Source organism: Arthrobacter sp. LT660 (assembly GCF_056172845.1).
In genome coordinates this window covers 1,598,296-1,712,735 of sequence record NZ_CM149651.1, presented here as the reverse complement: position 1 = coordinate 1,712,735, position 114,440 = coordinate 1,598,296, and the positions used below count along the sequence as shown (strand labels likewise).

Sequence of the window (114,440 nt, the reverse complement as noted above, 5' to 3'; positions counted from 1 at the left end):
AAAATTCTGCGAGTCCATCTTCAGGTCGCTGCCCTGAAATGCCCGTCACTGGTGGGCAAGAACATCACCCCGCACTCCTTGCGGCATACATGCGCGATGCTGCTGCTCCAAGCCGGCGTTGATATCAACGTGATCGCCATGTGGTTGGGCCACCAATCACCTGAAACGACACAGATCTACCTCCATGCAGACCTCCGGGCCAAGGAGGAGGCCTTGGCAAAGATAGCCCTCGACCCAGGCCCGGCACCGGGCCGGTACCACGCAGACGGAGAACTCATGCGATTCCTCGCAAAGCTCTGAACATTATGCCGACCATCTCTCGCCGATTCCCCCGGAACCAAGGACCTGTCGGACCACCGGTCGGCATAATCGCAAGGTCAACATAACTCGTCGCCATGGTCACGGCGGCCCCGCGGGCCCTGCTGCCCGCCGTCGGGGCGGTCCTGATCGGCGGCGGGGAGACCACCGTGGGACTGATGCTGGCGTCCACGGCGCTCGGCTCGTTCCTCGTCGGGGTGTTCTCCGGGCCGCTGGGCCGCGTGCACCGGCAGGGCTTCGCCGTGTTCTGGTCCGTGGCCGCCTGGGGCGCGAGCGTCGGAGGATTCGGCGTCGTGGTTCTCCTCGCGGGGCGGGATCCGCTGCCCGACGACGGGTCGGCCACGCGCTGGGTCTGGGCCGCCGCCGCGTGCATGGCCGCGGCGGGCATAGCGGACGCGGTCAGCTCCGTCTTCCGGACCACGATCCTGCAGTCCGCGACTCCGGACCACCTGCGCGGACGCCTGCAGGGGGTGTTCATCGTGGTGGTGGCAGGCGGTCCCCGCATGGGGGAGCTGGTCTCCGGGGGCGTGGCCACCGGCATCGGCGAGGGGTGGACGCTCGTTGTGGGCGGCGTCGCCTGTATTGCGCTGGCCGCCGGGCTGATGCGCTGGCAGCCGGGATTCCTCGCCTACGATTCGCGCCGTCCGGTGCCGTAGCGGGACACCGTAGCTGGTGCCTGGCGGAACACCGCGGCCGGCGCCGGCGTTGACTAGATTAGATGTAGGCGGGTCCGCACGGTGCGGTGCCCCGCGCACGAACAGGGAGTGACGATCGGTGCATAACCACAACAACGGGCTGAAAACCGCCGGACTGCTGGGCGGCATGTTCGCGCTGCTGCTGGCGATCGGCGGGTTGATCGCCTCCGGAACGGGCAACTCGTCGTTCATCTGGATCTTCGCGCTCATCGGCGTCGCGACGACCGCCTACGGCTACTGGAACAGCGACAAGATCGCCATCCGCTCCATGCAGGCCCGCCCCGTCACCGAACTGGAGCAGCCCGCGATGTACCGGATCGTGCGGGAACTCTCCGTCGTGGCACAGCAACCGATGCCGCGGCTCTACATCTCGCCCACCGCCGCCCCGAACGCGTTCGCGACCGGACGCAATCCGCAGAACGCGGCGGTCTGCTGCACGGAAGGCATCCTGCAGCTGCTGGACGAGCGGGAACTCCGGGGAGTGCTGGGGCACGAACTGATGCACGTCTACAACCGCGACATCCTCACCTCGTCCGTCGCGGCCGCGGTAGCGGGCGTCATCACGTCCGTCGCCCAGTTCATGCTCTTCTTTGGCGGCGGCGACCGCCGCAACGTCAACCCGCTGGCCATGATCGCCACCGCGCTGCTCGCGCCACTGGCGGCGTCGCTGATCCAGATGGCGATCAGCCGCACCCGCGAGTACGACGCCGACGAGGACGGCGCGAAGCTGACCAACGATCCGCTGGCGCTGGCCTCGGCCCTGCGCAAGCTGGAGATGGGAGTCCAGCGCGCGCCGCTGCCCGAGGACCAGCGGCTCGTCAACACGTCGCACCTGATGATCGCGAACCCGTTCCTCGGCGGAGCCAAGAAGCTGTTCACTACCCACCCGCCGATGGCGGACCGGATCGCCCGCCTGGAGGGGATGGCCGGCCGCCCGCCGGGGCGCTGACCCGCGGGCGGCCGACGGCAGCCTAGCGCATGTTGACGAACTGCAGATCGGCCTCCTCGAAGCCGCGCAGCAGGGTCATGGTGGCCTGCAGGTCGTCGCGGGACTTCGAGGAGACGCGGAGCTCGTCGCCTTGGATGGTCGACTTGACGCCCTTGGGCCCCTCGTCGCGGATCAGCTTGTTGATCTTCTTCGCGACATCCTGGGCGATGCCCTCCTTGATGGTGGCCTCGATGCGGTACTCCTTGCCGGAGGCGTACGGCTCGCCGGCATCGAGGGACTTGAGGCTGATGTTGCGCTTCACGAGCTTGGTCTGGAACACGTCGAGGACGGCCTTGACGCGCTCCTCCGAGTTGGCCTTCATCAGGATCTTCTCGCCGCTGAAGTCGAGCTCGGCACCGACGCCCTTGAAGTCGTAGCGCTGGGCGATCTCCTTCTGCGCCTGGTTCAGGGCGTTGGACACCTCCTGGGTGTCGACCTTGCTGACAACATCGAATGTGGAATCGCTCGCCATGGAAGTCCTCCTGTTTTGGGTCGGTTTCTGCTGCGATCCAGCCTACCGGCAGGCGCGGTTCCCGGCCCGGCGGTCCCGCATCCGGGTCCGATTCGATTCTGCGCCGAATCTTAGGTAAAGTTTCTTCTCGTTCCATTACGGAGCGTTCGGCAGATTACCCGAGCGGCCAAAGGGGGCTGACTGTAAATCAGCTGGCATTGCCTTCACTGGTTCGAATCCAGTATCTGCCACCACCGTCCGGCAACGGACCACCGAAGAACCCCGGACCCCACGGTCCGGGGTTCTTCGCGTTCCGCGCGTGTTCCGGAAGGATCCGACCCCGGATTTCCCCGGATCCTCAGGCAGCCATCCGGTTCTCCTCCGCCCTCCAGCACAGGTCCCAAAGCAACAGGTGTGCCCCGGGGTCCGCGTCCATGACGGCGTTGTAGTGCGCCCATTGCCAGTCGGTCGCGCCGTTCGCGTCCGGCGGGGCGGGGGAGCATCCCGCGGGCGTCAGCCACTGTCCGCCGGCCCAGATGGCATGGATCGGACCCACCCCGGTCCCCGCGGGCGAGGGACTTGCGAGGGTGCGCGGCGGTTTGGTCCGACGCTGGATCCGCGCCGCCTCGCCGACGGCGTAGAGCTCGCTTTGGGTGCCCTCCGGGACCCCCGGGGGCAGTTCCCGGTAGCGTTCGGCCAACTCCAGGCCCTCGGAAATCGCGTCGCGCAGCAAGCGCTTCTCAAGGATGATCAACAGGGTGCGGCGCGGCATGGCCCGTTCCTCTCGTAGGTGCCTCTGGGATTCCGAGGCTAGGCGCCAAGGCGCGCCCGGAGGGGCCACCGCCGCCGAATGTGGATAACCCTGCACCGACCACCGTCCACATTCCACCGTCGGGCCAAGGGGAGAGACACGCGCCATGCGGAGCGGCTACCGTTGCCCTATGGCAACCATCGATATCACCGAGGCCCAATTCGCGCAGACGCTCGAGGAGAACGACATCGTGTTCGTTGACTTCTGGGCGGAGTGGTGCGGGCCATGCAAGCAGTTCGCTCCGGTTTTCCAATCCGCGTCGGAGCAGTTTCCCGACGTCGTGTTCGCCAAGGTGGACACCGAGGCCGAGCAGGGCCTGGCCGCCGCCGCGGGCATCACCTCGATCCCCACGCTGATGGCGTTCCGCGACAAGGTGCTGGTCTTCTCACAGCCCGGAGCCATGGGCTCTTCGCAGTTCACGGACCTGGTCGACGCGGTCAAGGGCATCGACATGCAGGAGGTGCACGCCCAGTTGGCGTCCCAGGAAACCGCCACAGAGGACGCCTCCGCTAAGTAGGGCGGCTTATTCGTCCCCCGCCGACAGCACGTGGTTAGGGAGACGGTTCCCGGGGGCGGCTCCCCGGATGGCGATCAGGTCGCGGGCGTGGCCGTGCAGCGCCCGGTCCTCCGCGGTCCGCGGGGTCCACGCCGGAACCGGGACGGCGGACCCGCGGTCGTCGCGCGCCACCATGACGGTCATGCAAGACGTGGTCAGTTCCAGTTCGCGCGCGGTGGGATCCCCCGAGCGCACGTGCACCGCGATGTGCATGCCCTTGTTGCCCGTGTAGACGAGCCGCGCCTCCACCTCGACCACGTGCCCGATGAACAGCGGGCGGTAGAACCTCACCCCGCCTGAGAAGACGGCCACCGTGTCGCGGCCGCAGTAGCGGGTGGCGCAGACGTACGCCGCCTCGTCGATCCACGCCATGACGATGCCGCCGTGGACCTTGCCGCCCCAGTTGACGTCCGACGGCGCGGCCAGGAACCGCAGCACGACGCGTTCCCCGGTCCCCTCCTCCGTGTAGGAGACGCGGCCCATCGCCTCCACGATCTTCTCGCGTACCCCGATCCGCGCGATCGCGTGTTCCTGCTGCTCGCGTTCGAGGGTAGTGCCGGGGACGAAAGGCGGAATCGCCGTCGGCCGGCCGTCCCCGTCCACCGCCACGAAGATGACCAGACACTGGCTGCGCGCGTCGGCGCGCACCCCGGCGTCCCCGAAGGTGCGCGGGTCCCCGGAGGTGACCGTCGTCAGGATGTGCATCGAGGATCGGCCGGTGTGCACGATCCGCGCCTCCAGCTCCACCATGTCCCCGATCTGCACGGGGTCCGCGAAGTGGATGTTGCCCACGTAGGCCGTGACGCAGTACGCCTTCGCCCAGGCCACCGCCGCGGCGTAGGCGGCCTTGTCGACCCACTCCAGGATCGTTCCGGCGTCGACCGTTCCGCTGTGTCCGACGTCCATGGGTGCGGCCAGGAACCGCAGCCTCGCGACGTTCCGTTCCTCGTTGTGCATGCTCTGTCCCTCCGCGGCGGCCCGGCCAGGCTGATGTGTGGCCCGGCTGATATGTTCTGAGTCACAGTCTGCCGCAGAATCCCGAGGAGTCGACGATGACCCAGCCCGAAGCTCACCGCCAGCAGGATTCCCACACCCGGGGAGGTGAGGGGATGGCCGTTTTGGAGGAAACCATTGGGGCCAACTTCCGGAGGGTCGCGGCGCTGCACGCCGATCGGGAGGCGATCGTCGAGGCGTCGACGGGACGCGTCTGGACCTACGCGCGGATGGACCGGGAAACGGACGCGATCGCCCGGGCGCTGATCGCTGCGGGCATCGGCCGCGGCGAGCGCGTGGGCATCTGGAGCCCCAACTGCGCCGAATGGACCCTGCTGCAGTACGCCACCGCGAAGGCCGGGGTCGTGCTGGTCAACGTCAACCCCGCCTACCGGATGCACGAACTCGCATTCGTCGCCGAACAGTGCGGGATGCGCGCCCTCGTCGTCGCGCCGGCGGACGCCAACAGCGACTACCCCGCGATGGCGCGGGAGGTCCGCGCCCGGACGGCGGGCCTGCGGGAACTGGTCCTCCTGCCCGGCCCCGGCGGGGTCCCGGCAACCGAGCCGTACGACGGCGACGTGCCCTGGGAATCGCTGCTGGACGGCGCGCGCGACGTCGGACAGGATGCGCTGGAGACCCTCATGTCCGCCCTGGCACCCGCGGACGCGATCAACCTGCAGTACACCTCGGGCACCACCGGCTTCCCGAAGGGCGCGACGCTCACGCACCACAACATCCTCAACAACGGGTTCCACATCGGGGAGCTGCTCTCCTACACGCCGGAGGACCGCGTGGTGTTGCCCGTCCCGTTCTTCCACTGCTTCGGAATGGTCATCGGGAACCTCGCCGCGCTCTCGCATGGAGCGGCGACCATCCTGCCCGGACGGACGTTCCGGCCCGCCGAGACCCTCGACGCCGTCCAGCGGCACGGCGGCACCAGCCTCTACGGGGTGCCGACGATGTTCATCGCCGAGCTCGCGCTGCCCGACTTCGGCGACTACGACCTCTCCACCCTGCGCACCGGCGTGATGGCCGGCTCCACGTGCCCCACCGAGGTCATGGAGCGCGTGGTCGGGGAGATGAACATGGCCGGTGTGGCCATTTGCTACGGCATGACCGAGACGTCGCCCGTCTCGACGATGACCCGCGCGGACGACTCGCTGGAACGCCGGACGCAGACGGTGGGGCGCACCATGCCGCACCTCGAGTCGAAGATCGTCGACCCCGGCACCGGCGCCGTGGTCCCGCGCGGCGAGGTCGGCGAACTGTGCACGCGCGGCTACGCGGTCATGCGCGGCTACTGGAACGACCCCGACAAGACGGCAGATGCGGTCGACCCCGAGGGCTGGATGCACACCGGGGACCTCGCGGCCATGGACGACGGCGGCTACGTCCGGATCGAGGGGCGCATCAAGGACATGGTGATCCGCGGTGGCGAGAACATCTCGCCCCGGGAGATCGAGGAGTTCCTCTACCGACACCCGGCCGTGCGCGACGTCCAGGTCATCGGCGTCCCGGACGAAAGGTACGGCGAGGAGCTCATGGCGTGCGTCATCCTGCACGAGGGTGCGGAGCCGCTCACGCTCGAGGCGCTGCGCGAATTCTGCGCGGGACGGATCGCCCACTACAAGATCCCGCGGTACCTGCAGGTGCGCGACGCCTTCCCGATGACCGTCTCCGGCAAGATCCGCAAGGTGGAGATGCGCGAGGAGGCGCTGGAACTGATCGGACGCTGACCCGCCCCCCTCAGCGGGGCCGGTGGTCCTCGGGCGCCAACCGGGGGCCGAAGGCGGGCTTGCGGAATCCGGACAGGCCGATCATCCGGACCACGCGCTGGCGGTGGCCGTTCCACGGGCGCAGCAGCTCCAGCATGCCGGCGTCGTCCGTCGTGCGTCCCGCGAGGGCATGGCCGACGTACGCGGCCAGGTGGTAGTCGCCCACCGAGACGGAATCCGGGTCGCCGTGGGTGCGCTGGAGGACCTCGGCCGCGGTCCACGGGCCGATGCCCGGCACGGTCTGCAGCTTGGCGGACGGACCGGCGGACAGCGGGAGGGCGCCGAGCCGGTTCAGCCCGGCGGCGGACTCCGCCGCGCGCAGGATGGTGGTGCGGCGGGAGATGTCCACGCGCGCGGCGTGCCAGTCCCAGCTGCCGATCCGGCGCAGCCCGTGCGGGCCGGGCGGTATGCGCATGTCCGCCGGAGCCGGCCCCGGCGCGCGGGTGCCGAACTTCCGGGCCAGGTAGCGCCACGCGTGGCGGGCCTCGATGGTGGTCACCTTCTGCTCGAGGATGACCGGCACCAGGGCGTCGAACACGCGCCCCGTCGCGGGCAGCCGGAGGCCCGGGTGGCGGCGCCGCGCCTCGGAGACCATCCGGGGCAGGCCATCCCGGTAGCGCGCATCGTCGAACGCGGTCCAGTCGTCGTCGGCGCCGAGTAGCCGCGGTGCCGCGGCGAGCGCCGCCCGGGCCCCGGGGCCCCACGCGCGGATGGCCACCGTCGTCGTGCCGGCGCCCGCCGCCGTCGTGCCCGCCTCCGTGGCCGACGCCGGAGGGTGCGTCGACGCCGCCAGGTGCAGCGATGCGGGCCCGGCGTCGGTGTCGAAGCACAACCAGGCCGCTTGGCCGGCGACGCGCACGCACGGATCGTGCGTTCCGCGCTGCAGGACACCGAGCGTCGACGCCAGCGAGTACGGCCCGGCGGCGGTCCACGTGGACGCGGCCTCGGCCGCGGCCGCGGGCAGGCGCGCATCGACGGCCGGGGCGTGGAGGGTCATCCCACCATGGTGCCACCCGGCGCCGACACCGCGGGAATGACGGCGGGTTTCGTCCGGTGGGGCGCCCGAGTTGACCCGCGGGTAGAGTCTTGGGCATGAAATACGCCAACTCCGTCTTGGATCTCATCGGCAAGACGCCCCTCGTCAAGCTCGCCCACGTCACCGGCGACATCAAGGCGACCGTCCTGGTCAAGCTCGAGTACCTCAACCCGGGCGGCAGCATCAAGGACCGGATCTCGCTGAAGATGGTCGAGAACGCGGAGGCGTCCGGCGCGCTGAAGCCGGGCGGCACCATCGTGGAGCCGACGTCGGGGAACACCGGCGTCGGACTGGCGATGGTGGGGCAGCTCAAGGGCTACAAGACGGTCTTCGTCACCCCGGACAAGGTCGGCGAGGAGAAGCGCGACGTGCTGCGCGCCTACGGCGCCGAGGTCGTGGTGACGCCCACCGCCGTCGCGCCGGATTCCCCCGAGTCCTACTACGGTGTCTCCGACCGGCTGGTCCGCGAGATCCCCGGGGCGTACAAGCCGGACCAGTTCTCCAACCCGGCGGCCCCCGAAAGCCACTACGAGACCACGGGCCCGGAGATCTGGCGCGACACCGACGGAACCGTGACCCACGTGGTCATCGGCGCCGGCACCGGCGGCACCATCACCGGCACCGGGCGGTACCTCAAGGAGGTCTCGAAGGACCGCGCGTCCGGACCGGTCCGCGTGATCGCCGCCGATCCCGACGGCTCCGTGTACTCCGGCGGCACCGGCCGCCCCTACTTCGTCGAGGGCGTCGGCGAGGACATGTGGCCGGGCAACTACGACCCGTCCGTCCCTGACGAGGTCCTCGCCGTCGGCGACGGCGAGTCCTTCGCCATGACGCGCCGGCTCGCCCGCGAGGAGGGCCTGCTGGTCGGCGGCTCGTCCGGCATGGCCGTGGTCGCCGCCCTGCGCGCGGCGCGGGACCTGCCCGAGGACGCCGTCGTCGTCGTGATCCTGCCCGACGGCGGGCGCGGCTACCTCGCGAAGATCTTCAACGACCAGTGGATGCGCTCCTACGGATTCGCCGAGGACGAGCGGCAGGACACCGTCGCCGCGCTACTGGCCAACAAGGCGGGCGACCTGCCCGACCTGGTGCACACGCACGCACAGGAATCCGTGCGGGACGTCATCGGGATCATGAACGAATACGGCGTCTCCACGCTGCCCGTGCTGTCCGCCGAACCTCCCGTGCGCATCGGCGAGGTGCGCGGGAGCATCGACGAGCGGACGCTCACGGCGGGCCTGTTCCGCGGCGACATCGCGCTCACGGACGCGATCGCCGACCTGGTGTCCTCTCCCATGGAGCTGATCGGGGCGCAGGAGTCCATCGCCGACGCGCGCGGCAAGCTCCAGCACCACGACGCCCTCCTGGTCACGCGAGACGGCGACGCGATCGGCGTGGTCACCCGCCACGACCTCCTGAACTACCTCACCCACTAAGGAGCAGACGATGAGCAACCCCACCACGGGCTTCAACACCCGCGCCGTCCACGCCGGGCAGGACTTCGAGCCGCGCACCGGCGCCGTCGTTCCCCCGGTGCACTTCTCCACCACCTACGCGCAGGACGGCATCGGCGGCCTGCGCGAGGGCTACGAGTACGGGCGCGGGACGAACCCGACGCGCGACTCGCTGCAGCAGCAGCTCGCGGGCGTCGAAAACGGCCGGCACGCGTTCTCCTTCTCCTCGGGGCTCGCCGCCGAGGACGCGATCATCCGCGCGCTGACCCGCCCCGGCGACCACATCGTGCTCGGCAACGACGCGTACGGCGGCACCTACCGGCTGATCAGCCGCGTTCTGGGGGAGTGGGGCATCGGCAACAAGCCGGTGGACATGTCCGACGTCGATGCCGTGCGGACCGCCGTCGAGGCGAACCCGACGAAGCTCGTGTGGCTGGAAACGCCGTCGAACCCGATGATGAAGATCAGCGACATCGACGCGATCGCCAAGATCACGCACGACGCCGGGGCCCTCCTGGTCGTGGACAACACCTTCGCGTCTCCGTACCTGCAGCAGCCGCTGGACCTCGGGGCGGACATCGTGGTGCACTCCACCACCAAGTACATCGGCGGGCACTCCGACGTCGTCGGCGGCGCCGTGGTGGTCAACGACGACGGGCTGGCGGAGAAGATCGGCTTCATCCAGTTCGCCGTCGGCGCCGTCTCGGGACCGCTGGACGCGTTCCTGACCACGCGCGGGCTCAAGACCCTGGGCGTGCGCATGGACCGCCACTCCGCGAACGGCCAGGCCGTCGCCGAGTGGCTGCTCACGCGGCCCGAGGTGGAGAAGGTGCTGTACCCGGGGCTGCCCGACCACCCCGGGCACGAACTGGCGAAGCGGCAGATGCGCGGCTTCGGCGGCATGGTCTCCGTGCAGTTCACCGGCGGCGAGGCCGCGGCGCGGAAGATCGCCGAGGCGACCCGCCTGTTCACGCTTGCAGAGTCCCTCGGCGGCATCGAATCACTGATGAACTACCCCTCGGAGATGACGCACGCGTCCGTCAAGGGCACCGAACTGGCCGTCCCGGTTAATCTGCTGCGCCTCTCCTGCGGCATCGAGGACGCCGAGGACCTCATCGCGGACCTCGAGCAGGCGTTTGCCCAGCTCTAACCCCCGCCCGCCCCGCCCGCCCCGCCCGCCCCGACTCACCCCGCCTCACCGCCACGCGAAGTGGACGGTTCCACGAGTTACAACGTGTGGAACCGTCCACTTCGCGTGGTTTAAGGGGCGCGAGAGGTTCGAAGGGCACGCGAATTGGGCCACGGCAGAACAAATGGTTGACGGTTCACTCGTCGTGAACTATGATAATTGAAAGTTCAATTATAAACTCCTAGGCCCCGGAGGTCGCGCATGTCCTGGTTCTCCAAGCTCTTCCGCAAGTCCATCCCTGCGGCCGGCGCCCACGCCGCCGGTGATCCCGCTCGTTCCGCGGCAGCCGACGTCGCTCCCGCTGCCCCCGTCGCCGCCGCGCCCGAGGCCGCAAGCCTGCCGCGCATCGCCGTCGTCACCGGTTCCACCCGCCCGAACCGGGTCAACCTCGGCGTGGCCGAATGGGTTCTCGCACAGGCCCGGCAGCGCGGGGACGCGACCTACGAGCTCGTGGACATCGCCGACTTCAAGCTGCCGCTGCTGGACGAGGCCTACCCTGCCGCCTACCAGAACTACGAGAAGGACCACACGATCGCCTTTGCCGCGAAGGTCGCCGAGTTCGACGGTTTCGTGTTCGTCACGCCGGAGTACAACCACTCCGTGTCGCCGGCCCTGGCCAACGCGCTGTCCTTCGTGAACGCCGAGTTCAACAACAAGGCCGCCGGCATCGTCGCGTACGGATCCGCCTTCGGCGCCCGCTCGGTGGAGCACCTCCGCCACGTGCTGTCCGAGCTGCAGGTCGCCCACGTCCAGAAGACCGGGATGTTCTCGCTCTTCACCGACTTCGAGGAGTTCACCACCTTCAAGCCGACCGAGCAGCAGGCCGCGTCCCTGGCTCCCGTCCTGGACCAGCTGGTTCCGTGGACCAAGAGCTTCGCCGAGGTCCGCGCCGCGCAGCTGGCCACCGCCGCGGCCTAGCCACTCCCACCCACAACGGAAGTGGACATTACCTCGGTTCGTTAGCCGAGGTAATGTCCACTTCCGTTGGTTAAGGCCGGGGCCGGTGTCTTACGCCGCGCTGCGGGGAACTACGCGGGGAAGGTGCGCCTCGCCGTCGTACTCCATGACCTGGCGGCCGCCGATCCAGACGCGCAGCGCACGCTGCATCACATCGAGCGGGTCCCCGGACCACAGAACCAGGTCCGCGTCCTTGCCCTCCTCGATCGACCCGATGCGGTCCGCAAGCCCCAACACCCGCGCCGGATTGATGGTGACGGAGCGCAGGGCCGTCACCGGGTCGAGGCCCTCCTTCACGGCCAGCGTGCACTGGTGGATGAGGAAGTGGATCGGGATGACCGGGTGGTCGGTGATGATCGAGATCTCGACGCCGGCGCGCGCGAGCTTGCCGGGGTTTGCCAGTGACCGGCCGCGCAGCTCCACCTTTGACTTCGTCGTGAACAGCGGGCCGATCAGCACCGGGACGCCGCGTTCGGCGAGGACGTCCCCGAGTACGTGCGCCTCCGTGCCGTGGTCCAGAACCAGCTCGTAGCCGAACTCGTCGGCGAGCCGCAGGGCCGTGGCGATGTCGTCCGCCCGGTGGCAGTGTTGGCGCCACGGGATCTCCCGGCGCAGGACCATGGCGAGCGCCTCGAGCTGGGGGTCGATGGCCTGCGTATCGGCCTTGGCCATGTAGTTCCGCGCGTCCATGAACGCCTTCCGGATGACCATCGCCGTGCCCAGCCGGGTGGACGGGGTCTGCTTGCGCTCGCCGTAGATTCGCTTCGGGTTCTCGCCGAGGGCCGACTTGAGGCCGCTGGGGGAGCGCAGGACCATTTCCTCGATGTACCGGCCGTGCGTGTGGAGCGCCACCGCCAGCCCGCCCACCGGGTTGCCCGATCCCGGGTTGACGTTCACGGTCGTCACGCCGCCTGCCAGGGCGTCGTCGAAGCCGATGTCGAAGGGGTCGACGGCGTCGATGGCCCGGACCGCGGCCATGATCGGGTCCGTCATCTCGTTCACGTCCGAGGTGGAGCCGTTTTCGCCCTCCGGATGCATGCCGAGGTGCACGTGAGCATCGATGAAGCCGGGCAGCAGCCACTGCCCGGCGGCGTCCAGCACGTCGGCGTCGTCCGGGATGCGGACGTCACGCCCGGCGGCGGAGATCTTCCCGTCGCGGACTACCACGGTCCCGTCGAACGGTTCCCCTTCGATGGGCACGACGTGGGCGTTGGTGATGGCAAACAGGGTCACTGTGCTGATCCTTTCGGTGGCTAAGGCGGTGGTTCGACCCTATCCCCGGAACGCGCGGACTGTGACCCGGGCCACCACGCTCAGGGTCGCTATTGCCAGCCTCCCCACCACGCGAAGTGGACAATTCCGCAGGTTGTTACCCCCCGGTGATGTCCACTTACGGAGGTTTGAAGGGCGGGTTGCCGAGCGGATTTGCCGTATCGGCGGCTTCCTGAAGCTACAGTCGGGGATACCCCGCCGAAGGAGGCTCACTTGACCTTCACCGATCCAACCGCACCGGTTCCCGCCGAGTTGAGGACCGAAGAGTTTTCCTTGCGTCCGATCACGGCCGACGACGCGGAGGCGGATTATGCCGCCGTGATGGAAACGCGCGGGCACCTGCGGGCCTGGGAACAGTCAACGTGGCCCGAAGACGACTTCACGGTTCTGGCAAACCGAGAAGACCTCGTCGAACTCGAACTGCGCCATGCCGCGCACCGCGCGTTCACGTACACCGTGCTCGACCCCTGTGGCGCCGAATGCCTGGGCTGCGTCTACGTCTTTCCCACCAGCGCCACATTCCTCGCGAAATCCACGGTGACTCCGGTCGGTGACGACGAGTGGGCGCACGTGGACGCGGTTGTCTACTTCTGGTGTCGCCTGTCACGGATGGAGAAGTCAATGGACGAACGCCTGCTCGCCGCGCTCCGCGCATGGTTCCACGGGGAATGGAGGCTCCCGCGAACCGTGTACGTCACCAACGAACGGTTCGAACAGCAAGTGGACCTCCTCAGCCGCACCGACCTGACCCTGAAGTTCGAGTTGCTCGAACCCGGAAAGCCGGGAAAATACCTCGCCTTTGGCTGAGCCGGCCCGGCGCGGAGGCCGACCGCCGCGAACGTCGCACGAAGGCCCCCGCGACGTCACCCCACCCCGCGAAGTGGACAATTCCGCGGGTTGTTAACCCCCGGTAATGTCCACTTCCGGAGGTCGGCGGCGCGGTTAGCGGCGCTGCGTGCGGCGGGCGGCGATCCGCTCGGCCTTGCGCTTGGCCCGGAGCGCCCGCGACTGGTCCTTGAAGTACGCGAGGCTCGGCGGCAACCAGAGCAGCAGCACCCCGATCAGCAGGCCGACGGCGAGCACCCCCAACCGGGGGCCGCGGAACAGCAGCGGCAGCCCTCCGATGAGCCCGAACGTCGTCAGCGTCCCGCGGCCGGCCAGCTTTCCGCGGTACAGCTGCCAGACGCCGTAGCCGACCAGTATCCCCAGCAGCGCGAGCACGGCGCCCAGCGCCACGAAGCCGAGCCGGTCGCCGTCGGAGGCGAGCTGCGCGTTGCCCACCGCGGCCACGGCGAAACCGAGGGCGACGACGGCCACGGCGGCCCACCAGACGACGGCGGCACGCAGGGTTCCCGGCAGTTTCTTCACGGTGCAGAGCCTAGCCGAGGCGCGGCCGTAGCATGGAGCCATGGAATCGACCCCGGGCGTCCTCAAGGCCGTGTGCCGCGTGCACCAGCTGATCCCGGACCGCGGTCCCGTGGGGATCAGCGCGATCGACAAGCGCCCGGTGGACGGACCGGTCAAGGTCGCGCGACTGGGGCTCTACGCGGACACGCAGACGGACCGCGCCCACCACGGCGGCGAGGACCAGGCCGTCTACGCGTATTCGGAGGCCGAAGCGCGGCGCTGGGCCGGGGAGCTGGGCCGCGGGATCGAACCGGGTCTCTTCGGCGAAAACCTCCGCGTCGACGGCGTCGAGACATCGGACGCCGTCGTGGGCGAGCGCTGGAGGATCGGGAACGACGTCGTCCTGGAGGTCACGCTGCCCCGCACCCCGTGCGCCACATTCGCGCGGCGCATGGGCGAGCCCCGGTGGGTGGCGCGCTTCGCCGAGCGCGGCGATATCGGCTGCTACCTGCGCGTGGCCCGCAAGGGCTCCATCCGCGCCGGCGAGGCGATCGCCGTCGAACACCGTCCGGAGCACGGAATCACCGTCCGGGACGTGTTCCGGGGCCTGGCGCCCGCGCAGGCGGCGGTCCTGCGGGAGGGGCACGACGCCGGTGCCTGGGCCTTGCCGCCCAAGCTCCTCGCGCTCGTCTAGGCCCCGCCTGCGCCCCGTGTGCGCAAGCGCACAGCACCCGCCCGCCCACCAGCGGGCGCCATCGGATAGACTTAGGTGTTCGCCGATATCCGGCTTCCCTCGCATCCTGCCCAATATTTGAGGCAAGAGCTATCGCATGTGAGCCCGTCAATCGGGCGGTTTTCATAGGGGAGCGCCGGACTTAGCAGGTGAAAAGTCCGAATGTGCCGCGGAAGCCACTCCTGAACGAGTGGCGCGAATCCGCCCCTATGAATGAGGTAGTTTCCTATGTCCTCCGACATGCCCGAAAACCACACCGCCGAAGCCGAAGCCCCCGCCGAGGAGACCGTGAAGTTCACGGACCTCGGCATCGACGCCCGCGTGCTCGCCGCCGTCACCGACCTCGGCTACGAGAAGCCGTCCCCGATCCAGGCCGCCACCATACCGCTGCTGCTCGAGGGCCGCGACGTCGTCGGCGTCGCCCAGACCGGCACCGGCAAGACCGCCGCGTTCGCCCTCCCGGCGCTGTCCAAGATGGCCGAACTCGCGGACCTCAACGGCACCGCCCGCAACACCCAGGTCCTCGTCCTCGCCCCGACCCGCGAGCTCGCGCTCCAGGTCGCAGAGGCCTTCACGTCCTACGCCAAGCACATGGGCGACTTCACCGTCCTGCCCGTCTACGGCGGCTCGGCCTACGGCCCGCAGCTCGCCGGCCTGCGCCGCGGCGCCCAGATTGTCGTCGGCACGCCCGGCCGCGTGATCGACCACATCAACAAGGGTTCGCTGGATCTCTCCGACCTGCAGTACGTCGTCCTGGACGAGGCCGACGAGATGCTCCGCATGGGCTTCGCCGAAGAGGTCGACAAGATCCTCGAGGCCACCCCCGAGGACAAGCAAGTGGTGCTGTTCTCCGCCACCATGCCGTCCTCGATCCGCCGCATCGCGAAGCAGTACCTGCGCAACCCGCAGGAGATCTCGGTCAAGTCCAGCACCTCCACGGGCACCAACATCCGCCAGCGCTACGTGCAGGTCATGGGCCCGCACAAGCTGGACGCGCTGACCCGCATCCTCGAGGCCGAGCCGTTCGACGGAGTCATCGCCTTCGTACGCACCAAGATGGCCACCGAGGACCTCGCCGACAAGCTCAAGGCCCGCGGCTTCCTGGCTGCCGCCATCAACGGCGACATCCCGCAGCAGCAGCGCGAGCGCACAGTCGAGAACCTTCGCTCGGGCAAGATCGACATCCTCGTCGCCACCGACGTCGCGGCCCGCGGCCTCGACGTCGAGCGCATCAGCCACGTCGTGAACTTCGACATCCCGCACGACACCGAGTCCTACGTGCACCGCATCGGCCGCACGGGCCGCGCCGGCCGCTCCGGCGACGCGATCCTGTTCATGACCCCGCGCGAGAAGTACCTGCTGCGCGCGATCGAGAAGGCCACGCGCCAGCCGGTCGAGCTCATGCACCTGCCCAGCGTCGACGTCGTCAACGACAAGCGGCTGGCCAAGTTCGCCGAGCGGATCACGGAAACCCTCGGTTCCGAGGACCTGACCGTCTTCCGCGGTCTCGTAGAGAAGTTCGAGGCCGACCACGACATCACGGCGACCGAGATCGCCGCGGCGCTGGCGCACATGGCGCAGGGCGGCCGTCCGCTCCTCATGGAGGAAATGCCGACGCCACCGGCCAAGCAGGCCCGCGCCATGAAGGGCGCCAAGGACGGCTTCGGTTCCCGGGGTCCGTCGCGCTCGCTCACCGAGGGCAATGCGACGTACCGCATCTCCGTCGGACGACGCCAGCGCGTGATGCCCGGCTCGATCGTCGGTGCGCTCGCCAACGAGGGTGGCTTCAGCTCCGCCGACATCGGCGGCATCGACATCCGGGCCGACCACACCCTGGTGGAGCTTCCGGCCGAGCTGTCCCAGGACCAGTGGCAGGCACTGTCCAAGACGCGTATCGGCGGCGAGCTGATACGCCTCGAATTGGACAACGGTCGCACCCCGCGCAGCGAGCGGGAGTCCGGCCCCCGTTCGGGCGGCTTCGGCGGCGGTCGCGGAGGCGGCGGCGGGTTCCGCAAGCGTGAAGAGGGCGGCACCGACCGCGGCGAGCGTCGGCAGGGCGAGCGCCCCGAACGCGGCGAGCGCTCCGGCGGCGGCGGCTTCGGCGGATCGCGCAAGCCCCGCACGGGTGCCCGCGGGTTCGACGGCGCCCGCGGCGGCCGCAGCTACTAGAAACATGCCCTAGGGTCCGGCCGGACACGTGCAGACGTGTCCGGCCGGACTTTTTTGCGCCTCTTGTCGAACATTAGACTCTTTTCGAACATTAGATGAGAACCTTTTCATCTGATGTTCATCTTCGACTCATCTTCCGTAGGCAGGCTGTTTCCCATGGCAAGTACCCAGCACCAACCTGGCCTCCGGGTGGCCCTCTATTCCCATGATTCCGTGGGGCTCGGGCACACCCGCCGCAACCTGGCCATCGCGCACGCGCTGAACGAGGCCCTGCCGGGCGCCACGGGACGCCGGGTCTCGGGGCTGCTCATGACCGGCGAACGGACCGCCACCGGCTATCCGACGCCGGAGGGCTGGGATTGGGTGCTGATGCCGGGCATCCACAAGCGCGACGGACGGTATGCCCCGCGTACGCTGAACGTGGGCATGGATCGTTTGATGGACGTGCGCTCGTCCGTGGTCGACGGCGTCCTGCAGTCCTTCCGTCCGCACGTCGTGGTGGTGGACCGGCACGCCTTCGGCGTCGATGGCGAACTCTCCGCGCCGCTGTCCAACCTGCGGCGCGACAATCCCGGCTGCCGCCTTGTCCTGGGGCTCCGCGAGGTTCTCGACGACCCGGCCACGGCCTCCGCGGAGTGGGCGCGCGTGGGTGTCGAGCGCGTCTGTGACACCTTCGACGAGGTTTGGGTCTACGGCGACGAGGGCATCCACGACCCCGTCGCGGCGGGCGAGGTCCCGCGGGCGCTGGCCGGTCGCATCCGGTACACCGGCTATCTGTCCGCCGGTCGCCACTGCTCCGAACCGGCCGACGCCGTGGACCGCCCCTATGTGCTGACCATGGCCGGCGGTGGTTCCGACGGTTACGGACTGACCGCCGCCGCGGCCGCCGCGGCCGTCCCCGACGGGCACCGGCACCTGGTGGTCACGGGGCCCCAGATGCCCAGGGCACAGCGCGAGAAGGTCCGGGCCGCGGCGGCGCCGGGAACCCGCGTCGTCGCCTCCGTTCCGGACGGGCTGTCCTACATCAGATCGGCGGCCGCCGTCGTCGTGATGGGCGGCTACAACACGGTGTGCGAGGTGCTGGGGTCCGCGACGCCCGCCCTCGTCGTCCCGCGGATTGCTCCGCGGACGGAGCAGCTGATCCGCGCCCGGTCCCTCGAACGCCGCGGGGCCGTGCGTTTACTGCCGCCCGACGTCGTGGACGCAGAGTCGATCGGCGGGTGGTTCGCCGACGCGGTCCCCGCCGGCCGCTCCGAGTCGGACAGGGGCCTCCGGCGGGAGGCCCCCGAACGGCACGAGGCCCGTGCACAGTCGGAGGCACGCGGCACGATCAGGCTGGACGGGCTGACCGCGATTGCCCGCCACGCCGTCCGCCTCGTCGCCGCGGCCACACCCCTTCCCGCCCCGGACGATTCCGGGACCACACGAGAGGAACTCGCCCATGTTGCCGTCTAACCCCCGGCGCACCGGATACGTGCTCAAGGTCTATCCGCGCTTCTCCGAAACGTTCATCGTGACCGAGATCCTGGCCAGGGAGGCCGCGGGGGAGCCCCTGCGGATCTTCGCACTCCGGCACAGCACGGACGCGCGGTTCCACCCCGAGCTGGCACGCGTCCTGGCACCCGTGGAGTTCGTTCCCAAACCGGTCAAGCTTTCCGAGGGGTGGGGGCTGGTGGCGGACGCCACGCGCACCGTTCCGGGCTTCGCGGACCGCTACGCCGCGTTGCTTCCCGAGCTGTCCGGCTACGATCCCACCGAGGTCCACCAGGGGATCGCGTTGGCGACCTCCGCCACCCGGGCCGGCCTGACGCACCTCCACGCCCACTTCGGGTCGGTCGCCGGCCGGACCGCGGAAATCGCCGCGGAACTGGCGGGCATCACATTCTCCGTGACGACCCACGCAAAGGACCTGTTCCACGATTCCGTCGACCCGGAGCGATTGGGGACGACCCTGCGCCGGGCGTCCCACACCGTGACCATCAGCCGATTCAATCTGGGGCACTTGGCGGGGCAGTATCCGGACCTCGCGGAGCGCACGCACCTGCTGTACAACGGGTTGGAGCTGGAACGGTTCCCCTTCCGCGAACCGCGGACCCCCGGCGGTCGCCTGCGGATCGCCGCCGTCGGACGTTTGGTCGAGAAGAAGGGCTTCTCCCGGCTCCTCGACGCCGTCGCCGCACTCGCCGAGCGCGGAGTCGCGGCCGACGTCCGGATCGCCGGGGACGGCGAGCTGGCCGCCGATCTCGCGGAGCACATTGCGCGCCGGGGACTCGGCGGCCCACCGCCGGCGGACGGCGGCGCCGCCCCGGACCCGGCAGCCGGCGCCTCCCCGGCGTCGGGTGTGCGGAACACCGCCCGACTGCTCGGTCCGCAGACCCAGGCGGAGGTGCGCGCCCTGCTTGAATGGGCCGATGTCTTCGCGGCGCCCTGCACCGTGGGCGCCGACGGCAACGCGGACGGCCTGCCGACCGTCCTGCTGGAGGCGATGGCCATGGGCGTCACCTGCGTCGCCACGGCGGTGACCGGCATCCCCGAAGCCATCCACGACGGCGACGGCGGTCCCGCCACCGGCGTCCTGCTCCCACCGGACGACGCCGAGGCGCTGGCCCGCGCGCTGGCCCGGACGGCGGAGCCCGGTTTTCCCCGCCGCGAGGTGGCGCGCGCGGCGCGGGACCTGGTGGAGCGACGGTTCGATTCCGCCGGACAGGCGCGCGCCCTGGCCGCATTGGAGGACCGCGCCGGCGCGCCCATCGGCGTCCCCGCCGCGCAGCCGTCTCCCCCCGCCGCGCTTTCCCCGTCTCCCGCACCGTCCCGCTCCGCACCCTCCGCGTCCTCAGCGGCGGACATCGCAGGGTTGCGCGTGGCCTATGCCTGCGTGGATCCCGGCATTCCGTTCTTCGGCACCAAGGGCGCGTCGGTGCACGTGCAGGAGATCGTCCGGGCCCTGCGAGCCCGTGGCGCGGACGTCCGCCTCTATTGCACGCGCACCGGCTCCCACGTCCCGGCGGACCTCGCGGACCTCGACGTCGTGGAGGTGCCGATTCGTTCCGGCACGGCGGCAGGGCGCGAGCACGCGCAGCTGGCCGCGTCGCGCCAGATGGCCGAGCGCATCGCGGCGGACGGCGCCGACCTTGTCTACGAGCGGTACAGCCTTTTCAGCACGGTCCTGGCTTCGCTCGCCGAAACCGACGGGATCCCGGGGATCCTCGAGGTCAACGCGCCGCTGATCGACGAGCAGCGGACACACCGTGAACTGGTGCTGGAGGACGAGGCGTGGGCGGCGCTGCGGCGCCAAGCCGGCGCCGCGGTCCGGACCGTGTGCGTCTCCGAACCGGTCGCCGCGTGGGTGCGCACCCATGTCGGCGAGTCCGCCGAGGACCGGGTCGCCGTCGTTTCCAACGGCGTGAACACGGACAGGATCCGCCCGCGCGGACCGCATCCGGAGAGCACCAACGCAGGACCAACCGTGGTGTTCGTCGGAACGCTCAAGCCGTGGCACGGTGTGGAGACGCTGGTGGATGCGGTCGCGTGTTCGGCGGGGCAGTGGCGGCTGGCCATCGTCGGAGACGGACCCCAGGCCGGCGAACTGCGCGACCGTGCCCGGGCGCACGGCCCCGCCGCCAACTCCCGGATCGATTTCGTCGGTGCCGTGGAACCGGGCTCCGTCGGCGGGCTGCTGTCGGGTGCCGACATCGCCGTCGCACCGTATCCCCAGGCGTCCGCGCAGGAGTCCTATTTCTCCCCGCTGAAGATCTACGAGTACCTGGCCGCCGGCCTGCCGGTCGTCGCCAGCAGGGTCGGTCAGGTGCCCGGCATCGTCCGCGACGGCCGCACCGGAGTGCTGGTCGAACCGTCCGACGCCGGTGCGCTCGCCCACGCGCTGGACGCGCTCGCCGCCGATCCCGGCCGGCGCGCGGAACTCGGCGGCAACGCGCGCCAAGAGGCGGTCGCCGAACACGGCTGGGAACGCGTGCTGGAGCGGACCCTCCAAGGAATCGAGCCGATCCCGACGGCGCGACGCGTCCCCGAGGGGGCCCTGACGTGAGCCCGCGCCAGCCCGGGCCGTTCCGCCGCACCCTGACCGTCCTGCGGCCGCACCTGCCGGGTCACCGGAAACTCATGGCGGGCGGCGTCGTCGCCCTGATCTTCGAGGTGGCCTTCCGGGTGCTCGAACCCTGGCCCACGAAGTTCGTCGTGGACGCCGTGTCGCAAAGCCTCGGCGCGGAACTCGGCGCCTCGGTCCCGGCCGCCACCCTGTCGCTGATGCTCACCTGCGGCGCCGCCGTCGTCGTGATCGTCGGCCTGCGGGCCCTGGCCAACTACCTGGCCACCGTGGCGTTCGCGCTCGCCGGGTCCCGGGTCGCCACGGCGCTGCGCCAACGCGTGTTCGCGCACGTGCAGTCGCTCTCCGGCACCTACCATTCCGGCGCGAAGACCGGAGACACCGTGCAGCGGCTCGTCGGCGACGTCGGGAAGCTCCAAGAGGTCGCGGTCACCGCCGGGCTGCCGATGCTGGCCAACATGCTGACGCTGGTGGCCATGGCCGGAGTGATGTTCTGGCTGGACCCGCTGTTGGCGCTCGTGGTCGTCGCCGCCGCCGCGGCGTACCTGCTCAGTTCGCGGGGAAGTACCGGAAAAATCACGGGGGCGTCCCGCAAGACCCGCAGGGGCGAGGGGCAACTGGCCAACATCGCGCACGAAAGCCTCGGTGCCATGCGCGTCGTCCACGCCTTCGGTTTGGAGAAGGAGCTGGAGGGCAGGTTCGCGGGCAGCAACAACAAGACGCTGCGCGATGGCGTCCGGGCCAAGAGGCTGTCGGCCGGACTCGAACGGCGGACGGACGTGATCGTCGGCGTGGCGACCGCCGTCGTCCTGGTGGGCGGCGGGTGGCGCGTGGTCCAGGGCGGCATGACGCCGGGCGACCTCGTCATCTTCCTGACCTACCTCAAGACGGCCATGAAGCCGCTGCGGGACATGGCCAAGTACACGGGCCGGATCGCCCGGGCCGCCGCCTCGGGCGAACGCGTGGCGGACCTGCTCGACGTGCCCGCGGGCATCGCCGACGCGCCCGGCGCCAAGGCGCTGGTCCGTGCCGACGGCGCCGTCTCGCTGCGGAACGTCACGGCCGGTTACGGCGGTGACAAGGTTCTGGAGGACCTGTCGCTGGACATTCCCGCCGGACAGAGGATCGCCGTCGTCGGGCCGTCGGGTTCGGGGAAATCGACGTTCTCGCTCCTGCTGTCGCGCCTGCTGGAGCCCTCCGCCGGCTCCGTCGCGCTGGACGGGCTGGACGTCCGGCGGATCACGCTGGCCTCGCTGCGGTCCCACGTCAGCCTGGTGCCGCAGGAATCCGTCCTGTTCAGCGGGACCATCCGCGAGAACATCCGCTACGGGCGCCTGGACGCCACGGACGAGGAGATCATGGACGCGGCCCGACGGGCCCAGGCCCACGACTTCATCCACGAGTTCCCGGAGGGATACGACACGGTGCTGGGCGAGCGCGGCGGGACCCTCTCCGGGGGCCAGCGCCAGCGCATCGCGATTGCCCGAGCCATGCTTCGCAACAGCGCGGTGGTGGTGTTGGACGAGGCCACCACGGGCCTGGATCCCGCCTCGGCAGGCCTGGTGCTCCGGGCTCTGTCTCGCCTCACCACGGGCCGCACCACCATCAGCATCACGCACGACGCCGCAACCGCCCTCGCCGCGGACCGGGTGGTCTGGCTCGACCGCGGACGGATTGTCCTGGACGGCACCCCGGCCGATTTGATGGCCGAGGGTTCCGGCACCTTCGCGGAGTGGGTATCGCGGGAGACCGCCGGACAGGAGGTGACCGCGTGAGCCGTGAGGCCGCGGAATCCGGGCTGTTGCCCGCGGCGCGGATCCTGCTCGGCGCCCACCCGGCGTCGGACGAGGTCCTGGACGCGCTCGGGTGCCGCGGCGTCGGCATCGACCACCTGCGCTACAAGCCGGGGTTCTCGACGATCGGCCGGGTCGGGGGTCCGGGCGGAGGCCGCTGGATCGCCGGTTTCGGCCCCGAGGCCCAGGTCAAGACGGCCAAACTCCGCCGCAAGGCGCGCGCCCGCGGATTCGAACTGCTCGAGGCCGCCGTGCCGGACGCCCCCGGACACGTCCTGATGTACGGCCCGGTAGGCCTGGACAACCGCCTGCGGGCAGGTCTGCGGGCCGCGCGGCTGCTACGGGCGGACGGCTCCCCGAACGGGACCGTGCTCAACTACAACCCGTGGCGGCGCCTGGTGATCGAGTTGCCGCGGACCGCGGACGGACGCCGCAGTGTCTCCAAGACCACCATCCACCCGCTCCACGGGCTCCCCGCGGTGCTGGCCGAGCTGCGGACCAAGGGGGTACCGGTACTCGTGCCCCGGCCCGGGCGGGACGCGCGGACGCTGGTCTATGCGCACTACGGATACGGGGACCTCGCCGGGGCGTGGGGCGCGGCCGAGCCTTCGTCGGCGGCTGGCCAGGCCGCCGCGGCGGGCCGCATCCTGGCGGGCCTCCACGGGAGCGGGGCGTGCCCGACGGGCAGGATCGACCCTGCGCGGAGCCTCAGGGCCGTGACCCGCGGCGTTGCCCACGTGCTCCCCGGAGCCGCATCGTTGGCACGGGCGACGGCAGCCGGGCTTCTTGGCGCCGTCGAATCCCTGGACGCGGACGACGTTCCGCTGCACGGCGACTTCTCCGCCGATCAGCTGCTGGACGGGTCGGACGGGCTGCGGCTGATCGACCTGGATCGGATGGCGATGGGACCCGCCGGATGGGACGCCGGGTCCTTTGCCGCCGTCGAACTGCTGGCCGGCCGCGGAGACGCGTGTGCCGCGGCGCTCGCCGACGCCTACGCACGGCAGCGCGGGGGTGTTTCGAACCTCGCGGCGTGGACGGGCGTGCACGTGATGATGCGGGCCCTGGAGCCTTTCCGCGCGGCCCGCCCGGGATGGGAGGAAGCGGTGCTCGCGCGCTTGGAGTTGGCTGAACGCATCGCCCGCGGCGGAGGGCCCCGCGCGTGGAGGACTTCCGCGCAGCCCGCTTCCGCGCAGCCCGTGCTGCCCGGCCGGGTGGAGGTCGCCGGGTGCGTGGTGGAGGTCCAACGCGCCTGGCCCAAGGCGGACGGGACGCAGACGTTCGAGGGGACCGACGCGGAGGGCCGTGTCCGCGCGGGACGCTGGAGAGGCGGCGCGGCCAAACTGCTCCCCCACGCCGCGGATCCAGCGCTGCCCGCACTCACGTCTCGGGGAACCCTGGTGGTGCACCGATACGGTCGCAGGGCCGTGGTGAGGGTGGACGGTCCGGGGGGAACCGGTTACCTGAAGGTCCTGCGGGCCGGGAAGGAAGCCGCCGTGGCTGGCGTGTCCCGCCGGCTCGGCCAGAAGGCCGCCGTGGCGGGATTGCGGGCGCCAGGGGTCGTGGCGGCCGGCGAGGGGTGCGTGGAATTCACCGCCGTGCCCGGTATGCCCCTGACCGCGCTGAACACGCACCAGTGGAATCGCGCCTGGGACGCGTGGGCGGAGGCCTGGCCGCGGCTGGTGCTCTCCGAGGCGGGAGGACTCCCCGCGCACGGGGTCGGCGACGAACGTTCCGTTCTGGCGACCTGGACCGGGCACCTCGTGGACCACGACCCGCTGCGGCTCTCGCCGACGTCGCGCCGGACATTTGAAGAACGCGCGGCGCGGGCCTCCGCGGCGCTCGGCGTGCGGGCGCCGCGGAGGGAAGTGGTGGCCCACCGGGACCTGCACGACAAGCAGTTGCTGTTCGATGAGGCGACGGGCCGGCTCGGCCTGCTGGACTTCGACACCGCCGCGCGCGCCGACGTTGAACTCGACCTCGGCAACCTGCTGGCGCATCTGGATCTGCGCCGCGACCAGGGAGTGGTCACGGAGGCGGCGCGGGACGCCGCCGTGATGCGTGTCCTGGGGACCGCCGAAGTGCTCGGTGCCGACCCCCGACTGCTGGACGCCTACACCGAATCCGCCCGGATCCGGCTGGTCTGCGTCTACGCTTTCCGTCCCGCCTGGCGCGGGTTGGCGGCGCATTGGCTGGACCGCTGACCCGCTGAATGTGGCCTCCGCCACGGAGGCGCATTCCGATTTCATTCGGCGGAAATTTGCTGGTAAAGTTTTTCTCCGTTGCCCCCCTAGCTCAGTGGTAGAGCGCGTTCTTGGTAAGAACGAGGTCACCGGATCGATTCCGGTGGGGGGCTCTGAATGACAAGGGCCCGCGTCGATGTCTCTCTCGGAGAAGATGTAGGCGCGGGTTCTTTCCCATTCGTGGCGGTGTAGCTCAGCTGGTTAGAGCGCACGACTCATAATCGTGAGGTCCCGGGATCGAGTCCCGGCACCGCTACCAACCCGATCCACACAGGATCCCGGACCCCCGGAGGCGCAAGCCGCCGGGGGTCTTTTGCGTGGCTCGGGGCGCCGCGCCAAGCCCATAAACTGGACGGGGACATCAGCGGCGACGGGTCGAAACGCGTGGGAGGACACCAGGAAATGGCAGTTGGGGTACCGAACGGAGATTATCCGTCGAGGGCGCAGTTGCGCCGGGCCAGGGCGGCCGAGGACGCCGCGCGGCGCGAGGTGGAACTCAAGGAAGCGTCGGCCCGGCAGCCGGTCCAGGGATCCGCGGCGGAATCCGTCGAGGAACCGGGCCCCGAAGCGCCGACCGAGCCACCGGCACCCGAGACGCCCGCACCCGCGAAGGAGCCCGCACCCGCGAAGGAGCCCGCACCTGCGACACGGCCCGCACCTGCGACACGGCCCGCGCCGAAGGCGGCCGCGCCGTCGTGCGCCGATCCCGGCACCGTCTTGACGCGTCCGCGCGTTCGCGCCGCCACGCAACAGGGCGCCCCGGACGCCGCCGGCGAGTTCGACGAGTTCGACGCCGTCGAGGAGAGCCGCGCGGACGATGCGGACATCGACGGAGCCCCCACGGCCACGGCCGAGGCAGAGGAGGCGCAGGCAACCGGGCCCGAAGCCGAGGCCAAGACAGCGCCCGAGACAGCGACCGGGCGGATCCCCGGTACCGCTGAGTCCGACACCCTCCTGACACCGCCGAACCAGCCCCGCGAGACGTTCCTGCGTCCCGACGACGGCTCCATGCTGCCCCCGGAGCAGGGCCTGCGCGGCGTGCTCGCGGGATTCGGTGTGCCCATCGAGCCCTCCAAGCGCGAACTGCGGGAACGCAAGTGGCGCGGCGCCGTCGCGAAGCGGCTGGAGCGTCCGCGCACCATCTCCGTGGTCAACGGCAAGGGCGGCGCCAACAAGACCCCGACGGCGGTGCTCCTGTCCGCCGTCTTCGGCCGCCACAGCGGCGACCCGGTCTTGGCGTGGGACAACAACGGCACCCGCGGGACGCTGGGCTGGCGGACCGGGCAAGGCGGCCACAACGCCCACTCGATGGATCTGCTGCGCGCCGCGCCGGACCTCGAGAACGCCCGGGCGGGGGACCGGGCCGTCAACGCCTTCGTCCACTACCAGCCGGAGGACCGCTTCAGCGTCCTGCGCACCGATCCCACCCTCCTGGCCTCGGAACAGCACCTGAACGCGGGCGACTTCGACGCGCTGCACGCCACGGTCGCGCGCTTCTTCCGGCTCACCGTTGTCGACTCGGGCAACGACGAATCGGCCGAACGCTGGATGCGGATGATCGACCACACGGACCAGCTGGTCATCGCCAGCACCACCGTCGAGGAGCACGCCGAGGCCGGCGCCCTGCTGCTCGAGGGCCTGGCGCAGCGGGGAGGCCACTACGCGGAGCTCGCGCGCAACGCCGTCGTGGTGGTCAGCCAGCACCAGCAGCGCGGCAGCAACGAACAGTTGCGTCGCGTCGCGCGGGGCTTCGCCCGGCTGGCCCGCGCCGTCGTCACCGTCCCGTACGATCCGGCCCTCGTCAAGGGGCCCATCCGGTTCGACGCGCTCCGTCCGGCCACCCGCCGCGCCTGGCTCGAGGCCGCAGCGGCCGTCTCCGGCGGCCTGTCGTAGGCACCGCCCGATGACCGTCCCCGCCGCGGCGCCTCCCGGAGACCTGTTGTGCCACGGAATCCGCTGGCCCTCGTCCGACGGCGTCCCGCGGCTCGCGCTGACGACGGCGGAAGGCGAGGCGGTCGACGTCGTGCTGGAATCCGGCTCGCGGTTGGCGTTCGCCGCGGCGGAAGACCGCTGGTGCCTGGGGCACACGAAGGTGCACGGGCGCCGCGAGCGGACCGCGGTGGCGTGTCCGGATGCGGCGCGGGCCGAGCGCGGCCACCAGTGCGGGCCGTGTTTCGCGCGGGACGAGACGCGGCACATGCACGATTTCCACCGTTCGGGGATCGCCCCGGCGGGCCTGCGGGACTATCTGGCCCAGGAGCATTGGCTCTACGTGGCGAGCTTCGCGAACGGCGCGTCCAAGGTCGGGACGGCCGCCGCCGGCGGCGAGTGGCGCCGGCTCGCCGAACAGGGTGCGGTCGCCGCGACCTATGTCGCGCTGGCCGCGGACGGCGCGGCCGTGCGCGTCCTGGAGGACCTCGTCACCGCCCGGTTGGGCCTCGGGCAGTCGGTGCGCGCGTCGGCGAAGGCCTCCGGGCTCGCCGGGACGGTGCACGACGCCGGCTCGCTCGCCGCGCTGAACCGCGGCCTCGCCGAAAGGGTGCGCGAATTCCTCGGGAATGCGGACGACGCGTCCGCCGCGGACTTCGTGCCGCAGGCCAAGGAGTGGTCCGCGCCCGGCGTCGCCGCGGAACTGTTGCGGGGCTGGGACGGGGGAGCGCTCCATGCGTATCCGAGCCGGCTGGACGGCGGCGCACACGGGTTTACGGTCGTCTCGGTCCTGGGCCAGGCGCTGGAGGCGCGGCTGGACGGGAGCGCGGAGAGGTTCGTCGCCGACGCCGCGGTGTTGAAGGGGCGGCGGATGGCCTTCGGCACACACTCGACGCCGGTTCCGCTGCTGCAGGACGCGCTCTTCTGACCGCGGGGCCGCCGATAGACTGGTGGGCATGATCAGCACGCCGTGGGAAGCCGCCTCGCCCCTCTACAAGCGACTCGTCGTGGTGTCCATGACGGTCTCCGCCCTCGGCATCGTCCTCGCGATCGTCGGGGCGGTCACCGAGACACGGCCCCTGATGTACACGGCAGTGGGCATCATCATGGCCGGCCTGCTCACGCACATGGCCGGACTCATGGTCCGCGGCCGGGACGTGCGCGCCTACCGGAAGCTCAACCCGCCGACGCCGCAGCCGCCGCGGCAGCCGAGGGCCGGAAAAAAGTCCCGCACCTAGCCGCGGGGCATAGCCGACGGGCCTGTGCATTCGCCGTCCTCCGACGCGGGCGTGGAGTTATGACTTCCTGTAGTTTCCATTCTTCCCGCGCCGTAGGCACTACCGGGAGCGTTCGCGCACCCGCTGCACGACCTGCTTCTCGGCGTCTGGGCCGGCGGCGATTCCGGCCGGGACCCGGAGGAAAAGGGCGAGGCCAACGACCCACCAGAGCCCGAACAGGATCCACGGTTCGACGCCGAGCTGCGCCGGCATTCCGGGCATGTAGAGACTGAACAGCGCCACCCCGAAGAACGCCGCGGCGACGCCGATGGCGAGCCCTCCGTTGCCGGCCCCGCCGATGCGCAGCGGCCGATCCATGTTCGGTTCCCGCCGGCGCAGGACCAGGAACGACACGGCCACCAGCGTGTAGGCCAGGACGATGCTGGGGGCGCCGGAATCGACCAGCCAGATCAGCATCTCGACTCCGAAGAACGGCGCGAGGAAACTCAGGGCACCGATGAACAGCAGGGCATTGTGCGGGGTGTGGTACTTCGGGTGCAGGCGTCCGAACAACGCTGGAAGCATGCCCGCGCGAGCCAGCGAAAACATCAGCCGCGACGCGCCCAGCAGCAGCGAGTTCCAGGACGTCAGGATTCCCGCGATGCCACCGGCGATCAGGACGTTGGCCATGATGGTGGAGCCGAACATGGCGCCGACGGCATCCGCGGTGGCGATGTCCGCGGCCGCGAGGTCCCCGACGGGCATGGCGGACGACGTCGTGAGGACCACCATGACATACCAGATCGTGGCGAGGACGACGGAGACGACCACCAGCTTGCCGATCTGGCGGGCCGGGATGTTGACCTCCTCGGCGGACTGCGGAATGACGTCGAACCCGACGAACAGGAACGGCACCACCACCAGGACGGCGAAGAACCCGTTGATGCCGCCGTTGAAGAGGGGCTCCATGTTCGCGACCTCGCCGCCGGTGAAGCTTCCCAGGATCATGACCAGGCCGATGGCCAGCAGAAACAGGACCACGAACGTCTGGACCACGCTGGCCTGCTTCACGCCGCGGATGTTGATCCAGGTGACGACGACGGCGGCCAAGGCGCCGACCAGCGCCCAGGTGAGGTGCACGTCGAAGCCCGCGACGGTCCAGAGCTTGACGTGGCTCAGGTTCGGCACGATGTACTCGACGGTCCGCGGCAGGGCAACCGCCTCGAAGGCGACAATCGTGATGTATCCGCCGATGATGCCCCACGATCCGATGAAGGAGGGCCGCGGCCCCATGGCGCGCATGATGTAGTTGTGCTCCCCGCCCGCCTTGGGCATCGCGGCGCAGAGCTCGGCGTAGGCGAGACCGACGACGGCCATGATGATGCCGCCGACAAGCATGGCGAGTGTGGCTCCCATGGTTCCCGCGGATTCGATCCAGCCGCCCGTGAGGACCACCCATCCGAAGCCGATCATGGCGCCGAAGCCGAGGGCGAGGACATCGAAGCGGCCCAGCACCTTCCTCAGGGAAGGTGCTGGCGGGGTGGTGGGGAGGGCCATGGCCCCTCCTTCGGGAACGGGCGGCGCCGCCCGACGGCCGTGGCCGGCGGGCATGCTGCCGCGAATAGCGGGACCCGTAAGTTCTACTCGGTGGCGGTTCGATCGGCAAGGGACCAATGCGGATCCGATCAGGCAAGGGGTCGTACGCCCTCGGACGGGTCGGTTCCCGGGGCCCGCCGGATAAGGTGGATACTGCCGGCGGAACGTCTGCCGCACCGAGCCAGGAGTGACATGAGCATCGATCCTGCCCTGCAGGGGCGCACCTACCCCGCCGGCGAGCCCTACGTCGTCGGCCGCGAGAAGATCCGCGAGTTCGCCGCGGCGGTCAAGGCCACCCATGCCGCGCACTTCAGCCCGGAGGCGGCCGCCGAGCTGGGATACGACGACGTCGTCGCGCCCCCTACGTTCGCCATCATCGTGGCGCAGAAGGCGGACGCCCAGCTGATCTCCGACCCGGAGTCCGGGATCGATTTCTCCCGCGTCGTCCACGCGGATCAGCGCTTCACGCACCACCGGCCCATCGTGGCCGGCGACGCACTCGTCGTCGAACTGAACGTGGACCAGGTCCGCGCCATGGGCGGCGGGGCCATGATCACCACCCGCTCCGAAATCGCCAACGCGGCCGGGGAACCGGTCGCCACCACCGTTTCGTCGCTGCTTGTGCGCGGAGAGGACAAGGCATGACCGCCATCGACTTCGACACCCTGGAAACCGGGCAGTCCATCGGCACCGCCACGGTCACCGTGAACCGCGCCGACCTGGTCCGCTACGCCGGGGCCAGCGGGGACCTGAACCCCATCCACTGGAACGAACGCTTCGCCCTCGAGGTGGGCCTGCCCGGCGTCATCGCCCACGGAATGTTCACCATGGGCGCCGCCGTGCAGCTGGTCACCGACTGGGTCGGCGACCCGGCGGCGATCGTCGACTACCAGACGCGCTTCACGAAGCCGGTCCCCGTCGAGGACCCGGCCGGCTCCAACCCGACGGACGCTGCGGGCACCGAGATCGCGGTCTCCGGCGCCATCGGAAAGCTCGACGCCGAGGCGCGCACCGCGCGCGTCGACCTGACCGTCGTCGTCGGCGGGCAGAAGGTCCTGGTCAAGGCGCAGGCCGTGGTGCGCTTCTGACACCCGGCGGAATCCCGACGCGACGCGCGTCGACCACCTCGTGGCGCAACGGCGTCGTGGCCGCGTATTTCGCCTCCGGCGTCGTGGTCGCCACGCTGGTGTCGCGCCTGCCGTCCGTCCGCGACGGGCTGGGCCTCACCCACGGACAGGTGGGCCTGCTGCTGCTGAGCCTGACGCTCGGCGCGTTCGTGAGCGTCTCCCTGTCCGGGCTGGTGGTCCTGCGCGTGGGGTCCGGCCACACCATCCGCGGCGGCGCCCTGCTGGTGTCCGTCGCGCTGGCGGCCGCCGGCATCGGAGTCGGGGCGCTCGGGAGCGTCCCGGCGACCGGATCAGCGCTTGCCCTCCTCGGCGCCGGAACCGCCTGTTGGAACGTCGCCTCCAACGTCCAGGGCGCCGCCATGGAAACGGAGCTCGGCCGGGCCATCATGCCCGTCCTGCACGGCTGCTTTAGCGTCGGGACCATCGTCGGGGCGGGCGCCGGAGCTCTGGCGTCGTGGCTGTCCGTGCCGGTCGGCTGGCACTACTCCGCGGCCGCCGCCGGCGTCGCCGCGCTGGTCCTTTGGGCCGCGCGGGCCTTCCGCGCCGACACCGGCGGCACGCCGGCCGCCGCGGCCGGCACGTCCGCCGGTTCGGGCTCGGTGATGGGCCGCACGTGGCGGGAACCGCGCACGGTGTTGCTCGGTGCCATGGTGCTGGGCATGGCACTGGCGGAGGGCGCCGCCGGGGACTGGGTGGCACTGGCGCTCGCGGACGGCTACGCGACGACCAACGCCGTCGGCGCGCTCGGCTACGGCGTGTTCGTCACCGCCATGGCCACCGCCCGGCTCGGCGGCGGACGCCTGCTCGAGCGAATCGGACCCGTGGCCGCCATGCGCGCCAGCGCCGTCGCGGCGCTCGCTGGCGTCCTCCTCTTCGTCGGCGCCGGTTCCGTGCCGCTCGCCTTCGCCGGACTGGCCTTGTGGGGACTCGGCGTCGCGCTGGTCTTCCCCGTGGCCATGACCGCCGCCTCCGACGACCCGCTCCGCGCCGCCGCGCGCGTCTCCGTCGTCTCGACGATCGGCTACGGCGCGTTCCTCTGCGGCCCGCCGCTGCTGGGGCTGCTGGCGGACCGGATCGGCCTGCTCAACGCGCTGGCGGCGCTCGCCGTCCTGGTGGTCGCCTCGTTCTTCCTCGCCGGCAACACGCGCCCGTCGGCGACCGCGGCCACGGGCGGGCACCGGGATTCCGATTAGGCTGGAGGGCGTGAGTGCCACCCTGTTGTCGTCCCTGACCACCACCGCCGTCGGTGGGCCCGCCGGCCGCTACCTCGAAGCGAGCAACGAGCGCGCCATCATCGACGCGGTCTCCGCGGCCGACGCCGCCGGCGAGGACCTGCTGATCGTCGCGGGGGGCTCCAACCTCGTGGTCGACGACGCCGGGTACCCCGGCACGGTGCTGCGCATCGCCTCGGAGGGCGTTGCCATTGACGATCCGGACGCTACCTGCGGCGGCGCGATCGTCACCGTCCAGGCCGGCCACCCCTGGGACGACGTCGTGGCGCGCACCCTCGACGCGGGCCTCGGCGGGCTCGAGGCCCTGTCAGGCATCCCCGGATCCACGGGAGCGACGCCGGTGCAGAACGTCGGCGCGTACGGCACCGACGTCTCCAAGACCATCTCCCGCGTCCGCACGTGGGACCGGACCACTGGGCGCGTGCGGAGCTTCGCGAACGCGGACCTGGGTTTCGGCTACCGCGACTCGGTCCTCAAGCGGACGACGACGAACGGCTCGCCCCGGTACGTGGTCCTGACGGTGGAGTTCCAGCTGGAGCCCGGCGGACTCGGCGCGCCGGTGGCGTACGCCGAGCTCGCCAAGGCGCTTGGATGCGCGGTCGGGGACCGCGTCGAGGCCACGCGGATCCGCACCGAGGTGCTGCGGCTTCGGGCAGGCAAGGGCATGGTGCTCGATCCGGGGGACCGGGACACGTTCAGCACCGGTTCCTTCTTCACCAACCCGATCGTCTCCGCGGAGACGGCCGCGTCGCTGCCCCAGGACGCGCCGCGCTTCCCGGTTGTCGGAACCGGCGGAACCGCCGCGGCCGACGGGCTGGTCAAGCTGTCGGCGGCCTGGCTGATCGACCGCGCCGGGTTCGGCAAGGGCTTCGGGCTCCCGGGCACTCCCGGGGAAGCGTTGGCCGGGGGCCGGGCCGCGTTGTCAACGAAGCACACGCTGGCCATCGCGAACCGGGGCGAGGCAACGGCGTCGGACATTCTGGCAGTCGCGCGCGCGGTCCGCGCCGGCGTCGTGGATGCGTTCGGGATCGAGCTTCACAACGAGCCGCTGCTGATCAACTGCGCCCTATAGCGGAGGTGGGGGACCGGAAGGGCCGGCTTCGTGAGCGGACGCGAGAGCCCGCCCCGCCGTGGACAGAACGCCCTAGTGAGGTGGATCATGGGGACATGGAACACACCACGAGTCTTGAGCACGCGATGGACATGGCGCAGGGCAACCTGAAGGAAGCCAAGCGGCTGTTGGACCACGGAACCAAGGCGCATGCCGCCGGGGAGATCGACGATGCGCGGTTGCAGCAGCTCCAGCGCCTCTACGACACCGCCAACGAGGATGTCCTGCGGGTCAGGCGCGAAAACTAGAAGGTCCGCGCCGTCCGGGCAAAACGGGAAAGCCCGCGCCGCCCGTCCCCAAGGGGAGGTCGACGCGGGTCCATGCCGGTATTCGGCGCCGTGATGCCCGGTACCGCTAGAGCCTGCCCTGCGCGATGGCCAGCATGCGGCGAAGCGGCTCGGCGGCGCCCCAGAGGAGCTGGTCGCCGACCGTGAACGCGGAGATGTACTCGGGGCCCATTTCGAGCTTGCGGATGCGGCCCACCGGGATGTCCAGGGTGCCGGAGGCGGAAACCGGGGTCAGCGCGTCGACCGTGGCCTCCTTGGTGTTCGGAACGACCTTCGCCCACTCGTTGTCGGCGTCGAGCAGTCTCTCGATCTCGGCTAGGGGGAGGTCCTCGCGCAGCTTGAGGGTGAGGGCCTGCGAGTGCGATCGCATCGCGCCGATGCGGACGCAGAGCCCGTCGACGGCGATGTGGTTGGAGTCGTCCGTGCCGAGGATCTTGTTGGTCTCGACCCCCGCCTTCCACTCCTCCTTGGACTGGCCGTTGCCGAGGTCGGCGTCGATCCACGGGATGAGGGAGCCCGCCAGCGGGACGCCGAACTGGGTCGCGTCGAGGCCGCTGCGCTGCGCGGCGAGGACCTTGTGGTCGATCTCGAGGATCGCGGACGCCGGGTCGGAGAGGTCGTCGGCGACGTGGGCATTGATGTCGCCGAACTGGGTCAGCAGTTCGCGCATGTGGCGCGCGCCGCCGCCGGAGGCCGCCTGGTAGGTCATGGCGGTGCCCCACTCGACCAGTCCGTTGCGGAACAGTCCGCCGAGGCCCATGAGCATGCAGGAGACCGTGCAATTGCCGCCGACGAAGTCGCGGGTGCCGTTGGCCAGACCGGCGTCGATGACGTTCCGGTTGACCGGGTCCAGGACGATGATCGAGTCGTCGTTCATGCGCAGCGTCGAGGCCGCGTCGATCCAGAGGCCGTCCCAGCCGCGGGCGCGCAGGTCGCCGTGCACGGCCTTGGTGTAGTCCCCGCCCTGCGCCGTGACGATGATCGGCAGCTTGGCCAACTCGTCCAGGTCGTGCGCGTTCTTCAGCACGGGGGCGCCCTCCGCGAACGCCGGGGCGGCGCCGCCGGGGTTCGAGGTGGAGAAGAACACGGGGTCGAGGTGGGCGAAGTCGCCCTCGTCCCGCATGCGCTGCATGAGGACGGAGCCGACCATGCCCCGGTAACCAACGAAACCAACTGAAGAAGTCATACCCACCATGGTAGGGCGGCGGCGCGAGGCGGGAAGAGTCGGTTACGGCCGACGGCCGGGCGTTCGGACCGGATTTGCGGGGCTATCGCCCGGTGGAATCCCCGTCCAACAGGCGACGACGCCGTCCGATCGCCCAGAAGGAACCGAAGGCGAAGGCCTGCGTAATGGTGAACAACACCACAAGCCCGCCGATAGTCTGGCCCATCACGATCATCCACAGTCCCAGCGCGGCGCAGATGAGCGCCAGCATTGGAAACAGCATGAAGCCGAGCGCGAAGAGCGGCTCGGGTTTGCCGGTCAGTTCCCTGAGTGCTTCTTTCACGGTGTCTTCTCCCAAAGCTCGAAGCGGTATTCCAGCCCGGTCGACGACGTCAGCCACCCCTCGCCGGGATCGGACATGGTTTTGCGCCAGGTCTGGCCCAGGCTCGGGGCGTGCGTGTCGCCGTCGATGGCGGAGTTGATGACGGTGACGACGGCGGTGTCGGCGAGGGGTTCGCACGCCTCGTACACCTTGCCCCCGCCACAGATCCAGATCTCCTCGGCGCCGTCGGCGGTGCGCGCGGTTTCGAGGGCTTCCTCGGGGGAATGCACGACGGCGCCGCCCGCCCCGCGCACGTCGGCGGAGGTTCCGGCGTCGGAAGTCAGGACGATGTTGGTGCGTCCGGCGAAGGGGCGGAAGCGCGGCGGGATGGACTCCCAGGTGCGCCGGCCCATGACGACGGGATGGCCCATGGTGGTCCGCTTGAAGTGCGCCATGTCCTCGGGCAAATGCCAAGGCATGGTGCCGTTGTTGCCGATGGTTCCGTCGATGGTCTGTGCCCAGACCATGCCGATCCGTGGCTCTCGTTCCGGGCGCGCGGAGTGGCCGGGGCCGTTAAGTTGTTCACTCATACGGCGATCGGGGCTTTGATCGCGGGGTGGTGGCGGTAGCCGAGCACCTCGAAGTCCTCAAGCGTGTAGTCGAAGATGCTCTCCGGGACGCGCGCGATCGCCAGCCGGGGGTATTCGTAGGGGTCGCGAGAGAGCTGCTCGGCGACCTGGTCCACGTGGTTGTCGTAGATGTGAACGTCGCCGCCGGTCCAGACGAATTCGCCGACCTCTAGCCCCGTCTGCTGCGCCACCATGTGGGTCAGCAGGGCGTAGGAGGCGATGTTGAAGGGGACACCGAGGAACATGTCGGCGCTGCGCTGGTACAGCTGGCAGGAGAGCTTGCCGTCGGCGACGTAGAACTGGAAGAAGGCATGGCACGGGGGCAGGGCCATGTTGTGCAGCTCGGAGACGTTCCAGGCGGAGACGATGTGCCGGCGCGAGTCCGGGTTGGACTTGATGGACTCGACGACCTGGGCGATCTGGTCGATGTGTCCGCCGTCCGGCGTGGGCCACGAGCGCCACTGGACGCCGTAGACCGGGCCGAGCTCTCCGGCGTCGTCCGCCCATTCGTTCCAGATCGTGACGCCCTGCTCGCGCAGCCAGGAGACGTTGGAATCGCCGCGCAGGAACCACAGGAGCTCGAGTGCCACCGATTTGAAGTGGACGCGCTTGGTGGTGATCAGGGGGAACGATTCGGCGAGGTCGAAGCGCAGTTGGCGCCCGAAAACGCTGCGCGTTCCGGTGCCGGTGCGGTCCGATTTCGTGGTGCCGTTGGCCAGCACGTCGCGGAGGAGATCCTCGTACGGGGTCGCAATAGTCACCGAGCCAGTCTAGCCGTCGTCCCCTGTGGCCCAGTCCAACCGTCGGCGCACGAGGGCGATGACCTCCGCGTCGGAGACGCTCACCTCACGGGCGGCGAGACGGTCCGACGAGTTCACGCAGCGGATAGCGATCTAGAACGGTGGTTCGTCGTCGTTGACGGCGCCGTTGGGTTGCCCGGGCCCCGGCTCCGGTTCTGGGTCCGGTGGTTGGGGTTGGCTGGTGTCGGTTTTTTGGCGGAGTTCGGCCAGTGATCGTCGCCAGGATTCTTCGGCTTCGGCTTCGGCTTGGTGCTCGGTTCGGATTCCGCCGTTGTGGGGGTCCGGGCCACGATCGCTTCGGCCGCCGGGCGGCGGCGGTGGTTTGGTGGTTTGCCAGGGGATTTCGGTGTCGGTGTTGTAGGTGAATCCGGCCGGCGAGGTGTGGGTGACGGAGCCGTTTCCGGTGGTGAGGGTTTGCCAGAGTCCGACGGTTTTCATCTTGTGGTGTTTGGGGCAGCGCGGGGCGAGGTTGTCCAGGTCGGTGGTTCCGCCGTCCTGCCATTCGGTGATGTGGTCGTTTTCGGAGTCCACGCGCGCGCAGCCGATGTGGGTGCAGTAGGGGTCCCGGGCGGTGAGCATCCGGCGCATCGGTTCGGTGGGTCGGTAGCGGGCCCGTCCCATGGCGACGATCGCGGTGCCGTCGGGGGAGGCGTAGAGCGTCGCCCACGTCGCGGCAAGCCGGGCCAGGTGCAGGGCGGCGGCGGGGTCGATCGGGCCGTATCCGGCCAGTTCGCACACCTCGGGACCGCCACCGGATCCCGCACCGGGTCCCGCGCCGGATCCCGCACCTGGTCCCGCGCCGGGTCCCGCGCCGGGTTTGGCGCCGTCCGCCGGGTCGGCGCCTGCGGCCGCGGCGTCCGGATCGCCGGTCTCGGTGGCCGCGGTGTCCGTGGTGGTTGTTTCGTTTGCCGGGACCGATCCGTCCGCGGTTTCGGCGTCCGGGGTCGTTTCAGACGCCCTGGCAGGGGCCGTGGCCGTGTCCGGACCGCTGTCCTGCGCCGGGCGGGTGCCCGCCGGGATGTCCGCGGCGCCACCCCCGCGGGTTCCTTCGCCGCCGACCGCCCCATCAGCCCCGCACGCCCCGACACCCCGCTCGTGGGCGACGGCAGCGCCGTCACCACCGTCGGCGGCCCTGTCGCCGGCGGCGTCTGCGCCATGGACGGCCCCGCCGCCGGCAGCGTCCCTGCCCCCGAACGACGCTCCGTCCCTGCCGCCTCGATCGCCAGGCGGGGCCGTCCCGGCCGTGCGGTGGGGAGGAAAGCCGGTGGGGCGGCCAGCGCCGCCTCCGCCGCCGGCGCCGGAGGGAGCGCCCGTGGCGTCCGCGCCGTCCGCGCCGTCCGCGCCGTCCGCGCCGTCCGCGTCGTCGGCGTCGTCGGTGGCGCCCGCGCTATCGGCGTTCCCGGCGTCGTCCGTGGCGTCCGTGGCGTCCATGGCGGCGAGGGTGGTTTCCAGGAGGGTGCCGGCGTCGCCGGTGAGGACGTCGTGCGGGAGCAGGACCATGATCTCGGCCTTGATGTTCGCCCACGTGTCCCCGTCCTCGGTGCCCAGCACCAGGGCGGCCAGGACGTCGGCGCGCAGCTGCGCCATGGTCCGCTCCTCGCCCTGGACGCGGTGCAGGGTCGTGGCGATGCGTTGGATCCGGTCCATCATCGCCACCGCGTCCACCGCGTGGAGCTCGGCGTGCATCCGAGACATCCCGTCCGTTCCGGGTTCGACCCAGACCCCGCGCTTTTCCCCGGCGGCCTTCACCCGCTCCCGCAGCACCCCCGGACCCATCTTCGCCTGCACCCGCCGGGCCTTCTTCCCCAAATCCGCCGGGGTGCGTCCGGGGGCGAAGGCCAGCAGCTCGGCCTCCAGCCAGTCCCGCTGCGCCTCCATCAACTCCACCTCCGCCGCCACGTCCCGCCGGTACCGCTCCAGCACGGCCGGGTCCGCCCCGTTCCCCGGAGGGGGGACCGCGGCGGGCTGGACGGCCTCGCAGGCCTCCAGGATCACCCGCAGGTGCCCGAACCCCAGCTCCCCGTTCCCCAGCGCGGTAAGGGACGCCTTCCGGTGGGTGGTGAGCTCGATCGCGTGGGCGACGCGCGCCTGCATCGTCGCCTCGGACGTTCCGGTCGCCGGGGCCAGTTCGGTCGCCGCGGCCGCCGTCGCCCACCAATCCACCTTCGGGTCCGTCTCGGCGAACTCCGCGCGCAACCGCTCCGCCCACGGCCGGTAGACGCCCCGGGAGGTCCTGGCCAGTTCGGTGAGCTCCGCCAACCGCTCGCGGTGGACCGCCTCCACGGCCGCGGCCCGCAACCGCACCTCGTCCGCGTCCAACCCCGCACGCCGCCGGGCGCCCTCGCGGGTCAGCAACACCGCCTCCTCCAACGTCAGCGCCCCCGGATCCACCACCCGCAACCGCCCACCCACGAACAACGCATGCTCCGCCGACACGCCCTCCACCGCCTCGACCGGCTCCACCAACCCCGTCCCGCCAGGCTCCCCGGCAGACCCCGAATGCCGGGCGGAACCGGAATCCGCGGAATCCGCCGCGCCACCCGCGGACCCGGTGGATGCGGAGCCTTCGGACCCGCCAGGGCCCGGGACCGCGCCCCGCGCGTCCCCCCGGCCACTCTCCGAATCCCGCTTCCCGTCCATACACCAACACTAGAAAACAGATACGACAGAATAGACCCCAAGACACCATTTGGGGAAAAGAGATGCTAATTTCCCACTCATTTGAAACCGTGGAGGAACAACCCCTGCCGCACCAAGGAATCGGGACTGGAGCCGACGGGCTCCGAACAGAAGTGCGCCGGCGCGCGTGTCCGAGCACCCCGCCCAACTTTCGGTGCTACGTGCCTACGCGCCTACGCGGCAACCAAACGGTTGTACTCCGGGTACCGACGCAGGTAGTCCTGCACATAAGTGCACTCGGGGATGATCCGTTTTCCGCGCGACTCCAAGTCTTCGAACACGAGGGTGACCAGTGCCCGCGCGTAGCCGCGGCGGCCGTACGCCTCGTTGATGATCGTGTGCTGGAGATCCACGACACCATCCTCGTCGCGGAAACCCACGAAGCCGATGTAGGTATCCGCGTGCCACAGGGAGTACCGCCCGCGGTCGTCGTCACGGTCGAGCCGCAGTCCCTCGTGGACAATCTTCGCGGGTTGTTTGGCCGGTTGGTGCTTCGTCATGTCAGGCTCCTCGGGCTGGTTGCTCACAAGGCTAGTCCTCGAAGGCCTCGTAGACCTCCACTGACACCAGTTTGCCGTCGCGGCCCGGGGTCCGTTGGACCACGATCATCGCCCCGGGGCGCAGGTAGGGGTCCGACGACGGCAGCAGCGCGGTGTGCTGGTTCGGCATCTTGGCAGCCAGCACAGAGAGGGCACTGGGCAGCACCGGCCGGTGCGTGCACACCACCGTCGGCTGTCCCTTGTCGAGGAGCTTCTGGATCGCGCGGCGGGCCTTCTCGGGGTTCCGCTTGTTCTCGCGCTCTGTGATGGACCCGACCGTTTTCATCGCCAGGCCGGTGACATGAAGATAAGGCATCACGGTCTGCGTGCACCGCGTCCACGGACTCGTCGCGACCTTCGTGGGCCTCCACGCGGCCAGCAGGCTGGACACGGCCAACGCCTGCCGCCGTCCGGTGGCGGCCAAGGGGCGTTTGCCCTCCTCCTTCGTCCAGCTCGAGCGGGGCTTCGCCTTGGCGTGCCGGACGATGATGAACGGAGTCGTCTCCAGCTTGCCCGCCTCGTAGGCGGCGACGAGGGCGTCCAAGGGCACGACGTCGGAGGGGTTGGTGAGCAGCCGGCGCGCCTCCTCGTGCGTCGCCCAGCGCACGGCGTCGACCTCGTCGCCGTCGGGAACGGCCTTGGCCCGCCCGACGTGCGCGGCCCAGTAGTAGACCACCTTCGCGCCGGATGCGACGTCGTAGCTGATGGCCGGCAGCGGAACCCCCAGCGCGACGTCGATGCCCACCTCTTCGCGGACCTCGCGGACCGCGCACTCGGGGACGGTTTCGCCGTCGTCCAGCTTGCCCTTGGGCCAGGACCAGTCGTCGTAGCGCTCGCGGTGGATCAGCAGGAGCTGCAGGCCCTCGCCGTTGACGCGCCAGGGCAGGACCCCGGCCGCGACGACTTTGAACGCGGAACCTGCGATCGACTCGTCGTCGCAGGAGCGCACGAGAGGCGCCATCAGAGCCGGACCGCGCCGCGCTGGCGACGGCGCGAATCCAGCAGCCAGCTCTGGATGTCGCGCAGCGCCGTGCCGTCCTCGGCCTCGTTGTGGCGTGCCCAGACGCCGTCCGAGTCGAGGTGCCAGCTGGCCGTGCGCTCGTCCATGTAGCGGTCCATCAGCGCCACGAGGTCCACGATGTCCTCGCGGTTGGACAGCCGCACGAGGGCCTCGACGCGGCGGTCGAGGTTGCGGTGCATCATGTCGGCGGACCCGATGAAGACCACGGGGCTGCCGGCGTTGGCGAACATGAAGACGCGCGAGTGCTCCAGGAAGCGGCCGAGGACCGAGCGCACGCGGATATTCTCACTCAATCCGGGCACCCCGGGACGCAGCGCGCAGATGCCGCGCACGATCACATCCACGTTCACGCCCGCCTGCGACGCGCGGTACAGGGCGTCGATGATGGCCTCGTCGACCATGGAGTTGACCTTGATGACCACGCGGGCGTCGAGGCCCGCGCGGCGGTTGGCGATCTCCTGCTCGATCCGGTCGATCAGACCCGAGCGCAGCGAACGCGGGGCCACGAGGAGCCGCTTGAACGTGGACCGCGGCGCGTACCCGGAAAGCTGGTTGAAGAGCTTGGACAGGTCCTCGCCGACCTGGTCGTCCGCGGTGAGCAGGCCGAGGTCCTCGTAGTAGCGGGCCGTCGCCGGGTGGTAGTTGCCCGTGCCGATGTGGCAGTAGCGCCGGAGCCTGTCGCCCTCGCGCCGCACGACCAGGGACAGCTTGCTGTGGGTCTTGAGGCCCACGATGCCGTAGACCACGTGCACGCCGGCCTGTTCCAGCTTCCGCGCCCAGGAGATGTTGGCCTGCTCGTCGAAGCGCGCCTTGATCTCCACCAGGGCCAGCACCTGCTTGCCGGCCTCCGCGGCGTCGATCAGCGCGTCCACGATCGGGGAGTCGCCCGAGGTGCGGTACAGCGTCTGCTTGATGGCCTGGACCTTGGGGTCCGCGGCCGCCTGCTCCAGGAAGGCCTGGACGGAGGTGGAGAACGAATCGTAGGGGTGGTGCAGCAGGATGTCGCGGCGGCGCATCGCGGCGAACATGTTCGCCGCCTTGGACGTCTCCGACTCGTTGAGGTATCGGCTGGTGTGGGCCAACTGTTTCGGGTAGCGGAGGTCCGCCCGGTCGATGCGGGAGATCTGGGTCAGTCCGCGCAGGTCCAGTGGCGCCGGCAGCTCGTAGACCTCGTCCTCCTCGACCCCCAGTTCGCGCACCAGCAGCGAGCGTACCGCGGGGTTGATGTCGTTCGCGACCTCGAGGCGCACGGGCGGGCCGAAGCGGCGGCGCAGGAGTTCCTTTTCGAGTGCCTGGAGGAGGTTCTCGGCGTCGTCCTCCTCCACCTCGAGGTCCTCGTTGCGGGTAACGCGGAAGGAGTGGTGCTCCACGATCTCCATGCCCGGGAACAGGAGGTCCAGATGTTGGGCGATGACATCCTCGAGCGTGATGAAGCGCGCCACGCGTCCGGGCGAGTTGCCCGCGCGGGGGCCGTCGACGGAGATCAGCCGCGGCAGCACGTCCGGGACCTTCAGGCGCGCGAAGAGCTCCTTGCCGCTGATCGGGTTGCGCACGATCACGGCCAAATTCAGCGACAGCCCCGAGATGTAGGGGAACGGGTGGGCTGGATCGACGGCCAGCGGCGTGAGGACGGGGAACACCTGGTCGGAGAACCAGCGGCGGAGTTCCTCCTTGGCCTGGTCGTCGAGCTCGTCCCAGCGGTTGATGAGGATCTGCTCCCGCGCAAGTGCAGGGCGCAGCTGCTCGGCGAAGACGTGGGCGTGGCGGAGCTGGAGTTCCTTGGCGGACTCCAGGATGTGGTCCAACTGGTCGATGGGGCTGATGCCGGCGGGGGAGGGCACGGCCAGGCCGGTGGCGATGCGGCGCTTGAGGCCGGCGACGCGCACCATGAAGAACTCGTCCAGGTTGGACGCGAAGATGGACAGGAAGCCGACCCGCTCCAGCAGGTAGAGGTCCTCGTCCTCGGCCAGTTCCAGGACACGCGCGTTGAAGTGCAGCCAGCTGAGCTCGCGGTCCAGGAAACGGTCCTGCGAGAAGTCGCCGTCGGGTAGCAGCGAGGGCCCGAAGTCCGGCAGTTCGATCCGGTCCTGGGTGGCCCGCGCGGATGGCATGTCGCTGTCGCCGAAGGTGGTGGAGACCACCGGTGTCGTGTCCATCGGGCGTGTCCTAACGGTTGCTGTTCTGTGGTGCGGACCGGGCCGGGTCCGGGCGCCGCCAAGTGCTCGCAGCCCCGGCCGGAGCCGCCGCTTCACTCTACCCGGCAGGGCCTAGGCGATGGGCTTGGTGGAAGCCGTTGCGGCATACATGACGTCGACGTCCCACCGGGTGAATCCGAGCTTGCGGTAGAGCTCGACGGCGGCCGTGTTGTCCGCATCGACGTAGAGCATGACCGCCTCCAACCCCCGGGTGTGCAGGTGTTCGATCCCGGCCAGCGTGAGCGCCTTGCCGAGGCCGGTGCCCTGGGCGGCGGGGACGACGCCGACGACGTACACCTCGCCGATTCCCTGGTGGTTTCCCGTGCGCGGGTTGACGACCGCCGGGTGCCGCTTGGTCCAGTGGAAGCCCAGGATGCGGTCCTCCGCATCGACGGCCAGCAGGAAGCCCTCCGGGTCGAACCAGTCCTCGGACATCCGCGCGTCGAGGTCGGAGCGCTTCATGGCGCCCTGCTCCGCGTGGTCGGCGAACGCCGCGGCGTTCGCCGCCAGCCAGGCCTCCTCGTCGCGGCCGGGAACGAACGGGCGCACGGTGACACCGTCCGGCGCCTTGGCCGATTCCAGGCCCTCCTTGTGCGTGAGGCGCATCCGCCAGAGTTCCCGAACGGGGACGAATCCGTTTTCCTCCGCGAGCCGGGCCGCGGCCTCGTGGTTGCCGTGGGACCAGGCGTGCAGGCGCGCCAGATCCGTCTGCGCGCCGACGATGGAAAGCAGGGCGGCGCCGATCCCGTCGTTGCGGTATTCGGGGTGCACCACCACCTCCAGGGTCCCGGCGGCGGCGTCGCGCGGTTGCAGCGCGACGGCCACGCCCAGGAGCTCGGCCGAGTCGTGTCCTTCGCCATCCGTCAGGTAGGCGTACGCGCCGAGCAGCGCGTCGGCGTCGTCGTTGGTGCGGAGTTCCACCAGCGTCTGCTCGCTCAGGGGAGGGTTGCCGTCGGAGTCCTCGGCGGCGGCGGCGAGTTTCCGGATGCGGTCGAACACTTCGGGCTCGGGCCGTCCCTTGAGGGTGCTGATGGTCCAGTCGGTGTTCACGGATGCGCTCATGGAACCAACATAGCGCCGTGCCGCGGGCTTTGGGGAGACGCTTTTATGCCTCGACGGTTTCGTCGGCCTCGCTGTGGCGGGTGTTGGTGAAGCGGTAGCCGACGTTGCGGACCGTCCCGATCAGCTGCTCGTGGTCCGTGCCGAGTTTGGCGCGCAGCCTCCGCACGTGGACGTCCACGGTCCGCGTGCCCCCGTAGTAGTCGTAGCCCCACACCTCGTGCAGGAGCTGGTCGCGTGTGAACACCCGTCCCGGGTGCTGCGCGAGGTACTTCAGCAGCTCGAATTCCTTGTAGGTCAGGTTCAGCGGTTCGCCGTGGACCTTGGCGGTGTAGCTGGATTCGTCGATGACGACGCCGGCCGCGCGGATCTCGGTCGATTCGTCGGTGGCGCCGGACGGGCGGACGGTCGCCAGGCGCAGCCGCGCCTCCACTTCCGCCGGTCCGGCGGTGTCCAGCACGACGTCGTCCGCCTGCCACAGGGAGGACACGGCCGCCATGCCGCCCTCGGTGAGGATCAGCATGATGGGGGCGGAGAGGCCGGTCGTGCGCAACAGCTGGCAGAGCGACCGGGACCCCGAGAGGTCCTTACGGGCGTCCACCATGACGACGTCGGCGGCCTCGGCGTTGAGCAAGGCGGTCGCCGCGGCGGGGAAGATGCGGACCTCGTGCGCCAGAAGCTCCAGTGCGGGGAGCACGTCGATGGATGGGCCGGACGCGTTCGTCAGAAGCATAATGCTGGCCATGTGCGGGCCTCCTCAAAGCCTATGGATCCGAGCGCGTCGTTGGGACCGGGTTCACACAAGTATAAATGTGCGTGCCGATCCGGCCGCGGGGCCGGCGTCACGAACACGCAACACGCATGGTTTGCGCCCGTCTGCGGCGCGTCAGCGCGATAGGGCAGGATGGAGGGGTGAGGACCAAAACCGCCGCAGGATCAGCACTGGCCGCCACCGCAGCCGTGGTCGCCGCCAGCTACGCGGACGCCGGCGCGTCGAACGCGCTGGTGTGGGCAGTCGTCACCGTGCTGGTCCTGCTGTTCGCCATCGGCTGGCCGCGGATGATGGACCTTCCCGCGGCCTCCTCCGCATCCGTGTTGGTGGCGCTGGCCGGTTGGGCGGCGGCGACCGTGGCGTCCGCGTCCAGCATGCCGGAGCCCATGAAGTGGATGGCGGCCTGCGCGGCAGTGGGTGTGATTGCCGTGTTCGTCGCGCAACTGATGCGCGGGACCGGCGAACGGCAGCGGTTGGAGTCCACGGTCACCGGGGCCGGCGGGATCGTCGTCGCCGTCTTCGGCTCGGGATGGGTCGCCGTCGACCGGCTGGCGCCCAACGCCTCCAACTCCTCCATGATGGTCGTCTCGGGGCTCAGCATCGCCGCGGCGGTGCTCGCGGGAACGATCCGCTGGCCGGACCGGGTCACGGCGCCCCTGGGATTGCTCGTGGCCGCCCTGGTCGGCGGCGTCGGAAGCGTCATCGGGACCGATATCCCCATCTTCGCCGGCGTCGCGGTCGGCGCCGTGGTGGGCGCCGTCGTCGTCGGTTGCCGTGTCCTTATGGTCGCCGAGCGCGGCGCCCGGGGAACGCTGGCCGCGATCGCCGCCGGGGTCGCGCCCGTCCTGGCGGCCGGCGCGCTGGCGTACTACGTCGAGCGGCTCCTGCTGCGCTGAGCCAGGCGTCCGCGCGCCGTCGCAATGTTGCGGCCGGTGCCGAAACCACCGCCGCCGTTGGATAGGATGGACGCATGGAATCCAATTACCTGGCGCTCGAAATCTTCTTCATCAGCCTCCTCGCGGTGGCCGGACTCGGCATGGCCGGCTTCGCCGCCCTGGTGGTTTCCCGCCTGTTCAAGGGCCAGAAGTAGGTCGGTACACCACCCATGCCGATTGAGATACCGACGGACCTGACGCCGGAACTCGTTCCGCTGTCCTGGCTGCTGGGCGAGTGGCAGGGGACCGGCCGGCTGGGCGAGGGGGAGGGCGACGACGCCCACTTCCACCAGCGGGTCGAGTTCACGCACAACGGGCTGCCGTATTTGCAGTACCGCGCCGAGAGCTGGCTCACCGACGAGGAGGGCAACCGGCTGCGGCCGCTGTCCATCGAAACCGGCTTCTGGGCCCTCGACCGGCCGCTTGTCGACGCGGACGGTGGTCCGGGCATGGCGCCCGCGGACATCGTTCCCGCATTCCGCACCGCGGACGACGTCGAGCGGCTGCGCAACGCGGACGGTGGCTTCGACCTGCAGGTCAACGTCGTCCACCCGGGCGGCATCAGTGAGCTGTACTACGGCTCCATCAAGGGCCCCCAGGTCCAGCTCGCCACCGATCTGGTGATGCGCGGCACCCATTCAAAGGACTACGCCTCGGCGACCCGGATCTACGGGCTCGTCAACGGCGACCTGTACTGGCGGTGGGACGTGGCGGCCAACGGCAAGGGGCTGGCGGCACACGCTTCCGCCGCCCTGAAGAAGAGCGAGTAGATGTCCCTCCCCTCACCCCTCCTTAACCGCCGTGCCGCCATCGAAGGCGCGGGCCTCGACGCCGGCGTCGCCGCACACTATGGCGAGCCGCTGCCGGAGCAGCGACGGTTGGCGGCCGGCGAAGCCGTCGCGGACCTGTCGCACCGCGGCGTCGTCACGATCACCGGACCGGATCGGCTCTCCTGGTTGAATACGCTGTCCTCCCAGCAACTCCTCGGCCTGGCGCCGGGTGGGTCGGGCGAGGCGCTGTTCCTGACGGTCCAGGGCCGAATCGAACACGTCTGCCATGTCGTGGACGACGGTGAGACGGCGTGGCTGCTGGTCGAGGGCTTCGAGGCCGCGCCGCTCGCCGCGTTCCTGGCGTCCATGCGCTTCATGCTCCGCGTCGAGGTCGCCGACGTCAGCGCCGATTGGGCCGTCGTCGGATCCTCCGTGGAGCTTCCGGGTTTCGCGGATCGCACCGTGTGGCGCGATCCGTGGCCCGGGGTGAACGAGGGTGGCTATGCGTATTCGGTCGGGGACCACCCGGCCGCGGACCGCACGTGGCTGGAGTACCTGGTTCCCGCGGCGGAGCTGGAATCCGCCGTGGACGGGCTGCGGCTCTCCGGCACCATGGCCGTGGAGGCGCTGCGGATCGCCGCGTGGCGTCCGCGCATGGGGGCCGAGACGGACGAGAAGACGATCCCGCACGAGCTGGACTTGATGCGCACCGCGGTACACATGTCCAAGGGTTGCTACAAGGGCCAGGAAACCGTCGCCCGAGTTCACAACCTGGGGCATCCGCCGCGCCGACTGGTGTTCCTGCACCTGGACGGGAGCCAGCACACGCTGCCCGCCCCGGGCAGCGAGGTCCGGTTGAGGGAGAAGTCCGTGGGCCGCGTGACGTCGGCCGCGTTGCACTACGAGGCCGGGCCGATCGCGCTGGCCGTGGTCAAACGCAACGTGGACCCGGCGGCCACACTGACCGTCGTCGACGGCGACGAGGGCTATGCCGCGGCACAGGAAACGATCGTGGCGACCGACGCCGGACAGGTCGTCGGGCGCCAGCAGGGCTTCCTGCGCGGGCCGCGCTAGGAACGCTCCTGCCCGGCCGGAGGCGCGGGCGGCAAGCCGATGCGCGCCCCGGTGACCGAACCGGCCAGGACGAATCCCAGGGAGTTGGCCGTCTGGTGCGCCGCGCGGTGGCTGAGTCCCGCGCGCCATTGCGGAACAAGGCCCTGCGTCAGCGCCTCGTCGGCGGCGACGGCGGAGATGTAGCTTCCCAGCCCGTGCCGGCGCAGTGAGGGAGCCGTGATGGCCGTGACGTCCGCGATCAGTCCCTCCCAGACGTCGTAGCCCGCGCCCGCCAATGGCGCGTGTCCGTCGTCGGCCAGCAGGGTGAAGGTGTGTCCGCGGCGGGAGAGTGCGACGCCGGCGAGGTCGTCGCTGGGGCATTTGTTCTCCAGTTCGGCCGCGTGCCCGGGCTCGAAGGAGACGACCGTGGACTCCGACGGCGCGACGTCGAGCGGTTCGTCGAGGTAGTAGAGCGAGTATTCGCCGGTGCCGCGGGCGTCGTGGCTGCCGATGTTGTCCCGGATGAGGCGGACCAGCGTGGATTCCTGCGCCAGCTCGTCGTCGCCGACGTCCTTCGCTGCGTCCAGGAACCAGGCCGGACCCGCCAGTGCGGAGCCGCGGAGCAACCGGAGGAAGACGACGGACTCCGCGTCGTCGTCGGGTGCCAGGACGCGCGCGGCAGACTCGCCCATCGCCGCGAAGTGCAGGGCGGAGTCGGGGAGGCCGAGCCTGCGCGCCCATGCCAGTGAAATGATCGCCCTCGTGCCCGTCTCCAGCTCCATGGACGCAAGCCTAGTGGCCGGGGGCCGCAGCCGGGCCAACGCCTCCTATCCGAAAAGGGTCACCGCTTCGTCGTAGCGGTGTTGCGGCACGCGCTTGAGGTTGTTCAGCGCCGCCTGGAACGGCACGCGGTGGACGCCGGTTCCGCGCAGGGCCACCATGTTGCCCCAGGCGCTGTCGTCCACGGCGTCGACCGCGGCCATGCCGAGCCGCGTGGCGAGCACGCGGTCGTAGGCCGTGGGGACGCCTCCGCGCTGGATGTGGCCGAGGACGGTCGCGCGCGTCTCGATGCCCGTGCCCTCTTCGATCCGCGCGGCCACCTGTTCGCCGATGCCGCCCAGCCGCGGGCGCCCGAACGTGTCGAGCCCGCGGTCCGAGTAGGCCTCGTCGGCGTCGTCGGGCACCCAGCCCTCGGCCACGACCACCAGGGGCGCGCGGCCGCGCTCGTGGGCCTCCAGGACCCATTCGTTGACCTGGCGCATGCTGACGCCCTGCTCGGGAATCAGGATCGCGTGGGCGCCGGCGGCCATGCCGCAGTGCAGTGCGATCCAGCCGACGTGCCGGCCCATGACCTCCGCGACCATGCAGCGGTGGTGGGATTCGCCCGTGGTGCGCAGCCGGTCGATGGCCTCGGTGGCGATTTCCACGGCGGTGTCGAACCCGAACGTGTAGTCGGTCGCGTCGAGGTCGTTGTCGATGGTCTTGGGGACGCCGACGATCTTCAGTCCGGCGTCGGTCAGGCGCTTCGCGGCGGCCAGGGTGCCTTCGCCTCCGATGGCGATGATCGCGTCGACGCCGATCCGCTCGAGCGTGGCCACGATCTTCTCCGGACCGCCGTTTTCTCCGTCGAAGGGATTCGTGCGGGAGGTGCCGATGATGGTGCCGCCCTGCTTGGAGATGCCGCGCACGCGCTCCCGGGGGAGCTCCACGGTGTCGCCCTCGACGACGCCGCGCCAGCCGTCAAGGAATCCGACGAACTCGTGGTCGTAGGTTTTGATCCCGTTGAGGACGGCGGCCCGGATCACCGCGTTGAGCCCGGGGCAGTCTCCGCCGCTGGTCAGGATTCCGATGCGCATGCGTGCTCAGCTTTCGTCGGGTGCTTGTCCCGTTTCGGTGGGACCTGGTTGAAGCACGACGCTGGGCTTGGGACTCGATGCTAGCAACTTCGGGACGTGACGGCCACCACGGACGGGTTGTCAGCGGCGGTCGCCGATGAGCCGTTCGAGCGCGATCGAATCGTCCTGCAGCGGGACGAGCAGCCACATCACGAGGTACAGCGCGACGCCGATGAACGGAAGCAGGAAGCTCAGCAGCACGGCGATGCGCACCAGCGTCACGTCCCAGCCGGTCTTCTCGGCGATCCCGCCGGCGATGCCGCCCAGCATGCGCTTGGGACCGCGGCGGAAGGGGATCGAACGGAGTGTGGAATAGAACGTGTCCATGGGTGAAGCCTTTCACGTGTTGCCTGCCGGCGACAGTAGCTGATGGGTGGGGTTAGGCGGGGGACCGGTGGGGGTTGGTGGAGCGGCGGCCGGCGACGAGCCCCCCGACGATCAGCAGCAGGCCCGCACCGACGACGATCCCGACGACGATGACCGCCGGGTCGAGTGTCAGGCCGTAGAGGATTCCCGCGAGCGTGATGAGGCCGACGGCGACGAGCACGAGCCCGAAGACAAGCGTGCCGACCGGAAACCGTTGGACGTCGGCGGTGTCCGCCTCGGTGGCGTCCCCGCCGTCGTAGTGGCTGGCGTCCCCGCCGTCGTAGTGGCTGTTGGGTTCGCTCATGGCGAGACCTCCTGGGTGGTTGCGTTGACGGAATGGAAGGCGCCGTCGATGGTGATCGAAAGGGTGGGACCGGTGGCGTCGGGGTTGAGACGGATCCCGCCGTCGTCGCCGCCGATGCCCGCGTAGTGGGACGTCTCGCCGTTGGCGGACACCTCCAGGGCGTAGAAGGCGCTGTCCCCGTGGATCACCACGGGAATGTCGTCCGGGACCGTCAGATCCAGGCTGCTGAAGACGTTGTTGACGGTCACCGCGGTGTCCGCCTCCAGGTCGCGGCCGAGCGGTCTGAGGTCCAGCTCCGCGGCGCTGAAGACGTAGGTGTATTCGTTGCCGTCGCGCGATTGGGCGGGGCCGAACGCGGGGCCGAACGCCGGGGCGTTGGCCGGGAGGTGGACGGTGGCGCCGCCTGCGAGCAGGGTGGGCACGAGCAGCGCGATCGCGAACCCGGTCAGGGCGCCGCCGCTGTGCCGCCGGAGGGACGCGCCGACCAGCCCGAAGCCGAGGACCGTCAGTGCCGCGGCCAACGCGACGGCGGGGGTGCCGGCGCCGAGGTCGAACCATCCCAGGATCGACGCGAGCGACGTCGTGCCGCCGACGAGGACGGCGATCCCGAGGACGATCGCGACGACGCTGCCCGGAAGGGGATTGCGGGTCGCCTCACGCGTGGATGGTGCGGGCGGCGCGGCCCCCGGTGCGGGGGCGGATGCCGGCGCATAGCCGGTCGAGGGCCCGTAGGTCGTGGGCACGGGTCCGTACGTGGTGGGGGATGCGTACGTCGAGGGGGACGCATGGAGCGGCCCCGTCGCGGTGGGGGGCTGCGGCGTCGTGGTGCGGGGTTCCTCGGCGGGTCCGAAGACCTCCGGGGGCGGGACGGCGTCGTCGCGCCGGCTGCCGCGGGTTGCCGCGAACCAGACCACGGCGCCGACGAGCACGAGCGTCCAGAGGGTGCCTCCCCACCAGCCGTTCCAGTCGCCGTCGCCGTCCCATCCGCCGAACGGCCCCGGGCTCCCGAGGGTGCCCAACACGAAGAATGCCAGCGCCCCGGTCATGCCGGTGCGCCAGCGGCCGCGTCCGGCTTCCTGGGCGTGGATCCGGCCGTCCGGCTCGGGCAGCAGCGCCCACGCCAGGCCGTACAGCAGCAGGCCGATGCCGGTGAAGACGACCAGGACCAGGACGATGCCGCGGGCCAGGACGGGGTCGATGCCGAAACGCCTGCCCAGGCCGCCGGCCACGCCGCCGATCCAGCGGTTTTCGCTGCGCCATACGCCGAGGCCGCGGACCCAGCGGAAAAAGGAACTCTCAAGAGGTGCGTTGTTCATACCCCCAATCCTTCCGTCGCGTCCGCCGCGCCGCCATGGGGGTCGACCCTGAACGGCCCCTGAACTGCGGCCGGTTCAACCCCGGTTCCCACCCGACGGCGCCCCTGGGCGTGTTTGGATGGGGGCATGACAGCCGAACCCCTTCGCCCGCCGCTGGTCCGCGGTGGCGCGCGCGTCCTGGCCGGCGTCTGCTCGGGCCTCGCGGTCCACCTGGGACTCGAGGTCCGCACGGTGCGCCTAGGAATGGCGCTCGCGGCGCTGCTCGGCGGGGCCGGGGTGTTGCTGTACGCGTGGCTGTGGATCTTCGTTCCGAACGAGGACGACGCCGCCCGCGCGGCCGCCAGGTCCGCCGCCGCCGATCCCGTGTCCATCACCCGCAACCTCCGCGCGAACCGGGCGGTCCGGACGCCTCCGCGCGAACGGATCCGGCTGGAGGGACGCGAAGTCCTGGCCGGCGTCGGACTGCTCGCGGTGGGGGTCCTGTTGGTCGCCCAGCTGCAGGGCGTCGGCATCGCATGGAACCTGGTCTGGCCCGCGCTCGTGATCGTGGCGGGCGCCGTCCTCGCATGGATCCAGCTCGACGCCGACCGCCGCGAGGGGCTCCGGCGCCGCGCCGGGGCGGACCGTGCCGCCGGCTTGGCGCGTCTGGCGGCCGGCACGGCGCTGGTGGTGACGGGTTTGGTGTTCCTGCTGTCCGGGGCGGTGCCCTGGGAGGCGATGTGGTCCGGGGCGCTCGTCTCGCTGGCGGTGCTGGCCGGCGTCGTACTGGTGTTGTTGCCCTGGGGCCTGCGCTTCTGGCGCGACTACGTCTCCGAACGCTCGTCGCGCGTGCGTGCCGCGGAACGGGCGGAGATCGCCGCGCACCTGCACGATTCCGTGCTGCAGACTCTGGCCCTGATCCAGCGGCGCGCCGACGACGAGGGGCAGGTCCTGCGGCTGGCGCGTGCCCAGGAACGCGAACTGCGGCGGTGGCTCTACCGCCAGGACGCGGTGGTGGAGGGCGAGATCGGCGAGGCGATCCGAGGAGAGGCGGCCCGGCTCGAGGACGCCCAGGACGCGGTGATCGAGGTGGTCTCCGTCGGGCGGTTGACGGGACTCGCCGGGCACGATCCCCTGCTGCAGGCCGCCCGTGAAGCGATGCTCAACGCGGCCAAGCACGCCGGCGGGACCGTGTCGGTGTACGTCGAGGCGCGCGGCGACGGCGTGGACGTGTTCGTCCGCGACCGCGGCGGGGGCTTTGTGCCCGCGGCGGTGGGCGAGGACCGCCTCGGGGTGCGCGAATCCATCGTGGGACGCATGCGCCGCAACGGTGGATCGGCCACGATCCGTTCCGGCCCGACCGGAACCGAGATCCATCTGGCCATGCCCCACGAGCCGCCCGAAGACCACGAGTAGGAGAGACCCCATGACAGAGCCGATCAGCGTCGTCGTCGTCGACGACCACGCGATTTTCCGGTCCGGCCTCAAGGCCGATCTGGACGAACGCATCCGCGTCGTCGGCGAGGCGGCGACCGTCGAGGGCGCGGTCCGGGCCGTGGGGGAACTTCGCCCGGCCGTGGTGCTGCTGGATGTGCACCTCCCCGGCGGGCGCGGCGGCGGGGGCGCCGAGGTCCTGGCCGAATGCGCCGGGATGCTCGGGGACGTGCGGTTCCTGGCGTTGAGCGTGTCCGACGCGGCCGAGGACGTGGTGACCGTCATCCGGGCCGGGGCCCGCGGATACATCACCAAGTCCGCGTCCGGCCGGGAGATCTCCGACGCGGTGGAGCGCGTGGCGGGTGGGGACGCGGTCTTTTCCCCGCGGCTGGCCGGGTTCGTGCTGGACGCCTTTGGAACGCGGGCCGCTGCCAGCGCGGAGCAGGAGTTGGATCTGTTGTCCGCCCGGGAGCTGGAGGTGATGAGGCTGATCGCCCGCGGCTACAGCTACAAGGAGGTCGCGCGGGACCTGTTCATTTCGGTCAAGACCGTGGAGACGCATGTTTCCTCGGTTCTGCGGAAGCTACAGCTCTCCAACCGGCACGAACTCACCCGCTGGGCCGTGGATCGCCGGATTCTGTAGCACCCGGGCTCTGGAGGGACGGGATTCTGTAGGCCGGGATTCTGTAGGCCGGGATTCTGTAGGCCGGGATTCTGGCGGCCTGGTGCGGTCCTGGTGGAGGGGTGCGGTCAGCGGGCGCCACATCGGTGCGGCCGGACCGTCTCCGGCGGACCGGCACGGTGCCCCGGTCTGGCCCGAGCCCCGCGATTCCGGGGCGGCCCTCCCGGTCAACGTGCGCCAACAGGATGCCGGCCGGTCCAATGTGGCGCCGGCTTGTCCACATTCCGGCGGCCGCCCCGCGCAAGGGCCACCTCACCGGGCCAGCATGGGGCCATGGAAGCCGAATTGGCGCTCGTCGAGGCAGGGGGTCTGGCCCGCTGGAAGGCCCTGACCGCCGCGGGCGTTGGCGCAAGTGAGCTCGGGAGGGCCGTACGTGCAGGAACCGTGGTGCGTCCCGGGCACGGGATCTATGCCCTGAGGGACTGCGCACCGGAACTGGCCCAGGCGCTCCGGGTCGGTGCCTCGCTGGGTTGTGTCAGCGCCGCCGGCGCGCATGGACTTTGGGTTCTGAGGAAACACGGACTTCACCTGAGTTCCCCGCGCGGCGCCGTCGTCCCGGCGCGGGGGAGAATACACCGGGTGCGGGCGCGGCACGGGCCCGTTGTTCCGGTTGAGGTCTGCCTGCGGCAGGTCGCGGCGTGTCTCCCCACGCGGGAGGCGCTGGTCGTCGTGGAGTCCGCCGTGGTCAAAGGCCTGGTGCAACTCGACGAACTCGAGTCGATCTTTGCGGGGCGGGGATCCAAGCGCTCGCGGGAGGTGTTGGTTCGCATCGACTGCGGATCGGAGTCGATTGCGGAGACGCTGGCTCGGGATGCACTGCGGTCGGCCGGACACGACGTGGTCTGCCAACGGCGGGTCCCGGGCGTGGGAAGGGTGGACTTGGAGGTGGACGGGACCCTGCTGGTGGAGGTCGACGGCCGCGCCTACCACTCGGACGAGCAGTCGTTCACCGAAGACCGGCGCCGCTGGAACGAACTGAGCATCGCGGGCAGATCCGTATTGGTTCTGCCCGCCAAGCCGATCCTGCGGGACCCGGACTCGGTCCTGGAACCGGTGGGGCGGTACTTCGCCGCTCGGCAGCGGAGAGTCGGCGCCACATTCGGCTTGGAGTGACGTGGCGCGGACAGTGGTGGTTTCCGCACGGTGCCCGCCGCGGCCCGGAACTCCGCCGAAAGACGGGGCCACCAGAGCCGAACATACAGAAGCCGGCGCCACACGCGCCCGCCGCGGAATCCCCGCGACGACCGATGTGGCGCCGGCTACCGAAGCCCGCGGACTACTTGGCGCGGCCGAGCAGTTCCTGGATGCGGCCAACGCCCTCGGCCAGGTCCGCGTCGCCCAGCGCGTAGGACAGCCGCACGTAACCGGACGGGCCGAAAGCCTCGCCGGGCACCACGGCAACCTCGGCCTTCTCGAGGATCAGCGAGGCCAGCTCCGCCGAGGTCTCCGGCCGGACTCCGTCGATCTCGCGGCCCAGGATGCCGCGCACGTCGGCGTACGCGTAGAACGCGCCCCGCGGCACGGGGCATTCGATGCCGTCGATGGAGTTCAGGGCATCGACCATCGTCCTGCGGCGGCGGTCGAACGCCGTGCGCATTTCGGCGACCGCGTCCAGCGGTCCCGAGACCGCGGCGAGGGCCGCCATCTGCGAGACGTTGGCGACGTTGGACGTGGCGTGCGACTGGAGGTTGGTCGCGGCCTTGATGACGTCTGCGGGGCCGGCCATCCAGCCCACGCGCCAACCGGTCATGGCGTAGGTCTTGGCGACGCCGTTCAGGATAACCACGCGGTCCCCGAGTTCGGGGGCGGCCGTCGCGATGGACGTGAATTCCGCGCCGTCGTAGGTAAGGTGCTCGTAGATCTCGTCGGTGACGACCCACAGGCCCTTTTCCGCGGCCCAGCGGCCGATCTCGGCAACCTGCTCCGGCGCGTAGACCGCGCCGGTGGGGTTGGACGGGGAGACGAAGATCAGGACCTTCGTCTTCTCGGTCACCGCCTGCTTCAGCTGCTCCACGGTGACCAGGTAGCCCTGCTCCGGGCCGGCGAAGACCTCCACGGGAACGCCACCGGCCAGTCGGATCGCCTCCGGGTAGGTGGTCCAGAATGGCGTGGGCATCAGGACCTCGTCGCCCGGATCCAGCAGCGTGGCGAACGTGTTGTAGACGGCCTGCTTGCCGCCGTTGGTGACCAGGACCTGCGACGCCTCGATGCCATAGCCCGAATCGCGCATCGTCTTCTCGGCGATGGCGGACTTGAGCTCGGGCAGCCCGGAGGCGGGGGAGTAGCGGTGGAAGCGGGGATCGCGGGCCGCGGCGATGGCGGCCTCGACGATGTAGTCGGGTGTCGGGAAGTCCGGTTCCCCCGCGCCGAAGCCGATCACCGGGCGCCCGGCGGCCTTCAGGGCCTTCGCTTTCGCGTCGACTGCGAGGGTGGCGGATTCTGCGATGGACCCGATGCGTCGGGAGATGCGTGGCATGGTGTCGCTTTCTGTGTGGGCGGGAGGACTGCGCCGGACCTCTCCAGCTTATCCATGGGGCGCCACGGGGCACCGCCGAGTCCGGAGTGTTTCGGCGGCCGGCGCCCCGCCACGCACGACGCCGGCACCCTCCCGGCCGGAGGGGAAACGTCCGCGAAAGGCCGGTTCGACTTGTGCGAATCGATTGCGTAGACTGTTTCCTCGGTGTTCGAATACGCCCCAATGAAGCGCGCTTGCCCGCAAGTTCGGTGATTTGGGAAGGATTCAGCCCCAAAGGGTAGTGGCGCAATTGGTAGCGCAGCGGTCTCCAAAACCGCAGGTTGCAGGTTCGAGTCCTGTCTGCCCTGCGCAGTGGCAATCCACGCAAACGGCGTGGCGTGCTCGGCGAAATCCACGTCACGGTGTGTTGCGGCCGAAAGGCTGCGGTGCACCGTGATTGTTTCCATATGGCAGAACGCGAAACGAGGCACAGTGACTGAAACGGCTGCTAGCAGCTCGCAGGGCTCGCCGAAGGGTGAGAAGCCCGCGAAGCGCGGCATCCTTGCCGGCCTCGCGCTGTTCTTCCGCCAGGTGATCGCCGAGCTGAAGAAGGTCGTCACCCCCACCCGCAGCGAATTGGTGAACTACACGCTGATGGTGCTCGGGTTCGTCATCCTGGTGATGCTGATCGTTAGCGCGCTGGACTTCGTGTTCGGAAACGGATCGATCTTCGTCTTCACGGACAAGCCGGAGCAGTAGCCCCGGCGCGCCGCCGACGTCAGGGATGGCCGCCGTTGAAAAGTTCTGGTGTACCAGTCAATGAAAGCAGGAACCGCAGTGTCCGATCAGGAACTCGAAGCGCAGGCCAACGACCAGGTCGTTGAGCAGGCAACCGAGGCCGACGCCGTAGAGGCGCCGGCCGATTCCGTCGTTTCCGAGGATGTCGCCTCCGCCGACGACGCGGGAACAGACGCCGCGGACACCGAGGCAGTCTCCGGAGCCGAAGAGGCCGACGCCGAGCAGGCCGACGCCGGAGCCGAGCAGGCCGACGATGCCGAGGCCTCCACCGACGCCGAGCAGGCCGACGACGACGATGATTACGACGACGACGACGAAGACGACGCCGCGGGATCCGACGACGCCGAGGCCTCCGCGGAGTCCGACGAGGAGCCGAAGGTCGACCCGCTGGAGGCCTTCCGCACCCAGCTCCGCCGCCAGCCCGGCGACTGGTACGTCATTCACTCCTACGCCGGGTACGAGAACCGCGTGAAGGTGAACCTCGAGACCCGCATCCAGACCCTCGGCATGGAGGATTTCATCTACGAAATCCAGGTGCCGATGGAAGAGGTCGTGGAGATCAAGAACACCACGCGCAAGATCGTCCGCCGCGTGCGCATCCCCGGCTATGTGCTGGTCCGCATGGAACTGACGGACGCCTCGTGGGGCGCCGTCCGCCACACGCCCGGCGTGACCGGGTTCGTTGGCAATGCGCACGATCCCGTGCCGTTGAGCCTGGACGAGGTCTACTCCATGCTGGAGCACACCGTGGTCCTTTCGGAGCCGTCCGAGTCCGGCAAGCCGGGCCGCGCCCCGATCACGCAGGTCGATGTCGACTTCACGGTCGGCGAGTCGGTGACCGTCAACGACGGTCCGTTCGAGACCCTGCCCGCCACGATCTCGGAGATCAAGCTCGATTCGCAGCAGCTGGTTGTCCTCGTCTCGATCTTCGAGCGCGAGACGCCGGTGACGCTGTCCTTCAGCCAGGTCACCAAGATCCAGTAGTTTCCCAGTCTTCGTTCTGCGCCGGCCGCTTTACCGGTGCGCAACGATCCGGTCGCCGCGCCACGGCGGCCAAACCCCCGGCGCACGCTCCTGTGCGACGGGAACCGCAATGAGAAGAAGGACCCGAAATGGCCCCGAAGAAAAAGGTCACCGGCCTCATCAAGCTGCAGATCCAGGCAGGCGCCGCCAACCCGGCCCCGCCGATCGGTCCCGCGCTTGGTCAGCACGGTGTCAACATCATGGAATTCTGCAAGGCCTACAACGCCGCCACCGAAGCACAGCGCGGCAATGTGATCCCTGTTGAAATCACGGTCTACGAGGACCGCTCCTTCACGTTCATCACCAAGACCCCGCCGGCTGCCGAGCTCATCAAGAAGGCCGCAGGCGTCGCCAAGGGTTCGCCCACTCCGCACACCGAGAAGGTTGCGAAGCTGACCCAGGCGCAGGTCGAGGAGATCGCGACGACGAAGATGGAAGACCTCAACGCCAACGACATCAAGGCCGCGGCCAAGATCATCGCCGGCACCGCCCGTTCCATGGGCATCACGGTCGAAGGCTAACCAGCAACACCGCCTCCCTTTCGGGGGGCACACCAAAATATCCAAGAACGACGGCGAAACGCACCGCCCGGTGCGCGCCACCGCCGTCGCAGTGGCAGGGTCGAGCGCGACCCATACGGACCACGACTGCATAAGGAGAACAAGCAGATGGCAAAGCGCAGCAAAGCATACGAGGCAGCTGTAGCCAAGATCGATGGCGACAAGCTCTACTCGCCGATCGAGGCAATCAACCTGGCCAAGGAATCCGGTTCGGCCAAGACGGATTCGACCGTCGAGGTCGCCTTCCGCCTGGGCGTCGACCCGCGCAAGGCGGACCAGATGGTCCGCGGCACGGTCAACCTCCCCAACGGCACGGGCAAGACCGCCCGCGTCGTGGTCTTCGCGAACGGCGACAAGGCAGAGGCCGCCATCGCGGCCGGCGCCGACTTCGTTGGCTCGGACGACCTGATCGAGAAGATCTCCGGCGGCTGGACCGACTTCGACGCCGCCGTGGCGACGCCGGACCTCATGGGTAAGGTAGGACGCCTGGGCAAGATCCTCGGCCCGCGCAACCTGATGCCGAACCCGAAGGTCGGAACGGTCACCATGGACGTGGCCAAGGCCGTCAACGACATCAAGGGTGGAAAGATCGACTTCCGCGTCGACAAGCACTCCAACCTCCACTTCATCATCGGCAAGGTCTCGTTCGACCAGAACAAGCTGGCCGAGAACTACGCCGCCGCGCTGGAAGAGGTGCTTCGCCTGAAGCCGTCCTCCTCCAAGGGCCGCTACATCCAGAAGGCCACCGTGGCCACCACGTTCGGTCCGGGCATCCCGGTCGACCCGAACGTCACGAAGGTCGTCATCGAGGGCTAGTCCGCCTCGTGTCAGTCAGTGGGTCCGTCCGGCGCAAGCCGGGCGGACCCACTGCCGTTAACGGTGTCGTATCGGTGCGCAACCGTGATCGCGGTAACCTACCGGCTTTACGGGGGCGGGAGTAGTGTGGGCGCACGATCTCCCCGGGGTTCGTGATTCCCGGGCGTGGAATGGGGGAGCCCCTCATGGAAAACCATCCTGTGGAAACCATTGTCATGGAACGGAGGGTCCCTTCCCGGCGCGCAGTGCTCTCCGCGGCCGTGGCCACCCTCGTCGCCGGAGCCGGCACCGGCGTCGTTTCCGTGTCGCGGGCCGGACCGGCCGCGGCCGCCGTCGTCAGGAACCGCGTCTACACCATTTCCGCGCGGAACACCGGGGTGTCGGCGACGTTTCCGCGCAACGAGTTCCGTGGTTTGTGGACCGCCAGCGTCGTGAACATCGATTGGCCTTCGCGGACCGGTCTGACGGTGGCCGCGCAGCAGACCGAATTGCGATCCATCCTGAATCTGGCGGTGGCGCGCAACCTCACCACGGTGATCCTGCAGGTACGCCCCGCGGCCGACCGCATGTGGGTTTCGACCCTGGGGGAGCCCTGGTCTAAGTACCTGACGGGGGTTCAGGGGCGCAGCCCCGGTTACGATCCCCTCGCCTACGCGGTCGCGCAGGCGCACGCCCGCGGGTTGGCCCTGCACGCGTGGATCAATCCGTTCCGGGTTTCCATGGAGGCGCCGTTGAGTTCCGTCATCCCCACGCACCCCGCCCGCACCAACCCGACGTGGAGTTTCGCCTACGGTGCCCGGCGGTACTACAACCCCGGCATCCCCGCGGTCCGGAATTACATCCGTTCGGTAGTCGTGGACCTCGTCAGGCGGTATGACGTCGACGGCATCCACTTCGACGACTACTTCTACCCTTATCCCATCGCCGGCGTCACGATTCCGGACTCGGCGGCCTACGCGGCCCATCGCGGTACGTTCACGTCCGTGGCGAACTGGCGCCGCAACAACATCAACGTTTTCATCCGCGACACCAAGGCGGCCATCCGGGCGGCGAAACCCCGGGTGGCATTCGGCGTGAGCCCGTTCGGGATCTGGCGCAACCGTTCCTCGAGCACGCTCGGTTCGGCGACTTCGGGGCTGGAAAGCTTCTCGGCGCTCTACGCCGACACGCGCCGGTGGGTGAAGGAGGGGTGGATCGACTACGTCGTGCCGCAGCTTTACTGGCACCAGGGCTTCGCCGTCGCGGACTACAACGTGTTGGTGAACTGGTGGGCGGCCCAGGTCGCGGGGACGCGCGTGCGCCTGTTCACCGGCGAGGCGGCGTACCGGGTGGGGGATCCGGCCACGCCCGCGTGGATGGACCCGAACGAGTTGCGCGACCACGTCACCAAGGGCCGCGCCGTGGCGGCAGTCACGGGCCAGGCTTTCTACAACACGACGGCGGTGCGCGCCAACAAACTGAACGCCATCGGCATCCTGCGCAGCGCCCGATACGCCCGCCCCGCCCTGCCGGTTCCCTTGACGCAGCTTTCGGTTCGGCGGCCGTACAAGCCACTGATCCGCAGCGCGGTGTGGGACGGGACGGGGATCCGGCTCACGTGGACGGCCAGCGCGTCCGGTGAGCCCGCGCGGTTGATTGCCATCTGGCGGTGGGAATCCACGGGATCCGTGTTGCCCAACATCCAATCGACGGCAACGTACCTGCGCGCCGTGAGGGCGAAGACCGGTGGGACACAAAGCTGGCTGGACACCGGTGTGACTAGGGGACATTTCTACTGGTTCGTGATTCAGACAATCAGCCAGACCGGTACGGATTCCGGAAACGCCACGGCCATCTTCGTCCGGGCATGAGGATGGAGGGACTGTCGACGCAGTGGTTGGCCCTCCCCGCGGCGCTCAATGCGCCCGGCGGTGTGGACTATGCCGCGGCGGCCACCCTGGAGGACGAGGCGCTGGCAGAGGTCCTTGGGCACCGGGACTTCTGTGAGGGCGCACGCCGGCGGCTGCCGGTTGCGCAGCCCGGCGACTATGGCATGGAGTTGCGCTGAGTGGCCCGCGCAATCGCCGGAGGCCCCGTCGTAGGGACGGCGTCGCTCTCGCTGCCGCTGGCCGAGAATACCGACATGGCCGTCGTCAACGTTTCCGTCGAGCCCGCGTACCGCCGGCGTGGCGTGCTATCCGCGCTGTTCGCCGAGGTGGATTCCGAGGTGGCCCGACGCGGACGAACCAAGATCAACGCCTGGGTCAAGTACGCACATCCGCCGGTTCCCGGGCGCGAAGCGGGAGTGCTGGGCGGGAATGGAGTCACGATGCCGTCGGAGGGTGATGGAGCCGTCCCCGCGGACGACCGCGCGTCGGGTTTCGCGCGCTCCATGGGCATGGACCTGTGGCAGGTGGAACGTGTCAGCCGCCTGGACGTCGAGTCCTGCGCGGGGGCGGTCGCCGCGCTGGGTGAGGCCGCGCGACTCGCCGCGGGAGAGGCGTACGGCGTCGTGGGCTGGGTGGGTGCGGTGCCAGATTGGGCGGTCGAAGGCTACTGTCGCATGATCGAGAAAATGGACACGGACACCCCTGCCGGGGGACTGGAGTGGGACGAGTCCGTCTGGGATGAATCGCGGCTGCGCGTCTCGGCTCGGAGGAGCGGCAATCCCTGCGGGGCTCGTTCTTGGTCCAAACCTGTGCCATCCACCGCCCCACCGGCGCCCCGGTGGCCTTCACGGAGTTGGTGGTGGTCCGTGAGGTTCTGGAAGCCGTCTTCCAGGAGGACACGCTCGTGGTCGCGGCGCACCGGGGCAACCGACTCGGCATGCTGGTCAAGACCGCAAACTTCGACAGGGTTCGCCGGGCCTGGCCGACCATGCGCCGCATCTACACCTGGAACGCGGACGAAAACGGGCACATGCTCGCCATTAACACGGACATGGGATTCCGGGGTGTTCAGTGCGAGGGGGCCTGGCAGAAAAAAACCCAAAAGAATCTACCGGATGTGCTTGCCCCAAAAAGCCGAAGGACTGCTAATCTTGAGTTATCGGCAGATGATTCTGTCGAGTGACGTGGCAACGCGTCGTCCGCGTCGGACATGTTCCCCAAGCAGATCCGGCGCGATGAACAGTTACGGTGCGTTCCCCCAAGTCGCACCGTAACGAATTGAAGCCGGGTCGCTCCCCGCCGTCCCCCAAGTGGCGCGGAGCGGCTCGGTTTCGCATTTAAGTTCCGATTTAGACCATGTAGGGTCCGATTTGGACTCGGTCCCCCCGCACGATAAGCTGGGTCTACCAAAGACCGTCGGTCGATGTACTTCCTCGCCTTACCGCAGGAAATCATCCGAAAGTCCCCGCAGGGGCGGCCCACGCAGGTGAACGAACTTGACCCAGGCAGCCGGCCATACCGGAAGCCAGCGGTAAAGCCCCGTGCATCTGCACGGGGCGTTTTTTGTGTGTAGGCCACCAGGCCTCGGGACCGGGATACCGGCTCAGAATCAATCCCCGGAAGGAGGGTTATGGCAACGCCGATCAAGGTTTCCGCAGTTGAGGAGATCGCCGCCGACTTCAAGGAGTCGACCGCCGCTGTCCTGACCGAATACCGTGGGCTTTCCGTTGCACAGCTCAAGGAGTTGCGCCGCTCGCTTGGTGAGGACACCAAGTACGCGGTTGTGAAGAACACTCTGACGGGCATCGCAGCCAAGGAAGCGGGCATCGACGCGTTCGATGGCCAGCTTGCCGGCCCGACCGCCATCGCCTTTATCAAGGGCGATGCTGTGGCCGCTGCCAAGAGCCTCACGGATTTCGCGAAGGCGAACAACCAGCTGGTCATCAAGACCGGCTTCTTCGAGGGCAAGGCCATGGACGCGTCCGGAGTGGCCGCCCTGGCCGCGCTGGAGTCCCGCGAGCACCAGCTGGCCCGCGTGGCCGGCATTCTCCAGGCCCCCGCCGCCGCCGCCATCCGCACCATCGATGCGCTGCGTATCAAGCTCGAAGAAGAAGGTGGCGCAGCCCCGGCCCCGGCCGAAGCTCCCGTCGCTGAGGCCGAGGAAGCACCCGCTGCCGAAGCTGCCACCGAAGAAGCCTAAGGGCTTTTTCACCCCACCTAAATTTCGCGGCGCCCCGTTGCGCCGCCCCACGGAAAGGACGCCACCCCATGGCGAAGCTCACGACTGACGAGCTCCTTGAGGCTTTCAAGGAAATGACCATCATCGAGCTCTCCGAGTTCGTTAAGACCTTCGAGGAGACCTTCGAGGTCACCGCCGCCGCCGTTGCCGTTGCAGGCCCCGCCGGTGGCGCAGCCGAGGCCGAGGAGGAGAAGACGGAATTCGACGTCATCCTCGAGGCCGCCGGCGACAAGAAGATCGCCGTCATCAAGGAGGTCCGCGCGCTGACCTCGCTGGGTCTGAAGGAAGCCAAGGACGTTGTCGACAGCGCTCCGAAGGCCGTCCTCGAAGGCGCCACGAAGGAAGCCGCAGAGAAGGCCAAGGAGGCCCTCGAGGCCGCCGGCGCCACGGTGACCGTCAAGTAGTCTTCGACTGCTTCGCGAAGGCCCCGTCCCACCACTCGGTGGACGGGGCCTTTTGCATGCCCGTCCGGTCCGCGCGGGGTGAATGCGTCGACCAGGTTGGGTTACTATTGAATGGTAACGAATAGGTAACGCACCCCAGGGTGTCCGGAGGGAGGGCGGAGCTATTACGAGCACCATCAGCACGGAGCGTCGCGTTCTCGGCTGCCGGCAGACTGCGAACCCCGCCGCCCGGGGCCCGCGCCTTGCCCTGCTCGACGGCCTGCGCCTGCTGGCGGCCGTCCTTGTGGTCCTCTACCACTACACGGCCTGGCACCACGGGAACTGGGGAATCGAACCCGCCAAGGACGCCTGGCCGTTGCTTTCCAAATTCACCGTTTTCGGGAACATGGGTGTTCAGCTCTTCTTCGTCATCAGCGGGTTCGTGATCCTGCTGTCCAGCTACGGCAAGAAACCGGCGCAGTTCATCGGATCCCGAGTCGGGCGGCTCTTCCCCGCCTATTGGGTCGCCGTTATCCTGACGGGCACATTGGTCTTCTTTATCTGGCCCGAGATCGGCAGCCGCCTGAGCCTCTGGGACTGGGCCGTGAACATGACCATGCTGCAGGGCGGAACCGGCAGCCCGCACATCGACGGTGTCTACTGGACGCTCTGGGCCGAACTGCGTTTCTACGCGCTGATCCTGGCCCTGATGCTTCTGGGGTGGCAAACCCCCGGACGGTTGCTGGCCTTCGCCGGAATCTGGCCCGTGGCCGCCCTCGCGGCCCCTCTGGTCCCGGGCAACTTCGTGGCGCAGGCCCTCATGGCCGAGTACGCGCCGCTGTTCGCCGGAGGCATGGCTTTGTTCCTGCTGTACCGCTTCGGCCATACGCCGCTGCGCTGGGCCGTTCTGTTGCTGAACGTCTGCCTGGCCGCCTACCATACGGGCAAGTCCGGCTCACGGGAGGCCCTTGAACTGGTCGGGTACAACATTCCCGAACAGGCATATTGGGTCATCGTCGCAGGGATTTTCGCCGCCATCGCGGTGCTGTCCCTGACCCCGCTGCGCCGGGTCAGTTTCCCGGGCCTGGCCCTGGCCGGCGCCCTGACTTATCCCCTCTACCTGTTGCATCAGGTGTGGGGCTGGTGGTTCATCAGCCTGCTCAGCCCGCTGCTTCCGGCACCGGTTGTCCTGACGCTCGTCTTGGGCATCGTCGGGCTGGCCGCGTACCTGGTGCACCGGTGCGTGGAACGCCGCTTTGGGCGGGTCCTGGGGCAGCGGACGACGGCGCTGGTGCAGGCCGCGGCCGACCTGCGCAGGCGTCCGGTCAAGTGGCGGAACAACGGGGGAGCGCGTTCGGACTCCCGGCGCGACGTCGCGGCGGGCTCGCGAGCCTAGGCACCGGGACCCCTGGCTCCGGGGCCCGGGTTAGGCCCGCAGCCTCCTCGAGACTTCGCGCGAGAGCAGCAGGGCCTCGCCTTGGCCGCCTCCGCCGCAGAGGCTGACGGCTGCCCGCCCGTTGCCCCGGCGTTGCAGCTCCAGTGCGGCATGGAGGGCCAGGCGCGCGCCGGATGCCCCGATGGGGTGCCCCAGAGCGATCGCGCCGCCGTGGATGTTCGCCCGCTCGTGGGGGTATTCCAAATCCTGCAGCGACTGCACGGCGACGGCCCCGAATGCCTCGTTGATCTCGATGAAGTCCAGTTCCGACGTCGTCCATCCGGCGCGCTTCAGTGCCGCGGCGATGGCGCGGGAGGGCTGGGAGTGCAGGGAGTTGTCCGGTCCGGCGACCTGACCCGGCTCGCCGACGTCGGCGAGGATGGCGAGCCCGTGCTCGCGGGCGTAAGCGCGGGACACCACGACGACGGCGGCGGCGCCGTCCGAGAGCGGTGAGGCGTTCCCTGCGGTGATGGTGCCCTGCTTGTCGAAAGCAGGCCGCAGCCCGGCCAGGGACTCGGCCGTGGTCTCGGGCCGTATACCCTCGTCGGCGGAGACGACCAGCGGGGCGCCTTTTCGCCGCGGCACTTCGACGGCCACGATTTCGTCGTCGAACACGCCCGAGTCGCGCGCGGCGGCCGCGCGGGCATGGGACGCAGCGGCCAGCTCGTCCTGTGCGTCGCGGGCAATTCCGAGTTCGGAGTTCTTGGCTTCGGTGCTGGCTCCCATGGAGATCCCGTCGAAGGCGTCGGTGAGGCCGTCGTGCGCGACCGAATCGATCGCGGTGAGGTTCCCGTAGGTCCATCCCTGGCGGCTGCCCGGAAGGAGGTGCGGGGCGTTCGTCATGGACTCCTGACCGCCGGCGACGGCAACCTCCGCTTCGCCGAGCCGGATCATCCGGGCGGCATCCGTGACGGCCGCCAGCCCGGAGAGGCACACCTTGTTGACCGTGACCGTCGGGACGTCCCAGCCGATCCCCGCGGCGATTGCCGCCTGCCTGGCCGGGTTCTGCCCGCAACCGGCCTGCACCACATGGCCCATCACGACGGCGTCGACGTCCGCGGCCGGCACCCCGGAGCGCTCGAGTGCGCCGGCGATGGCGTTCGCGCCGAGCTGGACCGCGGTGAGCGCCGCCAGCTGTCCGTTGAGGCGGCCGAAGGGTGTGCGGGCGCCGCCGACGATGACCGGATCGCGCTCTGATGACATGGTGGAAGGCCTACTTTCGGTGCTCTGGGGATTTTCCCCATTCTATCGTGGCGCCGGTCACATGCGGATCGGAGTGATGTCCCCGACGGCTCTATACCAATAATGACAAACTGCTTTACGTTCCGATCCGAAAATTCTTCTCATATGGCGTATCCAGAGGGTTCACTATCGTGCGGGCACATGCTTATAGTTCAGCCACGGATACCGACGGGGAATCGGAATCCGCAATATTGGGGAAATGGGGGGGACCGGGCGTGGGAACTCGGAAGTGCTGCCACACGCATCACCCGGCTACGGATCGTCGCTTGTCCGCGGGAGGACCGGGTTGCGGCCCGAGCAACCGTGACAAGAAATCGACGCCCGTGCATCCCTCCCGTCACACGTGCCTTGACAACATGACCCGCGCCTCGGCGCGGGTTTTCTCGTCTGACCGCCCCCGGGCCGTCGGCGGTGGGGAACACGCTCGGATATAAACGCCAGGGGGAGCGTGGAGGGCCGGGGATCTCGGGAGATCCCGGACCGCCTCGCGACGGGTGGTTAGTGGGGGTCTTGGGGACCGCCGGAATTGGGGAACGCCGTGCGCGAGCGCAGGTGGGGGTTTTTCGCTCCCAAAAGCGGAGCCTGGATCAGGGAGACGACGGCGGTGGCCGCCGTGTGTTCCCTGGTGCTAACCGGGCTCCTTGCCTCTGGCGCGGCCGCAGACGAACTGCCGCCCGCAAGCGAAAACGCGGCGGTGGAATCCGCACTGGCAACGGAAACGGGCACCGAGGGCGAATCCGAGCGCGAGCAAGAGCGCGAGACCGAGCCCAAACCCGAGCGCGGGCACGAGGCGCAGCCCGTCTCGACGGCAAAAACCGCCACCGGCCCGACCGCGTCGGCAGGCCCATCAAAGGGCGCGGCCGGCGCGTGCGATGCGAACCGGAACACCGGCAGGGTCGCCACGTTCATGCAGCGGTCCGACTCCACCGAGTTCGCGAACGGAAACCTGGCCGTCGGCCTGGTCGAGGGCGGGTTCGCCCACCAGCGCGTGCAGTTCAGTCACCTGCGGCCGGGCGACAACGAGCTCACCTTCACGTATCGCGTCAAGTACAAGGGCGTCTACGCCTACGACTACCTCGACCACTTCTCCATGACAGGGGCGTCGATGACCGCCGTGGAGACACGGGCGGGCTCCGGCGACAACCAGGTCAACACCGTCCGGCTGACGTTCGACGTGGCGGACACCGCGGCCTCCCTCGAAACCGCCGAACTGTTTTTCAGCGCACACATCGCCTCGTCGCTGGACCACGGCCCGGGGATGGGTGCGGGATCGATCAAGGGATCGGCGTACCATGTCACCCTGGGCAGCCTGAACTGCAAGACGGTGGGCAGCAAGGACAACCAGAACGCCGCGAAGCGCGTGCAGTACGGCAGCATCACGATCGTCAAAAAGGCCGTCCCCGCGGACGGCACCGACTTCGACTTCCACCTCGCCGTCCCGGCCACGGGAGACACCGTGGCGTTCCGGCTCGACGACAGCGCCGACGGTGACACCGGCTCCACCGGCCTGCCCTCCGCCACCACCTACACGTTGGCGCCGGGCACCGCCACGATCTCCGAGGGATCGCTGCCGTCGGGCTGGAAACTGACGGGCCTTGCCTGCAAGGGGGCCACCGCCACGATCGACACGGAACAACGGACGGCCACCGTCCCGGTCGCCGACGGCGCGGACATCAGGTGTACGTTCACCAACACCGGGGCCACCTACCGCAACCTCTCCGTGGCCACGACGGTGGAGCCCTCCTACGTCCGCGACTACGACTGGACCATCACCAAGGAGGCTTCCGCAGACCGGATCGAATCGGCCACGGGCAACGCGGCCTTCCAATACGACGTCGTTGTCGACGCCTCCGCGCCGAGGGATAGGGGCTTTGCGCTCTCCGGCGCCATTGCGGTGGGAAACCCCAACGAGGTGGCTATTGGCGGTGTTGTGCTCGCCAGCCCGCTGCCCGGCACGGCGGCCGCCGCCGACTGCGCGATCCGGAACGGCGGCGGCGACGCCGTCACCTCCCCGGTGACGATCCCGGCCGGCGGGGACGACTTCACCTATGCCTGTTCGCTCCCGGACGGCACCGCCGCCGACGCGGCAGGCACCCACACGGTGCGGGCCACGTGGGACTCCGCGGGCTACCCGGGCATGGACGGGACGGCGGACGGAACGGCGTCGTACGACTTCGCGGACGCCACGCCGATGGTGACCGACGGCTCGGTGACCGTCACCGACAGCGCCGCGGACCTGTCCGCACTGGCCGGCGGCAACGTCGTCGCGGCCTGGCAGGCGCCCCGGACGTTCCGTTACGACGTCGGATGGCCGGGGGTGGCCGGCCGGTGCACCGACTACGCCAACACCGCGACCTACACGGAGGCCGACGGCGGAACGGGCGCGGCCAGCGAGACGGTCACCCGCTGCCTGGGAGCCGATCTCGACGTCACCAAGAACGTCGTCTCGAGCTTCGACAGGACGTATCTGTGGGACATCGACAAGGACGCGGCCGGGCCGGGAACCCACGCGGCCGATCCGGAGACCGGAAGGGTCACGGTGGAGTACAAGGTCACCGTCAAACCACGCACCTCGAGCAAGGACAAGGGGTACCGCGACACCGACTGGGCCATGATCGGCACCATGAGCGTGCGCAACCCCAACACGTGGCAGGCGGTCGAGGCGACCGTCGCCGACTCCGCGGACATCGGCGGCGGCGCGGCCTGTCCGGTGGTGTCCGGCGCGCTCGCGCCACAGGGCACCGCGGTCGTCGACGCGTCGCCGGCTGCCGGCTTCCAGGCATCGATCCCGGCGGGCAGGACGGTCGATTTCGCCTACGTCTGCTCGTTCGACTCGCAACCGAACTACGCCGGAACCAACACCGCGACCGTGACGTGGGACGCCGCCCGGGCGAAGACGCCGTCGGGCACGGATTCGATCGGAACCGCCGTCACGCTGGGCACCTGGGGCAAGACGCCGGTGAACAGCACCGTGGTGGTGACGGACAGCGTCCACGACTTCGACCCGGTGTGGACGGTGGTCTGGGCCGAGGGCATGAAGCCCCAGACGCGGACCTACCGGCACACCTGGACCGTGGACCGGCCAGGGACCTGCGAGCGTTTCAAGAACATCGCCAACGTCTCGGCGGCCGGTAACGACGCCGGCCCGGGAGCGGTCCTGGACACCGAGGACGAGAAGATCACGGCCTGCCGCGAGGCGCCGCTCCAGGTGGCCACCACCGCCCACGCCACCTTCGACCGCACCTACCTGTGGGACATCGACAAGTCCGTCGACGCGGCGAAGGCCGAGGCAGGGGAGGACGGAAAGCACTCCTTCCGGTACGCGGTCGGCGCCGTCCCGGACGGATTCCGCGACGGGGGCTGGGCGCTTCGGGGCACCATCGCGCTCACCAACCCCAACTCCTACGCCGAAGGCGCCATCACGGCGTCCGTCGCTGACATGGCCCAGGTGGGGCGCGACGTCGAGTGCGACGTCGAGGGTGGGGCATCGGTCGCGGTGCGGCCCGGGACCACGAAAGTGCTGGCATACGCCTGCGGGTTCGGCGCGAAGCCGGACTACCGGGGCACCAACACCGTCGTCGTGGACTGGGGCCGCGGACGGTTGGAGTCGCGGTCGCCGGTGACGTTCGAGCTCGACAACGCATACGACAGGGGCGTCGAGGTCTTCGACGACATGGGAGGCGGGGAACCCCGACTGTTGGGCAGCGCGAGTTGGAACGACGCCGGCGAGCGGCGGGAGTTCGCCTACGACCTGGAGCTGGAGGGGGCCGCGGGAACCTGCGAGACGTTCGCCAACACGGCGTTCATCCGGCTCCGGTCGCCGCAGGGCCCGGGGAACGGCGAGCCGACGCCGGACCCCACCGCCGTCCGGACGGTCGAGCTGTGTGCCGAGGCGCCGCTGCGCGTGGAGAAGACCGCGGAGGCGGTCTTCGACCGGCAGTTCCTCTGGGAGCTCGGCAAGACGGCCGCCCGGGACCGCGTGGAGACGGCCGCCGGAACGCCCGCCGTCGCCGAATACTCGGTGGAGGCCACGCCGGCGGGCCACCGGGATTCCGCGTGGAGGATCTCCGGCGACATCACGGTGCGCAACCCCAACGACTACAAGGACGTCCTCGCGACGGTCACGGACGGGGCCGGGATGGGAGCGAGCGCGGACTGCACGGTCGACGGCGGCGGGAGCGTCCCGGTCGCCGCCGGAGCCGCCGTGCCCCTCGCCTACGAGTGTGTTTTCGCCGACGAGCCCGGCCGCAGCGGCAAGAGCATCGCCACGGCCCAGTGGCGGGCGCACGACGGCGGCGAGGCGGCCGCCGTCGCAACGGCCGGCGTCGAGTTCCAGGTGGGCACGGAAACCGATCGAACGGTCACGGTGCTCGACCATCTGGCGGAGCGCGATGCCGAGGTGGGAGCGGCGAAAGCGCGCGATGCCGAGCCGCGCGTCGCCGGGCCGCGCGTCCTCGGGACCGCCCGGTGGAACGCGGACCGGACGCCGGCGCGGTTCGACTACTCGGTCGAGCTGGACGGCACCGGCGGGACCTGCACCGCGTTCTCCAACGTCGCGAGCCTGCGCGAGACGGGCCAGACCGCGTCCGCCGACGTCCACGTCTGTGCCGAGGCGGCACCGGACGCCCGGCTCGAGGTCAGGGGCGTTCTGGAGCGCACGTACCTCTGGAACATCGACAAGAGCGCCGACGCGAAGACCGTGATGGTGGGATCCGGCAACAAGGGCGCCGCGTACACGGTGACCGTCACGCCCAACGGGCACGCCGATTCGGGGTGGGCGCTGGAGGGCACCGTCGCCGTGCGCAACCCGAACGACTACACCCCGATGGCGGTCGCTCTGGGCGTGGGTCTGGCTCTGGATCCGGACGTGGAGCCGGATCCGGCGCGGGGGTCCGAGTCCGGGGCCGCGTGCGAGGTCGGGGCAGGGGATACAGGGACGATCGTGGTGGCCCCGGGCAAGACAGTGGTCCTGCCGGTCGTCTGCGATCTCGCGGGCGAACCCCCGGCCGGCCACGCCGGCACGGCGGTACTCGCCTGGACCGACGCGCTGGGTGCGGAGCGGGAAACGACGGCCCGGGCCGGCGTCGTGTTCTCCGTGGACACCGAGCGGCACGCCACCGTCACCATCGGCGACGACCAGGGCGATCCGGACGCCGAGGCGCGGATCCTGGGCACGGCCGACTGGAACGCCGAGGGGACGCCCGCGGTGTTCGAATACCCGCTGCGGGTCGCCGCGCCGGTGGGCAAGTGCCTCGAGCACACCAACACGGCGACGATCGTGGAGACCGCCGACTCGGCCTCCGCCGTCGTACGCTTCTGCGGCGCGGCGGCGCCTCTCGTGCCGCTGGAACCACTGCCGTCGGTCGTTCCCGCCGGGGGACACCTTCCCGATACCGGTGCCGAGGTCCGGGCCATCGCCTGGGCCGGATTGGCACTGCTCCTGGCCGGAATCCTCGCACTCGGCGCGGGCCGGCGCAGGAGCCTCCAGACCTGAGGTGGAGTAGGTCGCAGTCCCCCCGCTGCCACCGAACACCCAGGAAAGGACGCGGAGAGTCTCCGCGTCCCAGGGGGAGGGCCCCGCCCGCGCGGCGGGGCCCTTCTTCGGTCACTCGTCCCGGCCCCTCCTTTCGGCCCGTGACACGCCGCTCCGCAGGCCCGTCTCGCGCTTGTCACCGCGGGTTAGACATGGTAGGTGCGCTTGTGTAGTATGAGAGTTTGCGTCTTCCCTCTTTACCTTCGGTCCTCATATAGCGGTGGGCTTGATTAAAACGGTGGTCTCCCGGGTTCCTCATCCCGGGTGGGGGTCGGCGCCGGAAACCTGACGGTCTGTGGAAGGATCCATCTTGGTCGCCTCGAGCACCTCTCATCAAGAAACCGCTAGTTCGGCCCGCACAGCGGAAGCTGCCGGCCGAATCTCATTCGCAAAGATCCACGAACCGCTGGACGTGCCCAACCTGCTGGCGCTCCAGACGGAGAGCTTCGACTGGCTCGTGGGCAACCAGCGCTGGAAGGCCCGCCTGGAGCAGGCCATCGCCGAAGGCATCCAGGGTGTTGCGTCCACCTCCGGCCTCGCCGAGATCTTCGAGGAGATCTCGCCGATCGAGGACTTCCAGGGCACCATGTCCCTGAGCTTCTCCGAGCCCGAGTTCGCGGACCCGAAGTACACCATGGCCGAGTGCAAGGACCGCGACGCCACGTACGCCGCGCCGCTGTACGTCAAGGCCGAGTTCATGAACAACAACACGGGCGAGATCAAGCAGCAGACCGTGTTCATGGGCGACTTCCCGCTGATGACGGACAAGGGCACGTTCATCATCAACGGCACCGAGCGCGTCGTCGTCTCGCAGCTGGTCCGCTCCCCGGGCGCCTACTTCGAGCGCACCCCGGACAAGACCAGCGACAAGGACATCTTCACCGCGAAGATCATCCCGTCGCGCGGCGCCTGGTTCGAGCTCGAGATCGACAAGCGCGACCAGGTCGGCGTCCGCCTCGACCGCAAGCGCAAGCAGTCCGTCACCGTGCTGCTGAAGGCCCTCGGCTGGTCCGAGAGCCGCATCCTTGAGGAGTTCGGCCAGTACGACTCCATCCGCGCCACCCTGGAGAAGGACGCGACGGAGACCAAGGAAGAAGCCCTGCTGGACATCTACCGCAAGCTCCGTCCGGGAGAGCCGCCGACGGTCGACGCGGCCGAGGCGCTGCTGGACAACCTCTACTTCAACTCCAAGCGCTACGACCTCGCGAAGGTCGGCCGCTACAAGATCAACCGCAAGCTCGGTGTCGACAAGCCGTTGTCCGCTCCGGATGCGTCCGTGCTCGACATCGACGACATCGTCGCGATGATCAAGTTCCTGGTTGCGCTGCACGCCGGCGAGAAGACCGTCCCGGGCACCCGGGACGGCTCCACCGTCGACCTGCGCGTCGAGGTCGACGACATCGACCACTTCGGCAACCGCCGCATCCGCGCGGTCGGCGAGCTCATCGAGAACCAGGTCCGCACCGGCCTGTCCCGCATGGAGCGCGTGGTCCGCGAGCGCATGACGACCCAGGACGTCGAGGCGATCACGCCGCAGACCCTGATCAACATCCGCCCGGTTGTGGCCGCGATCAAGGAGTTCTTCGGAACTTCCCAGCTCTCGCAGTTCATGGACCAGAACAACCCGCTCGCCGGACTGACGCACAAGCGTCGCCTGTCCGCGCTGGGCCCGGGTGGACTGTCCCGCGACCGCGCCGGCATGGAGGTCCGTGACGTCCACCCGTCGCACTACGGCCGCATGTGCCCCATCGAGACCCCTGAAGGCCCGAACATCGGCCTCATCGGCTCGCTGGCGACCTACGCGCGCATCAACGCGTTCGGCTTCATCGAGTCCCCGTACCGCAAGGTCGTCGACGGCAAGGTCACCGAGCAGGTCGACTACCTGACCGCCGACGAGGAACTCGAGAGCGTCATCGCCCAGGCGAACGCCCCGATGACGGACAACCACACGTTCATCGAGGACCTGGTCCTCTGCCGCGAGCGCGGCGGCGGCGGCGAGCCCGTGCTCGTTCCGCCGGCCGAGATCGACTACATGGACGTCTCCCCGCGCCAGATGGTCTCCGCGGCCACCGCGCTGATCCCGTTCCTGGAGCACGACGACGCCAACCGCGCGCTCATGGGCGCCAACATGCAGCGCCAGGCCGTGCCGCTGCTGGCCTCGGAGTCCCCGCTGGTCGGAACCGGCATGGAGAAGTACGTTGCCGTCGACGCCGGCGACTCGATCACCGCCGACCAGCCCGGCGTCGTGAACGAGGTCTCCGCCGACCTGGTCACCGTCCTGAACGACGACGGCACCGAGTCCGCGTACCCGATCATGAAGTTCGCCCGCTCCAACCAGGGCAACGCGTACAACCAGCGCGTCCTGGTGTCCGAGGGCGACCGCGTGGAGTACCAGAGCATCATTGCCGACGGTCCCTCCACGGACAACGGCGAGCTCGCGCTGGGCAAGAACCTCCTGGTCGCGTTCATGTCCTGGGAAGGCCACAACTTCGAGGATGCGATCATCCTCTCCCAGCGCATGGTCTCCGACGACGTCCTCACCTCGATCCACATCGAGGAGCACGAGGTCGACGCCCGCGACACCAAGCTCGGTGCCGAGGAAATCACCCGCGACATCCCGAACGTCTCCGAGGAGATCCTCGCCCAGCTCGACGAGCGCGGCATCATCCACATAGGCGCCGAGGTCGAGGCGGGCGACATCCTCGTCGGCCGCGTCACCCCGAAGGGCGAAACCGAGCTCACTCCGGAAGAGCGCCTGCTCCGCGCCATCTTCGGCGAGAAGTCGCGCGAAGTCCGCGACACCTCGCTGAAGGTGCCACACGGCGAGTCCGGCACGGTCATCGGCGTGCGCATCTTCGACCGCGACAACGACGACGAGCTGCCCCCGGGCGTCAACCAGCTGGTCCGCGTGTACGTGGCGCAGAAGCGCAAGATCACGGACGGCGACAAGCTGGCCGGCCGCCACGGAAACAAGGGCGTCATCTCCAAGATCCTCCCGATCGAGGACATGCCGTTCCTCGAGGACGGAACGCCGGTCGACGTCGTCCTGAACCCACTGGGTGTCCCGGGGCGAATGAACGTCGGACAGGTCCTGGAGATCCACCTCGCGTGGGCCGCCAAGCAGGGCTGGAAGATCGAGGGCGAGCCGGACTGGGTCAAGAACCTGCCGAATCTGCCCCGCGAATCCGGTTCGACCACCGTCGCGACGCCCGTCTTCGATGGCGCCGCGGAGGAGGAAATCCGAGGCCTGTTGGACCACACCGCCGTTACCCGCGACGGTGACCGGCTCATCGACAACTCGGGCAAGGCCCGCTTGTTCGACGGCCGCTCCGGCGAGCCGTTCCCGGACGCCGTGTCCGTCGGCTACATGTACATCCTGAAGCTCCACCACCTGGTGGACGACAAGATCCACGCCCGTTCCACCGGTCCGTACTCCATGATCACGCAGCAGCCGCTGGGTGGTAAGGCGCAGTTCGGCGGACAGCGCTTCGGCGAGATGGAAGTCTGGGCCCTGGAGGCCTACGGCGCCGCGTACACGCTGCAGGAACTGCTGACGATCAAGTCCGATGACATCCACGGCCGCGTGAAGGTCTACGAGGCCATCGTCAAGGGCGAGAACATCCCGGAGCCCGGCGTTCCGGAGTCGTTCAAGGTCCTCATCAAGGAAATGCAGTCGCTCTGCCTGAACGTGGAAGTTCTGTCCACCGACGGCACGACCATCGAAATGCGGGACTCGGACGAAGAGGTCTTCCGGGCTGCGGAGGAACTGGGCATCGACCTTTCACGGGCCGAGCCAAGCTCCGTCGACGAGGTCTAGCGCGGACGGCGGAGCCGGGCCCCACGGCCCGGCCCCGCCGCCCCTCCCGGACACGCACTAGACCACCGCGGCGGACCAGCGTCCGCCGCAGCACAGACTTCTTCTAAGAATTTTCACGAGAGAGACAGGGACCATATGTCCAGCGAATCCTCATTCGGCCACATGCGCATAGGCCTCGCAACCGCGGAAGAGATCCGTGGATGGAGCTTCGGCGAGGTTAAGAAGCCGGAAACCATCAACTACCGCACCCTGAAGCCGGAAAAGGACGGGCTCTTCTGCGAGAAGATCTTCGGCCCCTCCCGCGACTGGGAGTGCTACTGCGGCAAGTACAAGCGCGTGCGCTTCAAGGGCATCATCTGTGAGCGCTGCGGCGTCGAGGTGACCCGCGCCAAGGTGCGCCGCGAGCGGATGGGCCACATCGAGCTGGCCGCGCCCGTGACCCACATCTGGTACTTCAAGGGCGTTCCCTCGCGCTTGGGTTACCTGCTTGACCTGGCGCCGAAGGACCTCGAGAAGGTCATCTACTTCGCCGCCTACATGATCACGTCCGTCGACGAGGACCGCCGCCACGCGGAGCTCCCGAACCTGCAGGCGCAGCACGACCTGCAGCGCAAGACGCTGGTCGACAACCGCGACTCCGATATCGCGGCGATCGCCCGCGACCTGGAGAACGACCTCGGCAAGCTCGAGGCCGACGGCGCGAAGGCGGCCGAGAAGAAGAAGGCCCGCGACCTCGCCGACAAGACCATGGCCCAGGTGCGCAAGCGCGCCGACGCCGAGATCGAGCGCCTCGAGCAGGTCTGGGACCGGTTCAAGAACCTCAAGGTCGCTGACCTCGAGGGCGACGAGGGCCTGTTCCGCCAGCTGCGCGAGAAGTACGGACTGTTCTTCGAGGGTGCCATGGGCGCCGAGGCGATCAAGAAGCGCCTCGAGTCGTTCGACATGGAGGCCGAGGCAGAGCTGCTGCGCGACATCATCAAGAACGGCAAGGGCCAGCGCAAGACGCGTGCCCTGAAGCGTCTGAAGGTCGTCAACGCGTTCCTGACCACCACCAACAGCCCGCTGGGCATGGTGCTGGACGCCGTCCCGGTGATCCCGCCGGAGCTGCGCCCGATGGTCCAGCTGGACGGTGGCCGCTTCGCGACCTCCGACCTCAACGACCTCTACCGCCGCGTGATCAACCGCAACAACCGCCTGAAGCGCCTGCTGGATCTCGGTGCGCCCGAGATCATCGTGAACAACGAAAAGCGGATGCTCCAGGAGGCGGTCGACTCCCTGTTCGACAACGGCCGCCGCGGCCGCCCGGTCACCGGACCGGGCAACCGCCCGCTGAAGTCGCTCTCCGACATGCTCAAGGGCAAGCAGGGCCGGTTCCGCCAGAACCTGCTCGGCAAGCGCGTCGACTACTCCGGCCGTTCGGTCATCGTCGTCGGCCCGCAGCTGAAGCTGCACCAGTGTGGCCTGCCCAAGCAGATGGCGCTGGAGCTCTTCAAGCCGTTCGTGATGAAGCGCCTGGTTGACCTCAACCACGCGCAGAACATCAAGAGCGCCAAGCGCATGGTCGAGCGCTACCGTCCGCAGGTCTGGGACGTGCTCGAGGAGATCATCACGGAGCACCCGGTTCTGCTTAACCGCGCACCGACCCTGCACCGTTTGGGCATCCAGGCGTTCGAACCGCAGCTCGTCGAGGGCAAGGCCCTGCAGCTGCACCCGCTCGTCTGCGCCGCGTTCAACGCCGACTTCGACGGCGACCAGATGGCAGTGCACCTGCCGCTGTCGCCGGAGGCCCAGGCCGAGGCCCGCATCCTGATGCTGTCCTCGCACAACATCCTGAAGCCGTCGGACGGCCGCCCGGTGACCCTGCCCTCCCAGGACATGATCATCGGTCTGCACCACCTGACCACCAAGCGTCCCGGCGAGAAGGGCGAGGGCCGCGTGTTCTCGACCCCCGCCGAGGCGATCATGGCGCTCGACGCCGGTGTGCTGCACCTCAACTCGGTCGTCAAGATCCGCGTCGAGGGCTTCGTTCCGTCCGCCGAGATGCCGGCCCCCGAAGGCTGGGAAGAAGGCTCCCCGGCCCTCATCGAGACGTCGATCGGACAGGTGCTCTTCAACGAGACCCTGCCCGCCGACTACCCGTGGGTCGAGCGCGTTGCCGGCAAGGACACGCTCTCCGAGATCGTCAACGACCTGGCCGAGCGCTACCCGAAGGTCGTCACCGCGGCGACGCTGGACAACCTGAAGGACGCCGGCTTCAGCTGGGCGACCCGCTCGGGAGTGACCGTGGCCATCTCCGATATCACGTCGAACATGGACAAGGCCGCGATCCTGGCGCCGTACGAGGAGCAGGCACTGAAGGTGCAGGCCCAGTACGACAAGGGACTCATCGCCGACGAGGAGCGCCGCACGGAGCTCATCGACATCTGGAACAAGGCCACCGACGAGGTGGCCGAGGCCATGCGCGCCGGCATGGAGGAACTGAACACCATCAACCGCATGGTGACCTCCAAGGCCCGAGGCAACTGGCTGCAGCTGCGCCAGATCGCCGGTATCCGTGGCCTGGTGTCGAACCCCAAGGGTGAGATCATCCCGCGTCCGATCAAGTCCTCGTACCGCGAGGGCCTGTCCGTTCTCGAGTACTTCATCGCAACGCACGGTGCCCGTAAGGGCCTCGCCGACACCGCACTGAAGACCGCCAACTCGGGTTACCTGACCCGTCGTCTGGTGGACGTCTCGCAGGACGTCATCGTCCGCGAGCTCGACTGCGGCACCGAGCGCGGCCTGACCGTGCCGATCGCCTCGGTCGACGAGATCGGCACCGTGCGCATGCACGAGACCGTCGAGAACTCGGCGTACACCCGCACGCTGGCCACCGACGTCGTCGATTCCGACGGCAAGGTGCTGGCAGCGGGCGCGTCCGACGTCGGAGACGTTCTCATCGAGGAGCTCTTCAACGCCGGCATCTCCGAGATCAAGGTCCGCTCCGTGCTGACCTGCGAGTCTGTCGTCGGAACGTGTGCGCTGTGCTACGGCCGCTCCCTGGCCACGGGCAAGACCGTGGACATCGGCGAGGCCGTCGGCATCATCGCCGCGCAGTCCATCGGCGAGCCCGGCACGCAGCTCACCATGCGTACCTTCCACACCGGTGGTGTCGCCTCCGCGGACGACATCACGCAGGGTCTGCCTCGTATCCAGGAGCTCTTCGAGGCGCGTACCCCCAAGGGTGTCGCCCCGATCTCCGAGGTTGCCGGCCGCATCACCATCGAGGACGCCGAGAAGCAGCTGCGGATCGTCGTCACCCCGGACGACGGTTCGGAAGAGATCGCCTACCCGGTCCTGCGCCGTGCGCGCATGCTCGTGGCGGACGGGGACAGCGTGGCCGTTGGCCAGCAGCTCGTCTCCGGTGCGATCGACCCCAAGCAGGTGCTGCGGGTTCTCGGACCGCGCGAGGCCCAGAAGTTCCTGGTCCGCGAAGTCCAGGAGGTGTACCAGTCCCAGGGTGTGGGCATCCACGACAAGCACGTGGAGGTCATCGTCCGCCAGATGCTTCGCCGCATCACGGTCATCGAGTCCGGCGAGACCGGCTTGCTTCCGGGCGAGTTGGCCGAGCGTTCCCGCTTCACCAACGAGAACCGCAAGGCCGTGTCCGAGGGCAAGCAGCCCGCGTCCGGCCGCGACGAGCTCATGGGTATCACGAAGGCCTCGCTGGCCACGGATTCCTGGCTCTCGGCGGCATCCTTCCAGGAGACCACCCGCGTCCTGACGCAGGCGGCCATGGAAGGGAAGTCGGACCCGCTGCTGGGTCTGAAGGAGAACGTGATCATCGGTAAGCTGATCCCGGCCGGCACCGGCCTGGACCGCTACACCCAGGTCAACGTGGACCCGACGGAGGAGGCCAAGGCCAACCTCTTCACCGGTCCCAGCGCGTTCACCGGCTTCGACTACGAGGGTGTCGAGCCCGGCATGTCGCCGGAGTTCCACGCCATTCCGATGGATGACTATGACCTCGGGAACGATTTCCGCTAACCCCGGAACCCGACCCTGAGGGGGAGAGGGGCGGCACCGCATTCGCGGGGCCGCCCCTTTCCGCATTCCCGGGGTTTCCCCGGCCCGCCCGGCCAGCACTCCCGCCGGCATCGGTGTCGGGATACCTGCAGGAAAGCCGCCGTTTTGGATGCATGTACCCCGACACGGATGCGGTCCGTGAGCGCCCCGCGGCGAGCCCGCCGATTACCCGCCGCGAGCCCGCCGATTAACGGGGCGTCCCGGCCGCGTGCTAGGGTGGTGTTAATTGTTTTATGTGTGGCAAATGGACACGGTCCGGGTTGCGGGGAACTTGCGCAACAGATGCCACACTTTTGCACGCCTACGGTCGAATCCGCAGACGATGCGAGGAAACGACCAAAAGCGCAGCGTCCCGGCCAGCAGTGTGGCAACGGGGCGCGGCAGAACCAAGAAACCGGAGGACACGAAAGTGCCTACTATTCAGCAGCTGGTCCGCAAGGGCCGCTCGCCGAAGGTCAACAAGACCAAGGCCCCTGCCCTGAAGGGCAACCCCATGCGTCGTGGCGTGTGCACCCGTGTGTACACCACCACCCCGAAGAAGCCGAACTCCGCGCTCCGTAAGGTCGCCCGCGTTCGTCTTGCCGGTGGCATCGAGGTCACCGCATACATTCCCGGCGTCGGCCACAACCTGCAGGAGCACTCCATCGTGCTCGTTCGCGGCGGTCGCGTGAAGGACCTTCCGGGTGTCCGCTACAAGATCGTCCGTGGAGCCCTCGACACCCAGGGTGTCAAGAACCGTCAGCAGGCACGCTCCCGCTACGGCGCCAAGAAGGAGAAGAAGTAATGCCTCGTAAGGGTCCGGCGCCCAAGCGCCCCCTCGTTTCCGATCCGGTCTACGGATCCCCGCTCGTCACCCAGTTGATCAACAAGGTCCTGGTCGATGGCAAGAAGTCCACCGCCGAGCGCATCGTGTACGGCGCGCTCGAAGGTGCGTTGGCCAAGACCGGCGGCGATCCGGTTGCTACCCTCAAGAAGGCCATGGACAACGTCCGCCCGGCCCTCGAGGTCCGCTCCCGCCGCGTCGGTGGCGCCACCTACCAGGTTCCGGTCGAGGTCAAGCCGGGCCGCTCCACCGCGTTGGCCCTCCGCTGGCTCGTTGGCTACTCCAAGGCCCGCCGCGAGAAGACCATGATCGAGCGTCTCCAGAACGAGATCCTCGACGCATCGAACGGTCTCGGTGCCGCTGTGAAGCGTCGCGAAGACACGCACAAGATGGCCGAATCCAACAAGGCATTCGCCCACTACCGCTGGTAACCGTGATTTCCGTACGACGGCGGCCGCGCCGCCCAGGTGCCGCAGCCGCCGTCGTGCAGGATCAACAGACACAAGGGAGACACCGTGGCACTGGACGTGCTCACCGACCTCAAGAAGGTCCGGAACATCGGCATCATGGCGCACATCGATGCCGGTAAGACCACCACTACGGAACGCATCCTCTTCTACACGGGTGTGAACCACAAGATCGGCGAGACGCACGACGGCGCTTCGACGACCGACTGGATGGAGCAGGAGAAGGAACGCGGCATCACGATCACGTCCGCCGCCGTGACCTCCTTCTGGAACAACAACCAGATCAACATCATCGACACGCCGGGCCACGTCGACTTCACGGTCGAGGTCGAGCGCTCCCTGCGCGTGCTCGATGGCGCCGTAGCCGTCTTCGATGGCAAGGAAGGCGTCGAGCCGCAGTCGGAGACCGTCTGGCGCCAGGCGGACAAGTACGAGGTCCCGCGCATCTGCTTCGTCAACAAGATGGACAAGCTGGGCGCCGACTTCTACTACACCGTCGACACCATCATCAAGCGCCTCGGCGCCAAGCCGCTGGTCATGCAGCTGCCGATCGGCTCCGAGAGCGAATTCGTCGGCGTCGTCGACCTCATCGAAATGCGCGCGCTGGTCTGGCCCGGCGACTCCAAGGGCGACGTCACCATGGGTGCCGCCTACGAGACCCGCGAGATCCCCGAGGACCTCAAGGAAAAGGCCGTCGAGTACCGTGCGCAGCTGGTCGAGGCCGTTGCCGAGTCCTCCGACGAACTGATGGAGAAGTTCCTCGAGGGCGAAGAGCCCACGATCGAGGAGCTCAAGGTCGGCATCCGCAAGATGGTCATCGACTCCAGCGCCTACCCGGTGTTCTGCGGCTCCGCGTTCAAGAACCGTGGCGTCCAGCCGATGCTCGACGCCGTCATCGACTACCTGCCGTCCCCGCTGGACGTGCCGCCGATGATCGGTCACGATCCGAAGGACGAGGAGATCGAGCTCACCCGCGCGCCCTCCTCGGACGAGCCGTTCTCGGCCCTCGCCTTCAAGATCGCGACGCACCCGTTCTTCGGGCAGCTCACGTTCATCCGCGTGTACTCCGGCAAGGCGTCCTCGGGCCTCCAGGTGATCAACTCCACCAAGGGCAAGAAGGAGCGCATCGGAAAGCTCTTCCAGATGCACGCGAACAAGGAGAACCCCGTGGACGAGGCCTTCGCCGGCCACATCTACGCGGCCATCGGCCTCAAGGACACGACGACGGGCGACACGCTGTGCGCGACCGACGCCCCGATCGTCCTCGAGTCCATGTCCTTCCCGGACCCGGTGATCTTCGTGGCCATCGAGCCGAAGACGAAGGGTGACCAGGAGAAGCTCTCCACGGCCATCCAGAAGCTTTCCGCCGAGGACCCGACCTTCACCGTCTCCCTCAACGAGGACACCGGCCAGACCGAGATCGGCGGCATGGGCGAGCTCCACCTGGACATCCTGGTGGACCGCATGCGCCGCGAGTTCAAGGTCGAGGCCAACGTCGGCAAGCCGCAGGTGGCCTACCGCGAGACGATCAAGAAGAAGGTCGACAAGGTCGACTTCACCCACAAGAAGCAGACGGGTGGATCCGGCCAGTTCGCCAAGGTCCAGATGGCTTTCGAGCCGCTGGACACGACCGACGGCGCAACGTACGAGTTCGTCAACGCCGTCTCCGGTGGACGTATTCCGCGCGAGTACATCCCCTCGGTCGACGCGGGAATCCAGGCTGCGATGCAGTTCGGCATCCTGGCCGGCTACCCGATGGTGGGCGTCAAGGCGACACTGCTCGACGGTGCCTACCACGACGTCGACTCCTCGGAAATGGCGTTCAAGATCGCCGGTTCGCAGGTGTTCAAGGAGGGCGCACGCCGCGCCACCCCGATCATCCTCGAGCCGCTGATGGCCGTTGAGGTCCGTACTCCCGAGGAGTACATGGGCGACGTCATCGGTGACCTGAACTCGCGCCGCGGCCACATCCAGTCCATGGAGGACGCCGCCGGTGTGAAGGTCATCAAGGCATCCGTGCCGCTTTCGGAGATGTTCGGATACATTGGCGACCTGCGTTCCAAGACGCAGGGCCGCGCGGTGTACTCGATGAAGTTCGACAGCTACCAGGAGGTCCCCAAGGCCGTTGCCGAGGAGATCGTCCAGAAGAACCGCGGCGAGTAGTCGCCGCGACCAACAACTTGCCGCCAGTCTGGTTCCCCGGACGAGCGGCACCGTGGAGGCCGGTCGGCCGCCAGCCGGACGGCCGGCCTCCACGTGGCAGACTGAGGGGCCCGATAGCGGGGCCTGACGGAAACCGCAATTTCAGGAAAAATATCAGCCCACAGTAGACTTGCATGAGTTTCGCCCACGAACCGCGTGGACGAGGTAAGTCATCTGTATACGTTCTAGGAGGAACCCGTGGCGAAGGCAAAGTTCGAGCGGACTAAGCCGCACGTCAACATCGGCACCATCGGTCACGTTGACCATGGCAAGACGACGTTGACCGCTGCCATTTCCAAGGTGCTTGCTGACAAGTACCCCGATCTCAACGAGCAGCGCGATTTCGCGGCTATCGACTCCGCCCCGGAAGAGCGCCAGCGCGGCATCACCATCAACATCTCCCACATCGAGTACCAGACGGAGAAGCGCCACTACGCGCACGTTGATGCCCCGGGCCACGCTGACTACATCAAGAACATGATCACCGGTGCCGCACAGATGGACGGCGCGATCCTCGTGGTTGCCGCCACCGACGGCCCGATGGCCCAGACCCGCGAGCACGTTCTGCTTGCCCGCCAGGTTGGCGTTCCCTACCTGCTGGTCGCGCTGAACAAGTCGGACATGGTCGACGACGAAGAGCTCCTGGACCTGGTGGAAATGGAAGTTCGCGAACTTCTCTCCGCCCAGGGCTTCGACGGCGACGAGGCACCGGTTGTGCGCGTCTCCGGCCTGAAGGCCCTCGAAGGCGACGCCGAGTGGGTCAAGTCCGTTGCGGACCTCATGGACGCAGTCGACGAGCACGTTCCGGACCCGGTTCGTGACCGCGACAAGCCGTTCCTGATGCCGATCGAGGATGTCTTCACGATCACCGGTCGTGGAACCGTCGTCACCGGCCGCGCCGAGCGTGGCACGCTGCCTATCAACTCCGAGGTCGAGATCGTCGGCATCCGCCCGGTCCAGAAGACCACGGTGACCGGTATCGAGATGTTCCACAAGCAGCTCGACGAGGCATGGGCCGGCGAGAACTGTGGTCTGCTTCTCCGCGGCATCAAGCGCGAGGACGTGGAGCGTGGCCAGGTTATCGTGAAGCCGGGTTCCATCACCCCGCACACCGATTTCGAGGCCAACGTCTACATCCTTTCCAAGGACGAGGGCGGCCGCCACAACCCGTTCTACTCGAACTACCGCCCGCAGTTCTACTTCCGCACGACGGACGTGACTGGCGTTATCACCCTCCCCGAGGGCACGGAAATGGTGATGCCCGGTGACAACACCGAGATGACCGTTGCGCTGATCCAGCCGATCGCCATGGAAGACGGCCTCGGCTTCGCCATCCGCGAGGGTGGCCGCACCGTTGGCTCGGGCCGCGTCACCAAGATCATCAAGTAGTATTTGCTGATCTGACCTGACGGTCCACCGGAAGGACCCCGCTGCTTCGGCAGCGGGGTCCTTCCGTCTTTAAGCCCCCCACGCGCCGATCCTCGGCGGCGTTGTCCACAGGGCGGGCCATCCGCTAGGCGAATCGCGACGGTTTGGCTATTCTCGGGACTAACTCTTCTGGACGGCGGATGGCGTGGACTTGGTATCAACGGGCGTGGCCATGGTGCTGGTCTTGATTGTCGGCGCGGGGCTGGCCGGATGGTGGGCCGGTCGCCGCGCGCTACGCCGGCCGGCTGCCGGCGGGGTAGGCACGGGGGAGTCGTCTTCCGCGCAGCGTGCCGCCTTGGCACGTGCCTGGCAGGAGGGGTACGACGCCGGCAGCGGCACCTCCGCGCGGACTTTCCCCGTGACCGTCCCGGCAGCCGCCCCCGCAGCGGGTGCGCCGGCCGCGCCGGAAAGCCAGGGCACGGCGGGATTCGCGGGTGGGCCCGCCACGGCCTTGCTGGGCGATCCGTCCGGTCCGTCTGCGAATATCCACACGGGACCGCCGGAGACCGAGCCGGAAGTGGCTCCGGGGGTGCCACCGCTCGGCCCGCCCCGCGGGTCCTGGGAGCCTCGGCCCCGAGAGCACGACCCGGAGCGGCGCGCGCTGCGGAACATCAACATCACGCTCTACGTCGCCGCCATGCTGTTGGTCGCCGCGGCTTCCCTGTTCATAGGGATCTCGTTCCCGGCGGGCGCGAAGTTCGCCGGTCTGGCGCTGCTCACCGCCGGCTTCTATGCGGGCGGCCTCGTGGTGCACGCCCGGAGCGACCGGCTCAGGCCCGCGGCCACGGCCTTTACGGGCACCGGACTCGCACTGATTCCCGTGACCGGCCTGGCGTTCTATCTGCTGGTGAGCGGAAACGCGGCGACGACCTTGCTCACCACGTCCGTCGTCGGGACGGCCGCGTTCGTCTACGCCGCGGCGCGGCTCCAGAGCAGGGTGCTCGCGGCGTTGTCCCTCACGTTCCTCGTCTCCACCGCCTGGTCCGGGGGAGCCGTGCTGAACCGTGGACTCGTGTGGTACTTCATGTTCACCATGTTGCTGGCAGCGGCCGCCACGGCGGTCGCGTATGCCAGGCCACGCTGGCTCACCAACATCTACGTGCGCGCGTTCACCACGGCACACCGCTATGTCGTGCCCGCCACGCTCGCGGTCGCCCTCCTGCTCCCGGGCGTACTGCGCACCCGCGACTACCTGCTGCTCACGCTCGCGGCAACCGCGTACTACGCGGCGGTGTCCTTCGCCGGTCCGGCCCGGGAGCGGCTGGCGAACATGTACGCGGGCCGCGCCGGCGCGGTGGCCGCCACCGCGTATTTGACGGCCGAGCTCGGGGCCGACACCACCGGGGTAGCCCGGACCGTCGCCGTGTTGCTGCTTTTCCAGGGACTTGCGGTGGTGCTCTATAGGGGGCACTACACGCGATTGCTTTCCGCCGAACCGCGGCCCGGATGGACGCGGCCCGGATGGACACGGGCCGGGTGGATTCGTGCCGAAGCGCTGCTGCTCTTCGCAGCCGGCATGCTGTTCGCGCTCGCGGGCAACGAACGGGGGCTCGCGGATGCGGCATCCGACCCGGTCTGGTGGTCGTTTAACTGGACCCTGCTCGTGGCCGTGGCGCTGGGTGTAGTCGCCGGCGCGCGTGGCGGTGTTTCCTTCCTGTGGGTTCCTCTCGTCGCGGGCGCTGCTGTTCTGCTCGAACCGTGGGACCCCTTGCCGTGGAGGCAGTCGCTGGTTCTGTCGTTGGCCCTTGCCCTGACGGTCGGAGCGGTCGCACGGGTGCAGGACCGGGCAGAGGCTCGAACGCTCACCACCCAGGCCCAAAACGTCGTCGTGCGCGTGCTGTTGCCGGTCGCGCTCGCCAGCGTGGCCGCGTCCGCGGCGTGGGCGTGGGCGTGGGCGTCCGTCTCGACGGGTCGCGTGGGAGTGGCGGACGGCGAGTTGCGCTGGTGGTGGACGGCCTTCGGCGTGGCGTGGCTGGCCGGCTCGGTTGCCGCCGCGTTTCGGCTACGCGCGGCGCGGACCCGCGCGCCGTTTGTGGAGGCCGCCCTGCTGTCGGTGGGCGTGGCGGCGGCATTCGTCGCCGTCGTGATGCTGGCGCCCGGTCCGCAGGGAATGTTGCTGGGCACCGTGGTCGCCGTGGCACTGGTCTCGGCGACGCTGGTGTTGGGTGTCCGCGGACGGGTTGCGCCGGCGCGCCACGGAGGCACGGGTCGCGGTTGGGTGCGCGGAAGCGGGCACGCCGTCGGGGCGCTCGGACTTGCCGGCGCCGTGGCGCTGAGCGGCGGCTTCCGGACGGAATGGGCGTTGGAGGCCGTGTTCGCCGCCGGACTGGCGTATTGCTGTGTGCGCGCCGGCTCGCCCGGACGGCCTTGGGACCGTGGCGCTTACGCGGCGGCGGGCCAGCTCTTCCTCACGTTCTGCGCGCTTCACATCGCCGACCGGTTCGACGCCGACATCCACGCCACGGTGGCGATCGCCACCGTGACGCTGGCCGCCGGCCAGGTGGCGCGGTTGCAGCTCACCGGCGGTAGCGGATCCCGGGGCGGGGGAGCCCGGGGCGCGGGAGAGCAGGGCGCGGAAGCCCTAGGCGCGGGAGCCCGCGGGAGAGGACGTTTTGGCGGGGGAGCGGCTCGAGGGATCGGATTGAACAAGGTGATGGGGTGGTCCGCATTCGGCGTCCTGCTTCTGACGCCCTTCGCCTATTGGCTGGGCACCGGATCCTGGGGCGGCGGTGTCTTCGGCCGCCTCGTGGGCGGCGGTTCCGGCGCGGACCGGGCGTCCCTGCTGGTGCAGCTGCTCTGCCTTGGCGTGTTCGGAGTGTTCTGGTGGCTCCGCGGTGCCACGCCCCGCACTGCCGTCGCGCACCGCTGGACGGTGTTGGCCGTCCCCGTGGCGGCGGCCGGCATCGCGGTCGTGCCGTCCGCGAACACCGGCATGCGCGTCGGCGGCTGGCTTCCGGCCGACTTGTGGGGCCCGCAGGTCGCCATCGCGCTGTTGGTGGCGATGGGGGCCGCCGCCATCGTGCACGAGGGACGGGACCGCGGCGGATCGTACCGGTGGCAGCGGGCCGCGGCGGCCGCGGGTTTCCTCGCGACGGCCCTTGCGGTTGCCCCGACCGAACCCGGGTGGCGCGCCGCCACGCTTTTCGCGGTGGCGGCGGGCTTCGCGGTTTTCGCACACACTTCGGGGGCGGCGTGGCTGCTGTTGGGCACGGCCGCGGCCCTGCCCGCCGCCCTCAACGCCGGGACACTGCAGGTGCTGTGGTTGCCGGACAACGGTTCGGTGACCGACGAAGCCCTGGCGATGTCCGCGGCGCTCGTGGCGGCCGGGCTGTTCCTCTACGCGACGCGGTGGGCTTGGTCCGGCGGGCACGCACGGTACGCGGCGCTCGGCGGCCTGGCCGACGTCGTCCTCGGCGGCGCCCTCGCGCAGGGGGAGCCCTTCCCCCTTGACGTCATCGGCCTGGCGCTGATCTCGGCCGCGGCCGTCGCCGCCGTCTTCGAGGCGCCGGCGGGCCGCCGAGTGGCGCCCGCGGAGGCCGCGTTCCTGCTGGTCGCGGCGTGTGCGCAGCGTTCCTGGTGGATCGTCGACGGTCCCCTCGGCTACTTCTGGGTGGCGCAGTACTGGGTCGTGGTCCTGGCACTGGTGGCCGGATACCACTTCGCCGTCCGGGACGCCGGAAGAGGTAGGCGCGGAACGGCGTACCTGTGCGTGGCGGCGGCGGTGCTCACCGCCACCGGCCCGACGACGCTCTTCGCCGACGGTTTCGCGGAACAGGCGTGGACGATCTGCGGCCACGCGGCCCTGCTGGCATTCGGCCTGCTGTCCAACCGCCGGCTCTTCGTGGTGTGGGGCGCCGTCGGGGTCGGACTCGCCGTCCTCTGGTACCTCCGCGGCTTCACCTTCCTGCTGCTGTTGTTCGTGGCGCTCGCGCTGATCGCCACCGCCGTCTGGCGGTTGACGCGGATCGGCAGGGCCGCCCCATAACCGGCCGCCCGTATCCGCCCGGCGCGCCGCGGCGCGATTCGTCCGCGGCTACAACGGCTGGTGCAGGCAGAGGAGATTGCCCTCCGTGTCCGCGAACCACGCCGTCTTGTGGTGCGGGGTCGTGACGATGTGGTCTTCGGTCTTGAGCCCGGGCTCGTCGTAGTCACGGAATACGACGCCGGCGCCCTCCAGGTTCCCGATCGCGCCGGGCAGGTCGTCGACCTGGAAGCTCAGTGCCGTGACGTCGGTCGGAACGACGTCGGGGCGCAGCATCAACTCGATCGCGGTCGAACCGTCGCTGGAGAAGAGCTGGCTCCCGTCGTCGAGCTCAGCGGTCGGCTCGAGTCCGAGGGTGTCCCGGTAGAAGGCCTTGGCCCGTTCCATGTCCTGTACGGGCAGAATCGCGGTCAACTTGCTGGTGCTCAACAATGCGTGTCCTCCTTGGCTGGCTGCTTGGGTCGCGGTGCGCGCTCACCAACAGGCTAGGACGCGACTAGGCTCGTGGCCATGGAAACGATGCTCTGGGTCCTGATCGGCGTCGCCGTGGCGGGGGTCTCCGCCGTCGTCTGGGGTCGCCGATACTTCCGCCGCGAAATCGACCGTGCCCGGCGCATCAGGCGCGCCCACCGCGGCGGCCGCGGGGACGGCAACTAGCAGCGACTGGCGCGGGCCCGGAATCCCGGGCCCGATTGGCGTTTGGACGCCCGATCTGCCAGACTAGACAAGTTGTTCAAGCGCCTCTCCATGTCTTGCGCTCGCCGCTCGGTTTACCGATAGCGGAGTCAAGGCCGGTTTCGACAGAGATTGCGTCCCGCCCGGGATAATGCCCGGGGCGGGGGCGGATACGACCGAGACGGTGGGGACCAAAACGGCCCACCCCCAATTCTTTCGGTTTGTGTAGCGGACAATCCGCGACACGCCCGACCGCGGGGGTCGGAGCTCCGACGGGGTGAGGAACCCGGATTCATCCGGATTCAGCCCGTGCGGGGAAGTGCCGGTCCGCAAGGACCCGTAGGGCACAGAAATGTACGTGAAGAGTGCTATCGAGAAAGAGGCATGACGCCATGGCGGGACAGAAAATCCGCATCCGGCTGAAGTCGTATGACCACGAGGTCATTGACGTTTCAGCACGGAAGATCGTTGAGACGGTCACGCGCGCAGGCGCAACCGTAGTCGGCCCAGTGCCGCTGCCGACGGAGAAGAACGTGTACTGCGTTATCCGTTCGCCCCACAAGTACAAGGACAGCCGTGAGCACTTCGAAATGCGCACGCACAAGCGTCTGATCGACATCATCGATCCGACCCCGAAGGCCGTCGACTCGCTCATGCGTCTCGACCTGCCGGCGGACGTCAACATCGAAATCAAGCTCTAGGGGAGGTGCTGAGAGACTATGACCGCAACCCGTAACATCAAGGGCCTGTTGGGCACGAAGCTCGGCATGACCCAGGTCTGGGACGAGAACCACAAGCTCATCCCCGTCACCGTCGTGCAGGCAGACTCCAACGTTGTGACCCAGCTCCGCAACGCGGACCGCGACGGCTACACCGCCGTTCAGATCGGCTTCGGCCAGATCGACCCGCGCAAGGTCACCAAGCCGCTGGCCGGCCACTTCGAGGCCGCAGGGGTCACCCCGCGCCGCCACGTGGTCGAGCTGCGTACCGCCGACGCCGATTCCTACGCCCTGGGCCAGGAACTCTCCGTCGAGCTCTTCGAGGCCGGCCAGAAGGTCGACGTCGTGGGCAAGTCCAAGGGTAAGGGCTTCGCCGGTGTCATGAAGCGCCACGGCTTCCACGGTGCTCCGGCATCCCACGGTGCCCACAAGAACCACCGTAAGCCGGGTTCCATCGGTGGCGCGTCCACCCCGGGCCGCGTCTTCAAGGGCCTGCGCATGGCTGGCCGCATGGGCGCCGAGCGCACCACCACGATGAACCTCACGGTTCACGCTGTGGACGCCGAGAAGAACCTCCTGTTGATCAAGGGTGCCGTTCCCGGCGCCCGCGGCAAGGTCGTCCTCGTGCGCACCGCCGTGAAGGGAGCAAAGTAACATGGCTATCTCCGCACTGAAGGTCGAGCTTCCCGCCACGATCTTCGACGTTCAGACCAACGTCCCGCTGCTGCACCAGGTTGTCGTGGCCCAGCTGGCCGCGGCCCGCCAGGGTACGCACAAGACCAAGACCCGCGCCGAGGTTTCGGGCGCAGGCCGCAAGCCGTTCAAGCAGAAGGGCACGGGACGCGCCCGCCAGGGCTCGATCCGCGCTCCGCACATGACCGGCGGTGGCGTGGTCCACGGACCGACGCCGCGCGACTACAGCCAGCGGACGCCCAAGAAGATGAAGGCCGCCGCCCTGCGCGGAGCCCTCTCCGACCGCGCCCGCCACGATCGCGTCCACGTGATCGAGACCCTGGTTGCCGGCAACACGCCGTCGACCAAGGAGGCCTTGGCCACCCTGCGCGCTCTCACCGAGCGTAAGAACCTGCTCGTCGTCATCGAGCGCGCCAACGATGTTGCCGCACTGTCCGTGCGCAACCTCGAAGACGTCCACGTCATCTACGTTGACCAGCTGAACACCTACGATGTTCTGGTCTCCGACGAGGTCGTCTTCACCAAGGCCGCTTACGATGCCCTGGTCAACAAGGAGGACTCCAAGTGAGCGCCGCCCTCTCCAAGTCTCCGCACGACGTCGTCATTGCACCCGTCGTATCGGAAAAGAGCTACGGACTGATCGACGAAGGCAAGTACACCTTCCTGGTCGACCCGCGCTCCAACAAGACCGAGATCAAGCTGGCGGTGGAGAAGATCTTCTCCGTCAAGGTTGACTCCGTCAACACCATCAACCGTGTCGGTAAGCGCAAGCGCACCAAATTCGGATGGGGATCCCGCAAGGCTACCAAGCGTGCGATTGTCTCCCTCAAAGAAGGCACGATCGACATCTTCGGCGGTCCGCTTTCATAAGCGGAGACCACTTTAACGAGGAATTAAAAAATGGGAATCCGTAAGTACAAGCCGACTACGCCGGGCCTTCGTGGCTCCAGCGTCGCCGACTTCGCAGAAATCACCCGGTCTACGCCGGAGAAGTCGCTGGTTCGCCCCCTGACAAAGTCGGGCGGCCGCAACAACTCCGGCAAGATCACCACCCGACACAAGGGTGGTGGACACAAGCGCGCCTACCGTCTGATCGACTTCCGTCGCCACGACAAGGACGGCGTGCCCGCCAAGGTCGCTCACATCGAGTACGACCCCAACCGCACGGCGCGCATTGCGCTGCTGCACTACATCGATGGCACCAAGCGGTACATCATCGCCCCCAACAAGCTCAAGCAGGGCGACCAGATTGAGGCCGGCGCTGGCGCCGACATCAAGCCTGGCAACAACCTGCCGCTGCGCAACATCCCCGTGGGTACCGTTATCCACGCCGTGGAGCTGCGTCCGGGTGGCGGCGCCAAGATGGCCCGTTCCGCAGGTGCGTCGGTGCAGCTGGTGGCCCGCGAGGGCCGCTTCGCGCAGCTTCGCCTTCCGTCCGGTGAAATCCGCAACGTCGACGTCCGCTGCCGCGCGACGATCGGCGAGGTCGGCAACGCCGAGCAGTCGAACATCAACTGGGGAAAGGCCGGCCGCATGCGCTGGAAGGGCGTTCGCCCGACCGTCCGTGGTGTCGCCATGAACCCGGTCGACCACCCGCACGGTGGTGGCGAGGGCAAGACCTCCGGTGGACGTCACCCGGTCAACCCCAACGGCAAGCGCGAAGGCCGCACACGCCTCGCGAACAAGGAAAGCGACAAGCTCATTGTGCGTCGCCGTCGTACCGGCAAGAACAAGCGATAGGAGCCTGGAGACATGCCACGCAGCCTGAAGAAAGGCCCCTTCGTCGATCAGCACCTGTTCCTTAAGGTCGCTGCTGAGAACGAAAAGGGCACCAAGAACGTCATCAAGACGTGGTCCCGCCGTTCGATGATCGTGCCCGACATGCTCGGACACACGATCGCTGTTCACGACGGCCGCAAGCACATTCCGGTGTTTGTCACCGAGTCGATGGTCGGGCACAAGCTCGGCGAATTCGCTCTGACGCGGACTTTCCGCAGCCACGTGAAGGACGACAAGAAGGGCAAGCGCCGCTAACCCGCGAGGGTTAACGAGTGCTTAGCACTTCTTCGATAGACGAGAGAAGGAAAGCAATGGAAGCCAAGGCAATTGCGCGTCATATCCGCGTAACGCCTATGAAGGCCCGGCGCGTCGTCGACCTTGTTCGTGGCAAGCAAGCGAATGAGGCTCTGGCGATTCTGAAGTTTGCCCCACAGGCAGCTTCGGAGCCGGTTTTCAAGGTAGTAGCGTCGGCCGTGGCAAACGCCCGGGTCGCCGCAGACCGCGACGGTGTCGCGTTTAACGACGACGAACTGATCATTAGCGAGGCGTTTGTCGACGAGGGCGCGACCATGAAGCGGTTCCGTCCGCGGGCCCAGGGCCGCGCGTTCCGCATCAACAAGCGCACCAGCCACATCACCGTGGTCGTCGCAACCCCGGAGAAGGGTGGGGAAAAGTAATATGGGTCAGAAAGTCAACCCGAATGGGTTCCGACTCGGCATCACCACCGACCACGTTTCGCACTGGTTCGCCGACAGCAACAAGCCCGGTCAGCGCTACAAGGACTTCGTCCGCGAGGATGTCCGCATCCGCGAGCTCATGACCGTTGGCATGGAGCGCGCCGGCATCGCGAAGGTCGAGATCGAGCGCACCCGTGACCGCGTCCGCGTGGACATCCACACGGCCCGTCCGGGCATCGTGATCGGCCGCCGCGGCGCCGAGGCAGACCGCATCCGCGGCGAGCTGGAGAAGCTCACGGGCAAGCAGGTTCAGCTGAACATCCTCGAGGTCAAGAACCCCGAGATCGAAGCTCAGCTTGTGGCCCAGGGCATCGCGGAGCAGCTTGCTTCCCGCGTGGCGTTCCGCCGCGCGATGAAGAAGGCCATGCAGTCCGCGATGCGCGCCGGCGCCAAGGGCATCCGTGTCCAGTGCGCAGGCCGCCTCGGTGGCGCCGAAATGTCCCGTAAGGAGTTCTACCGCGAAGGCCGCGTGCCGCTGCACACCCTCCGCGCGAACATCGACTACGGCAAGTTCGAAGCCAAGACCACCTTCGGCCGCATCGGCGTGAAGGTCTGGATCTACAAGGGCGACGTGACCGCCAAGGAGCTCGCGGCGCAGGCCGCGGCAGCTCCGGCACGTGGCCGTGGCGACCGTCCCGGCGGCGGACGTCCGCCGGCGGCCGGCGGAGACCGCCGTCGTCGTAACGACCGCAACACCGGCGCTCCGGCAACCGAGGGCGCTCCGGCGACCGAGGCTCCGGCCGCGGCGGCCGCAGAAGGAGGACAGGCTTAAATGCTTATCCCACGCCGAGTCAAGTTCCGCAAGCAGCACCACCCGACCCGTTCGGGCGCAGCGACCGGCGGCACCACGGTTTCCTTCGGCGAGTACGGCATCCAGGCGCTTACACCGGCCTATGTGACGAACCGCCAGATCGAGGCCGCTCGTATCGCCATGACCCGCCACATCAAGCGTGGCGGCAAGGTCTGGATCAACATTTATCCGGACCGCCCGCTGACCAAGAAGCCTGCCGAAACCCGCATGGGTTCCGGTAAGGGTTCGCCGGAGTGGTGGGTTGCAAACGTGAAGCCGGGACGGGTTCTGTTCGAACTCTCCGGTGTCACTGATGAAGTGGCCCGCGAGGCATTGCGCCTGGCGATCCACAAGCTTCCGTTGAAGGCACGCATCGTGCGTCGTGAGGGTGGTGAATAGGGAATGGCAATCGGATCCAAGGATCACGCAACCGAGCAGCTCGACGGTTACGACAACGGCCGCCTGGTCGAGGAACTGAAGAAGGCCAAGGAGGAGCTGTTCAACCTCCGCTTCCAGTCGGCCACCGGCCAGCTGGAGTCCCACGGCCGCCTGAAGATCGTCAAGCGCGACATCGCCCGCATCTACACGGTGCTGCGCGAACGCGAGCTTGGCATTCGCCAGGAAGTCGTCGTGCCGGTCGAGGAGACCTCCAAGAAGACCAAGAAGTCTTCGAAGAAGGCCGACGACGCCGCCGCAACCGAAGCCGCTGACGCGACCGAGGAAGCCAAGTAATGACCGAGAAGGAGAACGCAGTGGCTGAAGCTACCGAAGCTCGCGGTGACCGCAAAACCCTTCGCGGGTACGTGGTTTCCGACAAGATGCAGAAGACCATCGTTGTCGACGTTGAGGACCGTGTGAAGCACGCCCTGTACGGCAAGGTCCTGCGCCGCAACAAGAAGATCAAGGCCCACGACGAGAACGGAATCGCCGGCATCGGCGACCTCGTGCTCATCGCGGAGACCCGCCCCTTGTCCAAGGACAAGAACTGGCGCCTGGTCGAGGTTATCGAGAAGGCCAAGTAGCCTTTCCGTAGCCAAGTAGGACAACGTGGGACCCGAAGGAATGTGCATAGCACAGGATTTCGGGTCCCGCTGTTTTTAACGTAGACTTAATGGTCTGTGCGCTCTGCATGTCGAGACTATCCACCTTGCATGCAGGCACTCGTGCGCGGCGATCGGGTCTGACCCTCGCCGGCGCGCGGCACGGCTCCTCGGCGCATCGCCTCGGCCCTGCCTCCCCAGCAGACGCGTAACCCTCGGGTTCCGCTCCGTTTGGAGGTGGGGGTAAGCGACAGCCGGGGGTGGACCATATCCGTTCCGCAAGGCTCCCAGAGAGAACCAGCGAGACGACAGGAGTTAATAGTGATTCAGCAGGAGTCGCGACTCAAGATCGCCGACAACACCGGTGCTAAGGAAATCCTTACCATCCGTGTTCTCGGTGGATCCGGACGTCGCTACGCAGGCATCGGCGACGTCATCGTCGCCACCGTCAAGGACGCGATCCCTGGCGGCAACGTCAAGAAGGGCGATGTCGTCAAGGCGGTCATCGTCCGCACCAAGAAGGAACGTCGCCGCGTCGACGGTTCCTACATCAAGTTCGACGAGAACGCAGCCGTCATCCTCAAGGCCGACGGCGAGCCGCGCGGTACCCGTATCTTCGGCCCGGTCGGACGCGAGCTTCGCGACAAGAAGTTCATGAAGATCGTTTCCCTGGCTCCGGAGGTGCTGTAACCATGGGTGCAAACATCAAGAAGGGTGACCTTGTTCAGGTCATCACCGGTTCCAAGCAGGACCGCGGCGGCGACCGCGGCAAGCAGGGCAAGGTCTTGAAGGTCTTCAAGGAGTCGGAGCGTGTCCTCGTCGAGGGCATCAACCGCGTCACGAAGCACACCAAGGCCGGCCAGACCGAGCGCGGCACGAAGACCGGCGGCATCGAAGTTGTCGAGGCCCCGATCCACGTGTCCAACGTTGCGATCGTCGATCCGGAATCGAAGAAGCCGACCCGCGTTGGCTTCCGCGTCGAGACCGCGACCAAGAACGGCGTCGAGAAGACCGTGCGTGTTCGCTACGCCAAGGCTTCCGGGAAGGCACTCTAATGACTGAAGCAGCTGTGAAGACCCTCCCGCGTCTGAAGGCCAAGTACAACGACGAGATCCGCGCGTCGCTGAAGTCCGACTTCTCCTACACCAACGTGATGCAGATCCCCGGTCTGGTCAAGGTTGTCGTGAACATGGGTGTCGGCGAGGCCGCCAAGGACTCGAAGCTCATCGAAGGCGCCGTCCGCGACCTGACGTCCATCACCGGCCAGAAGCCGTTGGTGACCAAGGCCCGCAAGTCGATCGCACAGTTCAAGCTGCGCGAGGGAATGCCCATCGGCACGCACGCCACACTTCGTGGCGACCGCATGTGGGAATTCGTCGACCGCCTGGTGTCGTTGGCTCTGCCGCGTATCCGCGACTTCCGGGGCCTCAGCCCCAAGCAGTTCGACGGAAACGGCAACTACACGTTCGGCCTCACGGAGCAGTCGATGTTCCACGAGATCGACCAGGACAAGATCGACCGCGTCCGCGGCATGGACATCACTGTGGTGACCACCGCCAAGACCGACGACGAAGGCCGCGCGCTGCTCAAGGCGCTGGGCTTCCCGTTCAAGACCGACAACTAGATCAACTACGTTACAGGTCCGCCGTCGTGCGGAAACCGTAGCGAGGAAGGGCAGAAGCCCACATGACAATGACAGATCCAGTCGCAGATATGCTGACTCGTCTGCGTAACGCCAACTCGGCATACCACGACACCGTGTCGATGCCGTCTTCGAAGCTGAAGGTTCGCGTTGCCCAGATCCTCAAGGCGGAAGGCTACATCGGCGACTTCGTCGAAGAGGCCGCCGAGGTAGGCAAGAAGCTGACCATCAACCTGAAGTTCGGCCCGAGCCGCGAGCGTTCGATCGCTGGCGTCCGCCGCATTTCCAAGCCCGGCCTCCGCGTTTACGCGAAGTCCACCAACCTGCCGCACGTCCTCGGGGGCCTCGGCATCGCCATCCTGTCCACGTCCTCCGGACTGCTGACAGACCGCCAGGCTGCCAAGAAGGGTGTAGGTGGGGAAGTCCTCGCCTACGTCTGGTAACGGGAAGGGAGAAGAAACCATGTCACGTATTGGACGTCTTCCAATCACCGTTCCCGCCGGCGTCGAGGTCAAGCTCGATGGTTCGGTTGTCTCCGTCAAGGGTTCCAAGGGCGAGCTGAGCCACTCCGTGGCCAGCCCGATCTCCGTGGCGCTCGAGGAGTCCACCCTCACCGTCACGCGTCCGAACGACGAGCGCGCCTCGCGTTCGCTGCACGGCCTGACCCGCACCCTGATCTCCAACATGATCCAGGGCGTCACCGAGGGCTACACCAAGAAGCTCGAGATCCACGGCACGGGTTACCGCGTTGTGGCGAAGGGATCGAACCTCGAGTTCGCCCTGGGCTACTCCCACCCGGTCTCGGTTGAGGCTCCGGAGGGCATCACCCTGACCGCCGAGGGCGCCAACAAGGTCGTCGTCGCCGGTATCAGCAAGCAGCAGGTTGGCGAAGTTGCCGCCAACATTCGCAAGCTCCGCAGGCCGGATCCCTATAAGGGCAAGGGCATCCGCTATGAAGGCGAAGTTATCCGCCGCAAGGTCGGAAAGGCTGGTAAGTAACCATGGCTCTCGGAATCAAGGGTAAGAGCAAGGCTGCCGCCCGCGGCCGCCGCCACCTCCGCGTCCGCAAGCGGATCGAAGGCACCGAGGCGCGTCCGCGCCTCGTCGTCAACCGTTCCGCCCGCCACATCTTCGTTCAGGTTGTCGACGACAGCAAGGGCCTCACCGTGGCCTACGCGTCGACGATGGAAGCCGACCTGCGCGCTTTCGACGGCGACAAGACCGCCAAGGCAAAGCGCGTCGGCGAGCTCGCCGCGGAGCGTGCCAAGGCCGCCGGCATCGAAGCCGTTGTCTTCGACCGCGGTGGCAACCGGTACCACGGCCGCGTGGCCGCGGTCGCCGACGGAGCACGTGAAGGTGGGCTGGCACTGTGAGCGAAGCTACTAACGAGAAGGAAACTCAGGTGTCTGAAGCTACCGAGGCCGCATCGTCGACCACGACGGCGACGGCTGACAACGCCGGCGCACGTCGCGGCGACAACCGCGGCGACAACCGTGGACGCGGCGAAGGCCGTGGACGCGGAGAGGGACGTGGCCGCGGTGGCCGCGACTCGAAGGACAGCCGCAACGACGACAAGGACAAGTTCCTTGAGCGCGTTGTGAACATCAACCGCGTGTCCAAGGTCGTCAAGGGTGGACGTCGCTTCAGCTTCACCGCCCTGGTTGTTGTCGGAGACGGCAACGGCATGGTCGGCGTCGGCTACGGCAAGGCCAAGGAAGTTCCCGCGGCCATTGCCAAGGGCGTTGAAGAGGCCAAGAAGTCGTTCTTCCGCGTTCCGCGCGTCGGTTCGACCATCCCGCACATGGTGACGGGCGAGGCCGCCGCGGGCGTTGTCCTGCTGCGTCCCGCGTCCCCGGGTACCGGCGTTATCGCCGGTGGTCCGGTCCGCGCCGTCCTCGAGTGCGCCGGCATCCACGATGTCCTGTCCAAGTCCATGGGTTCCTCGAACCAGATCAACATCGTCCACGGAACCGTGGCCGCGTTGAAGGCACTCGAAGAGCCGGCGTCGGTTGCCGCTCGCCGTGGTCTGCCCCTGGACCAAGTTGTTTCGCCGCAGATGCTGCGCAACATCCAGAACCAGAAGGTTGGTGCGTAGTTATGGCAAAGAATTTTGTCCCTAGCGACTCCCAGCTGGTTATCACCCAGATCCGGTCCACCATTGGTGGCAAGCAGAACCAGCGCGACACCCTGCGCTCGCTCGGACTCAAGCGCATCGGCCACACCGTGGTCCGTACCGCCGATCCGGTGACCGTGGGCATGGTCAACAAGGTTCCGCACCTCGTAACGGTTGAGGAGGCGAAGTAGACATGGCTATCAAGGAAACCGCACTCAAGGTGCACCACCTGCGACCGGCCCCCGGCGCCAAGACCACCAAGACCCGCGTGGGTCGCGGTGAAGGCTCCAAGGGCAAGACCGCCGGTCGCGGTATGAAGGGCACCAAGGCGCGCTACCAGGTCAAGGCCGGCTTCGCCGGTGGCCAGTTGCCGCTGCACATGCGCCTTCCGAAGCTTCGCGGCTTCAAGAACCCGTTCCGGGTCGAGTTCCAGGTTGTCAACCTGGACAAGCTCGGCGAGCTGTTCCCGGAAGGTGGCGACGTCACCGTCGACGCCCTGGTCGAGAAGGGCGCCGTTCGCAAGAACCAGCCCGTCAAGGTCCTGGGCACCGGCGACATCACCGTCAAGGTGAACGTGAAGGCCAACGCCTTCTCGGCGTCCGCCAAAGAGAAGATTGCCGCTGCCGGCGGATCGGCGACCGAGCTTTAAGGTCCCCGTGATCCCACGGTTTGGCTGAGGTCCCTGACGGGCCGGGTTCGTCCCGGTCCGTCGGGGACCTTTTCTTTTGTCCCGCACGTTCGTTTCCCCGGCCCGCCGCGCGGTTCTTCCTTTACCTGCCGCGCGCCACATGGTCGGCCCGCCGCGTACGACGCCGGCGCGGTGCACCTTGCGGTGGCGGGGTGGACACTTTCTACGGGTAGACTCACAGAAGCCAATCTCGGCCCTGTGGCCGGAACCACATCTTTCAGGAGGACGCTTGCTCAGCGCCATTGCCCGGGTCTTCCGGACGCCTGACTTGCGACGCAAGTTGCTGTTCACGCTCGCCATCATCGCGATTTATCGCCTCGGCGTGTTCATCCCGACCCCCGGCGTCGACTACGGGAACGTCCAGCAGTGTCTTGCCGCGGGCAACACCACCGGCGGCCTGTACCAGTTCGTGAACCTGTTCAGTGGCGGCGCCCTGTTGCAGGTCTCGATCTTCGCCCTGGGCATCATGCCCTACATCACGGCGTCGATCATCACGCAGCTGCTGCGCGTCGTGATTCCCCGCTTCGAGGAGCTGCACAAGGAGGGCTCGGCCGGACAGTCGACTCTCACCCAGTACACCCGTTACCTAACCATCGCGCTGGGCCTGTTGCAGGCGACCACGCTGGTCTCGCTCGCGCGCAGCGGCAACCTGTTCCAGGGTTGCGGGCTCCCGATCGTGCCGGACGAATCCGTCCTGAACATCATCCTGATGGTCGTCACCCTGACCGCGGGCACGGGCCTGATCATGTGGTTCGGCGAGCTCGTCACGGAGCGCGGCGTCGGCAACGGCATGTCCCTGATGATCTTCGTGTCCATCGCCGCCGGCTTCCCGGCGTCCATGGGCGCGATCGCCAATACGCAGGGCTGGGGCGTCTTCGCCGGAGTCATCCTGATCGGCCTCGTCGTCGTCGCCCTCGTGGTGTTCGTCGAGCAGTCCCAGCGCCGGGTGCCCGTGCAGTACGCCAAGCGGATGGTGGGGCGCCGGACCGTCGGCGGAACGTCCACCTACATCCCGATCAAGGTCAACATGGCCGGTGTCATCCCGGTCATCTTCTCCTCGTCGATGCTGGCCCTGCCGAGCATGCTGGTGCAGTTCAACGCGCGTCCGGACGGCTCGCTGCCGGGCTGGGCGCTGTGGCTCCAGACGAACTTCAGCGGCAGCAGCCCGCTCTACATGGCCGCGTACCTGATGCTGACCATCTTCTTCACGTACTTCTACGTCTCGATCACGTTCAACCCCACCGAGGTGGCGGACAACATGAAGAAGTATGGCGGGTTCATCCCGGGCATTCGTGCGGGCAAGCCGACCGCCGAGTACCTTCAGTATGTGTTGTCGCGCATCACGTTCCCGGGCGCCATCTACCTGGGACTGATCGCGCTGACCCCGTTGATCGCGTTCGTGCTCATCAACGCGGACCAGAACTTCCCGTTCGGCGGCGTCTCCGTCCTCATCATGGTTGGTGTGGGTCTGGAGACCGTCAAGCAAATCAATGCCCAAATGCAGCAGCGACACTACGAAGGACTTCTGCGATGACTCGATTGTTGATCATTGGCCCGCCGGGTTCCGGCAAGGGCACCCAGGCGACCCGCATCTCCGAGCGCCTCGGCGTCGTGGCGATCTCCACCGGAGACATCTTCCGCGCCAACGTGAAGGAAGAGACCCCGCTGGGCCTCGAGGCGAAGAAGTACATCGACGCCGGCAACTTCGTCCCCGACGAGGTCACGAACCGCATGGTCCGCGACCGCCTGCTCCAGGATGACGTCCGCGACGGCTTCCTCCTCGACGGCTACCCGCGCACCTCGGCCCAGGTCGACGAGCTGGACAGCATCCTCGGCGAGGGAGGCCAGGAGCTCGACGTCGTGCTCCAGCTGACCGCGGACGACGACGAGCTGGTCCAGCGCCTGCTCAAGCGCGCGCAGATCGAAGGCCGCGCCGACGACAACGAAGAGGTCATCCGCCACCGCCTCGGCCTGTACCACGAGCAGACCCAGGTGGTCGTCGACCGCTACCTTGACCGCGGCATCGTGAAGTCCGTGGACGGACTGGGCGACATCGACGAGGTCACCGAGCGGGTCATGTCCTCGCTCGAGTCCTCGGACGCCACGTAGCGCACTTCAGCAAAACGGTACGACGACGGCAGCCCCCGCCCCACCGGCGGGGGCTGCCGTCGTCGTACGGGATAATGGAACGAAGCCAACCCGAAGGAATGACCACATGCAGTTCGGCCAGCCGAAGATCGAATACAAGTCCAACGCGCAGATCCTGAAGATGCGCGAGGCCGGGCTGGTCCTGGCCGAGGCGCTGGACACCGCCGTGGCCGCGGCGCGGGTCGGCACCACCACGGCCGAGCTGGACGCGCTGTTCTCCGGCGTCCTGGACAAGCACGGCGCGACGAGCAACTTCAAGGGCTACCACGGGTTCCCCGCGACCATCTGCGCCTCCGTGAACGACGAGGTGGTCCACGGCTTCCCGAGCGACTACGTCCTAGCCGATGGCGACGTGCTGAAGATCGACGGCGGCGCGATCATCGAGGGGTGGCACGCGGACTCGGCGCGCACCGTGATCGTGGGAACCGCGGATCCGGCGGACCAGCGGTTGTCGGACGTCACGCAAGAGGCGATGTGGCGGGGGATCGCGGCGCTCGCCAACGCGCGCTTCGTCGGGCAGATCGGCGACGCGATCGACGATTTCGTCTCCGCGCAGGAGGGCGAGCCGCTTGCGATCCTCGAGGACTACGTCGGCCACGGGATCGGCAGCGAGATGCACATGGCGCCCGACGTCCTGAACTACCGCACCGGGCACCGCGGCGCGCGCGTGAAGCCGGGCATGTGCCTGGCGATCGAGCCGATGCTCGTCCGCGGGGCGCTGGAGACGAAGGTGCTCGACGACGAATGGACCGTGGCGACCGTCGACGGGGCCCGCGCCTCGCAGTGGGAGCACACCGTCGCGGTGCACCTTGGCGGCATCTGGGTCCTGACCGCGCACGACGGCGGCGCGGCCGGCCTGGCGCCGTTCGGCGTCACCCCCTCCCCGCTCCGGCCCTAGCCCGTCCCGCCCCCGCCGCCCCTGCATCGGTGTCGGGGTAAGTGTTGGAAAGCCTCTCGGATTCCGACATGTATCCCGACACGGCCGCCGTGGTTCCGGGGTTATGCCGCCGACGCCAGTCCCTGACGGACCAATACGATGGCGCGGCTGAAACCGTTGGATGCGTCGGACCAATCCAACTTGATGTAGTTCCAACCACCAGCGGTAAACGCGCGGTCCCGTCGGTTGTCCACGCGGAGCTGTTCCGCCGTGCGGTGGTGCGCTCCGTCGTACTGAATGGCTAGTCGAGCCGAGCGGTATCCAAGGTCGCACGACGCGGAGAAGGGGTCACCGGGCTCGGCACGGATTTGGAGGTCGGGCTCGGGAAGCCCTGCGCGGATCAGAGCCAGCCTGAGTTTGGTCTCCATCGCGGAGTCCGATCCAACACGGACAAGTTCCAGCGCGGCACGGGCATTCCCGGAGCCGGGGAAGCCACGGTATCGATCCAGCAGCAGGTGCAGTTGCTCGCGCGTCGCAAGCGGCTCCTGCCTCGCCTCGAACTGCGTGTAGGGCTGGCGGACCAGCTGGTCACCGATGGCGACTAGATCGTCCTGACGGAGGGTCTGGGCCAACTCGAGCCAGGTTCGGGCTGGCGTGGAGATCGGCAGGATGCTGTGCGGCGGACCGTCGCTGGGTGCCGGGATGGTTGTGGTCCCGCCCTTGAACTGGCGGATGCGGTGGCAGGCAACTCCTGTGATTTCGAGTGGCCGGCTCCGGTATCGCGTCAGATGGAGCGGCCCGCCGGACTGGAGGCGGCTTGGAAGCCAAAGCCCGTGAACGCGGCCCGCCGTCAGATGCGACGTGAAGGATCCGTCGTGGATGAGGCACAGACCCGCAGCGACGGCCGCCTCGGATGGTGTTCCGGACCCCTGGAAGTAGAGGCGTCGGTGGAGGAGATGGACGTCGCCGGCGCGCAAACGGTTTGCCGGCACGCCCAGATCCTTCGCCTGCGAGAGCGTAAAGACCCGGTCCATGAGTTCGGCCGGCAGGGGAGAGGCTGTACGCATTCTCCGATTGTCGACGTCGGTTGAGGTCGATGCGCGGTTGTCCACAGGGTTTGGCGGGAGAGTCAGCCAACGCCAGGGGCGAGGAAGCCGGTTGGACGCGCCAAGCCGCCCCCTGTCCTCGCATCGATGTCGGGGTACCTGCAGGAATCCGTTCCGCATTCCCACACTTACCCCGACACCGATAGGAGCGGCGACGGTGGGAGCTGAGGCGGGGGAGCGGGGCGGGGAGACGGCGGTGGCGACGGGAGACGGTAGCGGCGGACGACGGCGGACGACGGCGGACGACGGAGGTCGCGGCTTCGTCGCAACTGGGTCCCGGGAGGGGGTCCGGCCGATTCGCCATCAGGGACGTAACCGGGTAGGCTTGCTTGTTGGTTGTCTCTACGCCTATGCCCAAAACATCCGCTCCAAGTGAACGGCTGGGGCAGGCGTGCGGAACAACCGAAATCTATACAAGCCGGAAGCATTAGCGACCGGCACAAACGTTAGCGGAGGATATGGCCAAGAAAGAGGGTGTCATCGAGGTAGAAGGCACCGTGTCGGAGGCACTGCCCAATGCGATGTTCCGCGTTGAGCTTCCGAACGGACACGTGGTACTTGCCACTATCTCGGGAAAGATGCGTCAGCACTACATCAGGATCCTCCCGGAGGACCGCGTAGTGGTGGAACTCAGCCCGTACGACCTCAACCGCGGCCGTATCGTCTACCGCTACAAGTAAGGCCGGAGTCCCCGGATCCCCGGGCGACGAAGGTAGCCACAGCTCCACTGAAAACAGCAACCGCAAAGGAACAGTGCCTTGAAGGTCAACCCTAGCGTGAAGCCGATCTGCGAAAAGTGCAAGGTGATCCGCCGCAACGGTCGGGTCATGGTGATCTGCGAAAACCCACGCCACAAACAACGCCAGGGCTAATTTCCGCACGGAAATCCAGACCTGCGCGTAGTTGAGTAATTACGGCAGCACAGCGTCCACTACGCGGGACGCACACCCCCGGGCACGGAGGCCGGGGACCTGGAAACAGGGATTGTGCTGCTCCACACCTCCGCGAATAACGTAAGGAAGACAACCAATATGGCTCGTCTCGCTGGCGTAGACATCCCGCGCGAAAAGCGCGTGATCATCGCGCTCACCTACATCTACGGCGTGGGCAAGACCCGTGCAGAACAGACCATTGCCGAGACCGGGATCTCCCCGGACACTCGTGTCAAGGACCTCACCGACGCTGAGCTTCTCCAGCTGCGTGACTTCATCGAAGGCAGCTTCAAGGTCGAGGGTGACCTCCGTCGTGAAGTGGCTGCCGACATCCGCCGCAAGGTCGAGATCGGCTCCTACGAGGGCATTCGCCACCGCAAGGGCCTGCCGGTCCGCGGACAGCGCACCAAGACCAACGCCCGTACCCGCAAGGGTCCGAAGCGCACCGTCGCCGGTAAGAAGAAGACCCGCTAGAAATAGCGGATCCCATAGCCAATTCATTCGTAGGAGTAAGCAATGCCCCCAAAGACTCGTGGAGCGGTGCGCAAGCCGCGTCGCAAGGACAAGAAGAACATCGCGCTGGGCCAGGCGCACATCAAGAGCACGTTCAACAACACCATCGTGTCCATCACGGACCCGACCGGTGCCGTCATCGCCTGGGCTTCCTCGGGCGAGGTCGGATTCAAGGGCTCGCGCAAGTCGACCCCGTTCGCCGCTCAGATGGCCGCCGAGGCTGCCGCCAAGCGCGCCCAGGAACACGGCATGAAGAAGGTCGACGTGTTCGTCAAGGGACCGGGCTCCGGTCGCGAAACGGCCATCCGCTCGCTGCAGGCCACCGGCCTCGAGGTCGGGTCCATCCAGGACGTGTCCCCGAGCGCCCACAACGGCTGCCGCCCCTCGAAGCGTCGCCGCGTCTAAGTAGCCCACGTTCGGCGCGTGTTGCCGTCGTGTTCCAAGGAGCACGACGGCGGCGCGCGCCACACGCGGCCCACTGACCGACCAAGACGACCGCCTTCGCGGCAGACGTCGTTTCCACCCCCTGTGTTGCGTCATATAGCGGATGCTCGCTGAAAGGAAATGTAAGTGCTTATTGCACAGCGCCCCACCCTTACCGAAGAAGTAGTAGCGGAGAACCGGTCGCGGTTCATCATCGAACCGCTGGAGCCCGGCTTCGGCTACACCCTGGGCAACTCGCTTCGCCGCACGCTCCTGTCCTCCATTCCTGGTGCAGCTGTCACCAGCGTTCGGATCGACGGCGTGCTGCACGAGTTCACCACCGTTCAGGGTGTCAAGGAAGATGTCACCGAACTCATCCTGAACATCAAGAACCTGGCTGTGTCCTCCGAGCACGACGAGCCCGTCGTCGCCTACCTGCGCAAGCAGGGCCCCGGCGTCGTCACGGCCGCGGACATCACGCCGCCGGCCGGCGTCGAGTTCCACAACCCGGACCTGCACATCGCGACGCTGAACGCGAAGGGCAAGTTCGACATGGAGCTGACCATCGAGCGCGGCCGCGGCTACGTTTCCGCGGCGCAGAACAAGAGCTTCGATGCAGAGATCGGCCGCATCCCGGTCGACTCCATCTACTCGCCCGTTCTGAAGGTGACCTTCCGCGTGGAGGCCACCCGTGTCGAGCAGCGCACCGACTTCGACAAGCTGATCGTCGATGTCGAAACCAAGGATTCCATCGTGCCGCGCGACGCAGTCGCCTCCGCCGGAACCACCCTGGTCGAGCTGTTCGGTCTGGCCCGCGAGCTCAACTCGGCCGCCGAAGGCATCGAGATCGGCCCGTCCCCGACGGACGCCGCACTCGCCGCCGACATGGCGCTGCCGATCGAGGACCTGGAGCTGACGGTTCGCTCGTACAACTGCCTCAAGCGCGAGGGCATCCACACGGTGGGCGAGCTTGTTGCCCGCTCCGAGGCTGACCTCATGGACATCCGCAACTTCGGCGCGAAGTCCATCGACGAGGTGAAGGCAAAGCTGATCGAGCTGGGTCTTTCCCTGAAGGATTCCCCTCCAGGGTTCGATCTGGCCGCCCGTGCCGCAGCCATTGAAGAGGACGAAGCCGCCTACGGCGACGAAGAGGTCTAAAGCCGCCTTCGAAGTAATGTACTTTGCCCGTGTTCCCGCGCCGTGAGGCGCGGGGCGCGGGCACCATATGAGGAGAAAAACCAATGCCTACCCCCCCTAAGGGAAAGCGCCTCGGAGGCGGAGCTGCCCACGAGCGCCTCATGCTCGCCAACCTGGCCGCCCAGTTGTTCGAGCACAAGAGCATCACCACCACGGTCACGAAGGCCAAGCGCCTCCGTCCGTACGCCGAGCGCCTCGTCACCTTCGCCAAGCGCGGAGATCTGGCGTCGCGCCGTCGTGTCCAGGCCGAGATCGCGTCGCGCAGCCGCACCAACAAGAGCGTCGTCCACGAGCTGTTCGTGAACATCGCCCCGCTGGTCACCGAGCGCGACGGCGGCTACACCCGCATCACCAAGATCGGCAACCGCAAGGGCGACAACGCTCCCATGGCAGTCATCGAGCTGGTGCTGGAGCCCGTCTCCGCGAAGCAGGCAGTCGTGAAGGAAGCGGAGAAGGCAGCCGCGAAGTCCGCTCCGGTTCAGGAGGCGCCGGTCGAGGAGACCGAGGCCACCGAGGCTGAGGCAGTGGAGACCGAGGCCGCAACGGCCGAGGCCCCCGCAGCCGAGGAAACGGCAGCCGACGAGGACAAGACCGCCAAGTAGGCAGTCGCTTCCGTTCCTTTGTGAACGCATGATGGAACCCGTCGACCATTCGGTCGGCGGGTTCCTTTGCGTCCGGGCGGACCCGGGCGCCGCATAGAATCGGGGGCATGGACTTCTCCCCTTCCGAAGGCGTCGATCCCCATGCGCTGGCGGGGGTTTCGGTCCCGGACAGTACGACGCCGGAGCCCGCCACCGTCCGCATCCGCCTGACGCTGGCCTACGACGGCTCCGGGTTCTCCGGGTGGGCCGTCCAGCCCGGCCGCCGCACCGTGCAGGGCGCGCTCGAGGAGGCCCTCGCGCTCCTGTTCCGCCGGCCGGTCCGCACGGCCGTCGCCGGCAGGACCGATGCCGGCGTCCACGCCCGCGGGCAGGTGGTCCACTTCGACCTCACCCCGGCCGAGTTCGCCGGGCTGCCTCGGGGCAAGGACGTGGCGCCGGAGACCGCACTGCTGCGCCGCGTGCGCGGTGTGGTTTCGCGCATCGGGGGAGCCGTCGTCGTACATGCCGCCGGCGTGGCCCCCGCCGGGTTCGACGCCCGCTTCTCCGCGCTGTGGCGCCGCTACTCCTACCGGATCGCCGATGGCGAGGAGCGCTGGGATCCGCTCACGCGCAACGACACGCTGTGGCACCCGCGCGCCCTGGACGCGGATGTCCTCAACGCGGAGGCCCGCGCGATGACCGGCCGCCACGACTTCCTCAGCTTCTGCAAGCCGCGCGAGCGCGCCACCACCATCCGAACGCTCGAGGAGTTCGGCTTCGCCCGCGGGGCGGACGGGATCATCGTCGCCCACCTGCGCGCGGACGCGTTCTGCCACAACATGGTGCGCGCGCTGATCGGCGCCGCGCTCATGGTCGCGGACGGGCGGCAGCCGGTCGGCTGGATGGAGGCGCGCCTCGGGGAGCGGGTCCGCGACGCCAAATCGTTCCTGTCAGCGCCGCACCCCCTGGTCCTGGAGGAAGTCGCCTACCCGCACGACGCCGGGGTGGCGGACCGCGCGGAGCTCACCCGCGCGCGGCGTCAACCGGGCGACGTCGGACGGCTGGGCGACATCGCTTCGTGAGGCGACACGCCGAGTGCCGCGCCGCGCGACACGCCAGACGAAAAGCTGTCACAAGAGAAGCACGAGTCACATGAGTCCCTTCTAAAACGCCTGTTTCTGGGCGAGTCGCCTACGACACGCCGGATCATAGTGCATATGTAGTGCGCGATGGCGCATTTGCGGATATTCTTTTATTAGAAATCAATCGGGGGGAAGCCGTTTTGAAGTCGATGAACCATGCCGTGGCGCAGAGTGCCGCGACACGCCAACAGGCGGGCCCTGCGGGCCCGCGCACGCCCCGCAAGCGGGTGTTGGCTCTGGCCGTCCTCTCGGCTTCTGCGCTGGCGCTGACCGGCTGCGGCCTGGGCGCGTCCGATGCCGCCCCCGGCGGATCCGGCTCCGCCACCCAGACCGCGGCCACTCAGACCGCTGCACCATCGTCGTCAGCGGCGGCCTCCGGCCCGGCCGTCGGGTCGGAGCAGCCCACCGCCTCCGCCGCTTCCGAGACGCCCGCGGCATCGGCATCAGCGGAGACGTCCGCCCCCGCCTCCAGCTCTGAGTCCGCGGCGTCGTCCGCCCCGGCCGCGCCGGGAAGCGACTCCGACGCGCCGGCGTCGTTCTCGGCCCCGGCCTTCGGCGGGCCGGACGCGCTCGAGCCCGGCTTCGAGGACGGCCCCGACTACGTGCGCACCTACGCGCCGAACGAGCTCGGCGCCGCAGCTTTCGTCCGGGACCAGCTCGGACCCCTGGACCAGCACGCCACCTTCAAGATCGAGTCGGAGTTCGGTGGCGACGCCGCCGGCGGGCTGGCGGTCCTGAACGCGTCGCCCGAGGAGTTCCTGGCCACGGAGATAGGAACGCTCGCCGACGAGGTCCCGAGCCGCGACCCCGCCGTCGTCATCGCGTTCTACCAGGCCGTGGCGCCGTACGTCATCGAGGGCGCCAGCGAGACGCTGAACACCGACGTCCGCGGCCTCGGCACCGCCACCGTGGACACGGCGACCATCGACGCCGGACGCTTCTTCACCTACCGCGACGGGACGGACGCCTCGGCGCAGTCCGTCGCGCCGGGCACCACGGTCACGCTCACTTACGACGGCGGCTGGATCATCACCGCTTCCTCGGGCGCCACGGCCGGCTAAGGCTCAGAACACCACCGTGGCCGACGCATGGCCCCGAAACCACACCAGCACCTCAAGTCATCACTCAGCACAAGCAGAACTCGTGTCCGTTCGGCCACTCGCATCTCAAGGAGCAGCACCATGTACGCACCACGATCCACCGGACTGCTTTCCGCGGCCGCCACGGCGGCACTTGTTCTGGGCAGCGTCGCTGTGGTCCCGCAAGCGGCCATGGCGGCGCCGGCAGTTGGGATACCCGCCGTCGCGGCGGACGGATCCGTGCCGCGGGCCGGCCAGTGGGTCAACCCGCTGCAGGCGGAGACGTACCGCTACTCGTCGCCGTACGGGCCGCGCTGCATCCCCGTGATCGGCGGATCCACGCTGCACATGGGCCAGGACCTTGCGCTCGCTGACGGCTCGCCGATCTACGCGGTCGCCGACGGAAAGGTGGTCAAGGCCAGAAGCGGTACCACCAGCACCTCCGGCTACATCGTGATCGACCACAACGACAACGGCCGCAAGATCCAGACCGTGTACGTTCACATGTGGTCCGCCACGTCCCACGTGCAGGTTGGCCAGATGGTGAAGGCCGGACAGCAGATCGCCAAAGTCGGCAACTCCGGACCGTCCACCGCCCCGCACCTGCACTTCGAGGTCTGGGACGGGCAGTGGTACGTGCAGGACACCATCGAGCCGATCGACTTCATGAAGAAGAAGGGCGTCGACATCAGGGCCGGCGCGTACCTGGACTACAATCTGCGCCAGCACACCAGCTGCACCTACTACGCGAACAAGTCCACCTCCCTGAAGGCCACACCGTACGCGACGTCGACGACGCTGCGGACCGTCTCCAAGGGCTCGGCGATGACGTCCAAGCCCGGCACCATGGTCAACGGCTACGTCCCGGTGACTACCGGCGGCGTCTACGGCTGGGTCGAGCGCTACGCCGTGAGCCCGGGCCAGGTCTCGTTGGCGCCGGTGGCCAGCACCGTGGTCCCGGTGACCACCGACTCCTCCGTCGAGGGCACCGAATTCACCACGACGTCGACGCTGAACCTCCGCTCCCGCGCCGTCGACGGAAGCATCGTCAGGACCATGGCCAAGGGCGATTCCGTCACCGCGACCGGCAAGGTGACCACGGACAAGAAGTGGTACGAAGTCAAGCACGGGACCACGACGGGCTGGGCGGCGGTCGCGTTCCTGAACGAGGTGGTCGTTGAACCGAGCCCGGTGGATCCGTTCGCCACGACCAAGACTGTGGAGTCACTGAAGGACAAGGCATACACTGCCACGGCCAACTTGAACCTTCGAGGAGCGCCCGAAACGGGTAGCGTGTGGACCATCATGCCCAGCGGCACTGAGGTCACTGCTACGGGCATCGTTTCAGCCGATTCCACGTGGTATAAGGTACGGTATGGTGCCGTCGCCGGGTGGGTAGCGGCGTCTTTCTTGGCGGAGACGAAGCAGCCTGCCGTGCCGGAGGTGTTGCCGACTAAGTCTGTGTCCTATTTGGTGAACGATAGGTTCACGACGACTGCGAACCTTTATCTGCGCCAGACGGCCGCGACTGGCAAGCTGTTGACGATCATGAAGTCCGGTTCCGCGGTGACGGCCACTGGGCAGGTCACGACGGACATGAAGTGGTATCAGGTGAGGTTCGGGACGACGACGGGGTGGGTTTCGCGTTCGCGTCTGGCGGCCGTGCCGGCGGCGAAGCCGGAGGTGTTGCCGACTAAGTCTGTGTCCTATTTGGTGAACGATAGGTTCACGACGACTGCGAACCTTTATCTGCGCCAGACGGCCGCGACTGGCAAGCTGTTGACGATCATGAAGTCCGGTTCCGCGGTGACGGCCACTGGGCAGGTCACGACGGACATGAAGTGGTATCAGGTGAGGTTCGGGACGACGACGGGGTGGGTTTCGCGTTCGCGTCTGGCGGCCGTGCCGGCGGCGAAGCCGGAGGTGTTGCCGACCAAGTCTGTGTCCTATTTGGTGAACGATAGGTTCACGACGACTGCGAACCTTTATCTGCGCCAGACGGCCGCGACTGGCAAGCTGTTGACGATCATGAAGTCCGGTTCCGCGGTGACGGCCACTGGGCAGGTCACGACGGACATGAAGTGGTATCAGGTGAGGTTCGGGACGACGACGGGGTGGGTTTCGCGTTCGCGTCTGGCGGCCGTGCCGGCGGCGAAGCCGGAGGTGTTGCCGACCAAGTCTGTGTCCTATTTGGTGAACGATAGGTTCACGACGACTGCGAACCTTTATCTGCGCCAGACGGCCGCGACTGGCAAGCTGTTGACGATCATGAAGTCCGGTTCCGCGGTGACGGCCACTGGGCAGGTCACGACGGACATGAAGTGGTATCAGGTGAGGTTCGGGACGACGACGGGGTGGGTTTCGCGTTCGCGTCTGGCGGCCGTGCCGGCGGCGAAGCCGGAGGTGTTGCCGACTAAGTCTGTGTCCTATTTGGTGAACGATAGGTTCACGACGACTGCGAACCTTTATCTGCGCCAGACGGCCGCGACTGGCAAGCTGTTGACGATCATGAAGTCCGGTTCCGCGGTGACGGCCACTGGGCAGGTCACGACGGACATGAAGTGGTATCAGGTGAGGTTCGGGACGACGACGGGGTGGGTTTCGCGTTCGCGTCTGGCGGCCGTGCCGGCGATGGCGGCCCCGACGACGAAGACCATCGCCTCGCTTGCCGGCAAGCCGTACACCACCGCGGTCAACCTCTACCTGCGGCAGGCCCCGGTCTCCGGAACGGTCCTGACGACCATGACGAGCGGCTCGGCCGTCTCGGCGACCGGCGTCGTGAGCCTGGATTCGAAGTGGTACCAGGTGAAGTTCGGAACCCGGACCGGCTGGGTCATGGCCTCCTACCTGAAGCCGAAGGCCACCGCGCCGGTCACGGTCAAGGCCACAACCAAGACGACGACGGCGAACGTCAACCTGCGCACTGGCGCCAGCACCGCGGACGCGGTCGTTGTGCTGCTGAAGAAGGACCAGGTCGTCACCCTCACGGGTCAGCAGTCCGGGATCTGGGCCCAGGTCCGGGTCGGCACGCAGACCGGATGGGTCCACACCGACTACTTGCGGTAGTCGGAACGGCGCACCGGCGCCTTGCGGTAAGACGAACTTGAGCGGTAAGACGAAAGAGGGAAGGACGGCCACGGCCGTCCTTCCCTCTTTCGTCTGCGGGGAACGTCCTCGCCGCCTCCCCGCCGGGGAATCTTGCGCCAATCTTGCGTTGTCGCGCAGGCCGGCGCTTGGGCATTGCTATTAGCCTTGGGTAATCGGTTCCGAACCGATGCGCGGCTGACTGGCCGTGACACGGTTCGGCCGGGGGCGGGGAACCCTCCGGGACGAGGATTTGGGGGAACATCATCATGAGACAGGCAATCATGGGCAAGCTCGGCGCCGGGTACACCGGAGCGGGCGCAAGCGGGCGATCTGGCGCCGCACGCGTTCGCGGGCGGCACGCGCTGGAGCAGCCCTCGCGCTATTATCCGCCCCAGCCGCCGAAGCATGGGCTTTTCGGGCGGCTCATCAGGTTGGTGGCGCTGCTCTCCGTCGCGGCGGGGTCCTTCTACGTTATCGCGTCCGTCGCAGCGCCCCACGTGCAGCGCGTGTTCCCGTAGCCTACGAACCGCTGAACGTCTCGATGGCGTTGATGGCGGCCGGGCCCAGGATCGCGATGAAGAGCACCGGGAAGATGAAGAACAGCAGCGGGAAGAGGATCATCACGGGCAGTTTCATGGCCTTCTCCTCGGCCCGCTGGCGCCGCTTGACGCGCATCACCTTGGCCTGGATCCGCAGCACGCGGCTGATCGCGATCCCGTAGGCATCCGCCTGGACCACGGCCTGCACGAACCCGCGCAGCTCGGGGACGTTGGTCCGGTCCAGCAGGGCCAGATAGGACTCCTTGCGGCTCCGGCCCACCTGCATGTCCTGCAGGGTGCGGACGATCTCCTCGGCCAGGGGCCCCCTGCCGTTCTCGCCGGCGCGGGACATGGCGCCCTCGAAGCCGAGCCCGGCCTCCACGGAGATGAGCATCTGGTCCAGGGTGTTCGCCAGCTCCATCTGGATGGCCTTCTGCCGCTCCTGGCCCTTGCTGTAGAGCAGCAGGTCGGGAATGAAGTAGCCGAGGATGAGCACGAAGACGCCAACCAACTTGATGCCGGGGCTGGTCCCGGTGGAGACGAGGTAGAACCCGAGGCCGGCGCCGATCAGGCCCGTGAGGGGCTTCGTGGCCAGCACCTTCCCGAGGGGCATCGAGGCGGGGCGTCCCGCCAGCGAGAGCAGCCGGTCCAGCTTCTGGACGTAGGCGGGCGGAGTCAGCATGCGGCCGATCCGCTCCAGCAGCCCCACGGATTGTTCGTCGTCGATGGTCTCGGGGGCCTCGAACCCGCGGTTGAGCGAGACTTTGATGGCCGTGTTCGCGCCGCCGTCGACCGCCATCAGGGACCAGACCAGATAGGCGAGGGACAGCGAGACGAGCAGAGCCGCGAGCAGGACTAGTGATTCCATGGCCGCCTCAGAACTTCAGGTCGATGATCTTGCGGAGCCACAGGCTGCCGATGGTCATCAGGATGGCTGAGGCCGCGATCATGCCCCAACCCAGGGGGTGCGTGAACATGACGTCCATGTAGCCGGGGTTGGAGAGCATCAGCATGCCGACGATGCCGAAGGGCATGGCCATGAGGATGTAGGCGGAGAATTTTCCCTCGGCGGCCAGCGCCTTGATCTGTCCTTTGATCTCGCTGCGTTCGCGGATCGTCTCGCCGACCTGGTCCAGGACCTCGGCCAGGTTCCCGCCGACCTCGCGGTTGATCTGGATGGCTTGCGCGATCCAGACGAAGTCCTCGCTCCGCATGCGGGCGGCGGTATCGCTCAGGGAGGCCAGCAGGTCGCGGCCCAGGCTCGTTTCGGTGACGACGCGCCGCATCTCCTCCGACGTCGGTGCCTGGGATTCAGTCGCTGCGGCATCGATGGCCCGCAGGATGCTGTGCCCGGCGCGGAGGCCACCGGCCAGAAGTTGGAGGGTGTCGCCGAGTTGCGCGTCGAACTTCCCACGCCGCTTCCCGGCCTGCATGGTCACCACAACGTGCCCGGCCACGGGGGACAGCGGCACCATCAGCAGGCCCAGCGCGGGTCCGCCCACCACCCACCCGATCAGCGCGCCCATGAACGCGCCGGTGATGATCAA

The 114,440-nt window shown here is 68.4% G+C and carries 108 protein-coding genes, 4 tRNA genes and 1 pseudogene (2 of these 113 only partly in view); 85 read left to right on the top strand and 28 right to left on the bottom strand.

The window, feature by feature from the left end; translation table 11 throughout:
• From AC0QSG_RS07925 to htpX, 3 genes and pseudogenes are all read left to right on the top strand, one after another.
• Positions 1-300, top strand: partial view of a tyrosine-type recombinase/integrase gene (locus AC0QSG_RS07925; RefSeq protein WP_475377205.1) — the 3' portion only. It extends 696 nt beyond the left edge of the window; the window shows 300 of its 996 coding nt (coding positions 697-996); the start codon falls outside the window, past its left edge; its stop codon occupies positions 298-300.
• A gap of 86 nt (positions 301-386) precedes the next feature.
• Positions 387-974 (top strand): annotated as a pseudogene (locus AC0QSG_RS07920) (MFS transporter); the annotation flags it as partial.
• 118 nt (positions 975-1,092) lie between these two features.
• The gene (gene htpX / locus AC0QSG_RS07915) at positions 1,093-1,962 is read left to right on the top strand and encodes a zinc metalloprotease HtpX (protein ID WP_435728810.1); all 870 of its coding nucleotides are present in this window, start codon (positions 1,093-1,095) and stop codon (positions 1,960-1,962) included.
• Between the two features lie 22 nt (positions 1,963-1,984).
• On the opposite strand, the gene AC0QSG_RS07910 is transcribed toward htpX, so the two are convergent.
• Positions 1,985-2,473, bottom strand: coding sequence for a YajQ family cyclic di-GMP-binding protein (locus tag AC0QSG_RS07910; RefSeq protein WP_435728808.1), 489 nt, complete (start codon positions 2,471-2,473; stop codon positions 1,985-1,987).
• 148 nt (positions 2,474-2,621) lie between these two features.
• Between AC0QSG_RS07910 and AC0QSG_RS07905 the strand changes: the two genes are divergently transcribed.
• Positions 2,622-2,706, top strand: a tRNA-Tyr gene (locus AC0QSG_RS07905).
• 104 nt (positions 2,707-2,810) lie between these two features.
• Here the strand turns inward: AC0QSG_RS07905 and AC0QSG_RS07900 are convergent.
• Positions 2,811-3,224 (bottom strand): hypothetical protein, encoded by a 414-nt coding sequence (locus AC0QSG_RS07900; RefSeq protein WP_475377204.1) that lies wholly within the window; start codon positions 3,222-3,224, stop codon positions 2,811-2,813.
• Positions 3,225-3,393: 169 nt separating this feature from the next.
• Here AC0QSG_RS07900 and trxA point away from each other — a divergent pair, with 169 nt between their 5' ends.
• Positions 3,394-3,780, top strand: a complete 387-nt coding sequence (gene trxA, locus AC0QSG_RS07895) for a thioredoxin (RefSeq protein WP_435728806.1) — start codon at positions 3,394-3,396, stop codon at positions 3,778-3,780.
• Positions 3,781-3,786: 6 nt separating this feature from the next.
• Here trxA and AC0QSG_RS07890 read toward each other — a convergent pair whose 3' ends face one another.
• Positions 3,787-4,776, bottom strand: coding sequence for an acyl-CoA thioesterase (locus AC0QSG_RS07890; RefSeq protein ID WP_435728804.1), 990 nt, complete (start codon positions 4,774-4,776; stop codon positions 3,787-3,789).
• 95 nt (positions 4,777-4,871) lie between these two features.
• Between AC0QSG_RS07890 and AC0QSG_RS07885 the strand changes: the two genes are divergently transcribed.
• Entirely contained in the window at positions 4,872-6,551 is a 1,680-nt protein-coding gene (locus tag AC0QSG_RS07885; RefSeq protein WP_475377203.1) for an AMP-binding protein, read from the top strand.
• Positions 6,552-6,561: 10 nt separating this feature from the next.
• Here the strand turns inward: AC0QSG_RS07885 and AC0QSG_RS07880 are convergent, their stop codons facing one another.
• Positions 6,562-7,587 (bottom strand): DNA-3-methyladenine glycosylase family protein, encoded by a 1,026-nt coding sequence (locus AC0QSG_RS07880; protein WP_475377202.1) that lies wholly within the window; start codon positions 7,585-7,587, stop codon positions 6,562-6,564.
• A 95-nt stretch (positions 7,588-7,682) separates the two neighbouring features.
• Between AC0QSG_RS07880 and AC0QSG_RS07875 the strand changes: the two genes are divergently transcribed.
• The 3 genes from AC0QSG_RS07875 to AC0QSG_RS07865 all read left to right on the top strand — a co-directional run bounded on the left by AC0QSG_RS07875 (position 7,683) and on the right by AC0QSG_RS07865 (position 11,184).
• Positions 7,683-9,059 (top strand): cystathionine beta-synthase, encoded by a 1,377-nt coding sequence (locus AC0QSG_RS07875; protein ID WP_475377201.1) that lies wholly within the window; start codon positions 7,683-7,685, stop codon positions 9,057-9,059.
• A gap of 10 nt (positions 9,060-9,069) precedes the next feature.
• Positions 9,070-10,227, top strand: a complete 1,158-nt coding sequence (locus tag AC0QSG_RS07870; protein WP_475377200.1) for a cystathionine gamma-synthase — start codon at positions 9,070-9,072, stop codon at positions 10,225-10,227.
• 375 nt (positions 10,228-10,602) lie between these two features.
• Positions 10,603-11,184: an NADPH-dependent FMN reductase gene (locus AC0QSG_RS07865; protein ID WP_475377291.1), complete on the top strand. Its 582-nt coding sequence runs from the start codon at positions 10,603-10,605 to the stop codon at positions 11,182-11,184.
• Positions 11,185-11,274: 90 nt separating this feature from the next.
• On the opposite strand, the gene AC0QSG_RS07860 is transcribed toward AC0QSG_RS07865, so the two are convergent.
• On the bottom strand, positions 11,275-12,456 hold the full coding sequence (locus tag AC0QSG_RS07860; protein WP_475377199.1) for an amidohydrolase: 1,182 nt from the start codon (positions 12,454-12,456) through the stop codon (positions 11,275-11,277).
• A gap of 252 nt (positions 12,457-12,708) precedes the next feature.
• Between AC0QSG_RS07860 and AC0QSG_RS07855 the strand changes: the two genes are divergently transcribed.
• The gene (locus AC0QSG_RS07855; RefSeq protein ID WP_475377198.1) at positions 12,709-13,302 is read left to right on the top strand and encodes a GNAT family N-acetyltransferase; all 594 of its coding nucleotides are present in this window, start codon (positions 12,709-12,711) and stop codon (positions 13,300-13,302) included.
• 135 nt (positions 13,303-13,437) lie between these two features.
• Here the strand turns inward: AC0QSG_RS07855 and AC0QSG_RS07850 are convergent, their stop codons facing one another.
• Positions 13,438-13,863 (bottom strand): hypothetical protein, encoded by a 426-nt coding sequence (locus AC0QSG_RS07850; protein WP_475377197.1) that lies wholly within the window; start codon positions 13,861-13,863, stop codon positions 13,438-13,440.
• A 40-nt stretch (positions 13,864-13,903) separates the two neighbouring features.
• Here AC0QSG_RS07850 and AC0QSG_RS07845 point away from each other — a divergent pair, with 40 nt between their 5' ends.
• From AC0QSG_RS07845 to AC0QSG_RS07795, 11 genes are all read left to right on the top strand, one after another.
• Positions 13,904-14,536, top strand: a complete 633-nt coding sequence (locus AC0QSG_RS07845) for an MOSC domain-containing protein (protein ID WP_475377196.1) — start codon at positions 13,904-13,906, stop codon at positions 14,534-14,536.
• Between the two features lie 267 nt (positions 14,537-14,803).
• A complete protein-coding gene (locus AC0QSG_RS07840; protein WP_475377195.1) occupies positions 14,804-16,744 on the top strand; it encodes a DEAD/DEAH box helicase in 1,941 nt (646 codons plus the stop codon).
• 156 nt (positions 16,745-16,900) lie between these two features.
• Positions 16,901-18,199: a glycosyltransferase family protein gene (locus AC0QSG_RS07835; protein ID WP_475377194.1), complete on the top strand. Its 1,299-nt coding sequence runs from the start codon at positions 16,901-16,903 to the stop codon at positions 18,197-18,199.
• Positions 18,186-20,789 (top strand): glycosyltransferase, encoded by a 2,604-nt coding sequence (locus AC0QSG_RS07830; RefSeq protein ID WP_475377193.1) that lies wholly within the window; start codon positions 18,186-18,188, stop codon positions 20,787-20,789. The genes AC0QSG_RS07835 and AC0QSG_RS07830 overlap by 14 nt, the downstream gene beginning before the upstream one ends.
• The gene (locus tag AC0QSG_RS07825; protein WP_475377192.1) at positions 20,786-22,582 is read left to right on the top strand and encodes an ABC transporter ATP-binding protein; all 1,797 of its coding nucleotides are present in this window, start codon (positions 20,786-20,788) and stop codon (positions 22,580-22,582) included. The genes AC0QSG_RS07830 and AC0QSG_RS07825 overlap by 4 nt, the downstream gene beginning before the upstream one ends.
• Positions 22,579-24,804: a phosphotransferase gene (locus AC0QSG_RS07820; RefSeq protein ID WP_475377191.1), complete on the top strand. Its 2,226-nt coding sequence runs from the start codon at positions 22,579-22,581 to the stop codon at positions 24,802-24,804. Before AC0QSG_RS07825 ends, AC0QSG_RS07820 begins: the two co-directional genes overlap by 4 nt.
• A gap of 80 nt (positions 24,805-24,884) precedes the next feature.
• Positions 24,885-24,956, top strand: a tRNA-Thr gene (locus tag AC0QSG_RS07815).
• 69 nt (positions 24,957-25,025) lie between these two features.
• Positions 25,026-25,102: transfer RNA gene (locus AC0QSG_RS07810), tRNA-Met, on the top strand.
• A 143-nt stretch (positions 25,103-25,245) separates the two neighbouring features.
• Positions 25,246-26,736 carry a MinD/ParA family ATP-binding protein gene (locus AC0QSG_RS07805; protein ID WP_475377190.1) on the top strand — a complete coding sequence of 497 codons (1,491 nt, stop codon included), beginning with the start codon at positions 25,246-25,248 and terminating at the stop codon, positions 26,734-26,736.
• Positions 26,737-26,746: 10 nt separating this feature from the next.
• A complete protein-coding gene (locus tag AC0QSG_RS07800; RefSeq protein ID WP_475377189.1) occupies positions 26,747-27,700 on the top strand; it encodes a DUF2797 domain-containing protein in 954 nt (317 codons plus the stop codon).
• A gap of 28 nt (positions 27,701-27,728) precedes the next feature.
• The gene (locus tag AC0QSG_RS07795; RefSeq protein WP_475377188.1) at positions 27,729-28,010 is read left to right on the top strand and encodes a hypothetical protein; all 282 of its coding nucleotides are present in this window, start codon (positions 27,729-27,731) and stop codon (positions 28,008-28,010) included.
• A gap of 99 nt (positions 28,011-28,109) precedes the next feature.
• Here the strand turns inward: AC0QSG_RS07795 and AC0QSG_RS07790 are convergent, their stop codons facing one another.
• Positions 28,110-29,546: an APC family permease gene (locus tag AC0QSG_RS07790; RefSeq protein WP_475377187.1), complete on the bottom strand. Its 1,437-nt coding sequence runs from the start codon at positions 29,544-29,546 to the stop codon at positions 28,110-28,112.
• Positions 29,547-29,777: 231 nt separating this feature from the next.
• Between AC0QSG_RS07790 and AC0QSG_RS07785 the strand changes: the two genes are divergently transcribed.
• From AC0QSG_RS07785 to AC0QSG_RS07765, 5 genes are all read left to right on the top strand, one after another.
• Positions 29,778-30,230: an FAS1-like dehydratase domain-containing protein gene (locus AC0QSG_RS07785; protein ID WP_475377186.1), complete on the top strand. Its 453-nt coding sequence runs from the start codon at positions 29,778-29,780 to the stop codon at positions 30,228-30,230.
• Entirely contained in the window at positions 30,227-30,673 is a 447-nt protein-coding gene (locus AC0QSG_RS07780; protein ID WP_435728780.1) for a MaoC family dehydratase, read from the top strand. Before AC0QSG_RS07785 ends, AC0QSG_RS07780 begins: the two co-directional genes overlap by 4 nt.
• A 56-nt stretch (positions 30,674-30,729) precedes the next feature.
• Positions 30,730-31,905: an MFS transporter gene (locus tag AC0QSG_RS07775; RefSeq protein ID WP_475377185.1), complete on the top strand. Its 1,176-nt coding sequence runs from the start codon at positions 30,730-30,732 to the stop codon at positions 31,903-31,905.
• Positions 31,906-31,915: 10 nt separating this feature from the next.
• On the top strand, positions 31,916-33,016 hold the full coding sequence (locus AC0QSG_RS07770) for a UDP-N-acetylmuramate dehydrogenase (protein WP_435728778.1): 1,101 nt from the start codon (positions 31,916-31,918) through the stop codon (positions 33,014-33,016).
• Between the two features lie 95 nt (positions 33,017-33,111).
• Positions 33,112-33,303, top strand: a complete 192-nt coding sequence (locus tag AC0QSG_RS07765) for a hypothetical protein (protein WP_435728777.1) — start codon at positions 33,112-33,114, stop codon at positions 33,301-33,303.
• 106 nt (positions 33,304-33,409) lie between these two features.
• On the opposite strand, the gene asd is transcribed toward AC0QSG_RS07765, so the two are convergent.
• From asd to AC0QSG_RS07715, 10 genes are all read right to left on the bottom strand, one after another.
• The gene (gene asd / locus AC0QSG_RS07760; RefSeq protein WP_475377290.1) at positions 33,410-34,492 is read right to left on the bottom strand and encodes an aspartate-semialdehyde dehydrogenase; all 1,083 of its coding nucleotides are present in this window, start codon (positions 34,490-34,492) and stop codon (positions 33,410-33,412) included.
• 118 nt (positions 34,493-34,610) lie between these two features.
• Positions 34,611-34,850, bottom strand: coding sequence for an NF038396 family protein (locus tag AC0QSG_RS07755; RefSeq protein WP_475377184.1), 240 nt, complete (start codon positions 34,848-34,850; stop codon positions 34,611-34,613).
• Positions 34,847-35,419 (bottom strand): dihydrofolate reductase, encoded by a 573-nt coding sequence (locus AC0QSG_RS07750; RefSeq protein WP_475377183.1) that lies wholly within the window; start codon positions 35,417-35,419, stop codon positions 34,847-34,849. Before AC0QSG_RS07750 ends, AC0QSG_RS07755 begins: the two co-directional genes overlap by 4 nt.
• On the bottom strand, positions 35,416-36,219 hold the full coding sequence (locus AC0QSG_RS07745) for a thymidylate synthase (RefSeq protein ID WP_435728773.1): 804 nt from the start codon (positions 36,217-36,219) through the stop codon (positions 35,416-35,418). The genes AC0QSG_RS07750 and AC0QSG_RS07745 overlap by 4 nt, the downstream gene beginning before the upstream one ends.
• Positions 36,220-36,351: 132 nt before the next feature.
• A complete protein-coding gene (locus AC0QSG_RS07740) occupies positions 36,352-38,721 on the bottom strand; it encodes an HNH endonuclease signature motif containing protein (RefSeq protein ID WP_475377182.1) in 2,370 nt (789 codons plus the stop codon).
• A 389-nt stretch (positions 38,722-39,110) separates the two neighbouring features.
• A complete protein-coding gene (locus tag AC0QSG_RS07735; protein WP_435729141.1) occupies positions 39,111-39,437 on the bottom strand; it encodes a GNAT family N-acetyltransferase in 327 nt (108 codons plus the stop codon).
• A 31-nt stretch (positions 39,438-39,468) separates the two neighbouring features.
• Positions 39,469-40,437 carry an NUDIX hydrolase gene (locus AC0QSG_RS07730; protein WP_475377181.1) on the bottom strand — a complete coding sequence of 323 codons (969 nt, stop codon included), beginning with the start codon at positions 40,435-40,437 and terminating at the stop codon, positions 39,469-39,471.
• Positions 40,437-42,653, bottom strand: coding sequence for an RNA degradosome polyphosphate kinase (locus tag AC0QSG_RS07725; RefSeq protein ID WP_475377180.1), 2,217 nt, complete (start codon positions 42,651-42,653; stop codon positions 40,437-40,439). The genes AC0QSG_RS07730 and AC0QSG_RS07725 overlap by 1 nt, the downstream gene beginning before the upstream one ends.
• A gap of 111 nt (positions 42,654-42,764) precedes the next feature.
• The gene (gene mshD, locus AC0QSG_RS07720) at positions 42,765-43,754 is read right to left on the bottom strand and encodes a mycothiol synthase (RefSeq protein WP_475377179.1); all 990 of its coding nucleotides are present in this window, start codon (positions 43,752-43,754) and stop codon (positions 42,765-42,767) included.
• A gap of 43 nt (positions 43,755-43,797) precedes the next feature.
• Entirely contained in the window at positions 43,798-44,496 is a 699-nt protein-coding gene (locus tag AC0QSG_RS07715; RefSeq protein ID WP_475377178.1) for a winged helix-turn-helix transcriptional regulator, read from the bottom strand.
• A 167-nt stretch (positions 44,497-44,663) separates the two neighbouring features.
• Between AC0QSG_RS07715 and AC0QSG_RS07710 the strand changes: the two genes are divergently transcribed.
• The 3 genes from AC0QSG_RS07710 (at position 44,664) to ygfZ (ending at position 47,302) form a co-directional block, all read left to right on the top strand.
• Positions 44,664-45,419 carry a hypothetical protein gene (locus AC0QSG_RS07710; protein WP_435729136.1) on the top strand — a complete coding sequence of 252 codons (756 nt, stop codon included), beginning with the start codon at positions 44,664-44,666 and terminating at the stop codon, positions 45,417-45,419.
• A gap of 209 nt (positions 45,420-45,628) precedes the next feature.
• On the top strand, positions 45,629-46,228 hold the full coding sequence (locus tag AC0QSG_RS07705; protein WP_435729135.1) for a heme-binding beta-barrel domain-containing protein: 600 nt from the start codon (positions 45,629-45,631) through the stop codon (positions 46,226-46,228).
• Positions 46,229-47,302, top strand: a complete 1,074-nt coding sequence (ygfZ, locus tag AC0QSG_RS07700; RefSeq protein WP_475377177.1) for a CAF17-like 4Fe-4S cluster assembly/insertion protein YgfZ — start codon at positions 46,229-46,231, stop codon at positions 47,300-47,302.
• Here the strand turns inward: ygfZ and AC0QSG_RS07695 are convergent.
• From AC0QSG_RS07695 to AC0QSG_RS07675, 5 genes are all read right to left on the bottom strand, one after another.
• Positions 47,299-48,063 carry a GNAT family N-acetyltransferase gene (locus tag AC0QSG_RS07695; RefSeq protein ID WP_435729133.1) on the bottom strand — a complete coding sequence of 255 codons (765 nt, stop codon included), beginning with the start codon at positions 48,061-48,063 and terminating at the stop codon, positions 47,299-47,301. The genes ygfZ and AC0QSG_RS07695 overlap by 4 nt on opposite strands.
• A 45-nt stretch (positions 48,064-48,108) precedes the next feature.
• A complete protein-coding gene (locus tag AC0QSG_RS07690) occupies positions 48,109-49,137 on the bottom strand; it encodes a 6-phosphofructokinase (protein ID WP_475377176.1) in 1,029 nt (342 codons plus the stop codon).
• A gap of 120 nt (positions 49,138-49,257) precedes the next feature.
• The gene (locus tag AC0QSG_RS07685; protein ID WP_435729131.1) at positions 49,258-49,503 is read right to left on the bottom strand and encodes a PspC domain-containing protein; all 246 of its coding nucleotides are present in this window, start codon (positions 49,501-49,503) and stop codon (positions 49,258-49,260) included.
• A gap of 52 nt (positions 49,504-49,555) precedes the next feature.
• Complete coding sequence (locus AC0QSG_RS07680) at positions 49,556-49,846, bottom strand: hypothetical protein (protein ID WP_475377175.1); 291 nt, start codon at positions 49,844-49,846, stop codon at positions 49,556-49,558.
• Positions 49,843-51,162 carry a PspC domain-containing protein gene (locus AC0QSG_RS07675; RefSeq protein WP_475377174.1) on the bottom strand — a complete coding sequence of 440 codons (1,320 nt, stop codon included), beginning with the start codon at positions 51,160-51,162 and terminating at the stop codon, positions 49,843-49,845. Before AC0QSG_RS07675 ends, AC0QSG_RS07680 begins: the two co-directional genes overlap by 4 nt.
• 126 nt (positions 51,163-51,288) lie before the next feature.
• On the opposite strand from AC0QSG_RS07675, the gene AC0QSG_RS07670 reads away from it, so the two are divergent.
• The 3 genes from AC0QSG_RS07670 to AC0QSG_RS07660 all read left to right on the top strand — a co-directional run bounded on the left by AC0QSG_RS07670 (position 51,289) and on the right by AC0QSG_RS07660 (position 54,370).
• Positions 51,289-52,557 carry a PspC domain-containing protein gene (locus AC0QSG_RS07670; protein ID WP_475377173.1) on the top strand — a complete coding sequence of 423 codons (1,269 nt, stop codon included), beginning with the start codon at positions 51,289-51,291 and terminating at the stop codon, positions 52,555-52,557.
• A 10-nt stretch (positions 52,558-52,567) separates the two neighbouring features.
• A complete protein-coding gene (locus tag AC0QSG_RS07665; RefSeq protein WP_435729127.1) occupies positions 52,568-53,218 on the top strand; it encodes a LuxR C-terminal-related transcriptional regulator in 651 nt (216 codons plus the stop codon).
• Positions 53,219-53,530: 312 nt separating this feature from the next.
• On the top strand, positions 53,531-54,370 hold the full coding sequence (locus AC0QSG_RS07660; protein WP_475377172.1) for a type IV toxin-antitoxin system AbiEi family antitoxin domain-containing protein: 840 nt from the start codon (positions 53,531-53,533) through the stop codon (positions 54,368-54,370).
• 163 nt (positions 54,371-54,533) lie between these two features.
• Here the strand turns inward: AC0QSG_RS07660 and AC0QSG_RS07655 are convergent, their stop codons facing one another.
• Positions 54,534-55,733: a pyridoxal phosphate-dependent aminotransferase gene (locus tag AC0QSG_RS07655; RefSeq protein ID WP_475377171.1), complete on the bottom strand. Its 1,200-nt coding sequence runs from the start codon at positions 55,731-55,733 to the stop codon at positions 54,534-54,536.
• A gap of 274 nt (positions 55,734-56,007) precedes the next feature.
• On the opposite strand from AC0QSG_RS07655, the gene AC0QSG_RS07650 reads away from it, so the two are divergent.
• From AC0QSG_RS07650 to AC0QSG_RS07600, 11 genes are all read left to right on the top strand, one after another.
• Positions 56,008-56,080 (top strand) — tRNA-Trp (locus tag AC0QSG_RS07650).
• A 124-nt stretch (positions 56,081-56,204) separates the two neighbouring features.
• Positions 56,205-56,471: a preprotein translocase subunit SecE gene (gene secE, locus AC0QSG_RS07645; RefSeq protein ID WP_475377170.1), complete on the top strand. Its 267-nt coding sequence runs from the start codon at positions 56,205-56,207 to the stop codon at positions 56,469-56,471.
• A gap of 78 nt (positions 56,472-56,549) precedes the next feature.
• Positions 56,550-57,494 (top strand): transcription termination/antitermination protein NusG, encoded by a 945-nt coding sequence (nusG, locus tag AC0QSG_RS07640; protein ID WP_475377169.1) that lies wholly within the window; start codon positions 56,550-56,552, stop codon positions 57,492-57,494.
• 128 nt (positions 57,495-57,622) lie between these two features.
• Positions 57,623-58,054 carry a 50S ribosomal protein L11 gene (gene rplK, locus AC0QSG_RS07635; protein ID WP_435729122.1) on the top strand — a complete coding sequence of 144 codons (432 nt, stop codon included), beginning with the start codon at positions 57,623-57,625 and terminating at the stop codon, positions 58,052-58,054.
• A 147-nt stretch (positions 58,055-58,201) separates the two neighbouring features.
• Positions 58,202-58,909: a 50S ribosomal protein L1 gene (rplA, locus tag AC0QSG_RS07630; RefSeq protein ID WP_435729121.1), complete on the top strand. Its 708-nt coding sequence runs from the start codon at positions 58,202-58,204 to the stop codon at positions 58,907-58,909.
• Positions 58,910-59,094: 185 nt separating this feature from the next.
• Positions 59,095-60,759 carry a glycoside hydrolase family 10-like protein gene (locus AC0QSG_RS07625; protein WP_475377168.1) on the top strand — a complete coding sequence of 555 codons (1,665 nt, stop codon included), beginning with the start codon at positions 59,095-59,097 and terminating at the stop codon, positions 60,757-60,759.
• Positions 60,756-60,956 (top strand): hypothetical protein, encoded by a 201-nt coding sequence (locus tag AC0QSG_RS07620; RefSeq protein WP_475377167.1) that lies wholly within the window; start codon positions 60,756-60,758, stop codon positions 60,954-60,956. The genes AC0QSG_RS07625 and AC0QSG_RS07620 overlap by 4 nt, the downstream gene beginning before the upstream one ends.
• Positions 60,957-61,615: 659 nt before the next feature.
• Positions 61,616-61,960, top strand: a complete 345-nt coding sequence (locus AC0QSG_RS07615; protein ID WP_475377166.1) for a hypothetical protein — start codon at positions 61,616-61,618, stop codon at positions 61,958-61,960.
• Between the two features lie 447 nt (positions 61,961-62,407).
• Positions 62,408-62,977 carry a 50S ribosomal protein L10 gene (gene rplJ, locus AC0QSG_RS07610; RefSeq protein WP_475377165.1) on the top strand — a complete coding sequence of 190 codons (570 nt, stop codon included), beginning with the start codon at positions 62,408-62,410 and terminating at the stop codon, positions 62,975-62,977.
• A 68-nt stretch (positions 62,978-63,045) separates the two neighbouring features.
• Entirely contained in the window at positions 63,046-63,420 is a 375-nt protein-coding gene (gene rplL, locus AC0QSG_RS07605; RefSeq protein ID WP_475377164.1) for a 50S ribosomal protein L7/L12, read from the top strand.
• A gap of 283 nt (positions 63,421-63,703) precedes the next feature.
• Positions 63,704-64,795: an acyltransferase family protein gene (locus AC0QSG_RS07600; protein ID WP_475377163.1), complete on the top strand. Its 1,092-nt coding sequence runs from the start codon at positions 63,704-63,706 to the stop codon at positions 64,793-64,795.
• A 30-nt stretch (positions 64,796-64,825) separates the two neighbouring features.
• On the opposite strand, the gene AC0QSG_RS07595 is transcribed toward AC0QSG_RS07600, so the two are convergent.
• The gene (locus AC0QSG_RS07595; RefSeq protein ID WP_475377162.1) at positions 64,826-66,037 is read right to left on the bottom strand and encodes an acetyl-CoA C-acetyltransferase; all 1,212 of its coding nucleotides are present in this window, start codon (positions 66,035-66,037) and stop codon (positions 64,826-64,828) included.
• Positions 66,038-66,770: 733 nt separating this feature from the next.
• Here AC0QSG_RS07595 and AC0QSG_RS07590 point away from each other — a divergent pair.
• The 8 genes from AC0QSG_RS07590 (at position 66,771) to AC0QSG_RS07555 (ending at position 88,396) form a co-directional block, all read left to right on the top strand.
• On the top strand, positions 66,771-71,570 hold the full coding sequence (locus AC0QSG_RS07590; protein ID WP_475377161.1) for a prealbumin-like fold domain-containing protein: 4,800 nt from the start codon (positions 66,771-66,773) through the stop codon (positions 71,568-71,570).
• Between the two features lie 349 nt (positions 71,571-71,919).
• Positions 71,920-75,426 carry a DNA-directed RNA polymerase subunit beta gene (rpoB, locus tag AC0QSG_RS07585; RefSeq protein ID WP_435728609.1) on the top strand — a complete coding sequence of 1,169 codons (3,507 nt, stop codon included), beginning with the start codon at positions 71,920-71,922 and terminating at the stop codon, positions 75,424-75,426.
• 135 nt (positions 75,427-75,561) lie between these two features.
• The gene (locus tag AC0QSG_RS07580) at positions 75,562-79,452 is read left to right on the top strand and encodes a DNA-directed RNA polymerase subunit beta' (RefSeq protein ID WP_475377160.1); all 3,891 of its coding nucleotides are present in this window, start codon (positions 75,562-75,564) and stop codon (positions 79,450-79,452) included.
• Positions 79,453-79,900: 448 nt separating this feature from the next.
• Positions 79,901-80,275, top strand: a complete 375-nt coding sequence (rpsL, locus tag AC0QSG_RS07575) for a 30S ribosomal protein S12 (RefSeq protein ID WP_071894958.1) — start codon at positions 79,901-79,903, stop codon at positions 80,273-80,275.
• Positions 80,275-80,745, top strand: a complete 471-nt coding sequence (gene rpsG, locus AC0QSG_RS07570; protein WP_435728607.1) for a 30S ribosomal protein S7 — start codon at positions 80,275-80,277, stop codon at positions 80,743-80,745. Before rpsL ends, rpsG begins: the two co-directional genes overlap by 1 nt.
• Before the next feature lie 84 nt (positions 80,746-80,829).
• The gene (gene fusA, locus AC0QSG_RS07565; RefSeq protein WP_435728606.1) at positions 80,830-82,944 is read left to right on the top strand and encodes an elongation factor G; all 2,115 of its coding nucleotides are present in this window, start codon (positions 80,830-80,832) and stop codon (positions 82,942-82,944) included.
• Between the two features lie 237 nt (positions 82,945-83,181).
• Positions 83,182-84,372 carry an elongation factor Tu gene (tuf, locus tag AC0QSG_RS07560; protein WP_435728605.1) on the top strand — a complete coding sequence of 397 codons (1,191 nt, stop codon included), beginning with the start codon at positions 83,182-83,184 and terminating at the stop codon, positions 84,370-84,372.
• 184 nt (positions 84,373-84,556) lie between these two features.
• Positions 84,557-88,396: a hypothetical protein gene (locus tag AC0QSG_RS07555; RefSeq protein ID WP_475377159.1), complete on the top strand. Its 3,840-nt coding sequence runs from the start codon at positions 84,557-84,559 to the stop codon at positions 88,394-88,396.
• A gap of 48 nt (positions 88,397-88,444) precedes the next feature.
• Here the strand turns inward: AC0QSG_RS07555 and AC0QSG_RS07550 are convergent, their stop codons facing one another.
• Entirely contained in the window at positions 88,445-88,822 is a 378-nt protein-coding gene (locus tag AC0QSG_RS07550; protein WP_435728602.1) for a VOC family protein, read from the bottom strand.
• Between the two features lie 81 nt (positions 88,823-88,903).
• Between AC0QSG_RS07550 and AC0QSG_RS07545 the strand changes: the two genes are divergently transcribed.
• From AC0QSG_RS07545 to map, 24 genes are all read left to right on the top strand, one after another.
• Entirely contained in the window at positions 88,904-89,050 is a 147-nt protein-coding gene (locus AC0QSG_RS07545) for a hypothetical protein (RefSeq protein WP_475377158.1), read from the top strand.
• A 410-nt stretch (positions 89,051-89,460) separates the two neighbouring features.
• A complete protein-coding gene (gene rpsJ, locus AC0QSG_RS07540) occupies positions 89,461-89,769 on the top strand; it encodes a 30S ribosomal protein S10 (RefSeq protein ID WP_003803825.1) in 309 nt (102 codons plus the stop codon).
• An 18-nt stretch (positions 89,770-89,787) separates the two neighbouring features.
• Positions 89,788-90,441 (top strand): 50S ribosomal protein L3, encoded by a 654-nt coding sequence (gene rplC, locus AC0QSG_RS07535; RefSeq protein ID WP_435728600.1) that lies wholly within the window; start codon positions 89,788-89,790, stop codon positions 90,439-90,441.
• A gap of 1 nt (position 90,442) precedes the next feature.
• The gene (gene rplD, locus AC0QSG_RS07530; RefSeq protein WP_435728599.1) at positions 90,443-91,048 is read left to right on the top strand and encodes a 50S ribosomal protein L4; all 606 of its coding nucleotides are present in this window, start codon (positions 90,443-90,445) and stop codon (positions 91,046-91,048) included.
• Positions 91,045-91,350 (top strand): 50S ribosomal protein L23, encoded by a 306-nt coding sequence (gene rplW, locus AC0QSG_RS07525; RefSeq protein ID WP_435728598.1) that lies wholly within the window; start codon positions 91,045-91,047, stop codon positions 91,348-91,350. Before rplD ends, rplW begins: the two co-directional genes overlap by 4 nt.
• 30 nt (positions 91,351-91,380) lie before the next feature.
• Positions 91,381-92,220 (top strand): 50S ribosomal protein L2, encoded by an 840-nt coding sequence (gene rplB, locus AC0QSG_RS07520; RefSeq protein ID WP_435728597.1) that lies wholly within the window; start codon positions 91,381-91,383, stop codon positions 92,218-92,220.
• A gap of 12 nt (positions 92,221-92,232) precedes the next feature.
• Complete coding sequence (rpsS, locus tag AC0QSG_RS07515; RefSeq protein ID WP_435728596.1) at positions 92,233-92,514, top strand: 30S ribosomal protein S19; 282 nt, start codon at positions 92,233-92,235, stop codon at positions 92,512-92,514.
• 56 nt (positions 92,515-92,570) lie between these two features.
• Entirely contained in the window at positions 92,571-92,936 is a 366-nt protein-coding gene (rplV, locus tag AC0QSG_RS07510) for a 50S ribosomal protein L22 (protein WP_435728595.1), read from the top strand.
• A 1-nt stretch (position 92,937) separates the two neighbouring features.
• Positions 92,938-93,768, top strand: coding sequence for a 30S ribosomal protein S3 (gene rpsC / locus AC0QSG_RS07505; protein WP_435728594.1), 831 nt, complete (start codon positions 92,938-92,940; stop codon positions 93,766-93,768).
• Positions 93,769-94,185 carry a 50S ribosomal protein L16 gene (gene rplP, locus AC0QSG_RS07500; RefSeq protein ID WP_435728593.1) on the top strand — a complete coding sequence of 139 codons (417 nt, stop codon included), beginning with the start codon at positions 93,769-93,771 and terminating at the stop codon, positions 94,183-94,185.
• Between the two features lie 3 nt (positions 94,186-94,188).
• Entirely contained in the window at positions 94,189-94,518 is a 330-nt protein-coding gene (gene rpmC / locus AC0QSG_RS07495; RefSeq protein ID WP_435728592.1) for a 50S ribosomal protein L29, read from the top strand.
• Positions 94,518-94,808: a 30S ribosomal protein S17 gene (rpsQ, locus tag AC0QSG_RS07490; protein WP_435728591.1), complete on the top strand. Its 291-nt coding sequence runs from the start codon at positions 94,518-94,520 to the stop codon at positions 94,806-94,808. The genes rpmC and rpsQ overlap by 1 nt, the downstream gene beginning before the upstream one ends.
• A gap of 339 nt (positions 94,809-95,147) precedes the next feature.
• Positions 95,148-95,516 (top strand): 50S ribosomal protein L14, encoded by a 369-nt coding sequence (rplN, locus tag AC0QSG_RS07485; RefSeq protein WP_264270837.1) that lies wholly within the window; start codon positions 95,148-95,150, stop codon positions 95,514-95,516.
• Between the two features lie 2 nt (positions 95,517-95,518).
• On the top strand, positions 95,519-95,881 hold the full coding sequence (gene rplX / locus AC0QSG_RS07480) for a 50S ribosomal protein L24 (protein WP_435728590.1): 363 nt from the start codon (positions 95,519-95,521) through the stop codon (positions 95,879-95,881).
• On the top strand, positions 95,881-96,450 hold the full coding sequence (gene rplE / locus AC0QSG_RS07475) for a 50S ribosomal protein L5 (RefSeq protein ID WP_435728589.1): 570 nt from the start codon (positions 95,881-95,883) through the stop codon (positions 96,448-96,450). Before rplX ends, rplE begins: the two co-directional genes overlap by 1 nt.
• A 62-nt stretch (positions 96,451-96,512) precedes the next feature.
• Positions 96,513-96,911 (top strand): 30S ribosomal protein S8, encoded by a 399-nt coding sequence (gene rpsH, locus AC0QSG_RS07470; RefSeq protein ID WP_343900011.1) that lies wholly within the window; start codon positions 96,513-96,515, stop codon positions 96,909-96,911.
• A gap of 19 nt (positions 96,912-96,930) precedes the next feature.
• Positions 96,931-97,467 carry a 50S ribosomal protein L6 gene (rplF, locus tag AC0QSG_RS07465; protein ID WP_435728588.1) on the top strand — a complete coding sequence of 179 codons (537 nt, stop codon included), beginning with the start codon at positions 96,931-96,933 and terminating at the stop codon, positions 97,465-97,467.
• Between the two features lie 2 nt (positions 97,468-97,469).
• Positions 97,470-97,841, top strand: coding sequence for a 50S ribosomal protein L18 (rplR, locus tag AC0QSG_RS07460; protein ID WP_435728587.1), 372 nt, complete (start codon positions 97,470-97,472; stop codon positions 97,839-97,841).
• Positions 97,838-98,563 (top strand): 30S ribosomal protein S5, encoded by a 726-nt coding sequence (gene rpsE, locus AC0QSG_RS07455; RefSeq protein WP_435728586.1) that lies wholly within the window; start codon positions 97,838-97,840, stop codon positions 98,561-98,563. Before rplR ends, rpsE begins: the two co-directional genes overlap by 4 nt.
• Positions 98,564-98,565: 2 nt before the next feature.
• Positions 98,566-98,772 (top strand): 50S ribosomal protein L30, encoded by a 207-nt coding sequence (gene rpmD / locus AC0QSG_RS07450; RefSeq protein ID WP_435728585.1) that lies wholly within the window; start codon positions 98,566-98,568, stop codon positions 98,770-98,772.
• A 2-nt stretch (positions 98,773-98,774) separates the two neighbouring features.
• On the top strand, positions 98,775-99,230 hold the full coding sequence (gene rplO, locus AC0QSG_RS07445) for a 50S ribosomal protein L15 (protein WP_475377157.1): 456 nt from the start codon (positions 98,775-98,777) through the stop codon (positions 99,228-99,230).
• 268 nt (positions 99,231-99,498) lie between these two features.
• Positions 99,499-100,803, top strand: coding sequence for a preprotein translocase subunit SecY (gene secY / locus AC0QSG_RS07440; RefSeq protein ID WP_435728583.1), 1,305 nt, complete (start codon positions 99,499-99,501; stop codon positions 100,801-100,803).
• Positions 100,800-101,378: an adenylate kinase gene (locus AC0QSG_RS07435; RefSeq protein ID WP_475377156.1), complete on the top strand. Its 579-nt coding sequence runs from the start codon at positions 100,800-100,802 to the stop codon at positions 101,376-101,378. Before secY ends, AC0QSG_RS07435 begins: the two co-directional genes overlap by 4 nt.
• Before the next feature lie 106 nt (positions 101,379-101,484).
• On the top strand, positions 101,485-102,315 hold the full coding sequence (map, locus tag AC0QSG_RS07430; RefSeq protein WP_475377155.1) for a type I methionyl aminopeptidase: 831 nt from the start codon (positions 101,485-101,487) through the stop codon (positions 102,313-102,315).
• Between the two features lie 101 nt (positions 102,316-102,416).
• Here map and AC0QSG_RS07425 read toward each other — a convergent pair whose 3' ends face one another.
• Positions 102,417-103,361: a hypothetical protein gene (locus AC0QSG_RS07425; protein ID WP_475377154.1), complete on the bottom strand. Its 945-nt coding sequence runs from the start codon at positions 103,359-103,361 to the stop codon at positions 102,417-102,419.
• Positions 103,362-103,858: 497 nt separating this feature from the next.
• Between AC0QSG_RS07425 and infA the strand changes: the two genes are divergently transcribed.
• The 10 genes from infA to AC0QSG_RS07375 all read left to right on the top strand — a co-directional run bounded on the left by infA (position 103,859) and on the right by AC0QSG_RS07375 (position 112,872).
• Complete coding sequence (infA, locus tag AC0QSG_RS07420) at positions 103,859-104,080, top strand: translation initiation factor IF-1 (RefSeq protein WP_068731548.1); 222 nt, start codon at positions 103,859-103,861, stop codon at positions 104,078-104,080.
• A gap of 78 nt (positions 104,081-104,158) precedes the next feature.
• Entirely contained in the window at positions 104,159-104,272 is a 114-nt protein-coding gene (gene rpmJ, locus AC0QSG_RS07415) for a 50S ribosomal protein L36 (protein ID WP_030148013.1), read from the top strand.
• 159 nt (positions 104,273-104,431) lie between these two features.
• Complete coding sequence (gene rpsM / locus AC0QSG_RS07410; RefSeq protein WP_373971189.1) at positions 104,432-104,806, top strand: 30S ribosomal protein S13; 375 nt, start codon at positions 104,432-104,434, stop codon at positions 104,804-104,806.
• A 42-nt stretch (positions 104,807-104,848) separates the two neighbouring features.
• Positions 104,849-105,250: a 30S ribosomal protein S11 gene (gene rpsK / locus AC0QSG_RS07405; RefSeq protein ID WP_435728579.1), complete on the top strand. Its 402-nt coding sequence runs from the start codon at positions 104,849-104,851 to the stop codon at positions 105,248-105,250.
• A gap of 165 nt (positions 105,251-105,415) precedes the next feature.
• On the top strand, positions 105,416-106,426 hold the full coding sequence (locus AC0QSG_RS07400) for a DNA-directed RNA polymerase subunit alpha (protein WP_435728578.1): 1,011 nt from the start codon (positions 105,416-105,418) through the stop codon (positions 106,424-106,426).
• Positions 106,427-106,509: 83 nt separating this feature from the next.
• Entirely contained in the window at positions 106,510-107,067 is a 558-nt protein-coding gene (rplQ, locus tag AC0QSG_RS07395; RefSeq protein ID WP_435728577.1) for a 50S ribosomal protein L17, read from the top strand.
• Positions 107,068-107,174: 107 nt separating this feature from the next.
• A complete protein-coding gene (gene truA / locus AC0QSG_RS07390) occupies positions 107,175-108,128 on the top strand; it encodes a tRNA pseudouridine(38-40) synthase TruA (protein ID WP_475377153.1) in 954 nt (317 codons plus the stop codon).
• Between the two features lie 221 nt (positions 108,129-108,349).
• A complete protein-coding gene (locus AC0QSG_RS07385) occupies positions 108,350-109,249 on the top strand; it encodes a hypothetical protein (protein WP_475377152.1) in 900 nt (299 codons plus the stop codon).
• A 120-nt stretch (positions 109,250-109,369) separates the two neighbouring features.
• Positions 109,370-112,333: an SH3 domain-containing protein gene (locus AC0QSG_RS07380; RefSeq protein ID WP_475377151.1), complete on the top strand. Its 2,964-nt coding sequence runs from the start codon at positions 109,370-109,372 to the stop codon at positions 112,331-112,333.
• 287 nt (positions 112,334-112,620) lie between these two features.
• Complete coding sequence (locus AC0QSG_RS07375; RefSeq protein ID WP_475377150.1) at positions 112,621-112,872, top strand: hypothetical protein; 252 nt, start codon at positions 112,621-112,623, stop codon at positions 112,870-112,872.
• 1 nt (position 112,873) lies between these two features.
• Here AC0QSG_RS07375 and AC0QSG_RS07370 read toward each other — a convergent pair whose 3' ends face one another.
• Together AC0QSG_RS07370 and AC0QSG_RS07365 are read right to left on the bottom strand one after the other, a co-directional pair.
• Positions 112,874-113,761 carry a type II secretion system F family protein gene (locus tag AC0QSG_RS07370; protein WP_475377149.1) on the bottom strand — a complete coding sequence of 296 codons (888 nt, stop codon included), beginning with the start codon at positions 113,759-113,761 and terminating at the stop codon, positions 112,874-112,876.
• Positions 113,762-113,768: 7 nt separating this feature from the next.
• Positions 113,769-114,440 carry the 3' portion of a type II secretion system F family protein gene (locus tag AC0QSG_RS07365; RefSeq protein ID WP_475377289.1) on the bottom strand. 222 nt of this gene lie beyond the right edge of the window, so only the last 672 of its 894 coding nucleotides appear in the window; the start codon falls outside the window, past its right edge; it ends in the stop codon at positions 113,769-113,771.

Bases quoted from the DNA above. Each gene is read 5' to 3' on its own strand.
- rplR (WP_435728587.1), top strand. From the start codon at position 97,470: ATGGCTCTCGGAATCAAGGGTAAGAGCAAGGCTGCCGCCCGCGGCCGC.
- rplV (WP_435728595.1), top strand. From the start codon at position 92,571: ATGGAAGCCAAGGCAATTGCGCGTCATATCCGCGTAACGCCTATGAAG.
- rplE (WP_435728589.1), top strand. From the start codon at position 95,881: ATGACTGAAGCAGCTGTGAAGACCCTCCCGCGTCTGAAGGCCAAGTAC.
- rpsM (WP_373971189.1), top strand. From the start codon at position 104,432: ATGGCTCGTCTCGCTGGCGTAGACATCCCGCGCGAAAAGCGCGTGATC.
- rpsC (WP_435728594.1), top strand. From the start codon at position 92,938: ATGGGTCAGAAAGTCAACCCGAATGGGTTCCGACTCGGCATCACCACC.
- rpsJ (WP_003803825.1), top strand. From the start codon at position 89,461: ATGGCGGGACAGAAAATCCGCATCCGGCTGAAGTCGTATGACCACGAG.
- trxA (WP_435728806.1), top strand. From the start codon at position 3,394: ATGGCAACCATCGATATCACCGAGGCCCAATTCGCGCAGACGCTCGAG.
- AC0QSG_RS07695 (WP_435729133.1), bottom strand. From the start codon at position 48,063: ATGGAGCTGGAGACGGGCACGAGGGCGATCATTTCACTGGCATGGGCG.
- infA (WP_068731548.1), top strand. From the start codon at position 103,859: ATGGCCAAGAAAGAGGGTGTCATCGAGGTAGAAGGCACCGTGTCGGAG.
- AC0QSG_RS07725 (WP_475377180.1), bottom strand. From the start codon at position 42,653: ATGGACACGACACCGGTGGTCTCCACCACCTTCGGCGACAGCGACATG.
- AC0QSG_RS07730 (WP_475377181.1), bottom strand. From the start codon at position 40,437: ATGGCGCCTCTCGTGCGCTCCTGCGACGACGAGTCGATCGCAGGTTCC.
- AC0QSG_RS07620 (WP_475377167.1), top strand. From the start codon at position 60,756: ATGAGGATGGAGGGACTGTCGACGCAGTGGTTGGCCCTCCCCGCGGCG.
- rpsQ (WP_435728591.1), top strand. From the start codon at position 94,518: ATGACCGAGAAGGAGAACGCAGTGGCTGAAGCTACCGAAGCTCGCGGT.
- rplO (WP_475377157.1), top strand. From the start codon at position 98,775: ATGGCTATCAAGGAAACCGCACTCAAGGTGCACCACCTGCGACCGGCC.
- AC0QSG_RS07800 (WP_475377189.1), top strand. From the start codon at position 26,747: ATGACCGTCCCCGCCGCGGCGCCTCCCGGAGACCTGTTGTGCCACGGA.
- rpmD (WP_435728585.1), top strand. From the start codon at position 98,566: ATGGCAAAGAATTTTGTCCCTAGCGACTCCCAGCTGGTTATCACCCAG.
- AC0QSG_RS07595 (WP_475377162.1), bottom strand. From the start codon at position 66,037: ATGTCATCAGAGCGCGATCCGGTCATCGTCGGCGGCGCCCGCACACCC.
- AC0QSG_RS07435 (WP_475377156.1), top strand. From the start codon at position 100,800: ATGACTCGATTGTTGATCATTGGCCCGCCGGGTTCCGGCAAGGGCACC.
- rplB (WP_435728597.1), top strand. From the start codon at position 91,381: ATGGGAATCCGTAAGTACAAGCCGACTACGCCGGGCCTTCGTGGCTCC.
- AC0QSG_RS07690 (WP_475377176.1), bottom strand. From the start codon at position 49,137: ATGCGCATCGGAATCCTGACCAGCGGCGGAGACTGCCCCGGGCTCAAC.
- mshD (WP_475377179.1), bottom strand. From the start codon at position 43,754: ATGAGCGCATCCGTGAACACCGACTGGACCATCAGCACCCTCAAGGGA.
- rplK (WP_435729122.1), top strand. From the start codon at position 57,623: ATGGCCCCGAAGAAAAAGGTCACCGGCCTCATCAAGCTGCAGATCCAG.
- rpsS (WP_435728596.1), top strand. From the start codon at position 92,233: ATGCCACGCAGCCTGAAGAAAGGCCCCTTCGTCGATCAGCACCTGTTC.
- AC0QSG_RS07845 (WP_475377196.1), top strand. From the start codon at position 13,904: ATGGAATCGACCCCGGGCGTCCTCAAGGCCGTGTGCCGCGTGCACCAG.
- AC0QSG_RS07735 (WP_435729141.1), bottom strand. From the start codon at position 39,437: ATGACGAAGCACCAACCGGCCAAACAACCCGCGAAGATTGTCCACGAG.
- AC0QSG_RS07885 (WP_475377203.1), top strand. From the start codon at position 4,872: ATGACCCAGCCCGAAGCTCACCGCCAGCAGGATTCCCACACCCGGGGA.
- truA (WP_475377153.1), top strand. From the start codon at position 107,175: ATGGACTTCTCCCCTTCCGAAGGCGTCGATCCCCATGCGCTGGCGGGG.
- rpmC (WP_435728592.1), top strand. From the start codon at position 94,189: ATGGCAATCGGATCCAAGGATCACGCAACCGAGCAGCTCGACGGTTAC.
- AC0QSG_RS07680 (WP_475377175.1), bottom strand. From the start codon at position 49,846: ATGAGCGAACCCAACAGCCACTACGACGGCGGGGACGCCAGCCACTAC.
- AC0QSG_RS07750 (WP_475377183.1), bottom strand. From the start codon at position 35,419: ATGAGTGAACAACTTAACGGCCCCGGCCACTCCGCGCGCCCGGAACGA.
- AC0QSG_RS07425 (WP_475377154.1), bottom strand. From the start codon at position 103,361: ATGCGTACAGCCTCTCCCCTGCCGGCCGAACTCATGGACCGGGTCTTT.
- rplL (WP_475377164.1), top strand. From the start codon at position 63,046: ATGGCGAAGCTCACGACTGACGAGCTCCTTGAGGCTTTCAAGGAAATG.
- AC0QSG_RS07370 (WP_475377149.1), bottom strand. From the start codon at position 113,761: ATGGAATCACTAGTCCTGCTCGCGGCTCTGCTCGTCTCGCTGTCCCTC.
- AC0QSG_RS07580 (WP_475377160.1), top strand. From the start codon at position 75,562: ATGTCCAGCGAATCCTCATTCGGCCACATGCGCATAGGCCTCGCAACC.
- AC0QSG_RS07705 (WP_435729135.1), top strand. From the start codon at position 45,629: ATGCCGATTGAGATACCGACGGACCTGACGCCGGAACTCGTTCCGCTG.
- AC0QSG_RS07890 (WP_435728804.1), bottom strand. From the start codon at position 4,776: ATGCACAACGAGGAACGGAACGTCGCGAGGCTGCGGTTCCTGGCCGCA.
- AC0QSG_RS07790 (WP_475377187.1), bottom strand. From the start codon at position 29,546: ATGGCCCTCCCCACCACCCCGCCAGCACCTTCCCTGAGGAAGGTGCTG.
- rpsK (WP_435728579.1), top strand. From the start codon at position 104,849: ATGCCCCCAAAGACTCGTGGAGCGGTGCGCAAGCCGCGTCGCAAGGAC.
- AC0QSG_RS07765 (WP_435728777.1), top strand. From the start codon at position 33,112: ATGGAACACACCACGAGTCTTGAGCACGCGATGGACATGGCGCAGGGC.
- AC0QSG_RS07685 (WP_435729131.1), bottom strand. From the start codon at position 49,503: ATGGACACGTTCTATTCCACACTCCGTTCGATCCCCTTCCGCCGCGGT.
- rpsH (WP_343900011.1), top strand. From the start codon at position 96,513: ATGACAATGACAGATCCAGTCGCAGATATGCTGACTCGTCTGCGTAAC.
- rplP (WP_435728593.1), top strand. From the start codon at position 93,769: ATGCTTATCCCACGCCGAGTCAAGTTCCGCAAGCAGCACCACCCGACC.
- AC0QSG_RS07665 (WP_435729127.1), top strand. From the start codon at position 52,568: ATGACAGAGCCGATCAGCGTCGTCGTCGTCGACGACCACGCGATTTTC.
- AC0QSG_RS07880 (WP_475377202.1), bottom strand. From the start codon at position 7,587: ATGACCCTCCACGCCCCGGCCGTCGATGCGCGCCTGCCCGCGGCCGCG.
- AC0QSG_RS07625 (WP_475377168.1), top strand. From the start codon at position 59,095: ATGGAAAACCATCCTGTGGAAACCATTGTCATGGAACGGAGGGTCCCT.
- ygfZ (WP_475377177.1), top strand. From the start codon at position 46,229: ATGTCCCTCCCCTCACCCCTCCTTAACCGCCGTGCCGCCATCGAAGGC.
- AC0QSG_RS07840 (WP_475377195.1), top strand. From the start codon at position 14,804: ATGTCCTCCGACATGCCCGAAAACCACACCGCCGAAGCCGAAGCCCCC.
- AC0QSG_RS07375 (WP_475377150.1), top strand. From the start codon at position 112,621: ATGAGACAGGCAATCATGGGCAAGCTCGGCGCCGGGTACACCGGAGCG.
- AC0QSG_RS07830 (WP_475377193.1), top strand. From the start codon at position 18,186: ATGTTGCCGTCTAACCCCCGGCGCACCGGATACGTGCTCAAGGTCTAT.
- AC0QSG_RS07675 (WP_475377174.1), bottom strand. From the start codon at position 51,162: ATGAACAACGCACCTCTTGAGAGTTCCTTTTTCCGCTGGGTCCGCGGC.
- AC0QSG_RS07715 (WP_475377178.1), bottom strand. From the start codon at position 44,496: ATGGCCAGCATTATGCTTCTGACGAACGCGTCCGGCCCATCCATCGAC.
- rplF (WP_435728588.1), top strand. From the start codon at position 96,931: ATGTCACGTATTGGACGTCTTCCAATCACCGTTCCCGCCGGCGTCGAG.
- AC0QSG_RS07795 (WP_475377188.1), top strand. From the start codon at position 27,729: ATGATCAGCACGCCGTGGGAAGCCGCCTCGCCCCTCTACAAGCGACTC.
- AC0QSG_RS07670 (WP_475377173.1), top strand. From the start codon at position 51,289: ATGACAGCCGAACCCCTTCGCCCGCCGCTGGTCCGCGGTGGCGCGCGC.
- rplQ (WP_435728577.1), top strand. From the start codon at position 106,510: ATGCCTACCCCCCCTAAGGGAAAGCGCCTCGGAGGCGGAGCTGCCCAC.
- rplC (WP_435728600.1), top strand. From the start codon at position 89,788: ATGACCGCAACCCGTAACATCAAGGGCCTGTTGGGCACGAAGCTCGGC.
- asd (WP_475377290.1), bottom strand. From the start codon at position 34,492: ATGGTCGGCTCCGTCCTCATGCAGCGCATGCGGGACGAGGGCGACTTC.
- rplA (WP_435729121.1), top strand. From the start codon at position 58,202: ATGGCAAAGCGCAGCAAAGCATACGAGGCAGCTGTAGCCAAGATCGAT.
- AC0QSG_RS07875 (WP_475377201.1), top strand. From the start codon at position 7,683: ATGAAATACGCCAACTCCGTCTTGGATCTCATCGGCAAGACGCCCCTC.
- AC0QSG_RS07805 (WP_475377190.1), top strand. From the start codon at position 25,246: ATGGCAGTTGGGGTACCGAACGGAGATTATCCGTCGAGGGCGCAGTTG.
- AC0QSG_RS07870 (WP_475377200.1), top strand. From the start codon at position 9,070: ATGAGCAACCCCACCACGGGCTTCAACACCCGCGCCGTCCACGCCGGG.
- rpsG (WP_435728607.1), top strand. From the start codon at position 80,275: ATGCCTCGTAAGGGTCCGGCGCCCAAGCGCCCCCTCGTTTCCGATCCG.
- AC0QSG_RS07380 (WP_475377151.1), top strand. From the start codon at position 109,370: ATGTACGCACCACGATCCACCGGACTGCTTTCCGCGGCCGCCACGGCG.
- AC0QSG_RS07780 (WP_435728780.1), top strand. From the start codon at position 30,227: ATGACCGCCATCGACTTCGACACCCTGGAAACCGGGCAGTCCATCGGC.
- rplD (WP_435728599.1), top strand. From the start codon at position 90,443: ATGGCTATCTCCGCACTGAAGGTCGAGCTTCCCGCCACGATCTTCGAC.
- AC0QSG_RS07660 (WP_475377172.1), top strand. From the start codon at position 53,531: ATGGAAGCCGAATTGGCGCTCGTCGAGGCAGGGGGTCTGGCCCGCTGG.
- AC0QSG_RS07655 (WP_475377171.1), bottom strand. From the start codon at position 55,733: ATGCCACGCATCTCCCGACGCATCGGGTCCATCGCAGAATCCGCCACC.
- AC0QSG_RS07835 (WP_475377194.1), top strand. From the start codon at position 16,901: ATGGCAAGTACCCAGCACCAACCTGGCCTCCGGGTGGCCCTCTATTCC.
- rplX (WP_435728590.1), top strand. From the start codon at position 95,519: ATGGGTGCAAACATCAAGAAGGGTGACCTTGTTCAGGTCATCACCGGT.
- map (WP_475377155.1), top strand. From the start codon at position 101,485: ATGCAGTTCGGCCAGCCGAAGATCGAATACAAGTCCAACGCGCAGATC.
- AC0QSG_RS07900 (WP_475377204.1), bottom strand. From the start codon at position 3,224: ATGCCGCGCCGCACCCTGTTGATCATCCTTGAGAAGCGCTTGCTGCGC.
- AC0QSG_RS07910 (WP_435728808.1), bottom strand. From the start codon at position 2,473: ATGGCGAGCGATTCCACATTCGATGTTGTCAGCAAGGTCGACACCCAG.
- AC0QSG_RS07785 (WP_475377186.1), top strand. From the start codon at position 29,778: ATGAGCATCGATCCTGCCCTGCAGGGGCGCACCTACCCCGCCGGCGAG.
- AC0QSG_RS07545 (WP_475377158.1), top strand. From the start codon at position 88,904: ATGGAAACGATGCTCTGGGTCCTGATCGGCGTCGCCGTGGCGGGGGTC.
- rplJ (WP_475377165.1), top strand. From the start codon at position 62,408: ATGGCAACGCCGATCAAGGTTTCCGCAGTTGAGGAGATCGCCGCCGAC.